Genomic DNA, 109,066 nt, shown 5'->3' on the forward strand with positions numbered 1-109,066 from the left:
TTTCGAACACCACGATGTCCTGGAAGTCGCTCTGCACGCGGGCCAGCTCGCGCTTGACCATGAAGCGCTGCCCCCACTCGGGGTAGAGGGTCTCGTTGATCCAGGAATCGGTGGGCATGGGGTTCTGATCTCCGTCGCTCAATACAAGAAGGGCGGGGTCATGGACCCCGCCCTTCCGCTCGTCACGTGAAAGGCTGATGTCAGCCGATCAGGCCGCGCTTGTGCTCGGCAAGCTGCACGCGCTCGGGCAGGAAGCCCTTCTTCAGGATCGGCACTGCCAGATACGGGTTGCAGATGCCGCAGACGAAGATGTCCAGCGCGGCATAGGAGCGCTCGGGCCAGGTGTGGATCGAGACGTGGCTCTCGGCCAGCACCAACACGCCGCTCACGCCACCCGGGTGGAAGTGGTGGAAGTGGCCGTGCAGGATGGTCGCGCCGGTCTCGATCGCGGCCTCGCGCAGCACGCTGTCGATGTGCGCGGGGTCATCGAGGTTCGTGGCGCCCCAAAGGTCCACGATCAGGTGCGTACCCGCGAAGCGGACACCGTCGCGTTCGACGAAGTGATCCTTCGCCTCGGCGTTGTCGAAAGTCTGGGCTTCGCTCGGGAGTTCCGAGACCATCCCCAGCGGAGAGACGAGAGAGTCCATGTTGCGGGCTCCTTTCCACCAGCAGATGACCGGGTTGATCGGATATCGATCGGGTCAACGGATGCGGCATATGGGGCAATCCCCCCCGGTTCTCAAGAAAAATCGGAGATTCGAGGCCGAAAAAATCGCGTGTCCCCCCTGCATGGCACGCGTATCTCCTGGCGTGAGGTCTGCGAGGGCCGGGAATGGCTCCAGGAAATCGGCGCGGGTCCGGTAAAAAATGCCGGTCCAGAACGGCGCCCCGGGGGCTGGGGGGTCGCGGGCCGCCCTGCCGGCCGGAAAATCCGCGGTGCGGATGCATCGCCGTGCATTTTCCCGGCATTGCCCGCTTGCCCCCGGCCGCCAGCCTGATTATACCCCCGGCCCTGCGCTGGAGGGTTGGCCGAGCGGTCGAAGGCGCACGCCTGGAAAGTGTGTATACCTCAAAAGGGTATCGTGGGTTCGAATCCCACATCCTCCGCCAGTTTCCCCGCTTCCTGATGTGGTTTGCTATCTTTTCGACCTGCAGGCTGGCTCCGCACGAGCCGTGCCACGCATCGGCGCGCCCAGGAACACTGCCCCCAACTGCCGCCTTGCACCGCACCTTCTCGAGGAGCCAGCGCCAGCTGAGCCTTGATGATGAGGCGACAGGAAGCTGCCTCGGCAGTTCGGACATCGGATCGATGCGGCGGAGTGGCTGAACAGCCGATTGGGAATAGCACGCCGCACGGCAGGCAGGCTTGGCGAGGTGGCGGGTCTGCTGGTGCCCTCGCCGCCCAGGCAGTCCCCGCCCGCGATGCTTCCCTGCATGGCGGCTGGACAGGGCCCGGCCGCCCCCGGGATTGCGGCTTCCAACATCGCATACGCCATGACAAACGGCGGCACATGCCACCGCATCGCACCCAGAAAGACGAATCCCTCGAGGCTTTGAGAGGCATCGCAGCCCTTGTTGTCATTGCCTGGCATCTGGTGCTGGGCTTCGCCCCCGCGCGAAGCGGCATCTTTCCCGGCATGGACATGGCGCTGTCCTGGGTCGGGCGGCCCTGGTACGCCATCATCAATGGCACCGCGGCCGTCGTCTTCTTTTTCGTGCTGTCGGGCTTCGTGCTGACCAGGCAGGCGCTGCTGGATGGCAATTCCCGACGACTGGTCGTTGGCATCTTCAAGCGATGGCCGCGTTTGGCGGGTCCGGCAGCCGCCAGCTGCGCCTTTTCCTGGATGCTGTTCGCAAGCGGCGCCTATCACTTCCGCGAGGCCGCGGCCGTCACGGGCTCTCCCTGGCTCGCGGACTTCGCCTATTCCAGCATGCCGCCGGGATATGTGCCGAACCTGGCCGACGCCCTGCTGCAGGGCGGAGCCTGGACGTTTCTGACCGGTCGCGCATCCTACAACAGCAGCCTTTGGACCATGCGGTGGGAACTTCTGGGGAGTTTCGTCGCGTTCGCTACGGCCTTGCTTGCGATTCACCTCAGGAACGATCGCGCACGGTTTGCATTGTTGTTCGTGGCGATTGCCGTTGCCGCATACGCCAACATGCTGCTGGTGGCATTTCCGGCGGGCGTCGCCTGTGCTCTGCTGTCCGCCCAGGGCCGGCTGCCACGCTTCACGGCACCGGCCACAGTGCTGTTGCTGCTGCTGGCCTTCACCATGGCGAACTACACGGAAAATGGTTTGCTCGGCCGCCTGTCGGCGGAAAGGTGGGGCCGTTCCCTCAGCGAAATCCTCGCCTATACCGTGGGAGCGGTGCTTCTCCTGGTCGCCGTCGAGCAGAATGCATGGCTGCGGCGGCTGTTGTCCGGCCGCGTGGCCCGCTTTCTGGGCCGAATGTCCTTTCCGGTATACCTCCTGCACGTTCCGGTCCTGTGCTCCGCCGGCTGCATGGCCTTTCTGGCCGCCGGCGGAGGGCGGGCCGGACTTCTGGCAGCCGCCGGCGCGACGTTGTTGTTCACGGTCCTGCTCGGTTGGCCGCTGGCATGGTTCGACCTGCGATGGACCCGGCTGATCAACCGGATCTTCACCCGGTCCTGATCCATCGTGTGTCCCCGGCCCGGGGGCGGCAGCGGCAACGCGCGCCCCTGCCCCGCCGCCGCCCCTGCGCGGCGCCGGTCAGGCCGCGCGCAACCGCTGCACCAGGCCCGACAGCTCGTCCCGCAGCGTTTGGCCCTGGGTCGCGACGGCATCCGCGGCGGCGGTGACGCCCTGCATCGCGCTGCCGCTGTCGGCCGCGCCCTGCTGCACCTTTTGCATGCTGGCCGACATCTCGTCCGTGCCCTGGGCCGCCTGCTGCACGTTGCGGGCGATTTCCTGCGTCGCCGCCCCCTGCTGCTCCACCGCCGCGGCGATGGCGGAGGAGATCTGGTTCACCTCGCCGATCACGGTGGCGATGCCGCGGATCGCCTCCACCGCCTCGTGCGTCGCGGCGCGGATGGTGTCCACCTGACCGGAAATCTCCTCCGTGGCGCGCGAGGTCTGCGCGGCCAGGGCCTTCACCTCGCTGGCGACCACGGCAAAGCCCTTGCCCGCCTCGCCCGCCCGTGCCGCCTCGATCGTGGCGTTCAGCGCCAGCAGGTTGGTTTGCCCCGCGATATCGCTGATCATCCGCACCACGTCGCCGATGCGGGTGGCGCCGTCCGACAGCGCGCGGACGATCTGGTCGGTGCGGTTGGCGTCTTCCGCCGCGCGCCCCACCACGGCGGTGGAATGGCCGACCTGGCGGGAAATCTCGGCCACGGAAGCGGCGAGCTCCTCGGCCGCCGCCGCCACGCCCTGCACGTTGGCCGAGGTCTGCGCCGCGCCACTCGCCGCCGAGGAAGCCTGCAGCGCGTTGGAGTCCGCGATGCGCGACAGGCTGCCGGTGGAAGCCGCCAGCGTGCCGGATGCCTCGGCCAGCGCCTGGGCCACGGCGCCGAGCGAATGGTCCACGCCCGCCGCCAGGTCCAGCGTCGCCTGCCGCTTGGCGCGCGCCGCCTCGGCCTCGGCCTGCTGGTGGGCGGCGCGGACGCGCTCGGCTTCGGCCAGCCCGTCGCGGAAGGTCTGCACCGCGCCGGCCATCGGGCCCAGCTCGTCCCGCCGGCCGACGCCGGGCACGGGGGCCAGGGTATCGCCTTCCGCCAGCGTGGCCATGCGTCCCGCCAGGCGGGTCAGCGGCCGGGTGATGCCGAACAGCACGACCACGGCCGCCACGGCCACCGCCAGCAGCGTCACCAGCGCCAGCAGGGCGAGCGCGAGCACGATGCCGGCGTCGGTGTTCTCGCTGGCCTCGATGTTCACGCGGTTGGCGGCGGCGGTGGCGCGGTCGGCCATGCCGGCCAGGTCGTTGAAGGCACCCACTAGGGGCACGCGCGCCTCATCGCGGTAGAGCACCGCGGCGCCGCGCAGGTCCCCGGCCGCCACCAGCTGGAAGATCCGCTCGCCAACGCCGGCGATGCGGGTGTTGGCGGCACGCAGCGCCGCCACCGCGTCGCGGAACTCATTGGGTGCGAGCTGCGCGGCTTCGGCCAGGTTCTGTTCCACCCCGGTGCCGATGCCGCGGATCGTGGCGGCAAGCGGGGCCATGCCGGCCGGGTCCTGCAGCAGCAGGACATTGTTGTATTGCCGGCCCATGTTCGCGAAGTCGCCGCGCGCACGCTCGGCTTTCAGTGCGAAGGCGAAGTCGCGGTCAATGAGGTTGCTGTACAATGTGTCGGTCGCGGCGAACTGGCCGACGAGATACAGCGCGAGCACCGCCGAAACGGCGGCCTGGAACGCGAACAGGCCCAGGATCTTGGTGCGGATCGAGAGTCGGGCAAGCATGACGGCACCTCTGCTGGCAACACGCGCCTGGACCGGCTCCCGGCGCAAGCCCGGGCATAGCGGCTTCGCGTGAAGAGATGCTGAAAGGCGGTGCTGAATCCGCATCGCGTTAACGGCCGGGAAACCACGGCGGCCTTAGCGTCGCGGCCATCGCATCCCGCCATGCCCGGAGAACCGTTCATGAGATCCGCAGAATTCGAACACGGCCCCTATACCATCAAGACCTTCGCGATCGATGGCGAGGTGCGCGGCCGCGTGTTCCTGGACGGCGCCTGGATGCGCGACATCCCCGACTGCGTGGCCGACACGCTGGACGACACCGTGCAGCACATCCGCCGCATCATCGACCAGCGGGACGACGAGACGGGGGACGAGCCGGTCCTGCACTGACGCCGGGCGCGGGCGCTACCGGCCCAGCCCGTAGGCACCGCCCCGTTCCACCGCGCGCCGGTAGGCCGGGCGCTGCTGCAACGCGCGCACCCAGGCATCCAGCGCCGGATAGGCGGCGCGCTTGCCCAGCACCCCGGCCATCTCGGCAACGAAGCTCATCTGGATGTCGGCGCCGGTCAGCCCGTCGCCCACCAGCCAGGCGCGCCCCTGCAGGCTGCGGTCCAGGAAGGCAAGGTGGTTGGCGATCTCGCCCTCGATGCGCGGCATCAGCGGCGCGGCGGCCTCGCCCAGCCGCCCGGCATACAGGTGCAGCATCAGTGGCAGCATGGCCGAGCCTTCGGCATAGTGCAGCCATTGGATGTAGGCGTCGTATTCGACGCTGTTGTCCGGCGGTTGCAGGCGGCCGCCGCCGAGGCGGCGGATCACCGTCTCGATGATGGCGCCGGATTCGATCAGTACGCGGCCATCCTCCAGTTGCAGCGCCGGCGCCTTGCCCAGCGGGCTGACGGCGGCGAGCTCGGGCGGCGCCAGGCGGGTTTGCGGGTTTCGCGCGTAGCGGCGCACCTCGTAGGGCAGCGCCAGCTCTTCCAGCAGCCACAGGATGCGGTGGGACCGCGACTCGTTCAGGTGGTGCACGACCAGCATCGGTGGAGGTTCCTTGGGGCGAAACAGCCAGAGGTGGCGGCGTTGCCGCTGTTATCCAGGCGCAACCGCCACGGCTCCGCAAGGTTAGAGGCGCAGATGGCATGCAGGAGATGCGCCCATGACCACCCCCGAACAGCCTGACGCCAACAAGCCCCTGGCCGACAAGGCGGCCGAGGCCGTGACCGGCAAGCCGCTGGACAAGCCGGTGGCGGACACCGTGTCCGAGGCCGCGACGGATGCCAAGGACACCCTGCAGGATGGCTTCAGCCGCTTTGACGCCACGGCCCGCAAGGTAACGTCCGAGGCCGCCGAGCATGCGTCCGAAACGGCGGACGATGTTTCCGAAGCGGCACAGGCCTACGCCCACCAGGGGCTGGACAGCCTGAACCGCGCTGGCACCGCCGTGGCCGGCGCCATCACGCAGCGCCCCTTCGTGGCGTTGATCTCGGCGCTGCTGGGCGGCGCGATGGTGGCGCTCGCGCGCCGCTGAACGGCACCGCGACGACAGGCCGTGGCGCCTGCCCCAGGGCAGGCGCCACGGCTTTTTTTGTGCCTGGCCCTTGCCGGACCACCAATGCGATCCAGCCGCCCATGCAGATCAGGCTTGTCCTCGGCCGTCAAAGTGTGGGAACAAACAATGAACATGACCGCCGACCCACCCCTCACCCCCCAGCAGCGGCCAGCCGCCATGGCCGCGCTGCGCCGCCGCCTGGCCGGGCTGGAGCACGCCGGCAGCCGCCCCGGCGCGGACCCGCGTGGCCCGGTGCCGCTCAGCCCGGCACTGGACCGCGCGCTGCCGGCCGGCGGCCTGGCGCGCGCGGCGCTGCATGAGGTGCTGGCGGCGGGCGGCCCGCCGGGCGCCGCCGCACTGGGCTTCGCGGCGCTGGCGCTGGCGCGCGCGGGCGGCACCGTGCTGTGGATCGCGCCCGAGCCGGAAGCCTGGCCCCCCGGGCTGCTGCGCTTCGGGCTGCGGCCGCAGCAGCTGGTGCTGGTGCGCGCGCCCCGCCCCGCCGACGCGCTTTGGGCGATGGAGGAGGCGCTGCGCTGCCGCGCTGTCGGCGGCGTGCTGATGGTCTCGCCCGGCATCGGGCTGACGGCCGGGCGGCGGCTGATGCTGGCGGCCGAGGCCGGCGGCGCGCTGGGCATCCTGCTGCGGCCGGACAGCGACAAGGCGGGGCCGGCCGTGGCGCTGACCCGCTGGCGCGTCGCCCCCCTGCCCGCCCTGGCGCCGGACGAGCCGCATTGGAAGGTGGAGCTGCTGCGCTCGCGCGGCGGCGCCGGCGGGCAATGGGCACTGCGCTGGCGCGGCGGCGCATTGGATGATGGCGACGCCGTGCCGGCCCGGCCCGCCGCCAGCCGCCGCGCCGGCTAAGCCATGCGGCGCCGCTTCTGCCGCCCACCGCGCCTTGCCGCATCCCTGCCAGGGGTGGTGGGCGCCGCGCCCGTGGTGCCGCTCCCCGCCATGGATGCGCCCGGCCGCCGTTACCTGGCGCTGCACCTGCCGCTGTTGCCGGTCGAGGCCGCCGGCCCGGCGGGGGACCGCCCCGTGCTGGTGTGGCGGGCGGAAGGCCCGGCGCGGCTCGTGGTGGCCGTGGATGCCGCGGCCGCGCGGCTGGGGCTGGCGGCGGGCCAGGCGCTGGCCGACGCGCAAGCGATCCTGCCCGGCGTGCAGGCCTGCCCCGAGGACCCGGTGGCCGAGGCGGCGCGGCTGGGCATGCTCGGCCTGTGGGCGCTGCGCTTCACCCCGCTGGTGGCCGAGGACCCGCCCCAGGGGCTGTGGCTGGACATCACCGGCATGGGCAGCGTGTTCGGCAGCGAGGCGGCGTTGCGCGACCGTGCCCTGGCCGGGCTGGCGCGGCAGGGCCACGCGGCGATGGCGGCGGTGGCCGGCACCGCGCCGCTGGCCGCCGCCCTGGCGCGCGCCGGGCCCGGCGGCATCGTGCCGCCGGGCGGCGAGGCGCTGGCCCTGGCCGAGCTGCCGCTGGCCGCGCTGCGGCTGCCGCCGGAGATGCTGCGCGCCCTGCGCCGGCTGGGCCTGGAACGCGCGGGCGACCTGCTGGCGCAGCCGCGCGCGCCGCTGGCCCGCCGCTTCGGCGCCGGGCTGATCCTGGCGCTGGACCGCGCGCTGGGCGCGGCCGGCACGCCGTTTTCCAGCCTGCGGCCAGCGCCCGAGTTCCATGTGGCGCGGGACATGATGGAGCCGCTGATCACCCGCGCCGGCATCGACGCCGTGCTGCAGCGGCAGTTGCTGCCCGAGCTGTGCCTGCGGCTGGCCGAGGCCGGGCGCGGGCTGCGCCGGCTGCGGCTGCGGGCACACCGCGCGGAAGGTGGCTTGCAGGAGATCGGCCTCGGGCTCGGCCTCGCGGGGCGCGACCCGGCGCATCTGCTGAAGCTGCTGCACACCAAGCTGGATACGCTGGAGCCGCGCTTCGGCTTTGACCGGCTGGAACTGCTGGCGGAGGAAACCGAGCCGCTGGGCGGCCTGCAGGCCGGGCTGATCGAGGGCGGTCAAACGGAGCGGGATGCCGGGCTGGCACAGCTGCTGGACCGGCTGGGGCAGCGCATGGCGGTGTGGCGCCTGGCACCCCGCGCCAGCCACTGGCCGGAACGCGCGGCGATGCGCGTGGATCCCTTCGCGGCTGTGGAAACGCCGCAGGGCTGGGGCGACCGCCCCCGCCCGCTGCTGCTGCTGAAGAAGCCCGAGGTCGTGCAGGTGCTGGCGCTGCTGCCGGACGACCCGCCCCGGCGCCTCTTGTGGCGCGGCGCATGGCATGAGGTGATCGCCGCCGAGGGGCCGGAGCGTTTCGAGCCGGAATGGTGGCGCGACCGCCCCGACCGACCGGTGCGCGACTATTACCGCGTGGAATGCGCGGACGGCACGCGGCTGTGGGTGTGCCGCGCCGGGCTGGTGGGCGGCGAGCCGCCGCCGACCTGGTTCCTGCACGGCGCCTTCGCGTGAGCGACGGCTATGCCGAGCTGGGCGCGATGTCGAACTTCTCCTTTCTGGAAGGCGCCTCGCATCCGCAGGAACTGGTGCTGACGGCCAGGCTGCTGGGGCACGCGGCCATCGGCATCGCCGACCGCAATTCCATGGCCGGCGTGGTGCGCGCCCTGGCGGCCAGCGAGCACAAGGACATCCGCCTGCGCTTCGTGCCCGGTTGCCGCGTGATGCTGGAGGACGGGCAGGAATACCTGGTCTGGCCATCCGACCGCGCCGCCTATGGCCGGCTGACGCGGCTGCTGTCGGATGCGCGCATGGTGGCGGAAAAGGGCCAGGAACGCATTTCGCGCGACGCGCTGCTGGCCGCCGCCGAGGGACAGGTGATGGCGCTGCTGGCGCCGGAAGCACCCGATGAAAGCTTCGCGCTGCGGCTGCGGCAGGATGCGCGCGCGCTGCGCCGCACCGCCCTGCCGCTGTTCTGCGCCACGCACCACCGCTACGGCGGCGACGACCGGCGGCGGCTGCGGCTGCTGGCCGGCATGGCGGGCACGGCGGGCGCGCGGCTGCTGGCGGCGGGCGGCGTGCGCTTCCATGTGGTGGAGCGCCGGCGGCTGGCGGACGTGCTGGCCGCCATCCGCCATGGCTGCACCATCGACAACCTGGGCCTGCGCGCGCAGCAGAACGCCGAGGCCTATCTGAAGCCGCCGGCCGAGATGCTGCGGCTGTTCCGCGGGCACGAGGACGCGGTGGCCGCCAGCCTGGACGTGGTGCGCGCCTGCGGCTTCAGCCTGCGCGAGCTGCGCTACGAATACCCGGATGAGATCCTGGAACCCGGCCGCTCGCCGCAACAGACTTTGGAAGACCGCGTGGCGCGCGCCGCGGCGCTGCAATGGCCGGGCGGTGTGCCGGAGAAGGTGGCGCGACAGCTGGCGCATGAGCTGGCGCTGATCGGCCGGCTGGATTACGCGCCGTATTTCCTGACGGTGCATGAGATCGTCCGCTTCGCGCAGGCGCAGGGCATCCTGTGCCAGGGGCGCGGCTCGGCGGCAAATTCCGCGGTGTGCTACGCGCTGGGCATCACCGCCGTGCCGCCCGACAAGCACGACCTGCTGTTCGAGCGCTTCATCAGCGAGGCGCGCGACGAGCCGCCCGACATCGACGTGGATTTCGAGCACGAGCGGCGCGAGGAGGTGATCCAGCACATCTATGCCCGCTACGGCCGCGAGCGCGCGGCGATCTGCGCCACGCTGATCCGCTTCCGCTCGCGCAGCGCCATCCGCGAGGTGGGCAAGGCGATGGGCCTGTCGGAGGATATCACCGCCCGTCTGGCGCGCGGCACCTGGCACTATGGCCAGGACGACTGGAACGACGTGGCGCGCGAGCAGGGGCTGGACCCGGAAGCCGACCCGCGCCTGGCGATGACGCTGGACCTGGCCGAGGAGCTGCACGGCTTTCCGCGGCATCTCGCCACGCATGTGGGTGGCTTCGTCATCACGCGGGGGCGGCTCACGGAACTCGCGGTGGTCACCAAGGCGGCGATGGCGGACCGCCACACGCTGGAATGGGACAAGGACGACATCGAGGTGTTGCGCATGCTGAAGGTCGATGTGCTCGGCCTCGGCATGCTGAGCTGCCTGCGGCGCGGGCTGGTGCTGCTGGAACAGCATGGCGGGCCGGCGCTGGGGCTGAAGCAGATCCCGCAGGATGACGCGGCGACCTACAAGATGCTGTCGCGCGGCGAAAGCCTCGGCGTGTTCCAGGTGGAAAGCCGGGCGCAGATGAACATGCTGCCGCGCATGCGGCCGCGCGAATTCTATGACCTGGTCATCGAGGTCGCGATTGTGCGGCCGGGTCCGATCCAGGGCGACATGGTGCACCCCTACCTCAGGCGCCGGAACGGCGAGGAAAAGCCCACCTACCCCAGCCCGGCGCTGGAGGCCGTGCTGAAGCGCACCCTGGGCGTGCCGCTGTTCCAGGAGCAGGCGATGCAGATCGCCATCGTGGGCGCCGGCTTCACCCCCGCGCAGGCGGACGAGCTGCGCCGCGCTATGGCCACCTTCCGCCACACCGGCGAGGTGCCGCTGCTGCGCGAGCCTTTTCTGAACGGCATGCAGCGCCACGGTTACCCGCGCGACTTCGCCGAGCGCTGCTTCAAGCAGATCGAGGGCTTCGGCTCCTACGGCTTTCCGGAAAGCCATGCCTCGTCCTTCGCGCAGCTCGTGTATTCCTCCGCTTGGCTGAAGCGGCACCACCCGGCGGTCTTCGCCTGCGCGCTGCTGAACAGCCAGCCCATGGGCTTCTATTCGCCCGCGCAGATCGTGCGCGAGGCAGGGCGCGAAGGCGTGGCGGTGCGCCCGGTGGACGTGCTGGCCAGCGACTGGGACTGCACGCTGGAGCGGCAGGACGACGGCCGGCTGGCGCTGCGCCTCGGGCTGCGGCTGGTGGACGGGCTGGGGGAACCGGCGGCGCGGTCGCTGGTCGACGCGCGCCGGGGGGGCGACCATGGCCTGGAAGCGCTGGTGCGCCGCGCCAGGCTGGACCGCCGCGCGGTGGAGGCGCTGGCGGCGGCGGATGCCTTTCGCGGCCTTGGCCTTGCGCGGCGGCGGGCGCTGTGGGCGGCGGCGGGGCAGGAACGCGGCGCCCCCGCCCCCCTGCCCCTGTTCGCCGCCGCCGAGGCCGCGCCGCACCTGCCCGAGGCCACGGCGGGCGAGGACACGGTGCTGGACTATGGCGCCACGGGCCTGACGCTGCGCCACCACCCGCTGGCGCTGCTGCGCCCGCGGCTGGCGGCCATGGGGCTGGTGGACAGCCGCGCACTGGACCGGGGGCGGCAAGGCAGCCTGGTCAAGCTGGGTGGGCTGGTGCTGGTGCGCCAGCGCCCGGGCAGCGCCAAGGGCGTGGTGTTCTTCACGCTGGAAGACGAGTTCGGCACCGTGAACCTGGTGCTTTACCCGGACATCACGGAAGCCAACCGCGCCGCCGTGCTGGCCGCGCGGCTGCTGCTGGTGGAAGGCCGGCTGGAACGGCTGGACGCGCCGGCGGCGGAGGTGCCGGTGCTGCACGTGATCGCGCGCCGGCTGCGGGACCGCTCGGATTTGCTGGACGGACTGCACCGCATGGGCGGCCCCGGGCTGCAGCCGCCGCTGGCGCGGGCGGACGAGGTGTCACGCGGCGTGTCCCACACCGTGCGGCATACCAGCCGCGACTGGCACTGATCACACGATTTCTTGATCGGCGTTTGCCGGATGGCAAGGATCGGCACGGCATGATGCCGTGGCGGGGCAGGATGCCCCGGAGGGCCGGCACCAAAAAGGCGCCGTTCGCATGGCCCGCACCACCACCGCCCGGGCGCCGTGAAACGGCGGCGCCCGGGCGGTTGTCAGCCGGTGGGGGTCCGGGTGGTCAGGAAGCCCAGCACGGCGTCGGCCAGCATCTGCTTGTGGCGCTGCTTCAGCGCCTCGCCCGTCAGGTCACGGTCGAACAGCCGGCCGAAGGTGTGGCGGTTGGACACGCGGTAGAAGCTCAGCGAGCTCATCAGCATGTGCACGTCCACCGGGTCGGCATCCGCCCGGAACAGCCCCTCGGCGCGGCCGCGCTCCAGGATATCCCCCAGCATGGCGATCACGGTGCTGTTCAGGTTCCGGATGATTTCGGACTGCGCGATGTAGCGGCCGTGGTGGATGTTCTCGATGCTGACGAGCCGCACGAAGTCCGGGTGCGCGTCGTGGTAGTCCACGGTGAATTCCGCCATGCGGCGGATGGCGTCGGATGGCGACAGGGATTGCAGGTCGAGCTGCCGCTCCAGCGCGCGGATGCCGGCATAGGCCTGCCCCAGCACCTCCAGGTACAGCCCGTCCTTGCTGCCGAAGTAGTAGTAGATCATCCGCTTGGAGGTCTGGGTGCGCGCCGCGATGGCATCCACCCGCGCGCCGCTCAGGCCGTGTTCGGCGAATTCCTCGCGCGCCACGGCCAGGATCTCCTGGCGCGTGCGGTCCGCGTCGCGCGGGCGGGCGGCGATGGGCGCGTCGTCGTCCGGCGTGCCGCGCGCCCCCTCGTGGTCCATCGTCGCGGCCTCCATGGTCAGGACGCGGGAGATACCACGCGGCGGGCGGGCTGTCGCGCCGCCCGCCGCGTGGCGCGTCACTCGGCGGTGATGCCGCGGGTGCGGATCACCTCGCCCCACTTGGCGCTTTCCGCCGCGAGGTAGGGGCCGAACTCGGCCGGCGTGCCGACGGTCGGAAAGTTGGACGCCTGGCGCAGGCGGGCCAGCACGGTCTCGTCCTTCATGGCGGCCACCAGCGCGGCGTGCAGCTTGCCGATGATCGGCTCCGGCGTGCCGGCCGGCGCCAGCAGCGCGAACTGCGAGGAGCACTCGAAGCCCGGCAGCCCCTGTTCCGCGATGGTCGGCACGTCGGGGGTCAGCGGGTTGCGCTCCAGGCTGCTCACGCCGATGGCGATGGCTTCCTTGGAGGAGATCAGCGGCAAGGCGGTGACGGCGTCCACGAAGGCCATCTGCACCTCGCCCGCCAGCAGCGCCTGCACGGCGGGGGCGCCGCCGCGGTAGGTGACGTTCAGCACGTCGATGCCCGCCATCTTCAAGAACAGCTCCGTCGCCAGATGCGCGGAGGAGCCGGCGCCGGAGGAGGCGTAGCTCAGCTTGCCCGGCTGCGCCTTGGCGCGGGCGATCAGCTCCTGCACCGACTTCACGCCCAGCGCCGGGCGCACGCACAGGAAGATCGGCGTTTCGGCGATGCGGCCGACGGGGGTGAAGCCGCGGGCGTCGTCGTAGCCCTTCTGGGGAAACAGGTGGGTGGCCATGGCGTAGGTGGAGTTGACGCCCATCAGCAGCGTGTAGCCATCCGGCCGCGCGCGGGAAACGTAGAGATGGCCGATGGTGCCGGACGCGCCGGCGCGGTTCTCCACCACCACCTGCTGGCCCAGCTCCTTGCTCATCTGCTGCGCCAGCAGGCGGCCGACAAAGTCGGTGGAGCCGCCGGGGGCCCAGGACACGACCAGCGTCACAGGCCGGTCGGGATAAGCGCCGGCGGTCTGCGCGAAGGCGCGCGAAGCCAGGCCGGTGGCGAGCGTGGCAAGGGCGGCGGTGCCGAATTGGCGGCGGTTCATGGTCCGATTTCCCCGTCTTGGTCCGGCCGCGTTGATCGCTGGCCTGGCGCGGCGGAATGCCGCATTGACCTTGACGTACTGGTTAGTTCATTACCTTGACAAGTGAAAAATCAGGGACCGGAAACGCCCATGCCCAGCACCGCCATGCCCCGCCGCCCGCAGCTGCTGCTGGGGCTGATCGGCGCCGGCATCCAGCTGTCCCGCACCCCCGCGATGCACGAGGCCGAGGGCGCGGCGCAGGGCCTCAACACGCTGTACCGGCTGATCGACCTGAACGAGCTTCGGCTTGGGCCGGACGCGCTGCCCGACCTGCTGCTGGCGGCCGAGCGCATGGGCTTCGCCGGCCTCAACATCACCTACCCCTGCAAGCAGGCGGTGATCCCGCACCTGCACGAACTGTCCGAGGCCGCGCGGGCGCTGGGCGCCGTCAACACCGTGGTGCTGCGCGATGGCCGGCGGATCGGCCACAACACGGACGCGCCGGGCTTCGCCGAGGGCTTCCGCCGGCAGTTGCCGGACGTGCTGCTGGGGCGTGCCGTGCAGATGGGCGCGGGCGGCGCGGGCTCGGCCGTAGCGCATGCGGCGCTGGAGATGGGCGTGCAGCAGCTTGCCGTGTTCGACCCCGATGCCGGGCGCGCCGCCGGGCTGGCCGCGGCGCTGTGCGGGCATTTCGGGGCCGGGCGCGCCGTGGCGGGCGGCGACCTCGCGGCCGCCATGGCCGCCGCCGACGGCGTGATCAACGCCACGCCCCTGGGCACCGCGCAGCACCCGGGCATGGCGGTGCCGGCGGCGCTGCTGCGCCCCTCGCTTTGGGTGGCGGAGATCGTATACTTCCCGCTGGAAACGGAGCTGCTGCGCACCGCCCGCGCCCTGGGCTGCCGCACCGCGCATGGCGGCGGCATGGCGGTGTTCCAGGCGGTCGAGGCGTTTCGGCATTTCACCGGCCTGGCGCCGGATGCGGCGCGGATGACAGACACCTTCCTGTCCTTCGACCGCTGAGGGGGGAAAAACGATGTTCATCGACGTCCATGGCCTGAACGTGCACGTGCAGGTCGACGGCCCCCCGGGTGCGGAGCCGCTGCTGCTGCTGCATTCGCTGGGCACCAGCCTGCATGTGTGGGACGAGCAGGCGCGCGTGCTGGCGCGCCAGTTCCGCGTCATCCGCCCCGACATGCGCGGCCACGGCCTTTCCGCCACCACCCCCGGCCCCTACGCGATCGATGCCCTGGCGCGCGACGCGCTGGGGGTGCTGGACGCGCTGGGCGTGGAGCGGGCGCACGTGGCCGGCATCTCCATCGGCGGGCTGATCGCGCAGTCGCTGGCGGCGCAGGCGCCGGGGCGCGTGATGCGGCTGGCGCTGGTGGACACCGCGCTGGCGCTGCCGCCGGCGCAGGGCTGGCGGGACCGCGCGGCGCTGGTGCGGGCCGAGGGCATGCGCGCGGTGGAGGAGGCGGTGATCGCCCGCTGGGTGACGCCGGCCTCCCTGTCCTCGCCCGGCGCGGCGGGGCTGCGCGCCATGCTGCTGCGCACCGACCCCGAGGGCTATGCCGCCTGCGCCGAGGCCATCGCCGCCGCCGACCTGACGGACAGCAGCCGGGCGCTGCGGCTGCGCACCCTAGTGCTGGTGGGCGACGGCGACATGGCCACGCCCGTCGCCTCCGCCGAGGCGCTGCGCGATGCCATCCCCGGCGCCGTGCTGCACGTGATCGCCGATGCCGCGCATATTCCCACCGTGGAGCGGCCGGAGGCGGTGACGGCGCTGCTGCAGGGCTTTCTGTCGCCCGACGCCGTGACCGACCCCTTCGAGGCCGGCATGGCGGTGCGCAAGGCCGTGCTGGGTGCCGCGCATGTGGAGCGCGCGGCGGCTGGCATCACGGCGCTAGACGCGCCGTTCCAGGACCACATCACCCGCGCGGTATGGGGCGGCATCTGGACGCGCCCGGGCCTGCCGCGCCACACGCGCTCGCTGCTGACGCTGGCGATGATGGCCGCGCTGGGGCGGGAAGGCGAGTTCGTGCTACACGTGCGCGCCACGCGCAACACCGGCGTGACGCCGGAGGAACTCTCCGAGGTGCTGCTGCAGGTGGGCGCCTATGCCGGCGTGCCGGCGGCCAACCACGCGCTGAAGCTGGCCAAGCAAACGCTGGAGGAAATGGCAAAGTCATGAGCGAGCACCAGGGATACCGCCGGTTCGACGCAGCAACGCAGCCGCCCAACGCCGCGCCCGACTACGGCAGCACGCGGTTGCGCGCGCCGTCGCGGCCGCTGCTGCGCATTCCTCACACCCTGACCGAGTCCACCGCGCCCCGCTTCGCCGCCGGTCGCTTTCCGGCCACCGCCGACCTGACCGCCTATGCCGATGGCTCCGGCCACGCCATGGGCGAGCGCATCATCGTCGCCGGCCGCGTGCTGGACGAGCACGGCCGCCCCGTGCCCCACGCCATGGTGGAAGTCTGGCAGGCCAATGCGGCGGGCCGCTACAACCACGAGGGCGACCAGCACGACGCGCCGCTCGACCCCAACTTCCGCGGCAACGGCCGCGTCTTCACCGACGCCGACGGCTGGTACCGATTCACCACCGTCAAGCCCGGCGCCTACCCCTGGCGCAACCACCACAATGCCTGGCGCCCCAACCACATCCATTTCAGCCTGTTCGGCGCCGGCCTCGCCCAGCGGCTGATCACCCAGATGTACTTTCCCGGCGACCCCCTGCTCGCCCTCGACCCCATCTTCAACACCATCCCCGACGCGGCCGCCCGCGACCGGCTGATCGCGAAGTTCGACCTCAACATCACGGAACCGGAGCAGGCGCTGGGCTTCCGCTTCGACGTGGTGCTGCGCGGCAGCCTGGAAACGCCCATGGAGGACGGCCACCACCATGACTGACACCGCCCCCACCCCCGACCTGGTACCCGCCTCCGCCAGCCAGACCGCCGGGCCCTACTGGCACCTGATCGACTTTCCCGAATGGGCCGACACCACGCGCCACTTCGCCGGCAGCCTGCCTGCGGGCGAGCGCATCGTGCTCACCGGCACCGTGACGGATGGCGGCGGCGAGCTGGTGCGCGACGCGCTGGTGGAGATCTGGCACGCCGACCCGCAGGGGCACTACCCCATCGGCGCCGGGGACTTCCAGGGCTATGGCCGCTGCGCGACGGACAAGGCGGGGCGGTTCCGCTTTGTCACGCTGAAGCCTGGCGCGGTGCGCGGGCCGGGCAACACCACCCAGGCGCCGCATGTGGCGCTGGCGGTCTTCGCGCGCGGCATCCTGTATCACCTCAGCACGCGGCTGTACTTCGCCGACGAGCCGCTGAACGATACAGACCCCGTGCTGAGCAGCATCCCGGCCGAGCGCCGCGACACGGTTCTCGCGAAGCAGACGGCCGCCAGCACCTGGACCCTCGACCTCGTGCTCCAGGGCGACAACGAAACCGTCTGGATGGACGTGTAGCCGCATGAGCGTGAACCCCGCCGACGGCGCCGTGCTGGGCGTGCTGTACGGCACCGACGCCATGCGCGCCGCCGTGGGCGAGCGCGCGCTGCTGTCGCGCATGCTGGACGTGGAGGCCGCACTGGCGCGGGCCGAGGCGCGGCTCGGCATCGTGCCGGAAGCGGCGGCGCAGGCCATCACCGCCGCCGCGCGCTTCGAGATGCTGGACCTGCCGGCGCTGGCGGTTTCCACCCGCAACACCGGCTACCCGGTGGTCGGGCTGGTCAGGCAGTTGTCCGCCGCCGCCGGCGAGGATGCCGGGCGCTGGACGCATTGGGGCGCCACCACGCAGGACGTGGTGGACAGCGCCACGGTGCTGATGATCCGCGATGCGCTGGCGCTGATCGAACCGGCGCTGGAGCGGCTGTGCGACGCGCTGCTGGCACGCGCGCAGCAACACCGCGGCACCGTCATGGCCGGGCGCACCCACCTGCAGCACGCGTTGCCGGTGACCTTCGGCTACAAATGCGCCGTCTGGGCCTCGCCGCTGCTGACGATGCGCGAGCGGCTGGCGCAGCTGAAGCCGCGCGTGCTGCGCGTGCAGTTCGGCGGCGCGGTGGGCACCCTGGCCTCGCTCGGCGACCGTGGCACGGCGGTGATGGCCGAGCTGGCGCGCGAGCTGAACCTGAACGAGCCAGACCTACCATGGCACGTTTCGCATGACGGCTTCGCGGAGCTGGTGTCCTGGTGCGGGCTGCTGTGCGGTGCGTTGAGCAAGTTCGCCACCGATTTCATGCTGCTGATGCAGACGGAAGTGGCCGAGGTGGCCGAGCCGCACGCGCCCGGGCGCGGCGGCTCCTCCACCATGCCGCAGAAGCGCAACCCGATCGCCTGCGAATACGTCCTGGCGCAGGCGCGCGGCGTGCACGCGCTGGTGCCGCAGATGCTGGCCGCCATGGCGCATGACCATGAGCGCGGCACCGGCCCCTGGCAGGCCGAGCCGCTGGCGCTCCCCCAGGCGCTGCTGCTGACCCACGGCGCGCTGGACCAGGCGCTGACGGTGGCGGAAGGCATGACGGTGGATGCCGCGCGGATGCGCCGCAACCTGGACTCCACCGGCGGGCTGATCGTGGCCGAGGCGGTGATGATGGGCCTCGCCCCCGTGCTGGGGCGCGGGGCCGCGCATGACGCCGTGCACCATGCCTGCGACGTGGCGCTGGAGGAAGGCATCCCGCTGGCGGCGGCGCTGGCGCGCGACAGCGCCGTGACGGACCGCCTGGACGCCGATGCCATCGCGCGGCTGACGGACCCTTCCAACTATCTCGGCAGCACCGGCGTTTTCATCGACCGCGTGCTGCGCCGCCGCGCCTGACTCAAAGGACGCCCATGCCGATCTCCCGCCGCCTGCCGCGCTCCATCGCCACCGTCTGCCTCAGCGGCAATCTCCTGGACAAGCTGGAGGCAGCGGCGGCGGCCGGCTTCGACGGGGTGGAGATCTTCGAGGCCGACCTGCTGACCTTCGAGGGCTCGCCCGCCGACATCCGGCGGCTGGCCGAGGACCTCGGCCTGTCCATCACCCTGTTCCAGCCGTTCCGTGACTTCGAGGCGATGCCGGAGCCGCAGCGCGCCCGCAACCTGGACCGCGCCGAGCGCAAGTTCGACGTGATGCAGGCGCTGGGCACCGACCTGGTGCTGGTCTGCTCCAACACCCAGGAGGCCGCGATCGACGACGACGCCCGCGCGGCCGAGGACCTGCGCCGCATGGCCGAGCGCGCGGCGCAGCGGGGCCTGCGCGTCGGCTACGAGGCGCTGGCCTGGGGGCGGCATGTCAGCCGCTGGAAGCATGCCTGGAAGATCGTGCAGCAGGCCGACCACCCGGCGCTGGGTCTGATCGTGGACAGCTTCCACACCCTGGCGCTGGGCGACGACCCCTCCAGCATCGCCGACCTGCCGGGCGAGAAGATCTTCTTCGTGCAACTGGCGGACGCGCCGCGCCTGAGCATGGACGCCTTGTCCTGGTCGCGCCACTTCCGCAACTTCCCTGGCCAGGGCGAGCTGGATGTCGGCGGCTTTCTGGGCGCCGTGGCACGCTCGGGCTATGCCGGGCCGATCTCGCTGGAAGTGTTCAACGACGATTTCCGTGCCGCGCCGGCCCGGCTGAACGCACGCGACGCCGTGCGCTCCCTGGTGCTGGTGGAGGCCGAGGCGGGGCTGAGCGAGCTGCCGGACCCGCCGCGCTCGGACGGCTTCGCCTTTCTGGAATTCGCGGTGGACCAGACCAGCCGCCGCGCGCTGGGCGCATTCCTGGAAACCCTGGGCTTCCGGCTGGCGGGGCGGCACCGCTCCAAGGACGTGGAGCTGTTTCGCCAGGGCGGCATCAACCTGATCCTGAACGCCGAGCAGGACAGCGCGGCGGCCGAGCACTTCCAGCTGCATGGCCCTTCCGTCTGCGCCATGGCCATCCAGGTGGACGATGCCGGCCGCGCCATGGCCCGCGCCCGCGCGCTGCTGTGCTCGGAATGGCAGGAGCAGCGCGGCGTGGACGAACGGGTGCTGCCGGGCATCCGCGCCTCGGACGGCACGCTGATCCTGCTGATCGGGCCGGACGACCTGGGCGAAGGCAGCACCAGCTGGGAAAACGACTTCCACATGCTGCCGCTGCCGGTAGAGGACGGACTGACCCGCATCGACCACGTGGCGCAGGCGCTGCCCACCGGCAGCATGAACAGCTTCGTGCTGTTCTGGCACGCCGTGTTCGGGCTGGACGCGCAGGCGCCGGTGGACCTCGCCGACCCGCAAGGGCTGATCCGCTCCCGCGCCATGGTCAGCGCCGATGGCGCGCTGCGGCTGCCGCTCAACATCTCGGAAAGCCGGCAAACCTCCACCGGGCGCTTTGTCACCGCCTTCGCCGGCGCGGGCGTGCACCACGTGGCCTTCGAGGCGCCGGACATCTTCGCCGCCGTGCGCGCCATGCGGGCACGCGGCGCCGCCACCCTGCCCGTGCCGCCCAACTACTACGACGACCTGGCCGCCCGCTGGGGGCTGGACGACGCCTTGCTGGACCAGCTGCGCGCCCATGACGTGCTGTACGACCGCGATGCCGGGGGCGAGCTGCTGCACGTTTATTCCCGCCCCTTCGAGGGCCGCTTCTTTTTCGAGGTGATCGAGCGGCGCGGCGCCACCGGCTTCGGCGCGGCCAATGCCCCGGTGCGGATGGCGGCGCTGGCACGGCTCTGAAACCCTCGCTTAACACCGCAGAATGTTCTTGTTCTGGTTTTGTTCATGATGGTAGGGTCCACCCATGGCCCGATCATCCCCCTCCCCCACCGTGCTCTGCCATAGCCGCCACCACCTGCTGCGGGCGCCTTTGGCCGACCTCCGCTCCCTCACCCTCATCGCCCACTGCGGCGACCCGGATTGCCCGCCCCCGCGGCCGATCCCGGTTGGCGACGTGATGGAGGCGCGGGGCAACCGCGCGCTCAGCAACGTCGTGGGCGGCCTGCATTGCACGGCCTGCGGCCGCGCGGCGCAGACCGTCTCGTTGCGGGAAGACTGCCCCGACGGCTGGATCCTGCAGCCCGTGGTGCTGCCGGGGGCATCCGCTGCCGCCTTGAATTAGCCTCCCGCCCCGTGCCGCTGTAGGCTGGCGCCCGCAACGGCACGGGGCACCATGGCCAGCAGGACGCCCACCTCCGAATTGCTGGAGGAGATTCTCCATGACCTTCCCCCCGGCAGCATCACCCCCGAATGGCTGCTGGCACGGCTTGGCGAGCGGTCCTTCGGCCTGTTGTTTCTGTTGCTCGGGCTGCTCGGGCTGGTGCCCGGCGCGTCCATCGCCGCCGGGCTGCTGATGCTGGCGCCGGCCGGGCAGATGCTGGCCGGCCGCCCGCGCCCGCGCTTTCCCGCCCGCCTGGGGGAACGCCCGATCGGCAGCATTCCCTTTGCGCGCCTGCTGCGCCGCCTGCTGCCGGGGCTGCGGTGGCTGGAAGGGCTGGTGCGGCCGCGCTGGGCGACGCCGGCGGGCGCCACGCAGCGCGGCGTCGGCGGCGTGGTGCTGTTGCTAGGCCTGTCGCTGCTGCTGCCGGTGCCGCTGAGCAACCTTTTGCCCGCCGCCATCATCGTGCTGATCGCCTTCGCCTATATCGAGGAGGACGGGGTGCTGCTCCTGGCCGGCACCGCGCTGGGCGTGTTGGCGCTGCTGCTGGGCGGGGTGGTGATGTGGCGCAGCCTGGGCGCCGCCGGCGGCTGGGCGGGGCTGCTGTAATCTTTTGTGCCGTGGCGGCGCCGGGCGCAGTCCGGGGGGCCGCATCGGCTGGGCTTCGGCGGAAATGCTGTCTAGTGTGCGCGGCGGTTCACTTGAGGATCCCTCGTCCATGCGGAACATCGCTGCTGCCGCCGCCCTGGTCCTGATGTCCGGCGCGCCGGTCCTGGCCCAGGCCCCCATGGCCACTGCCCCCGCCACCCCGGTGACCGAGGTGCGCACCGCCGCCGACCTCGCCGCCGTGTGCGACCCGGCCGCCAGCAACCCGCTGCGGCTGGAATCCATCGCCTATTGCCAGGGCTTTCTGACCGGCGCGGGGCAGTATTACGCCGCGCTGCACCCGGCCTCGGCCACCACGCCGCCGTTGTTCTGCCTGCCGCAGACGCCGCCCAGCGTGGCGCAGACCGGCCTCGCCTTCGCCGCCTGGTCGCGGCAGAACCCGCAGCACGGCGCCGAGCCCGCCGTGGACGGGCTGCTGCGCTGGGCGCAGGCGACCTACCCCTGCCCGGCGGCGGCCGCGCCCGCCACCACCCGCCGCCCGGCCCGCTGAGATGAAAGGACACAGCATGATGCGCGTCACCCGCCTGGCCCTGCCGCTGCTGGCCGTCCTGTCGCTGGGCGCCTGCGCGGACATGAACCCGCAAACCCGCAACGTCCTGGGCGGCACCGCCGGCGGTGCCGCGCTGGGCGGCATCATCGGCTCGTTCAGCGGCAATACGGGCTTCGGCGCGCTGCTGGGCGCCGGCGCGGGGGCCGGCGCGGGCTACCTTTACGACCAGTCGCAGCGCAACCGGGCCTATGAGAACCGGGGTGGCTACGGCCCGCGTGGCGGCTATGGCCCCCGCGGCGGCTATGACGGCCGCTACCGCCGCTACTGAGCCGCACACCAGCACGGGAAACGGGGGCCAGGGCGGCAACGCCCTGGCCCTTCGCGTTTGCGCGCTGGGCCCAAGGGCATCAACCCGCGCTCGTCGTCGCGCGTTGATGGAGGGCGGAACACAGGAAACCCCATCATGCCCGACGACAAGAAGCCCCAGCCCCCCACGGACGACAAGGCCGCCAAGCCCGGCGTCCAGCCCGTGGACAAGGCCACCCAGGAAGAAGCGGCCGAGGAGCGCAAGGATACCGGCGGCTACCAGTAAGCCGCGGCCAATCAGCCGAGCAGCGCCGCCATGCCACGGGCGGCGTCCTGCATCAGCGGCACGATGTCGGACCGCAGCGCCGCCGCCGTGCGGCGGCCGCTGTGGCTGCTGGTGGCCAACGCCGCGACCAGCGTGCCGGCGGAGTCCCGCAATGGCACGGCGGCCGAGGCGAAGCCCTCTTCCAGCTCCCCGTCCAGCACCGCGAAGCCGGCCTCGCGGCATGCCGCCACCGCCCGTGACAGCTCCGATGGCTCCGTGAGGGTGCGGGGCGTATGCCGCTCCAGGGGCGCCACCAGCAGCGCGGCCAGATGCGCCTCGGGCAGCGCCGCCATCAGCACGCGGCCGGATGCGGTGGCATGCGCCGGCATGCGGGCCGAAACGCTCAGCGCGTGTCGGAACGGCCGATCGGCGGCCTCGGCGCGCGCGACATTGACGATGTGCGGCCAGTCCAGCACCGTCAGCGAGGTGCTTTCGCCGATGCGCCTGGCCAGGGCCTGCAGGGCAGGCTGCAGGCGGCGGTCCAGCCCGGTGCCGCCCAGATAGGCCTGCGACAGCCGCAGTACCTCCGGCGTCAGGCTGAACTGCCGGCCGTCGCTGCGCGCCATGCCCAGCTCCACCAGCGTCATCAGCAGCCGCCGCGCCACGGCGCGGTCCAGCCCGGCGCGAGCCGCGACCTCTGACAGCGTCAGCCGCGCCGCGCCGGGGCCGAAGGCCTGGATCACCTCCAGCCCGCGCGCGAAGGCGGTCACGAAGCCCCGGCTGCGGGGCGCGGCGTCATTCGACACGGATGTTGCGTTCCTTCACCAGCGCGCCCCACAGCTTGTATTCCGCCGGCACCATGGCGGCGAACTCGGCGTTGCTGCGGCTGGCCGGCACGGCGCCGAAGCTGGTGATGCGGTTGCGGATGTCAGGCCGCGCCATCGCCTCCGCCAGAATGGCGGACAGGCGCTGCACCGCGCCGGGCGGCGTGCCGCGGGGGGCGAACATCGCCTGCCAGCCATCCACCTCCACGCCCGGAAAGCCCGCCTCGGCCAGGGTGGGCACCTCGGGGAGCTCCGGCAGGCGCGTGGCACCCGCCACGGCCAGGGCCCGCAGCGTCCCGGCGCGCAGGTGGGGCAGCAGCGTGGACAGCGTCAGGAAGCCGAGGTCGAGCTGCCCGCCCAGCAGGTCCGGCATCAGGACCCCCTCGCCCCGGTACACCACCGGCTCCAGGTTGGTGCCGGCCTGCCGGTTGAACAGCTCCGCCGTCATGTGGGACAGCGTGCCGTAGCCGCTGTTGGCGGCGGACAGGCTGCGCGGGTCGGCCTTGGCGGCGGCCACCAGCGCGCGCACGTCGCGAAACGGCGAGGCGGCGGGCACCACCAGCAGAAACGGCGTGGAGGCGATCTGCGCCAACGGCGTGAAATCCTCCAGCACGTCGTAGCCGATGGACTGCGCCTGCAGGTGCGGCACGATGGTCATGCTGATGCTGCCGAACAGCAGGGTGTGGCCGTCATTGGCCTGTGCGGCGGCGGCGGTGCCGATCACGCCGCCGGCGCCGGCACGGTTTTCCACCACCACGGGCTGCCCCAGCTTCGGCCCCAGCACCTGCTCGCCCAGCATGCGCGCCAAGCCATCGGCCGGGCCGCCGGGCGCGAAGGGCACGATCACGCGCAGTGGTCGGTTGGGCCAGGCGGGCTGCGCCCACGCGGCAGGGGCGGCGGCCAAAGCCAGGGCGGCGGCCAGCAGGGGGCGGCGGTGGATGGTGGCGTTCATTGTTTCCTCCTTGAAATCAGTCGTGGACGTCAGTCGGGCAGAAAGGCGGCGTCCTGCCGCAGCCGGTCGCGCAGCAGGGCGGCATCCAGCTCGCGCGGGCCGCCATTGCCGGCGCAGGCCAGCGCGGCGGCGGTGCCGGCGGCCTGGCCGATCGCCATGGTGGTCGGCATCACCCGCGTGGAGGCATGCGCGCCGTGGCTGGCCGAGATGCCGCGCCCCGCCACCAGCACGTTGCCCAGCCCGGCGGGCAACAGGCAGCGGAACGGGATCTCGTAGCTGCGGTCGCCGCCCAGCGTCTCGAAATGCAGGCCGGTGCCCCGGGCAGGGTGGATGTCCATGGGATAGGCGCCCACCGCGATGGCGTCCGGAAAGCGGCGCTCGCCGCGCAGGTCGTCGGCGGTCAGCACCACGTCGCCCCGCACGCGGCGGGATTCACGGATGCCGAGCTGCGCGGCCAGGGCCACCAGCCGCCCGCCTTCGCAGCCCGGCACCCGCGCGGCCAGGAAGCCGGCGGCGGCGAAAGCCTGGCGGCGCCCTTCCACCTCGCCCGCCGACAGCGCGAAGGGGTCGGTGGCGTCCAGGCTGACGCGGCTGATGTTGAACCAGCCGTCGTCGGTGCCGGGCACGCGGCTCTGGTGCAAGGCGGCGCGGGCCAGCGCGCCGCTGTCCACGCCCTGGCGGCACAGCGCCTGCAGCTCCGCCGAGGTCAGCGCCTCGAACCGGGAAAAGTCGATGGGGCCGAAGCGGAACATCATGGTGGCCGGCTGCGGCGCCTCGTCCGCTTCCAGCGGCAGGAAGCCCGCGCCCGCGCGGGCCAGGAGGTCGAGGTCGCCGGAAGCATCGATCGCGATGCGCGGGCGGACCTCCAGCGGGCCGGCCTTGGTCAGCACGGTCACGGCGCTCACGGCATCGCCCTGTCGCGCCACGTCCAGCAGCGTGGCGTGGAACAGCAGGCGCACGCCGGCTTCCGTCGCCATCTGGTCCAGCACCAGCTTCAGCCGCTCGGGGTCGAAGGACACCTGGTCCATGCGGTGGCCGGTGGACATGGTGAAATGCGTGTGGCCGCCCGAGCCGCCCTGGCGTTCCAGCCGTTGCACGACCTCCTCCGCCAGGCCTTGGATCACCTGCCGCCCGGCGGCGGTTTCCCAGCCGACGAACTGCCCCACCGCCCCCGCCGTGGCGCTGCCGCCCAGAAAGCCCCAGCGCTCCACCAGCAGCACCGAAGCGCCGCCGCGGGCCGCCGCGACGGCGGCCATGGTGCCGGCCATGCCACCGCCGCACACCAGGACGTCCACGGCGATGCCGGACACCAAGGGGCTTTGCTTGTTCTGTGCGCTGTGCGCATTTTCGTGCGTCATGCGCATAGGATAAGATCGTATTGGCGGGGTGTCGAGGCGCTCGCGGCCCGGGTTGGCACCGCCCCGCCGCTTCGGGCATCACTGGCGGCGACGGAGGAGCCACACCATGCGCGATACGCCGAAACCTACCTTTCCCCACGGCAGCCTGCTGGCCGCCATGCTCGGCGGCCGGGCACCCACCGACGTGCGCCGCGCCGCGCATCGGCTGCGCGCGGAAGGCGCCGCGGTGGTGGCGGTGGAGGACGACATCGCCGGAATGGCACCGGGGCTCGCGACCTCCGCCGTGGCGCGCTCGCCCGCCGTGCTGGACGTGCTGCCGCCGCTGTTCTGGGTGGAGGCGCGGCTGGACGACGGCGGCGTCCAGGGATGGGTGATGGAACGGAAGCGCGACGGCCTGTCCCTGCGCGGCTTCGCCGTCGGCCCGGACCGCGACGCCGTGCCCGAGCCGCGCGGCACCGCGACGCTGCTCTTCGGCGCGGCGGTGCCGGAGGAGGATGAGGACGCGCGCTTTCTGCGCGGCCTGGTCACCGCCGTCAGCCTGCAGGAAATGCTGTCGCAGATGGGCGAGGCCTCGCCCGTCGTGCTGCTGCCAGCCGAGGCCGCGGGCGAGGACCTTTCCACCCTGCGCGGCCTGCGGCTGTCCGTGGCGATGCCGCCGGACGCGCTGCCGGACTGAGCAGCCCTATCGCCCGATGGCGTAGGCCTGCATCAGGCGCGGCGTGGCGGCGGCGATCACGCAGCCATCCTCCCGCCCCACGGCGCAGACGCGGCCCAGCGACCACGGGGCCTCCACCTTGACCCGATGCCCGCGCCGCTCCAGGCCCGCGATCACCTCCGGCCCCAGGCGGTCCTCCACCAGCAGGCGGTTGGGCTCAAAGGTGCGGGGGTAGAAGGACTGGGGAAAGTGCTTGCTGGTGAACAGCGGCAGGTCGATGGCCGCCTGCAGGTCCAGCTTGTGGTGCAGCCGCCGCAGCAGCACGGCCAGCGTCCACTGGTCCTGCTGGTCGCCGCCCGGGGTGCCCATGGCCAGCACCGCCTCGCCGTCGCGCGTCACCAGCGTGGGCGTCAGCGTGGTGCGCGGGCGGGTGCCGGGGCGCAGGTCGCTGGGCAACCCCGCGTCCAGCCAGCCCATCTGGCCGCGCGTGGAGATGGAAAAGCCCAGCCCCGGCACGGCGGGCGAGGATTGCAGCCAGCCGCCCGAGGGCGTGGCCGAGATCATGTTGCCCCAGCGGTCCACCACGTCGAGATGCACCGTGTCGCCCCATTCCACCGGCAGCGGCGCGAAGGTGGGCTCGCCGAAGCCGATGCCCACCGGCGTTTCGGCGCCCGCCATGGCCAGGATGCGGCGCATGGCATCGGCGGCACCGGGCAGGTCGCCCGGCACCATCTCCGCCGAGGCGGCCTCGCCCACCAGACCGCGGCGACGCTCCGCGTAATCACGCGACAACAGCGTTTCCAGCGGGATCTCCGAGGCATCCGGGTCGCCGTAGAAGACCTCGCGGTCGGCATAGGACAGCTTCATGCATTCCACGACCGTGTGCACGAAGCGCTCGCCCGCCGGGTCCATGGCCGCGATGTCGAAGCCTTCCAGCAGCCGCAGGGTTTGCAGCAGCACCGGCCCCTGCCCCCAGGGACCGGTCTTGTGCACCGTGACCCCCGCGTAGTCGGCGGACACCGTCCGCTCCACGCCCGCCCGGTAGCGCGCGAAGTCCTCGGCCCGCAGCAGCCCGCCGTGGCGCCGGCCGCTGGAATCCATCAGCTCCGCCGTACGGTAGAAGCGGTCCACCGCCTCGGCGACGAAGCCGCGGTAGAAGGCGTCGCGCGCCGCCTCGATCTGCCGCTCGCGATCGGCGCCGGCGGCTTCCGCCTCGGCCAGGATGCGGCGGTAGGTGGCGGCGATGCCGGGGGTGCGGAACAGCGCGCGGGGGCGCGGCACCTCGCCGCCCGGCATCCAGACCTCGGCGGAGGTCGGCCATTCCGCCGGAAAGAACTCGCGCGCCGGCAGGATGGAGGCGGACACGCGCGGCAGCACGGGAAAGCCGTGTTCCGCGTAGCCGATGGCGGCTTCCAGCACGGCGCGCGGGGTCCAGGTGCCATGGTCGCGCAGCAGCAGCATCCAGGCGTCGAAGGCGCCGGGCACCACGGATGGCAGCAGGCCGGTGCCCGGCACCTGCCTGAGCCCGAGCGCCGCGAAGCGTTGCGGCGTGGCGGCCATGGGGAACGGCCCCTGGCCGCAGATCACCACCGGCTCCGCGTCTTCCGGGCGCTTGAGGATGATCGGCACCTCGCCGCCGGGGCCGTTCAGGTGCGGCTCCACGATCTGCAGGGTGAAGCCGGCGGCGGCGGCGGCGTCAAAGGCGTTGCCGCCGCGCTCCAGCACCGACATGCCGACGGCGCTGGCCAGCCAATGGGTGGTGGCCACCGCGCCGAAGGTGCCGCGGATCTCCGGACGGGTGGTGAACATCTGTGCCTTCCCCCTGGAACCAATCTGATTGGTTCCATTAGCAGCCACGCCCCTTTGGCGCCGCCGATGCTCTAGATCAGCGGCGGCAGGAAAGAAAGCGCCGCTCCCTTGCGCGGAGCGGCGTGCTCATCTAGCAAAGGTCCCATGTCCACCAGCCATGCGGCCGGGCGGCTGGAGGCGCACCTGCGCGATGCGGGCCTGGCACCCGGCGACCGGCTGCTTCCCGAACGTCAGCTCACCGAACGCCTGGGCGTCAGCCGCCGCGCGCTGCGCGAGGCGCTGGGCGAGCTGGAACTGCAGGGGCGCATCTGGCGCGGCGTGGGCCAGGGCACGTTTCTGGGCCCACGGCCCGCCGTGCCGCCCCGGCCGGAGCCGCGCGCGCGGGCGGCCAACCCCCTGGCGGTGATGGAAGCTCGGCTGACGCTGGAGCCCGCCCTGGCCGCGCTGGCCGCCCACAAGGCCACCGCCGAGGATGTGCAGGCGATCAGCCGCGCCGCCCGGCGCGGCGCCGAAACGCGGGACCAGGACAGCTGGGGGCAATGGGACGGCGCCTTTCACGGCGCCATCGCCCGCGCCTGCCACAACCCGTTGCTTCAGGCGGCCTTTGAACAGGTGGAAGCCAGCCGCGCCCGCACCGGCTGGGGCCGGCTGCGCGCCGCCATCACCACCGCGCCCATGCGCCAGGCCTCGGCGCTGCAGCACCAGGCGATCGCCGCCGCCATCGCGGACCGCGACGCGGCGGCGGCGCAGCGCGCCATGCGCGCCCACCTCCGGGCCGTCGTCCTCGCCATCCAGAGCGAGGACACCGACGGGGACGACACAACCGAACCGCGGACACAACACGCGGACCACGACGCCGGCACGGCAGCAACCACGGAGCGGGCACAGGCCCGCGGAAAGACATCGCCATGACCCAACTCCGCCTGCCGCGGCGCGCGGCGCTTTCCCTTCTCGCGGCCACGGCCCTGCCGGGCGTGGCGCGCGCGCAGGGCGGCTATCCCAACCGCCCGGTCAGCGTGATCGTGCCCTGGGCACCCGGCGGCTCCACGGACATCCTGGCGCGCGTGCTGTCGGAACCGCTGCGCATCGCTTTCGGGCAGCCCTTCGTGGTGGAAAACCGCTCCGGCGCCTCGGGCAACATCGGCTCGGCCTATGTGGCGCGCGCGGCGCCGGACGGGCAGACGCTGCTGGTCGGCTCCATGAGCACGCATGCCATGAACGACGCGCTGTTCAGCAACATGCCCTTCAACGGCGCCGAGGACTTCACGCCCATCGCGCTGCTGGCCTATGTGCTCAACACCATGGTGGTGCACCCCTCGGTGCCAGCCAACTCGGTGTCGGAGTTCATCGCCTACGCCAAGGCCAATCCCGGCAAGCTGGCCTATGCCTCGGCCGGCGCGGGCTCCACCAACCACCTGTGCGCCGCGATGTTCGCGCAGATGGCGGGGCTGGACATGGTGCACATCCCCTATCGCGGCGGTGCGCCGGCGGTGCTGGACACGGTGGCGGGCCAGACGCAGCTGCTGTTTTCCGCCGGCACCCAGACGCTGGAGCACGTGCGCAACGGCCGCCTGAAGCTGCTGGCCGTGACAGAGGAAAAGCGCTCCGCCCTGCTGCCGGAGGTGCCGACGGTCAACGAAAGCCTGCCGGGCTACGAGATGGCGGTGTGGTACGGCGCGCTGGGGCCCAAGGGCCTGCCGCCCGCGCTGACCGAGCGCCTGAATGCCGAGATGAACCGGGGGCTGATGCTGCCGGACGTCAAGGACAAGATGGCGGCCATCGGCGTGGAAGTGGTGAACGAGACGCCCGCCGACTTCGCCGCCCGACTGCACCAGGACACAACCAAGTGGCACAAGGTGATCCGCGACCTGGGCATCGACAAGACCGATGCCTGAGATGTTGGCGGATGCCTTCGAGCAGGCGGCGGGGCACGACGACGGCCCGCTGCCGCTGGTCCGCGCCGCCGACCGGCTGTCGCGCGCCATGCTGGGGCAGCAGCTGTGTACCGCCATGGTCTTTGACCGGGATGCCATGACGGTGCAGCGCATCTTCAGCTCCCGCCCCGCGGAATATCCGGTGGGCGGGCGCAAGCCCAAGCGCGACACCGCCTGGGGGCGGCAGGTGCTGCTGCAAGCCCGCCGCTTCGAGGGCGAGGGCGAGGACGCGATCCGCACGCATTTCGCCGACCATGACGTGATCCTCGGCCTCGGGCTGCGCAGCATCGTCAACCTGCCCATCGTCGCGCGCGGGCGCTGCCTCGGCACGCTCAACCTGCTGTGGCCGGCGGAGCGGCTGGATGCCGGACATGTGCAGCTGGCGCGGATGCTGGCGCTGCTGGCCACGCCGGACTGGACCGGCGGCAACCTGCCGGCGACGGGCTAGGCCGGCCCGGCGCCCTCCACGCCACCGATGGATTGCAGCACGGCCTGGACGGTATCGCGCGCGTTGCGGGTGATGCCGGCCAGCGTCGCCGAGGCCGCGCCCGTCCATTCGCCGTAGCCCAGCATCCATAGGCGCGGCTGGCGCACCGCGCGCCCCTGCCGGACGGCGACCCGGCCATCGGCTTCCAGCACGCCCAGATGCGACAGGTGGCCGAGCGCCGGGCGGAAGCCGGTGCACCAGATCACGGCATCCACCGCGACACGCGTGCCGTCCGGCCACATCACCCCGTCATGGGTGAAGCGGGAAAACGGCAGCACGGTGCCCAGCACGCCGCGCTCCCGCGCTTCCCGCAGCGCGGGCACCATGACGATGTCGCCCAGGCTGCCCGGCTCGGCTTCCGGCGCGTGGCCATCCAGCTCGGCCCGCACGCGGGCCGTGGCGCGCTCGAACAGCACGCGGCCATCCACGTCGTCCGGCAGGAAACGCGGCTGTTCCGTGGTGACCCAGGCGGTGGCGGCAACCTTGGAGACTTCCGCCAGGATCTGCGCGCCCGAATTGCCGCCGCCCACCACCAGCACGCTTTGCCCCGCGAATTCATCCGGCGAACGGTAGGCGGAGGAATGCAGCTGCCGCCCGCGAAACATCATCCGCCCGGACACCGGGGGAATGAAGGGCTGCCCGGCGCCGCCGGTGGCGCTGATCACGGCCTTGGCCAGCCAGATGCCGCGATCCGTGCGCACGGACAGGGCGTGGGTCGCGCGCAGCACGTCCTTGACCCGCACCGGCCGCTGCACCGGCAGGCCGTAGCGCTGCTCATAGGCCGACAGGTAGTCCACCACGTGGTCGCGGGTGGGATAGCCGCCGGCGGTGGGCGGCATGGGCCAGCCGGGCAGCGAGCTGGTTTGCGCGGGCGAAAACAGCTTCAGGGAATCCCAGGCGTCGGGCCATGCGCCGCCGGGCCGGTCATGGGCATCCAGGATCTCGAAATCCGTGTTCGCGCGGCGCAAAAAGTACCCGGCGGCCAGCCCGGACTGGCCGCCGCCGATCACCACCACGTCCCGCACGACCTGCCCGCCGGTCATGGCGCCCCGCCGGCGGCGGCGCGGCCGGACAGCTGGCCCCGGGTGGCGTCCGTCACCGCCTGTCTCCGCCCTGCCCGCATCCCCGCCTCCCGCACCGCGACCGCGTGGGCGCGTTCGCCCGGGCGGATCGGCCAAGTTGTACCGGTCCATTCCTGGCCCGACATCGGCAACGACGCAACCGGAGCCTCGCGGCCGCCGCCCCGCGGCGCATGCCGGGTGCCGGCGGAATCAGGCCGCCTGCCCTTCCCTGTGTTTCCCGGCGCCGCCGCCGGACAAAAGCGTCGAAACGCTTTCCAGCGACATGGGGTGCGCCAGCAGGTAGCCCTGCACCTCGATGCAGTCGTCGGCCGTGAGCATGGTCAACTGCCGCACCGTTTCCACGCCCTCGGCCGTCACCGACAGGCCCAGGGCCTTGCCGAGGCCGAGGATCGCCTGCACGACCTCGCGGCCGCCGTCGCGGTCCTCCATGTCGTTGATGAACTGCCGGTCGATCTTGATGACGTCGAAGGGAAAGCTGCGCAGCGAGCTGAGAGAGGAGTAGCCGGTGCCGAAGTCATCCATGGCGAGCTTGACGCCCAGGGCTTTCAGGCCGCCCAGGGCATTGCGCGCCCGCTCGGCATCCTCCAGCAGCACGCCCTCGGTCACCTCCACCTCCAGCCGGCTGGCGTCGAAACCGGTTTCCTCGACCACCCGCCGCACGAGCTCCGCCACGTCGGTGTTGTGGAACTGGACCGGCGACACGTTGACAGAAACGCCGATCGCCGGCCATTGCGCCGCCGCCTGGCAGGCGGTGCGGAGCACCCATTCGCCGAGCGGCATGATCAGCCCGCTGCGCTCGGCGATGGGGATGAAATCCACCGGCCCGATGCGGCCACGCTCCGGGTGGTGCCACCGCACCAGCGCCTCGACGCTCCGGACGCTGCGGCCGCGCGTGTCGAAGCGCGGCTGGTATTCCAGAAAGAACTCGCCCGCCGCCAGGCCGCGCCGCATGTCCTCCACCAGGCCGCGATACGCCAGCAGCCGGTCGTTCAGCGTGCTGGCATAGAAGCTGAAGGTGCCGCGGCCGTTCTGCTTGGAGCTGTACAGCGCCGCATCCGCGCAGCGCAGCAGCTCATCCGGCAACGTGCCATCGATCGGCGAGATGGCGACGCCGATCGACATGCCGATGTGCAACGCGTCGCCTTCGTGCTGGATCGGCGCGGTGACCACGTCGATCAGCTTCTGGCACAGCGCCTCCACCTGCTCGTCGGTGAGGCCGGGGGCGGCGATGACGAATTCGTCGCCCCCGACGCGCGCGGCGATCTGGTCGTGGCCAAGGCTGCGGCGGAGCCGGTCGGCCACCTCGCCCAGCACCCGGTCGCCGACCTGATGGCCATAGGTGTCGTTGATGGGCTTGAACTTGTCGAGGTCGAGATACAGGACCGCGAGCCGCGCATCGGGATGCGCGAGAGCGGAGGTCATGAAGCTGTTCAACCGCACACGGTTGGGCAGCGAGGTCGCGGCGTCGTGCTGCGCCTGGCGCTTGGCATCCTCAAACGCCTCGGCCAAGGCGACATTGGTGGTGACGTCCGTGGCGAACTTGATGATCTTGAGCGGCCTGCCGTTCAGATCCAGGATCGGGTTGTAGCTGGCCTGTATCCAGACAATCCGGCCATTCTTGCCGATGCGCTTGTACAACCCCGAATGAAATTGCCCGGCCCGCAGGATGCGCCAGAATTCGGCGTATTCCGGCGTTTCGGCCTGCCCAGGCTCCATCATGCCGCGATGATGATGGCCGATCACCTCGTCCTGCCGGTATCCCATCATCGCCAGGAAGTTCTCGTTGGCATCGAGGATGGTGCCGTCGAGCGCGAATGTGATGACGCCCTGGGCCTTGTGGATCGCGGTGATCTGCCCCTGGTTCTCGGCATGCTGCAGCTTGGCGGCGGTGATGTCCGTGGCGTATTTGATGACCCGGAAGGGGCGGCCGCTGTGGTCCAGGATCGGGTTGTAGGTGGCCTGCAGCCAGATCTCCCGGCCGTCCCTGGTCAGGCGCTTGAACTCCGCCGACTTGTGCTCGCCCCGTGACAAGCTGGCCCAGAATTCCGTGTGCTCCGCGCTTCCGGCATCGTCCTGCGGCATGAAGATGCCGTGATGGCGGCCCCGCACTTCCGACAGCCGGTAGCCGGTCGCGTCGAGGAACACGTCATTGGCGTCGATGACGGTGCCGTCGATGTCGAAGGACACGACGCACAGCGCCTTGTGCAGCGCCGCGATCTGGCCCTGGTGTTCCGCCTGGCGCAGCGTTTCCTCGGTCACGACGGTCGCGTACTTCACCACCTTCGCCGGCCGGCCATCCGGGCCGGAAACCGGATTATACGTGGCCTGCAGCCAGATCTCGCGCCCACCGCGGCCGATGCGGCGGAATTGTCCGGCCCGGTGATGGCCCCGGGCCAGGTCACGCCAGAAGGCCGCGTATTCGGCACCGTGGGCATAGGACGGCTCGACGAACATGCGGTGGTGCCGGCCCTGGATATCCTCGAGCTCGTAGCCCACCGCATCCAGAAAGGTTTGATTGGCGTCGAGGATGATGCCGCTCATGTCGAAGGTAATGACGGCGTAGGATTTGCGGATGGCGCTGACCTGCCATTCGAGGTCCATCCGCCGCGTCCGTTCGGCGGTGATGTCGGTGCCGAGCAGGATGATCCCGGATGGCTGCCCCTGCTCGCCCGGCACGGGATGGAAGCTGGCCTGCAGCCAGTGCTCCCGCCCGGCATGCCCCACGCAGCGGAATTGCCCGGACTGCGGCAGCCCAGCCCGCAGCACCGAACCGATATCCTGGTGCTCCCCACCTGGCAGGTGCCCCGGGGTCAGGAACAGCCCGCAATGTCGGCCGACCACCTCCGCCGGGGCATGGCCGACCATCGTCAGGAAATGCCGATTGGCCTCGACGATGATGCCATCGAGGTCGAGATGCAGCATGACCTGGTCGCGGCCGATGGCGTCGATCACGCCACGCTGGCTGGGAAAGCCAAAGGGGCCGGTGGGATCAGCCACGGCCACCCCGTCCGGGCATGCGCTTCCGACGCCGCACGCGGCAGTCATGGACACGCCTGACGTCGGAAGCCGCACCTCATCGCTCATCGCACTCATCCTTGAACTACCGGCCACGCAGGGGCGAACTCCACGCCAATCCCGCTCCGCAGTCGGCGGACATCCTGTGCGTCGGCCGGCTTCCTGGAGTCTGTACGCTCCATTCACCATGCTTCGCCTTTCCAACCTGTGAATGGCACAGCGTGCCGTGCGGCAGGACCCAGCCGGTGCTGACGGGGCTCATCGCCTTCGCCTATCGATATGGCCATCCGAGGCCGTCGAGGGGCGGAGGAGGTGACCCGCCCTGGGTCGATGGTGACGACGATTGACGAGGCACGCTGGCAGCGTCGGTGCCGGAGACGCAAGCGCGCCAGCCGATGGCTGGGGGATCGGACATGCTGGCGGTCGCGAATCGTATCCTGCGGATGCCGCGGCTTTTGATGCGGAACGCGGTCGAGAGGGACTGGCGCCCGGATCGTCCCACCACCATGGCCTGGAGGTTCGGCTTCGCCGCGATGAACCATGGCTGGTATCGCCGCTTCCAAGGTGAAGCGGACTGCTGGCCCATCGGCCCGCCTCGCCTTGGCTCGTGTGCCTTGTACGGGGCGACGATAGTCGGACAAGATTCAGGTGGGGAAGCGGCACCCACGGAGACCATGATGTCGTACGGCAGCCAAAACTGAAGGCCGAACTGCTAGCACGCGTGCGCCGAATATTTGACGGTCGGACCAGCCACTCCCCCTCGTCGTTCCGGGGGTCAATCCTTCGCTGGTCCGGTGCCGTTCTCCAGCCGGTTCATACACCCGCTCGTTGACTAGCCAGCCGAGCGGGCTGCGCCGCTCATCGGGCATGAGATGCTAGCAGATGTTGAGTGGCACGCGCGCGGTCGCAGAGGGTGCCTTTCAAAGGCAGCCATGTGGCGAGTGACTGGCGGTCTGGACTGAAAGCGATTGGGCTAACCGAAACAAGGTCAGCCACTTTGGCTCGCTAAGCCATTGCCAACAACGAAAGAAAAGGAATGGCGTCCCCTAGGGGATTCGAACCCCTGTTACCGCCGTGAGAGGGCGGTGTCCTAGGCCTCTAGACGAAGGGGACTTCGTTGGGCGTGGCGGGCTTCTAACCGGGTGGCGCCCCCCGATCAAGGCGTCTTCTGACCGCTTTCCGTAGTTTTTTCGTCACGCCCCCGACGCTGGCGGCGGCAGGCATCGGAGCAGAAGCGGACCTCGTCCCAGCATGCCGCCCATTTCCGCCGCCACGCGAAAGGCCGGCCGCAGGCGGCGCAGGGCTTGCTGGGCAGGTCGGCCTTGCGGCGCATCGGTGGCATGGCGGTGGCTCCTTATTCGCCCAGGCGGATTTCCCCGGTCTGGCGCAGGCCGCGCGGGTCCAGCATGAGAACGCGGCCGCCGTCCGGGCGGTCGACCCACACCGCGAGCTGCCCATCCAGCGTGGCAATGCCGGCGATACGGCTGCCGGCGGGCTGCCGCAGGGCCAGTTCCGTGTTAACAGCCACCCCCTGCACGGCCTTGCCGCCCCGCTGGATGACCAGCACCACCAGCAACACCGTGGCGGCGACGATCATCACGCCCATGACGGACACCAGAATTTTGAGCGCGCGCACCGAACCCTCCGCGGATGGACTGACCGAAACCTTTACCCTGCCGGCCGGCGCCGAGGCGGCGGGGCAGCGGGTGGACCGGTTCCTGGCGGCCGGGATAGGCACGCTGTCCCGCTCCCGCGTCAAGGCGCTGATCGAGGGCGGGCACGTGACCCGGGACGGCCAGCCGATGACCGACCCGTCCGAGGCGGTGCGCCCCGGCTCCACCTACGCCGTGGCGCCGCCCGCCGCCCTGCCCGCCACGCCGCAGGCGCAGGACATCCCGATTTCCATCCTGTTCGAGGACCGCCACCTGATCGTGCTGGACAAGCCGGCGGGCCTGGTGGTCCACCCCGCCCCTGGCAACCAGGACGGGACGCTGGTCAATGCCCTGCTGGCCCACGCGGGCGAAGAGCTGTCCGGCATCGGCGGGGAGAAACGGCCCGGCATCGTGCACCGGCTGGACAAGGATACCTCCGGCGTCATGGTGGTGGCCAAGACCGAGCGGGCGCACCAGGCCCTGTCCGCCACCTTCAGCAGCCGCGAAGCGCTGGAGCGTTCCTACCTGGCCCTGGTCTGGGCGGTACCCAGCCCGCCGGCGGGCGAGGTGGATGCGCCGATCGGCCGCCATCCCACGGACCGCAAGCGCATGGCCGTCGTGGCACGCAACGGCAAGGATGCGTTGACGCGCTTTAGCACGGAACGGGCCTGGGGCACCGCCTGCGCCCTGCTGCGCTGCCGCCTGGCGACGGGGCGGACGCACCAGATCCGCGTGCACCTGTCCCACATCAACCATCCGATCGTCGGTGACCCGGTCTACCTGAAGCGGGTGCCAGCCGCGGCGCGCAGCCTGCCCGTCTATGCACGGGATGCATTGCTGTCCTTCCCCCGCCAGGCGCTCCACGCGGAGTCTTTGGGGTTCCCGCACCCGGTCACCGGTGAAAGCCTGCGTTTCTCCGCCCCCATCCCACAGGATTTCAAGGAGTTGCTTAGGTTGCTGGACGGTAACGAGGGGTAACCCGACTATTTCAGTCGGGATTAACTTGCGCAACCTCTGTCCGCTTGATAGCGTTGGAACAGTCGCCAATGCCGGGTGCCAAGCGAATGGCACACCCCACCGAAGCCGCCCCCAACGTGACCGTGGGGCGGGCGTGGTGTGCCAGGGCCCAGCATGGTGCGACCCGGACCTAATGCCTGTCCGGGGCTCGCCGTCACAGGGGCGCCCGGCAGGTGCAGGAGGCAGATGTAGCCATGGCTTCCACGACTTCGATGATTCCGATCGCCCCCGAGGGCAATCTCTCCCGCTATCTGCAGGAGATCCGCAAGTTTCCGATGCTGACGCCTGACGAGGAATTCAAGCTCTCCAAGAGCTGGAAGGACCAGGGCGACCACAAGGCTGCCCATCGTCTCGTCACGTCTCACCTTCGTCTCGTGGCCAAGATCGCCATGGGCTACCGCGGCTATGGGCTGCCGGTCGGTGAGCTGATCAGCGAAGGCAACGTCGGCATGATGCAGGCGGTGAAGCGCTTCGACCCCGACCGCGGCTTCCGTCTGGCCACTTACGCCATGTGGTGGATCCGCGCGGCGATCCAAGAGTACATCCTGCATTCCTGGTCGCTCGTGAAGATGGGCACCACGGCCGCGCAGAAGAAGCTGTTCTTCAACCTGCGCCGGCTGAAGGGCCAGATGGCGGCGCTGGAGGAAGGTGACCTGCAGCCCGAGCAGGTGGCCAAGATCGCCCATACGCTGCAGGTGCCGGAGCAGGACGTCGTGTCCATGAACCGTCGCCTGGCCTCGCCCGACAATTCGCTGAACGCGCCGGTGCGCGCCGACAGCGAGGGCGAGTGGCAGGACTGGCTGGTGGACGACAGCGAGTCTCAGGAAACCGAGATCGCCGAGCGCCAGGACATGTCCAACCGCCGCGAGCTGCTCGGCGAGGCACTGAAGACGCTGAACGAGCGGGAGCGCCATATCCTGATCGAGCGCCGCCTGAAGGACGAGCCGACCACGCTGGAAGAGCTGTCCCAGCAGTACAATATCTCGCGCGAGCGGGTGCGGCAGATCGAGGTGCGCGCCTTCGAGAAGCTGCAGAAGAGCATGAAGACGCAGATCATGGAGCGTCGTCTGCTGGTCGACTGATCCGGCAGGCTGAAACGATAAAGGCGCGGTCCTTCCGGACCGCGCCTTTTTTGTTGGGCGGGCGCCAGGCGCCCCTCCCCTCACCCCGCGAAGGGGTCGCTCACCAGGATGGTGTCGTCGCGCTCCGGGCTGGTGGACAGCAGCGTTACCGGTGCCTCCACCAGTTCCTCGATGCGCTTGACGTACTTGATGGCCGTGGCCGGCAGCTGCGCCCAGGAACGGGCGCCCTGCGTGGATTCGCTCCAGCCTTCCAGCGTCTCGTAGATCGGCTCGGCCTTGGCCTGGGCCCCGGCGGCGGCCGGCAGGCGCTTCACGACCTCGCCGTCGATCCGGTAGCCGGTGCAGATCTTCAGCTCCGTCAGCCCGTCCAGCACGTCCAGCTTGGTCAGCGCCAGCCCCTGGATGCCGCCGACCTTGACCGCCTGGCGCACCAGGCAGGCATCGAACCAGCCGCAGCGGCGCGGCCGGCCGGTGACGGTGCCGAACTCACGCCCACGCTCGCCCAGCCGGCGGCCGATGTCGTCGAACAGCTCGGTCGGAAACGGGCCGGAGCCGACGCGGGTGGTATAGGCCTTGGCGATGCCCAGCACCGTGCCGACCATGTGCGGCCCGACGCCGGCACCCGCCGCCGCGTTGCCGGCGACCGTGTTGGACGAGGTGACATAGGGATAGGTGCCGTGGTCGACATCCAGCATCACCGCCTGGGCGCCCTCGAACAGCACGCGCTTGTTGCTGTGCCGTGCCTCGTCCAGCCGCTCCCACACCGCTTCCGAGAACGGCAGCAACTTCGGCGCCAGCGCCAGCAGGGCATCGAGCAGCGCCTGCTTCTCGAACAGCTCGGCGCCCAGGCCCTTGAGCAGCGAGTTGTGATGCAGCAGCAGCTCGTCCAGCTTGCGCGACAGCGTGTCCGGCTCGGCCAGGTCGCAGATGCGGATGGAACGGCGGCCGACCTTGTCCTCGTAGGCCGGGCCGATGCCGCGGCCCGTGGTGCCGATCTTGTCGCCACCGCGCGCGGCCTCGCGCGCCTTGTCCAGCGCCGGGTGCAGCGGCAGGATCAGCGGGGTGTTCTCGGCGATCCGCAGGTTGTGCGGGCTGACCTCCAGCCCCTGCCCCTGCACGCGGGCGATCTCGGACAGCAGCGCGTCCGGGTCCAGCACCACGCCGTTGCCGATGATGCCCAGCTTGCCGCGCACCACGCCGGACGGCAGCAGGCTCAGCTTGTAGGTCTGGTTGCCCACGACCAGCGTGTGGCCGGCGTTGTGGCCACCCTGGAAGCGGACGACGATGTCGGCGCGGCTGGCCAGCCAGTCGACGACCTTGCCCTTGCCCTCGTCGCCCCACTGGGCGCCGATGATGGCGACATTGGCCATGGCTACGCGTTCTCCTCGATCAGCGCGGCGACGGTCCCGCGCAGGATGTGGCTGCACCGCAGGCTGTGCGGCGTGTCGGCGGCGGACAGGGCCGCCACGGTGGTGAAGCCCTGGGCGCGCAGCGTGGCGGCGGCGGCCGCGTCGCCGCCACGCGGCACGAACACCCGGGGCGGCAGCGGCCGGGGCAGCACCGCGCGCCCCACGGCATCGGGGTAGAGGGTCATGCCGGTCGCCGGCTCGTCGCCGGACAGATAGCGGCCGCCGCGCGCCAGCTCCCCGGTCTGGCCCGGGCCGTAGAGCGTGAAGGCGACGCCCACGTGGTATTGCAAGCCGCGGAACTCCACCGGGTCCAGCGTGATGCGCAGTTCCGGCGCCCGGGCGCGGATGGAGGCGACAATGGCGGCGGCGTTGTCCGCGATGGCGCGGGCGACGGGGGGCAGCGCGGCCTGGGCCAGGGCCGCCAGCGCGCCATCCGCGGGACCTGCCGCCGTCAGCAGCGCGGTCAGCCCGTTGGCGGGCGGGCCGGCCTCGGCGGCCAGGGCGGTGACGGCGGCGGCGTCCTTGCGGTCCAGCGCGCGGGCCAGCTTGCGGCGCAGGTCGCCCTGCGCGCCGGCGGCATCCAGCAGCGCGGGGGCCATGGTCGGCAGGGTGATGTCCAGGCTGGGGGATACGATGCCGGCGGCGGCCAGCGCCTCCACGCCCAGCAGCGCCACCTCGGCATCCGCCTCGGCGCTGTCGTGGCCGATCAGCTCGATGCCAACCTGCGGGATCTGCCGCTGCGGTGCCAACTGGCTGCCACGCACCCGCAGCACCTGCCCGGAATAGGACAGCCGCAGGGGCCGCGCGACGCCCGCCAGGCGGGTGGCGGCGATGCGCGCCACCTGCGGCGTGGTGTCGGCGCGCAGCCCCAGCATGCGGTGGCTGTCGGGGTCCATGACCCGGAAGGTCTGGTCCGCCATGGCAGCGCCGGAGCCGGCCAGCAGGCTGTCCTCGAACTCCAGCAGGGGCGGCTTGACGCGCTCATAGCCGTGCGTGGCGAAGACGGCGTGCATGGCTTCCACCAGCGCCGCTTCCCGCGCCGCCTCGGGCGGCAGCAGGTCGGTCAGGCCGGAAGGCAGCAGGGCGGGGCTCGGCAGGTCGTCGGTCATGCGTCCGGTGTGTCGGGACAAGGGGGCGGGCGCTGTGTGGCAGCGCCGCGCGGCGGGGGCAAGGGGTCGATCGCGCTTCCGCCCCCCGCCGCCCGCCCCGTCCCGGCCCGGTCAGCGCGAGAAGACGTCCATCGGGGACATGACGTCGTTGTTGATCTGCCCGGCGGCGGCGGCGGCCTGCGGCAACGGCGGCAGGTCCGCGAGGCGCTGCAGCGTGGCCGCCCCGCCCAGCGTGAAATCCGGCGTGGACAGGGCGTTGCGCGCGCCTGCCTGATCCTGGGCCTCCAGCGCGCGGGCGGCGCCGCGCAGGCCGGCCATCACGGCGGCGGGCGCCGCATCGGGGCGGATGCCCAGCGCCTTGCGGGCCTCGTCGCGCCCCAGCTTCAGCTGCAGGGTGGTGGTGCCCAGCACCTGATTCTGCCAGTAGCCGGAATTGGGCACCGCATCCGCCAGATATTCCAGTTGCGCCAGCGACAGCGCCGCACGCCCCGGCTGTCCGCGCTGGTTGCGCAGGTCGCCGAACTGGAAGGGCGCGTTCAACGCCGCACCGCGAACCGGGTCCCCGGCCCCGCCCAGATAGGCGCCGGGCGCGGAAGGATCGGCCGTGGCGCAGCCCGCCATCAGGGAAAGCGCAAGCAAGGCCATGGGAATCCGGGGGCGCTGGGTCATCACGCGAATCTGGGCATCCGCGTGGGGGAACCAAGGGGGCCAAGGTGTCGAAGCTGTCAGAACAATGCTTTCTGTATTTTTACTTATGTTCTGCTGTCACCACCGGGCGCAGTTGCATGAGAGGGGTGCCGGCGCCTCCCCGACCAACCACCCATTCCCCATCAAACCATTGTTTTTACCACATAATTTTGGAACCCTCGCCAAGGCCGCCGCAGAAATCGGCACATTGGCGCCAACCAGCTTGTTGCGCTTTTTACTTCTGTCTAAAGTCAACCCAGCTAAGAAAAGGGTGGGACGTTCAATGAATTTGCTGACATCTTCTCGAAGCAAAGACTATTGCGGCGGCGTCATCTTGATCCTGATGGGCGCCAGCGCCGCGCTGACGGCGCAAAACTACCGGATCGGCTCGCTCAACCGCATGGGACCGGGATATTTCCCCGCCGCCCTGGGCATTCTGCTGGCATTGACGGGCCTGACGCTGATCGGCGTCGGCATGGCCCGCCGCGCGCGTCAGGCCGCGGCGGATGCGGGGCCTGCGGAAACCCATCCGCCGGAATGGCGCGGCTGGCTGTGCATCTGCCTCGGCGTGGTCGCCTTCGCGATCATCGGCAACCTGCTCGGGCTGGTCCCCGCCACCTTCGCCTGCGTCTTCATCGCCGCCATGGGCGACCATGACAACCGCCCGCGCGACGCGCTGCTGCTGGCCATCGGCGTCACCCTGGCGGGCGTCGCGGTGTTCTGGTGGGGCCTTGGCATCCAGTTCCCGCTGTTCAGCAAGGACTTCATGTGATGTGGCAATCCCTGATGGACCTAGGCTACGGCTTCGGCCTGGCCCTGGAGCCGCACAACCTGTTCTGGTGCTTCGTGGGCGTGCTGATCGGCAACCTGATCGGCGTGCTGCCGGGCACCGGCGCGCTGACCGCCATCTCGATGCTGCTGCCGCTGACCTATGCCATGCAGCCGGTGCCCGCCATCCTGATGCTCGCGGGCATCTTCTACGGCTCGCAATACGGCGGCGCGATCGGCGCCATCCTGCTGAACCTGCCGTCCCACCCGCCGCACGCCGTCACCTGCCTGGACGGCTACCCGATGACGCGCAAGGGCAAGGGGGGCACGGCGCTTGGCATCACCATGCTGGCGTCCTTCTTCGCCGCCTCCTTCGGCATCATCGTCATGGTCTTCGCCTCGCCGCTGCTGGTGTCGGTGGCCTTCAAGTTCGGGCCGACGGAGCTGTTCTCCATCATGCTGCTGGGCCTGATCGCCGGCTCCACCATGTCGCGCGGCTCGCCGGTCAAGGGCATCGCCATGACGCTGATCGGCCTGCTGCTGGGCTGCGTCGGCACGGACGTGGAAACCGGCCAGCAGCGCTTCAACTTCGGGCTGGTGGAGTTGTCGGACGGCGTGGAGCTGGTGTCCATCGCCATGGGCGTGTTCGGCATCGCCGACTTCCTGCGCCACGTGAACCGCATGAAGCACATCGGCAGCCTGCAGCCGGTGCGGTTCAAGGACATGCGGCCCAGCAGGGCGGAGATCAAGGAAGCCTTCTTCCCCATGCTGCGCGGCACGCTGGTCGGCACGCTGTTCGGCGCCATGCCGGGCACCGGCCCCACCATCACCACCTTTATCGCCTATGCGCTGGAGCAGAAGGTGTCCCGCACGCCGGAGAAATACGGCACGGGCATGATCGGCGGCGTCGCGGCGCCGGAAGCGGCCTCGCATTCCAAGACCCAGGTGGACTTCATCCCCACCATGTCCCTCGGCATTCCGGGCGATGCGGTGATGGCGCTGCTGCTGGGCGCGCTGCTGATCCACGGCATCCAGCCGGGGCCGCGCCTGATCTCGGAGCATCCGGACATCTTCTGGGGGCTGATCGCCAGCTTTTGGGTCGGCAACGTCATGCTGATGGTGCTGAACGTGCCGCTGATCGGCGTGTGGGTGAAGCTGCTGCAGGTGCCCTACCGGCTGCTGTTCCCGTCCGCGCTGTTTTTCATCTGCATCGGTGCCTATTCGGTCAACAACGACATCTTCGCCGTCTACGAGGTGCTGTTCTTCGGCATCGCCGGCGCGGTGTTCATGGCGCTCGACTTTCCCATCGCGCCCATCCTGCTGGGCTACGTGCTGGGCCCGATGGTGGAAGAGAACTTCCGCCGCAGCTTGACGCTGTCGCGCGGCAACATGATGACCTTTGTGAGCCACCCGATCAGCGGCACCATCCTGGGGCTGATCGTGCTGCTGCTGGCGCTGCAAACGTTTTTTGCCGTGCGGGCGCGGTTCTTCCATGGCAGCCGCCTGCCCCGCCCGCCGGTGCTGCAGGCGGAATAGCCTTCTCCCCTCCCCCCCGCCCGCCGGGCGGGGGGGCAATTGCGCTATTCGCGGCGCCCGTGGCCACGGTTATGCTGTTCTGCACAATGCCGCCGGGACCTTGAATGCCGCTTCATGTCGCGCTGACCCACCGTACCAGCTACCGCTACGACCGGCCGGCGACCCTGGGCCCGCAGGTGATCCGCCTGCGGCCGGCGCCGCATGCGCGGACCCCGGTGCTGTCCTATGCGCTGGACGTCTCGCCCAAGCCGCATTTCCTGAACTGGCAGCAGGACCCGCAGGGCAATTTCCAGGCGCGCGTGGTGTTTCCCGACCGGGTGACGCAATTCGACGTCACGGTGGACCTCGTGGCCGACATGGCCACCATCAACCCCTTCGACTTCTTTCTGGAGCCGCAGGCCGAAAGCTGGCCCTTCCAATACGACCCGGCGCAGGAGCAGGAGCTGGCGCCGTTCCGCCGCGCCGAGCCGCCGGGGCCGCTGCTGTCCGCGCTGCTGGCCCGCGTTCCGCGCGAACGGCAGGACACGGTGGGCATGCTGCTGGCCATGAACGCGCTGGTCAACCAGAGCGTGTCCTACATGGTGCGGCTGGAGCCGGGTGTCTGGACACCGGAGGAAACGCTGCAACGCGGCCAGGGGTCGTGCCGCGACAGCGCCTGGCTGCTGGTGCAGGTGCTGCGCCACCTGGGCTTCGCCGCGCGCTTCGTGTCCGGCTACCTGATCCAGCTTGTCGCGGACGAAACGCCGCTGGACGGCCCCGCCGGCCCGGCCAGCGACTTCACGGACCTGCATGCCTGGGCCGAGGTCTTTCTGCCCGGCGCCGGCTGGGTGGGGCTGGACGCCACCTCCGGCCTGCTGACCGGCGAAGGCCACATCCCGCTGGCGGCGACGCCGGAACCGCAGTCGGCGGCCGCCATCAGCGGGCTGACAAGCCCGGCGGAGGTGAGCTTCGACTTCGGCATGACGGTGCGGCGCGTCAACGAAAGCCCGCGCGTCACCAAGCCCTATGCCGGGGAAACCTGGGAGGCGATCGTCGCCGCCGGCCGGGCGGTGGATCTCCGCCTTTCGGCCGGCGACGTGCGGCTGACCATGGGCGGCGAGCCGACCTTCGTGGCCGCATCCGACCAGCAGGCACCGGAATGGAACACCGCCGCCCTGGGCCCCACCAAGCGGGCCTTTGCCGCCCGCCTGCTGCACCGGCTGCGGCCGCTTTGGGCCCCTGGCGCCGTGGTGCAGCACGCCACCGGCAAGCACTACCCCGGCGAGCCGCTGCCGCGCTGGGCGCTGAACGCCTTTTGGCGCGCCGATGGCGAGCCGGTGTGGCAGGACCCCGCCCTGCTGGCCGACGACGACCATGCCGACGACGCCACCGCCGCCGATGCCCTGGCCCTGGCGCGCGACCTGGCCGGGCGGCTCGGCGTCGGCGCCGCGCGGGTGATCCCGGCGCATGAGGACGCGCTGTTCTACCTGTGGAAGGAACAGCGCCTGCCGGCCAATGTCTCGCCCGAGGACAGCCGGCTGCGCGACCCGCTGGAACGCGCCCGCATGGCGCGGCTGTTCGGCCAGGGGCTGGGCGAAAGCGTGGGCGCCGTGCTGCCGCTGCGGCATGACGGGCACTGGCGATCGGCCCGCTGGTTCTTTCGCGACGCCACGCTGCTGCTGGTGCCGGGCGATTCCCCGATCGGCCTGCGCCTGCCGCTCGACAGCCTGCCCTGGGTCGATCCCGCCGCCATCCCGCTGGCGGTGGAACGCGACCCCGCCGCCCCGCGCGACCCGTTGCCGAAGCGGCGCGGGGCGGCGGAAGCCCCGCCCGAGCCGGAACCCGGGGCGGACGAGGCCGAGATCGTCCGCACCGCGCTGACGGTGGAAGCGCGCGGCGGCACGCTGCACATCTATTTTCCGCCGCTGGAACAGGTCGAGCCCTGGCTGGAGCTGGTCGCCGCCGTGGAACACGCCGCCGCCGCTGCCGGCCGCCGCGTGGTGCTGGAAGGCTACGGCCCGCCGCGCGACCCGCGGGTGCAAAGCTTTTCCGTGACGCCGGACCCCGGGGTGGTCGAGGTCAACATCCACCCCGCCGCCAGCTGGGACCAACAGGTGCAACGCACGGAGGAGCTGTACGAGGCCGCGCGCCAGGAAGGCCTCGCCGCGCAGAAGTTCATGATGGACGGCCGGCATGTCGGCACCGGCGGCGGCAACCATGTGGTGATGGGCGCGGCCAGCCCGGAGGACAGCCCCTTTCTGCGCCGGCCGGACCTGTTGAAGTCGCTGCTGGGCTTCTGGCACAACCATCCCAGCCTGAGCTTCCTGTTCGCCGGGCTGTTCATCGGCCCCACCAGCCAGCACCCGCGCATCGACGAGGCGCGGCAGGACGCGCTGCACGACCTGGAGATCGCCTTTCAGCAGGTCACGGCCTTTGAGCATCGCGAGCCCTGGGTCACCGACCGGCTGTTCCGCAACATCCTGTCGGACATGACCGGCAACACCCACCGCACCGAGTTCTGCATCGACAAGCTGTTCTCGCCCGACAGCGGCAGCGGCCGGCTCGGGCTGGTCGAATACCGCGCGTTCGAGATGCCGCCGCACCCGCGCATGGCGCTGGCGCAGATGCTGCTGATGCGCGCCGCCGTGGCCGCCTTCTGGGAACGGCCCTACGAGCGCCGGCTGGTGCGCTGGGGCACCCGGCTGCACGACGACTTCATGCTGCCGCACTACGCCGTGGCGGACTTGCACGATGCCATCGACGAACTGCGGGCCCTGGGCGCGCCGCTGGAAGCGGCGTGGTTCGCCCCGCATGCCGAATTCCGCTTTCCGCCGCTGGGCGAGGTGACGCTGGCCGGCGTGACGCTGGAACTGCGCCACGCGCTGGAGCCCTGGCACGTGCTGGGCGAGCAGGCCACCGGCAACGGCACCGCCCGCTACGTGGACAGCAGCACCGAGCGGCTGCAGGTCAAGGCCACCGGCTTCACGCCGGAGCGCTTCGTGGTGGCGGTCAACGGCCGCGCCATGCCGATGCAGCCGACCGGCGTGGCGGGCGAGTTCGTCGCCGGCGTGCGCTTCAAGGCCTGGGCGCCGTATTCCGCCCTGCATCCGACCATCAAGGCGCAGGCACCCCTGTGCTTCGACCTGTGGGACCGCTGGTCCGGACGCTCGCTGGGCGGCTTCGTGCACCACGTCGTCCATCCGGGCGGCCGCAACTATGACAGCATCCCGGTCAACGCCAAGGAGGCGGAAGCGCGCCGCCGCGCCCGCTTCACGCCCTTTGGCCACACCCCGGGCGCCATGGCCGAGCCGCTGGGATGCGGCAGCGCCGAGCTGGTCCGCACGCTCGACCTGCGCCGGCGGCCATGACGCCCGCGGCGGCGCCCCTGGACGAGATGGTGGACGGCGCCGGCCGGCTGCGCCCGCATTGGCGCGGCGTGCTGGCGGGCTTCGCCGACCACGAGGGCGGCGGCATGGCCGGCGCCGCGCACCGCATCGCCCGGGTGTTCGAGGAGGAGGGCATCACCTCGCTCCTGCCGGGCGAGGTGCCGAGCCTGGGCCAGGCCTCCTGGCGCTGCGACCCCGTGCCCATGGTGCTGCCGGACGAGGAGTTCGCCCTGCTCGCCGCCGGTCTGGCGCAACGCGCGCGCCTGCTGGAAGCGCTGCTGGCCGATCTCTACGGCCCGCAGGCGCTGCTGGCGGATGGCACCATCCCGCCCGAGCTGGTTCTGGCCAACCCCGCCTTTCTGCGCCCGTGCCGCGACGCGGGCGCCACCCGCCACCCCTTTCTGCACTGCTACGCCGCCGACCTCCTGCGCGCGCCGGACGGCCGCTGGCACGTGGTGGCGGACCGCACCAGCCGCGCCGGCGGCATCGGCCACGCGCTGGAAAACCGCCGCATCATGGCCCGCGCCCTGCCCGCCGTGCTGCGCGGCCACCCGGTGCGGCCGCTGCGGCCGTTCTTTGAGCTGTGGCAGGACGCGCTGGCGCGGCTTGCCCCGCCGCGCGCGGCGCCGGGGCAGGACAGCCCGCGCGTGGCGCTGCTGACGCCCGGCGTGCACCACAAGCTGTGGTTCGAGCACGTGCTGCTGGCGCGCGAGCTGTCCTGCGCGCTGGTGGAGCCGGGCGACCTGGCGGTGCGGGGCGGCGCGGTGTTCCTGAAGACCCTGCAGGGCCTGCAGCCGCTGGACGTGCTGCTGCGCCGCGTGCCTGGGCGCGGGCTGGATCCGCTGGAATTCGACGGCGCCGTGGCCGGCGTGCCGGGGCTGCTGGACGCCGCCCGGCAGGGTGCCGTCAAGATCGCCAACGAGCCGGGCGCGGGGCTGGTGGAAGGCGCGGGCATCGCCGCGCTGTTGCCCGCCCTGGCGCCGCGCCTGCTGGGCGAGCCGTTGCTGCTGCCGCAGCCGGAAACCCTTTGGCTGGCCGACCCCGCCGCCATGGCCGCCGTGCGGCGCGACCCCGCCGGCTGGGCGCTGCGCCCGGCGCGCGGCGGCAGTGGCGCCAGCGCCCCCATGCCGCCGGACCCGGCCGCCCGGGGGCGCGACTGGGTGGCCAGCCGCGTGCTGGCGCCGTCGGTCGTGCCCTGCGTGCAGCAGGGCGGGCTGGTGCCGCTGCCGCTGCGGCTGCGGCTGTTTCTGGTGCAGGATGGCGCCCGCTGGCACGCCCTGCCAGGCGGGCTGGCCCGGGTGCAGGGCGCGTCCGGCCTGCTGGCCAAGGATGTCTGGGTGCTGAACCGGGAGGAAGCCCACACCGCCGGTGCCGCCGCGCAGCCGCAGCCCCCCATGGCGATCCGCCGCGCGGTGGGGGAGCTGCCGTCCCGCGTGGCGGACAACCTGTTCTGGCTGGGCCGCTACGTGGAGCGGCTGGAAGGCGGTGCCCGGCTGCAGCGCGCCACCCTGACCCGGCTGGACCGCGGCACCATGCTGCCGCGCGAGCAGGCGGAGCTGTCGGCGCTGTTTCTGTGCCTGCGCGACGCCGGGCTGGCCGAGCCGGAAGACCAGCCCACCGCCGGCACCACCGGCCCGCTGCGCGAGGCGCTGTTGCGCGGCATCCAGCCCGGCGGCGCCATCGCGGAGCTGCTGGCGCAGGTGGCGCGGCTGGTGGAGGCGGTGCGCGACCGCCTGACGGCCGACATGTACGCCACCTTCACCCTGCCCCTGCGCGCGCTGCGCATCGCCGCGCAGCAATCCGGCGGGCTGGCGGGGCTGGAAGCGCTGCTGGGCCAGGTGCTACGCTACACCGCCAGCGTCGCCGGCGTCGCGGCGGAGAACATGGTGCGCGCCGGCGGCTATACCTTTCTCGACCTCGGGCGGCGGGTGGAACGGGCGCAAAGCATCGCGGCGCAGCTGCGCTTCTCGCTGGCGCAGCCGCCGGCGCGGCTGGAAGGCGGGCTGAAGCTGGCGCTGGAGCTGTGCGATTCCGTGATCACCTATCGCAGCCGCTACCTTGGCGTGCTGCAGCCGGCGCCGGCGCTGGACCTGGTGCTGGCCGACCCGGGCAACCCCCGTGGCCTGGGCTTCCAGCTGCACGCCATCCGCCGCCTGCTGGCCGAGCTGCCGGGGGGCGGCGCCGACCTCGCCCAGGTGGCCGCGCTGCTGGTGGCCGAGGTGGAGGCGCTGCCCGCCCTGGTGCAGGCCAGCCCGGCGCAGGACGCCGCCACCACCGCGCTGCCGCCCGTGCTGGCGCGCATCGAGGCCGAGGTGGCGCAGTTGTCGGATGCCGTGACCCGGCGCTACTTCGCGCTGCTGCCGGCCTTGCAGGCGGTGGGCGGCGCGCCGGCCGGGGCACCGCCCCTGCTCGCCGGCGCCGCCTGAGGATCCGGTCCCGATGCAATGGCGCGTCCGCCACGTCACCACCTACCGCTACGCGGAAACCGTGGACCTGGCCAACCACCTGCTGCACCTGCTGCCCCGCGCGCTGCCGTGCCAGCAGGTGCTGGCGGCGACGCTGAGCTGCACCCCGCCCGCGGCACTGCGCACCGACGCCCTGGACCACTTCGGCAACCGGGTGACGCGCCTGTCCATCGACCGGCCGCACGACCGCTTCGAGGTGGTGGCCGAGGCCTTGGTCCGCCGCGCCGCCGCGCCGCCGCCGGCCGCCGGCGCCACGCCGCCGTGGGAAGCGGTGGCGGCCTGCCCCACGCCGGCGGCGGCCGAGTTCGCCTTTCCCTCGCCCATGTTGCCGGAACACGCCGAGGCGCGCGGCTACGCCGCCCTCTCCTTTCCGCCCGGCCGGCCGGTGCTGGAAGGACTGCGGGACCTGAACAGCCGCATTCGCCGCGACTTCCGCTACCGCCCGGGGGAAACCGGCGTGACAACGCCGGTGTCCGAGGTGCTGGCGCGCCGCGCCGGGGTTTGCCAGGACTTCGCGCAGCTGATGATCACCGGGCTGCGCGGGCTCGGCCTGCCGGCGCGCTACGTGTCCGGCTACATCCGCACGCATCCGGCGCCGGGCAGCATGGCGCTGCGCGGCGCCGACCAGTCGCACGCCTGGGTGGGCTGCTGGCTGGGCGAGGCGGATGGCTGGGTGGACCTGGACCCGACCAACGACTTGGTGGCGGGCGAGGAGCACGTGGTGCTGGGCTGGGGGCGCGATTTCGCCGACGTGTCGCCCCTGCGCGGCATCATCCTGGGCGGCGGGCGGCACCGGCTGGAGGTGGCCGTGGACCTCGCCGCCGCCTGACGGCCACGCCGCGGAACGGCAACGCGGGGCCGATGCCCGCCGCGCCCGGCACCCGGGATCAGCGCACCGTGAAGCGGCTGATCTCGCACACGTTGATGTTGCGCTGCTCCACTCTGCGGCCACCCTCCAGCACCGCCAGGACGTCGAAGCGGCAGGCGCCCGAGCCGTCGTCGATGTTGATCATGACGGAACGGCCGCTGGGCAGCGTGCTGTCGCCCAGGATGTCCTCTTCCCAGTTCGAGCGCTGGCTGTTGGACGCGTAGAACTCGCGCAGCTCGCGGCCCGAGGCGTTGACCACCTCCACCCGCCGGTCCTCCGCCGCCTGCGCCAGCACGGGTGTCAGGGTGGCCGCGCTCAACAGCGTGGCGAGCAGAAGATGGCGCATGGTCGGGTGTTCCTGGCCCCGCCGCCCGATGCGGCGGGTTGCACGACGGAACCATGTGGCCCCCGCCGCCCGCAAGCAGCCCGGTGCCTCATGCGCGCGGCTGCCGGGCGATGGATCAACCCGCGGGCGTGTTGTCCGCTGCCGGCCGCACCGAACCGCGCACCACCAGCCGCCCCCGCAGGCTCACCGCCTCGTCCGGCAGGTCCGGGTTGGTCATGCGGGCGGCCAGCAGGTCGAGCCCCCGGCGCACCATGGCGGACAGCGGCTGCGCCACGGTGGTGAGGTCGTAGATCGGCCGCGCGGCCTCGGCGATGTCGTCGAAGCCGACCACGGACAGGTCGCGCGGCACGCGCAGCCCGCCCAGGCGCAGGCCGTCCATCACGCCCATGGCGATGATGTCGCTGACCGCGAAGACCGCGTCCGGCCGCTGGCCCGGCGGCAGCGCCGCGATGCGCTGGCCGGCGGCGTAGCCCCCGTCATAGGTGGATTGTCCGTCCAGCCGCAGCATGGGGCGCAGCCCGTCCTGCTCCAGCCGGCTCAGAAAGCCCTGCTCGCGCTCCACCGCCGTGGAGGTGGGGTTGGAGGTGATGACCGTGGCGAAGCGCCGGTGGCCGCGCGCCAGCAGCAGTTGCGCCAGCTCGGCCCCGCCCGCCCCGTTGTCGCAGGCCACCGCGCTGCCGTGCTCGCGCGCCACGCGGTTGACCATGACCACCGGCACGCCGTTGCCGGCGCAGACCGCCGCGGCGCGCGACGACAGCGTGGCGGAGGTGATCAGGCAGCCATCCACCTTGTATTGCAGCAGCACCTCCGCCGTGGTGTCCTCGATCGGGCCGGCACCGGCGTGGATGATCAGCATGCGCAGGCCGCGTTCGGCGCCCTGGGCCACCGCCTCGTGCAGCAGGGCGGTGTAGATCGGGTGCGTGGCGGGGCCGAGCACCAGCCCGATCAGCCCGGACCGGCCGGACGACAGCGTGCGGGCCAGGGCGTTGGGCGTGTAGCCCAGCTCCCGCGCCAGCTTGGCGATGCGCTCGCGCGTTTCGGCCGAGATGCGCGGGTCCCCTTTCAAGGCGCGGGAAATGGTGGAAGGCGCCACGCCCGCCTGCCGCGACAGGGTCACGATGGTGGCGCGCCGGCGGGTGGCGCCTTCGGGCGGGAGGTCGTTCATCGCGGCATCCTAGCATGGTTTCTTGGTGCATCCGTTGGCGCAGTCAAACTGCCTCGCCAGGGTTCCTGAATACTGCACCGCACCAAATCGGGAAGCATTGCCGCCGAAGATTCGGGTTGACCCTGCGGCCTCTCCGGTCCTTACTGAGAGCCAGAAGCGCAAACGTTCGCGCAGCCCCGCCGGAAAGGCAGGGGCATGTCAGGAAACGATCCGGGCCGCGCGGCAGCGCGCCGCCCGGCCAGGAACAAGGGGCACGCCCGCATGAGCGACCAGCAACGTCAGATGAAGATGGTGGGCTTTCTGCAGGCGCAGAACTGCTCCATCGCCCCCGGCTCCTGGCGCCACCCGGCCAACCCGATGGACTTCACGACGCCGAAGTACTTCCAGCGCATCGGCCGCGCGCTGGAGGACGGCAAGTTCCACCTCGCCTTCTTCGACGACCGCCTGGCGATGCCGGACATCTACAAGAACGACCACCGCGACGCCGTGGAGAACGGCGTGCGCGTGGTCAAGATGGACCCGGCCACCATCATCACCGCCATCGGCATGGCCACCGAGAAGCTCGGCCTCGGCGTCACCTATTCCACCACCTATTACGAGCCCTTCCATGTGGCGCGGCTGTTCGCGACGCTGGACCTGATGACCGGTGGCCGCGCGGCCTGGAACGTCGTCACCTCGCTGAACAATTCCGAGGCCGCCAACTTCGGCCGCGACGAGCACCTGGCCCACGACCTGCGCTACGAGCGCGCCGACGAGTTCATGGAGGTGGTGCTCGGCCTGTGGGACAGCTGGGAAGACGGCGCCCTGATCGGCGACAAGGCCAGCGGCCGCTTCGCCGACGGCAGCAAGGTCCACAAGCTCGACCACAAGGGCAAGTTCTTCAAGTCGGCCGGCCCGCTGCCGGTGCCGCGTTCGCCGCAGGGCCACCCGGTGCTGATCCAGGCGGGGCAAAGCGGCCGCGGCCGGCAGTTCGCCGGGCAGTGGGGCGAGCTGATCTTCGTGGTCTACCCGAACATGGCCGCCGGGCAGAAGCAGTATGGCGAGCTCAAGGCCGCCGTCGCCGCCGCCGGCCGCAACCCCGACAGCGTCAACGTCTGCCCCGCCTGCTACGTCTGCGTGGCGGAAACCCAGGCGATGGCCGAGGAAAAGCGCGAATACATCCGCGCGCTGGCCAAGCCCATCGACGCGCTGGTGCTGCTGTCGGAAGCGCTGAACTTCGACTTCGGCTCCAAGGACCCTGACGCCAGCTTCACGGATGAGGAGCTGAAGAAGCTGTCCTGGACCGGCTTCAAGGAGCGCGTGGTCAACCTCAGCGGCAAGGCAAACCCGACGGTGCGCGACTTCGTGCACTTCTCCGGCCGCGGCACCATTGGCGAGTTTCCGATCTTTTGCGGCACGCCAACGCAGGTGGCCGACCAGATGCAGGAATGGTTCGAGGCCCGCGCCTGCGACGGCTTCGTGCTGGCCGCCACCCACATGTCCGGCGCCTTCGAGGACTTCTCGCGCTTCGTGGTGCCGGAGCTGCAGCGGCGCGGCCTATACCACAAGGACTACGCGGGCACGACGCTGCGCGAGAACCTTGGCCTGCCCAAGCCGGCGGCGGGTGACTGGCGCAAGGCGGCCCTACGCGCCGCCTCCTGAACAAACAAAAAAACAACAATACGTCCGAGGGAAGAACATCATGCTGAAGGCTTCCGGCGCGGTTTCGCGCCGCACCCTGCTGGCCGGCGGTGCCGCCCTGCTGGCCCTGCCCGCCATCCGCCCCGCCGCCGCGCAGGGCAACTGGCCCAACAAGCCTGTCCGCATCGTGGTGCCTTATGCCCCTGGCGGCGGCACCGACGTCACCACCCGCGCCATCGCGGAAGCACTGACCGGCAGCCTCGGCCAGGGCTTCGTGGTGGAGAACCGCGCGGGCGCCAACGGCATCGTCGGCAGCGAGGGCGTGGCCCGCAGCCCGGCTGATGGCTACACGCTGATGGTGGTGACCAGCACGCATGTGATGACCAAGTACATCACGCCGCAGCTTCCCTTTGATCCGCTCAAGGATTTCACGCCGATCGCCATGACGGCGCGCTATCCGCTGGTGCTGATGACGGCGGCGAACAGCCCCTACAACTCCGTGGCGGATCTGCTGAAGGCGGCCAAGGGGCGGCCGGGTGGCATCTCCCAGGGCACGTCGGATGCGCAGTCCTCCTACACCGCCAATACCTTCGCCAAGCAGGCGGGCGTGGAGATCACCGAGATCCCGTATCGCGGCAGCGGCGCCTATCTGGCGGAGCTGAGCGGCGGGCACCTGCCGGTGGCCTGGGGCAGCACCGCGACCGCCATGCCGCTCATGGCCAGCGGCACCATCAAGGTGCTGGCGGTTTCGGCGCCCGAGCGCTCCTCCTTCATGCCGGAAGTGCCGACGCTGAAGGAGGCGGGCGTGAATGGCGCCGACTTCACCGGCTGGTTCGGCATGTTCGCCCCCGCCAAGCTGCCGGACGCGATCGCCGACAAGCTGCACAACGCGGTGATCGCCGCGATGGAGACGCCGGTGCTGACGCAGCGGCTGAAGAACCTGGCGGTGGACGCCGCGCCGATGACGCGCAGCGCCTTCGCCAGCCTGCTGGTCGAGGAAGACCGCCGCTGGCAGCAGGCGGACAAGGACGGGCTGTTGCCCAAGGGCTGAGGACCACACCGTGCAAGAATTCAGAATGCTCTCGACCAGCGGCATCCTCGGCTACGGCTATGCCGAGGAATCGCTGAAGATCGGCATGTCGTGGGAGCCGCACGTCATCGGCTGCGACGGCGGCAGCACCGACCCGGGGCCCTACTACCTGGGCGCCGGCAAGTCCTTCGTGTCGCGCCTTTCGGCCAAGCGCGACCTGCGGCTGATGCTGATGGCGGCGGTGGCGGCCAAAATCCCCTGCATCATTGGCACGTCCGGCGGCGCCGGCGGCGAGCCGCACCTGCAGGACACGGCCGCCCTGGTGCGCGAGATCGCAAAGGAGGAGGGCCTCAGCTTCCGCATGGCGCTGATCCATTCCGAGCAAAGCGCCGACAGCCTGATCGAACGGGTCAATGCCGGTCTGACGCGCCCGCTGGCCAAGATGAAGCCGCTGGACGAGGCGACGGTCCGCCGCGCCGAGCGCATCGTCGGCATGATGGGCCCCGAGCCCTTCGCCCGCGCGCTGGACAACGGCGCGCAGGTGATCCTGGCCGGCCGCAGCAGCGACCCGGCGCAATGGGCCGGCCCCGCCATCCGCGCCGGCATGAACCCGGCGCCCTCCTGGTACGCCGGCAAGATGCTGGAATGCGGCGCCGAGCCGTCCGTGCCCAAGGAGCCTGACTGCATCTTCGTGCGCGTGCGCGACGACCACCTGATCTGCGAGCCGCCCAACCCGATCCGCCGTTCCACGCCGCTGGCGGTGGCCAACTTCGCGCTGCATGAGAACTCCAGCCCGATCCACCATGTCGAGCCGGGCGGGTTGCTGGACACCAGCGCCTGCACCTTCACCGCCGTGTCCGACCGCGCGGTCAAGGTGGACGGCATGACCTGGACGCCGGCCGAGCAGTACACCATCAAGCTGGAAGGCGTGGAGCGCGCGGGCTATCGCGCCATCACCGTCTGCGGCACGCGCGACCCGGTGCTGATCGGGCAGATCGACAGCTACCTGGACACGCACCGCACCAAGGTGGCGGCCAAGGCGGCCTCCTTCGGCGTGCCGCCCGACGACTACCAGATGGTGGTCCGCACCTACGGCAAGGATGGCGTGATGGCCGGCTGGGAGCCGCAGAAGCAGATCACCTCGCATGAATTGGGCTTCGTGATCGAGGTGGTGGGCAAGACGCAGGACATCGCCAACGCCGTGCTGGCCATGGCGCGCACCTCCATGCTGCATGCCGACTTCCCCGGGCGCCTGTGCAAGGAAGGCAACATGGCCTTTCCGTTCAGCCCGTCCGACATCGAGCTCGGCCCGATGTTCCAGTTCAGCGTCTTTCACGTGGTCGCGCCCAGGGACCCGTTCGAGATGTTCCCTATCGAATACGAGACGGTGTGACCATGCCCCGCATCCGCGACATCGCGCAGATCTGCAAAAGCAAGAACGCCGGCCCCTTCATGGTCACCATCGACGTGCTGTTCGAGGACCATGCGCTGTACCGCCGCGTCAAGGCGACGGGCGTGCTGAACGCCGCGCTGTTCGCCCGCCTCTACGGCGTGGCGGAAGCCGACGTGCTGTTCACGCCCTATGACACCGCCGCCGCCTTCAAGGCCACCCTGCCCCGGCTGGTGCCGGCGGGCGGCATCGGCGACACGGACGTCTACGGCGCCCAGCAGCACGCGCCGCTGCTGGACGTGGAGATCCCCTTGAACGACGTCAGCTGACGCCGTTCGGCCCGTCCAGCACGATCCGCACCCGGCGCCCCAGGTCGCGCCGGGTGTAGGGCTTGTCGAGCACCTCGAACTCGTTGCCGCCGGCGTCGCTGCGTTCCAGCGACGTTTCGGCGTAGCCCGTGGTCAGCAGCACCTTCAGCCCCGGATAACGCCGCCGCGCCTCGTGCGCCAGCACCACGCCGTTCATGCCGCCGGGCATGATCAGGTCGCTGAACAGCAGGTCCACCTTGCTGTCGCCCGCCAGCACCTCCAGCGCCTCGCGCCCGCTGCCGGCACGCAGCACCCGGTAGCCGAAATCCTCCAGCAGCTCCTGCGCCAAGTCGCCGACATAGGCCCGGTCCTCCACCACCAGGATGGTTTCCGTGCCCTGGCGCTCGGCGGCGCGGGCGCTGGGGGCCGGCGCCACCTGTTCCTGCGCCGCGGCGGGAAAGAACAGCCGCACCGTGGTCCCCTCGCCCACCTTGGAATCGATGCGAACCGTGCCGCCGGACTGCTTGGCGAACCCATACACCATGGACAGGCCGAGCCCGGTGCCGCGCCCCTCCTCCTTGGTGGTGAAGAACGGGTCCAGCACCCGCTCCAGCAGCGCGGGCGGGATGCCGGCACCGGTGTCGGTGAAGCTGATGCCGACGTAGCGGCCGGGCGACAGGCCGGCCAGGCCGGCATCGGCCTTCTCCTCCACCGCCACGTTGCCGGTCTGGATCGTCATCCGCCGCCGCTCGCGCCCCGCCATGGCGTCGCGCGCGTTGATCAGCACGTTGAGAAAGGCGACCTCCGCCTGGCTGGGATCGAGGCGCGAGTTCCACAGCCCCTCCTGCAGCATGTGCACCACCTCCACCTCCTCGCCCAGCGTGCGCTCCACCAGGTCGTGCATGCCGTGGACGGTGTCGTTCAGGTTCACGGAACGGCCGTCGAGCCGCTGCTTGCGGGCAAAGGCCAGGAGCTGCTGCGTCAGGGTCGCGGCACGCTGGGCGGAAACATGCGCGTGCTCCACGCTGCGCCGCATGCGGGCCACGTCCACGCTGTCGCGCGCCAGCCCCACCTGCATGATCTCATGGTAGCCCATGATCACCTGCAGGAGGTTGTTGAAGTCATGCGCGATGCCGCCGGTCAGCTGCCCCAGCGCTTCCATCTTCTGGGCCTGGCGCAAGGCATCCTCGGCATCGCGCCGGCGGCTGACGTCGAGCTGCGAGCCGAAGAAGTAGAGCAGCTTGCCGTCCTTGTCCCGCACCGGCGAGATGAACAGCGCGTTCCAGAAGCTCGACCCGTTCTTGCGGTAGTTCAGGATCTCGACGGCGATCTCGCGCTGGTGGTGCACCGCGTCGCGCACCTGCGCCACTGTCGCCTTGTCCGTTTCGGGGCCCTGCAGAAAGCGGCAGTTGGTGCCCAGCAGCTCGTCGGCGGCGTAGCCGGTCATGGCCAGAAAGGCCTTGTTGACGAAGATGATCGGGTTGTCGTCCCGGTTGGGGTCGGTGACGATCATCGGCATGCGCGTTGTTTCGACGGCCGCGAAGAAGATCTCGCTTTTGCGGTCGTCGGGGTGGAAGGCCTCGCCCGTCAGCACCGGGGCGGAACCCCGTGACGCGTGTTCGGGCATGTCGTCGTCGGGCATAGCGTAACCTAGGGCTGGCATGCCCCCAGGGGGGCCGGGATGCGGCACGGCACGGCGGAACGAGCCTGGCTCCGGTCTAGCTTTATCCTGGTGTCCGGCTTCTGTTCTGCCAAGTCCCCTGCCCGGCACGATCCGCCGCCGCAACGGCTTGCCGGATGGCCCGCGGTCAGCGCCGGCGCACCCCGCCATCCCGCACCAGTTCCCCCAGCAGCATGCGCATCACCATGGCGTCCGCCGCGACGCTCAGATGCCCGAGCCCGCCGCCCCGCGACGCCACATCGGGGTGGATCAGCTCGTTGTGGACCTCGGCGCAGCCCGGCCGGGCGGCACGCAACAGGCCGCCATCCTCCAGCCGGTATTGCAGGGCCAGCCCGACGCCGCAGGGCACGGTGGCATCGCGCCACGATTCCAGCACCAGCAGCGTTTCGGCCCGCAGCCCGGCCCCGGCCACCCGCTCCAGAAAGCGCGTCGCGGCGGGGCCGCCCGCCGAATAGCCGTAGACGGCGATGGCCGCCGGGGGCGGCCGCAGTGCCAGCAGCTGCGTGGCGGCCCTGTCCCATTCGCCCGGCCGGAACACGTCGGCCGGCACGCCGGCGCGGCGGATCTGCTGCGCCAGGGCATCGGTGCCCGTGGCCCGGTGCGACTCCCCCGACCAGTTCAGGCCGGTGAACAGCACCACCCGCCCGGCATCCGGCGCCGCCGCCGGCTGCGCCGCCTCCTGAAAGCCCGGCACCACGCTGGCGCAGGCGGGCAGCGACAGCAGCAACGCCAGCACCGCAAAGCGGCCCCGCCTCATGGCCCGGCCCCCGGGCCGGCGCGGCGCGCGCTCAGGGCTGGTGCCGGATCGGGTTGAACCACAGCAGCACCACCAGCAGCAGCGCCAGGCCCAGCAGGACCAGCGGCACCGCCGCCACCACCGGCGCCCAGCCCGACCCCCGGCGTTGCAGCCAGGCGGCCGCCGCCGCGCCGCCAAAGCCGAGAATGGCGGGGGAAAGCAGCAGCAGCAGGTCCGGCAGCGTGAGGACGCCGACCATGTCGCCGCGCAGCATGGCGCGTAGCTCGTACTCCATCAGATACAGCGCCAGGGCCTGCAGCACGAAGCCGAGGATCACCAGAAGCCACAGCATGTTCCGCATGGTCAGTTCTTTCGCCGCATCGTGGTGGCACCCCGGGCCGCCGTCACGGCCCGCCTCGAGTCTTGGACAGGCCGCCCGAGGGCGGCGCATGGGCGCCGGGCGTCCGGGGCTCTTCCGCCGTGGTGATCGTGCCGGTGCCGAGCAACACCGCGAACACCAGCATCGGCGCCGCCCAAACCTGCATCGGCAGCCCCCAGAAGGAATGCTCCGCCGGCGCGCCGCGTTGCCCGCCCCGGTTGAAGCGCAGCCCGAGCAGCAGGGTCGCGATGGCCGCCAGCCCCATGGAAAGGCTGACGCCGCGGTCGATGGCCGGGCCATCGATCTGGCGCAGCAGGATCATCGGCAGGACCATCGCCAGCAGAGCGATCCAGGTGACCCACCAGCCGCGCCCCCGCCAAAAGATCAACATCGCCCGCCCCACCGGCTGCCCCGGCTGTTCTGGACGATGCCCTGGCGGCTGTCGAGCGGCTCAGGTCGCGCCCGTCGCACCCCGCCAGCGCCGCCACAGGAAGCGCAGCGCGGCGCCCAGCCAGAACACGATGCTCAGCAGCATGAACGGCGCCGTGGCCAGCATCAGCCAGCCCATGACGCCCAGGACATACAGCGTCGGGCCGATATCCACGCCACCCAGCATGCAGGGGTGCACCGAGCCCTCGTCCACCTGGCACCCCAGCGCGCCGGCCAGCGTGGCGCACAACACCACGGACAGCAGCGGCAACCAGGCCAGCGCCGTGCCCGCCACCGCCAACAGCCAGACCAGCCGGGTGCGGCGGCGCGGCGCCGGCGGTGGCGATGGCGGCAAGGGCGCCCAGGGGTCGCGGATCATCGTCATGCCGGGCGCGCCCTCACCGCCGCGCCCCGGCGGGGTCGCGCTTCAGATAATTGTTGCCATCGATCACCAGCAGCTTGTCGTCGGTCTCGCCGCCGGGGCGGAACAGGCTGAGCACCTCCTGCGCCCCATCGTCGCCGCGCAGCGTCAGGCGAAAGCCGGCGGCGTCGTAGCGGCCGCTTTCCGCCGGCCGGCGGCGCCCCGTGGTGACGCCGGCGGTGCCGCCGCCGGCGGAGCTGGTGCTGCTGGCCCCGGCGAACCCGGTGCGGCGGAACCGCCCGTCCGGCGTCAATGTCAGCAGCCGTTCCGAGGACAGGCTGCCGGACGCGAAGGCGGTGCTGCCGGAGGACGCGAAGAAATACCGCCAGGTGCCGTCGAAGCGCGTGTTCGCGGGCAGCGGCGGCACCTGGGCATGCAGCGTGTCGCCGATGCGCAGGCCGGTGGCTTCGCGCCGCAGCGGCTTGGTTTCGCTGTCCAGGATGCCGTAGCGGGGGCCGACCTCGCGCATCTCGATGCGCTCCCCCCCGCCCAGGATGCCGCCGCCCGACAGCTGGTAGGTGCCGCAATCCGTGGGCTTGGCCTGGCAATGGGTGGCGATGCCGTCGCCACTGGCGGGAATGGCGCGGCTGAACAGCCCGCCGCGGTCGAACACCAGCACCTCCATGTCGGCGACGAAATCGGTGCCGCCGAAGGCATTGGGCCGCAGCCCCGTGGACAGGTGGCTGAACACGCCGTCCAGCCCGCCCGCGCCGGCCGGGGGCTGCAAGGCAAAAGCATGGTCTCCCGGGCGGGGGCGGTAGGAGCGGACGATCGCATCGAAATCCGCGCGGGCCGCGCGGGCGTCGTCACCACGCAGGTTGAGACTGATCAGCGACAGGACGTGCGTGCCGGCCCCATCATCGATCGCCACCGTGTCGGAACCGATGCTGACCTCGCCGCGGCGGGCGCAGCAGCGGCTGTCAAAGCGGATGGGATGCCCATTGGCGGTCATGCCGCGGCCCTGGGTGGTGGGGCGCTTGTTGGCCAGCTCGGGGATCGTGCCCGCCAGGCGGCTGAACACCGCATCCGCCGTGCCCGCGGCACGCGGAATCAGGCGCGACACCTGCACCAGCGCCGTGCCACCCCGGCGCTGCCCGCCCCCGAAATCGCGACGCCCCTGCCACATGCCGTTCTGCTGTGGCACGCCCGTCCACCCCGCCGGCAAGGTGAAGCGCGCCTCGCCCACCGCCTGTTCCTGGCCCTGCGCCCGCGCGGCGAGCGGCAGCAGGCCCAGGAGCAGAACCGCCGCCGGGACCAGCATCCGGCATCGCGACAACATGGGGCGCGGCACGGGGGTGGCAGTGCTGCGGCGGCCGGCGCGCGGCCCGCCGGCGGGTGCCGGCGCCACGTTCGGCCGTTGCCTGGCCGGAAGCATATCCCGCGCCGGTTGCGGCATCGGGCTTCTGCCAGCACTCTGCGGCAGCGGCTTGGCGAGGTATGGCGGCATGAAGTTCCTGTTCATTGGCACCACGCTCCGCTCGCTGGAAAACCTCGGCTCCGCACCGGATGAACTGCAGGCACGGGGCCACGGGGTGTTGTCACTGCTGTACCCGCTGCCCGGCGACAAGACCCACGAATCCCCCCTGCTGGACCAGAACCCGCGCTTCCAACTGTTGCGCCACGCCTTCACCACGCCGCAACCCTATATGGAATCCGTCCGGTCGGAGCCGTTTCTGCAGGAGCTTGCGGAGCGGGTCGAGCAGTTCAACCCGGATGTCATCGTCCTTGCCGTGAACACGCTGCCGTTCGCGCAGCTGCGGTCCGACCTGCAGGGGCGCCTGACGCGGAGGCGGCTGTGGGTGGGCTTCCAGCACGGCCTGGTGCAGCGCTGGGGCGAAACCAACCTGCACGACACCTGCGACGTTTTCCTGACCTTCGGCGAACGCGACCGGCTGCGCCTGGCACCCACCAAGCGCGCCCGCTCCATCGCCGTCGGCTTTCCGAAGCTGGACCGGCTGGCCGGCATGCCCGTGTCGAGCGAGCCGTTCCTGATCTACGCCACGGATGCGCGGGCGGAAGCGATCAAGCCCGTGGCCGCCCTGCTCGCGGAGTTGGAGCGCGAAACCGGACTGCCGGTCTACATCCGCAACCACCCGGTTTCCAAGGGAACCTACCGGTCCTCGGTCCGCAGGCCGCGCGACCCCCGCCTGCTGACCCTGGTAGAGGCCGAGGACCCGATCCCCGCCCTGGCCCGGTGCTCCGCCGTCATCACGCATTACTCGACGCTGGGCGTGGAAGCCCTGGCGCTGGGCAAGCCGCTGGTCATCCTGCCGCTGGACGAAGCCCTGGACACCTTTCCGGGGCTGCCCGGCCTAGCAGCCTCGCTGGACACGCCCGCCGTGATGCGCGCCTTGCATGCCGCCCGCACGGAGGACGACCAAGCCCGCCAAGTGCTGCGCGACATCGTCGGCCCGGACCTGTTCCATCACAGCATGGCACTGGCGCAGGTGCTGGAAGCGTTGGCCGGCGACGACGGGCCGCACGATGCCGGCACGCCGTCTCTTCCGCTCCGCCTCGGCGTCAATTTCGCCTTTGACGAGGGCAAGCGGTCGTTCTGGGTGCATGGCTTCGTGCTGTCTGACCCTCCCGCCAGCCGCGTGGTGCTGCGCTACCAGGGCGAGGTGCTGGGGCAGGCCGAACTGGCCCATCGCCGCACGGACCTGGAAACGGCATTTCCTGAATATGGCTTCGTGTATTCAGGCTGGCGGTTGTCGTGCGATCTCGCCGAATGGCCGGCCGGCGTGCTGGACATCGAGATACAGGACATCGCGGGGGGAACGTCGCATCACCGGAGCCAGATCCGGCTGCCGATGCCCGTTTGAGGCGGACGCATCAGTGCCCGGCACGTCCGGCTTGTGATGCACGAGGCCTGGAAGCCCTATTCACCCCAGCGGCACAAGCGTCGACGACCCTGACGCAGCTCTAGTGCTGCGTGTCGCGGTCCTGCTTCGCCAGGGCGAGCTTCACCGCTGCCAGAAATTGTGCGGGGGCAAATGGCTTTTGCAGGTAACTGTAGGGACGCGGCGCCTGCTTGGAAATCAGCAGGTCGGCCCGGCTGGTGATGAAGAGCACGGCGACATCCGGAAAATGCTGCCGTGCCTTGGTCGCGACTGTGATGCCATTGCTGCCGGGCATGTTCAGGTCGGTGATGACCATGCCGATCTTGCCGGGATATTCGAGGATCTTCTGGGCCTGATCGCCATTCATGGCTTCCACCACCTCATGCCCTGCCGAGGACAGGCTCTCGGCCAAGTCCATGCGTGTGAAGAGGTCATCTTCCGCCAGCAGAATTCTCATGACCACCCTCTCGATTGATGCAGTCAACGGTGGCGCTCAAGATTGGTTTTCAACCATCCGGATTATAACGTCACGATATTTGAGACGGCACAGAGATAAAACGTGGGGAAAGGTCGGGTTATTGTATGGCCCGGTCCATGATAACGGTATTAATTCCGGGGCGGGTCGCCGATCAGCAGATCGCAGAAACCGACAGTTCCCTCCAGCGATAGGAAGACGTCGGTCCTGCCTACGGAGACATGCGAGCACGCCGGTTATGGATCTCATATCCAACACCGAAGTCTCGCTTGTGGAAATATACCTGGAATGACGGCAAGGCTGCGCCTGCGAAGCAAAACGCTCGATCATAGTGCTTCAATCGCCCCATGAAGTCACTCTGGGCCCGAGTGCGCGGCGTCCAGTCTCTTGATTGAGAGTAGGCAGTTCCTCAGCCCCGCAACCGGCCCGGGCCTCACCGCAAGCATCGGAACAAGACCGGCAGCCGGACCGTTGCTGACCCCACGCAAGCAGCGCCGCAGCGACCGCCATGTTGACCATCCTTCTTGTCAGTAGGAAAGCCATTCGACTTCGCGACAAAAAAGAGACAAACGCACAGTAGCGCCATCGTTACACATATGGGTTAATCCTTCCGTCTGAATGTTGCCGAAAGCGGCCTTCGACGACGACTCAGGCAGTTCGGCCTGCACAAAAGCGCTGAGGAAACCTTCGTGGACGAAACGATAAAGGTCGTGGTGATGGCTCTGTTGCGTCCAGTCTTCGCCGCATGTGGGCCAAGAAATAAGAGTGGCTCTCGGGACGCAGGTCCCTGAGGAGGTTAATCGAGCCATTGAGCATGCCATGGAAAACTATTGGGCTGAGCCGGACACGACAGTTAAGTAACGATTAAGAAATTACTTTCCCCTCATATCAAATATTTCACAAATCCACTATACTGATTGACAGGACACAGGGGCCATTTCTCAACGAACGTCTATCCGCCTTGTATCCTTGCTCAGCAAAATGGTCCGCATAACCATCACCTCCCAGTTCCAGCCTTCGATCTGTTAAAGGTGGGGCGCGCAAGTCCGCCACACAATTTGGAAGGCAGAATGGCCCAAGCCAGGAGGCAAGGATGTCTGATAATCCCCAATCCACGGCACCCCTGACGGCGTGGCGTGGTTCCGTACCAAGCTGAGGGAATTAGGCGAGAGTCAGCACAGCCTGGCCGGCTGCTCGTGCGCTATGGCGACGACCGGCAGTTCGACACCATCGTCCGGCACCTCAGCCGGATCGCGACCGGGCAGGCGCGGGTGCCGGGCGAGATGCGCGAGCTGCTGGACATGACGCAGCGCGGCATCGACCAGAAGGAGCAGCGCATGGAAAGTGAGATCAAGCACAGCCTCAGACGTGTCGGGGAAGTACTGGACCAAAGCGCGCGGGACATGTCGCTGACGGAGGAGGAACACGCTCGGCTTAACACGACCCTCTGCGATGCGGCAGGTAGAGGCAGCCGCATTGCCTATGCCGGGGCGTCTCACGCCGCTCACTTCTGCCTAACCTCTCGTTCATTTTTTTAACAGGCTGAGTTTATAGGTTGTGCGACTACAGCGTAACACACTAAAATAACTAGCTGAATTGTATAGGCACGGGATTTGCAATCCTCCGTAGTCATTCCGGGAGGAGATACCCATGAAGTCGATGATCGCTGTAGGCCTGATGGCCGCCCTGGCCGCTACGCCGCTCGCTTCAGCCGAGGCCGCCGTGATTTACAATTTCGCTGGCGCGTCTCAGTCGGGCGCTGCTGCCCCCGTGCCGCTGAACATCCAAGTGGTGCTGACGTCCGCTGAGACCGTCTTCTCCATTGTCGGTAACGGCGATGCCAACGGCAACCAGACCACGCTTCGGGGCGATGTTAACCGCTTCATCAGCATGACCATTGGTCGTGATGGTGTCGGTCCGAACTTTGTGACCGGAATGATCAATTTCACCCTGGCTTTTGACAGCCTCGGCAACGTGACCGCCAGCAGCCTCGTCTATGATGGCAGCAGCTATGATGCTCGCCTCACCGGCACGGGCTCGACGGCCAATGGCTTTGTGGGCCAGGAGATTTCACCCTGCATGGTCAGCGCAGCCAACTGCGCCGTGAGCGGTGCCTGGACCGTCTCGACCCCGACCTCCGTGCCCGAGCCGATGAGCATCGCGCTGTTCGGCGCCGGCCTGGCTGGGCTGGCGATGGTCCGCCGCCGCAAGGCGTAAGCGCCAGCTGGGAGGGCGTTACGGAAACGCCCTCCCGGCCACTGCAATCGCGCTGTCCGGCGTGGCCCCATATGCTCATCGGGCGCTCGTCCTGCCGGCGGCGTGGCTTCTATTTTGTGATACCGTTGACCGATGAGAGATGATCCAGACAACAGCGGCATCCAATCGTCTTCATGGACCGGCCAGAGTACTCCTGAAGCGCCCCGGTACACAAAACACCCCTACGATCTGAAGCCGTTGAAGAGCGGGATCGAGCACAACACGATCGCGGTGGCTGCCGCCATATGCGTCACTTTCACCGTTATTTTCATCGTGTGGTATTGGAGCCTGCACAGTCACTCGCCCACGCATATGGTACGTTCGACTGGTCACGTCGTTCCATTCCAGCTTGGTGGAAAACAGCAGTTAAGGATCTATGTGACGTGGCTGGAGGCGAAGGTCAGCTATGGCCTTATGGTTGCGCCTCTCATTATGCCAGGGCTCTTTCTGGCCTTTGATAGCCTCCGCGATAAATCAGGGCACAAGTGACCAAGTCTATCATGCCATCCCATGCTCTGGCCGCGAGTCTACCCGTAAATTTTGCTGCGCCGGTCGCCATCCATCACAGATCTCAGGCCGCTTGTGAGACCGTCACCTGAGTTGGCCGGGCAAGACCGAAAGTACAACGCGTTATCTTGTCTTAGGTGAAGCTAGATTACAGGCATGTTTTTTGTGATAGGGGGCACAAAGACTGGAGGCGTCATCATGAGCGGCGACATCTATTTTTCGACTGAAAGACCATCGCCTCCGAAAAAAGCAAACTTTCTCATCACAATCGATTTCGCGAAGGATGCGCCGAAGCCTTCGAGGATTTTTTTGGGCTGTGGAGACTAGTGCGGAGGAGTGAGAGGCCGGGGGCGACCAGGTCGTGGTGCTGGCGAAAAAGGGCCCCTGACGTATGCAAAACCCTGTTGCAAACACCCTTGAAATGCAAAACGCCCCTTTGCGGGGCATCTATCAAACCGTTGATCTTGAAGAATGAGATGGTGGGCGCTCACGGGCTCGAACCGTGGACCTACTGATTAAGAGTTATGCCGTCATGCATCTACGCGGTTGATATCGCTGCGTTCGTGCCGAAACGCTTGTGTCTATAGAGGCTATAGCATTGTTCCCCTTACGTTCGCGTCATAGCATCCCGCTATGCCACCCGATCCACCCCGCCGCGCCGTCTCCTGGGCCACCTACGCCGACTGTGCCGCCGAGGGCATCTGGCACGAGGTCAGGTGCCAGGGCTGCCTGCGGCGGAAGCAAGTCTCGGCCAAGAGCATGGTGGAGCGCGGTCTGGGACATCTCGACGTGATCGAGACCAAGCATCGCCTGAAGTGTGAAGCGTGCGGGCACCGCGGCGCTGTGGTGTCGGTCCATGGCTACTGGATCGGACCGGCCGTCCTCTGTCCGCCGGACTGGGCGGAGACGGTCGAGGCTCGGATACCGAAGAGGGATTAAGCCCTTGGAGCTTTCCGGTCCGGCACCGGCCAAACATAGGGCCGTGGCAACGCTTGGTGGTCCAGCCAGTGGTCTATCAGCCCCAGGACGTGGCTAAGCTGACCGAATTCCTTGCCGTCATAGGGATGGCTGGGCATCTGCAGGATGTTGGCGTAGCGCCATGACCGCACCACGGCGCCCCGGTACTCCGTGACGATCCAGCCCTTGTCGTCTGGCTCATGGGTGCGGGGGACATGGTGGGGGATCAGGTCGGGCATTAATAACGCATAGCCGGTGAAAATTTATCCACCAAGCTGCTGTAAACGCTTAGGCGATATACGCATGGTGAAATTTTCTGCTATGGCCAGGCCTCGCTCGCAGGTGCAATAAACCTGAAGGAGCCTGCTGCGCGGCGTGTTGGATAGGGTCGTTGGTATGAAAATCGCCGTTATCGGTACTTCTAACTCCATCGGATCTAAGGGTTACGTCAGGTCGCTTGAGAAAAGTGGCTATGTCACCAAGTTCGACAACTTTTCCCTTGGACACAGTACTTCCGTCGCATTGCCGTTCTCACTATTTCGGTTCAATCCAGACGATTATGACTTTTGCGTCTTCGATTTTGCCGTCAACGAAGAAAGCATGTTAGGGGGCGGCCCCGACAGAGTATTTGAGATTGAGAGCAGGCTCGATCTGATCGTCGAACGCCTTCATGGCACGAAGTGCATTCCGATCATCCTGATCATGCCTTGCCAACTCGGTTTGGACAGAGGCAGCTTAGCTCGAAAGCTGTATATTGATTTCGCGCGTAGGCGGGGCGTGCCTTATTTTGATGGCTACCATTACCTCTCCCGGCTGAGGCAGGTGGCGCCCTTCAACAAAGATTTTTATTTCCGAGACCCAGATCATCTTGCTCCCTGGGCGGCGTACGCGCTCGGAATAATTCTGGCTGTCCAGTTCAAAGAGCTGGCCGCGAGAAATCTGCAGCGTCGCAGTAAGACTCTCTCAGTTAATGAATATCGCTACATAAGCTTCTCTGATCTTGCTGACGTGCCTGGCGTGCGCGAACGCCGAAGCAATTCCCTCGTGACCGCAGACTTCATCAAAATCTCGGAGCCAAGCAACATAGATATCGCAGTGGGCGACAACGAAACATTGATTGGCGTTGGACTGGATCTGGCTAACTCCACGATGCCGATGCGGTTAAAATCAGGCAGCCAAGGCTGTGATGCTGATTTCGGCGTGAACTACTTCGACAAGGATGGGGAGAAGACCATCTTCGTCATTCGTCCGGTAGTTCCTCAGGTCGCTTTGAATAAAACGCTGACGATATCGATGACTGCCCGCAGAGATGGCATTGCTAACATCCAGCTCCTTCATGGGATCGCTTTGCAAGGTGCTCGTAGGCCAACGGAAACTCTTCACTTGGTGATGGAGCCGTTCGACCTATCTTCGATGATCAACGAAGATACCCTTAAACTAACCGCCTTCACCGCCATGGGAAGCATGGTGAAATAGAACCGTTGGGGGGGGACGATGCCAGGACCGCATTCGCCATTAGGACGTTTGAACGGCCATCTGGCTGTAGTCGGATGCGAAGGTTTCGAGCTTCCGGACACCAGCAATCTTGGATGTCTCGAAATTCGCAGTGAACGAGATCTCCCCCTCGCGCTGAAGGCCGGCTTCACTATCAAGCTCGATGCAGAAACCAACACTGCAGGATCGGAAGCTCGGCTGACGATCTTTTATGCACCCGATAATGCCAGATCCCTGCGGATCAATTTGGGCAGAAACAGCCGGAACAACGCCCTGTATCTCTCGCAGGCAGCTGGGCTGAGTGGGGTCTATAACTTCGCAGGTAGGAACAATACCGTCATCGATTGCGGTAATGGCTCGGGCCATCGATCGTCTATAATTTCGAGTTTCCACGGCGACGACGGACTATTTTACTGGGGTAGGAATAGCACCTCTAACGGCCTCACTATGGAGTTCCGGAGGGCCGGCGATGCAGTGTTGTTCGGTGAGGACTGCATGTTGGCCACTGAAATCATGGTGAGACCAACAGACATGCATGCCATTTTCTCTACTGGAAACGAGGAGGTCTTAAACAATAAGCCCCTCGCGACGCACCCCGTGATCATCTTTCCGCACACGTGGATAGCGCAGCGCTCCCTAGTCTTGAAGAATGTGATGGTGGGCCCCGGTGCCATCATTGGTGCTGGGTCAATCCTCTCACGCAGCGTTCCCCATACCTGCGCCGTCGCAGGCGTTCCTGCCCGCATCGTTCAGGAAAACGTTAGCTGGACAAGGGCGTCTGATCCCCCTCCTCAGGAGGTCGCACGCGTAAATGCTGGGCTCAAAAAGCACATCGAATTTTTTGAGGGCGTGGCAAAGAGCCCATCGATAAGGTTCTTACCGCGGCCCCAGTTATAGCGAGAAAACCGCCCGGGGATTGCTCCACCGGGCGGCCTTCTGGACCAAAAGCTCAGAGTTCTGGTCCAGCAATACAGGGGAAAGTCTCGGCGGTAGGATGCCTCGACACTCAGGGCAAAGCACCCCTGCACGCTGATTCTATTGGGCGGGACTCGGGGAAACAAGCGGTAGTAGCGAGCACGTCCAATGGTCCTGTTGGCGGCAAGGAGGCGTAACACTGTGGCCAAAGCTAAAAAGCCCGAAGAGTGGACAGTTGATGAAGCAATCGAAAAACTAGATCGATTTATTGGGCGCGCTTGGTTCACTGCCTTGCAAGCCCTCGAATGCCAAAATGCCTGGAAAGTTCTAAATGATTCCAGTCGGCTTACTGATGCAGTAAACAGCTCACCATGTGCACCCGCAGCATCACTAATCCAAGATGTTCTCTTACAACATCAGATCATTGCCGTGATTAGACTTTTCGACAAGCATAGTACAGATAGGCTCTCATTCCTTACCGCGCAGAAGGCACTTTCGACCCCCGGGGTGATTGAGTACCTCGAACAGCGAGCACTGAATAGGCCGACTAAGGCTGGCCGGAATCTTGATACCCTTCACAAAAGCATAAAAAATTTCATCTGCAATATTGAGTCTCTTCATGGCGACGAGCCAACATGCATCTCTAGGCTGAGAAACTATCGAGATTCGAACATTGCACATGATCTGTATTTTGTCGAAAAACCTCCGCCAGCGTACTATGGAGATATCGATTTTCTCTTGTTGGAAGCTATCAAACTTGTAAACGACCTTGGCCTAGCGGTGCGAAGCACAGCATACGATTGGGAGATGCGTAGTCTACGAGTAAGCGTTCGCGCACTATGGGAGGCAGCAGGTGAGGCGCGCGCCCATCATGACGATGACATGATTAACCTATTCCCAGAATCCGGCTCCGCATCCACCCATAAATGAACGCTTCCTGGCTGGCGTCGCTCTCCGCTAGCCCGAGGTAGTGTGCCGCCTGGAAGGACTTTACCGCCTCTCGCAGCACCGCCTTCCCTTCCTGGCCACGCCGCTGGATGAAGCTTCCCAGCGCCGCCCGGGTGATGGCGCCGCACTGCCCGTCCACGATCATATCGGCGTAGAGGCTGCCCTTCCCGTTCATCACGTTCAGGGTCCGCTGTAGCCATTGGCCGGCCCGGCCGGTGCCGCAGTTGATTCCAGCATCGAACAACCGCTCCGCCAGCTGCGGGTCCATATCTTCGATCCGGTCGAACCCCGGCTGCGTCCAGTAGTAGAGGCAGTAGATCTCGACGGCCTCGGTTCGGGTCATGTCGCGCATGTTGCCCCGGTAACCGGCGGCTCGGGCGCGGGCGATGGTCACGCCCCACATCGTCTCGCCGCCCTTGTCGGCCGGATGATTGGCGTAGCCGCCCTCCCGGCCCAGCACGCCGTCGATCAGCTCGCGGAAACGGTCACTGGTGCCCACACGGGCCTCCTGTCTTGCTGTCGTGGTGGTGGCGGCGGGGATGGCATCCCCGACCGCGTAGACCGGCACAGCCGCACGCGGCGGGCGCACCGGAGGCATGAGCACTGGCAGGGGCGAGGAAGGCAGCACCTGCGATGCGGCCTGCGCGGGCGGCGGTGCGATCGGCTCCGCAAGGGCCTCCTGCCACATGGCGCGCAGGGCGTTGACGAACAGCAGGAAGGTCATCGCGGCCGGCGCTCCGCCAGGTCGATCAGTTCGGACGCGGCGTCACGGGCGGCGCTGGTGACGCTGGCCAGGGCCGCATTGGGCGAGGCGGCGGCCACCCGGTCGACCACCTGACTGGTGGCCACCACGGCCCCCGCCTGCGCCGTAATGGCGCGCGAGGTGGCGATGTTCTGCACGTAGCTGCCGCCGGCAATGGTGGCGATCACCAGGCCGGCCGAGCCGATCAGCGTGTTGGCGGTGTCCTCGCTGCCGATCGGCAGCCAGCCCAGGGCGGTGCAAAGCTGCACGCAGGCCATGGCAAAGGCGGTGATCGCGCGCCAGTTGAGCGCGATCATCTGAGCGACATTCATCGCTTCACTCCAGATTGTCGGGATGCCGGGGTGCCGCCCCGGCGTCGGTCAGTCCTTCAGCAGCTCAGCGTTGCTGCGCTCGATGACCTGCTGAAGGGTTTCCAGCGGCTCCAGCGGCTGCCAGAAGCCGGGCACGATCTCGACGTCAGGCATTTCGGAGATCTTCCGATCCTGCAGCCGGCCCTGCCGCTCATGCCTCACGGCAGCGACAGCCCGCACTAACTCAGCGTACCAACGCTGGCCGCTGCGCTTCTCCTTAGCCAGCGCTGCCTCTGCTTTCGCAGCACGCTGCTCAGCTTCCTCCGCGTCTTTCTTCGCGGCAGCACCGCCGGAGGAATACTTCGTCACCACGGGCACCAGCAGCGCCGAAATGACGAGCGCGATCCCCGACCAGGTGTTGCTGTCCATCCTCACTGCCACTCCTTGCGAAGCCGCACGCACACCACGAAGGCCGAGTAGGGCGCGACCAGGGCGGCGGCGGCCAGCGTCGGCATCGTCGCGTTGTCGTCCCAGAGCGCCAGGGCGGTGGTGGTGCCGACGAAGTGCATCCAGAAGGCGCAGGACAGGTGGGCCGCTGTCAGGCGCATCCACTGGCCGAGCCGCCCGGCCGGCAGCCACAAGCCGTAGAGGTGCAACAGCGCCAGCGTGACGCCGATGCTTCCCCAAGTCTGTGGATTGAAGACGATGGTCCAGATGAGGCTGTGCCGCGTGCCCAGCTCGGCGGCACCGATGTACCAAGCGATCAGCGTCTGGGCGAAGCCGGCCAGCGCCATGCCGTACTCCATGAACTCCGGGTAGCGCATCGGATGCCGCCAGTTGCCGAAGATCCCGCTCACAGCGCGACCACCCGCAGCAGCGGATCCTTCGCGAACGCCGCATCATCGACATAGGGCGCCTTCTCGGCCACCAGCCGCGCCGCCCACTGGCCGGCCTCGGCATCGCCCAGCACCTCGGCCAGCCCCAGCAGCGTGAAGCGGGCCCACTGCGGGTAGTTACCGTCGCTCTTGGCCCAGCCGGTGTCGTTGGACCAGCCACGGGCCTTCGTGCCGGCCTTCACCTTGTCCCATGTGTCGTAGGACACGCCGGTGTCGGGGCTGTAGGCCTCCAGCAGGTAGGCGCAGCCATCGTGGCCCAGCTTGGCGAAGCGCCCGACCAGGAAGTTCCGGGTCCACCGCAGCACGGTGAGCGCGTCCGCATTGCCGCGGCGGGCCGCCGCCAGGGTGGTGGAGGCGAAGTAGTCCTGCTGCCAGGGGCCAACCGCGCCGTTCGTGCCGTAGACCCCCGGCACCCAGCCCTGCACCTCGCCCTGCTCCTTGCTCCAGCTGGGGATCATCGACACCAGCCACGACCAGTTGGCGGCCGAGGCCTTGCTGAAGTAGGCCTTCTCCGGACTGCCGGCCGGGCTGGCCCAGGCGGCTTCGTCGATCTGCCGCAGGGCCCAGGCGCCGCCGCGCAGCTGGTTGCCGTAAACCACGTTCATGTCGCTCGGCGCCCTAGTGTCGGGCCACTGCACCAGGATGTTCCAGGCCGCCTGCGCCTGCAGGTTGTCCAGCATCCAGCGCTCGCCGGTCAGCAGGTAGGGCACGAAGCTGGGGTCGGGCTGATGGGCGTTTTCGGGCTTCCACCAGCCATTATCGATGGGCTGAAGCAGGGTTCCCTTGCCCGGCTCGCCGCCGCGGCCGTCCGTCCACAGGCGCGGCCAGTTCTCGACTGACAGCCAGGAGCCGGCCTTGGCGTCCCAGATGGACCAGGGGATGGTGGTCGCGGCTTCGGCCTGGCCGACGATGTAGTCCAGCACCGCCGGGTCGCGGGCCTGCAAGTAGGCCGCCTGTGCCGCAGTGGCGGGGCCGATGTCATCGCGCCCGCCCGTGCCCGGCATGTTGGGCTCGATCCCCCGGCTGCTGTCCCGCACCTGCCAGTCGGGGTCGGCCATGACCTTGGCCCAACCCGCCAGCTTGTCGGCGCTGACCGGCGCCTGCTTGTAGCGGGCTACCAGCCCCTGCCGGATCAGGCTGTCCGTGCTGGGTAGCGGCCACGCCGGCAGCTTACCCAGGCGATAGGGCCGCTGGCCGCGGTATTGTGTGTGGACGATGTCGCGCTCGCTCAGCACCACGGCGCCATCCAGCTCCACCTGGATCGAGTAGCGCGCCACCCCGCCCCCAGCTCGCATGGCGATGTCGTTGCGCGGCACCACGACGGCCCAACCGGGCCCGAGATCGGCCACCAGTCGCAGCGAGGTGCAGCCGACGATCTCGGCCGGCACCTCGGTCATGGTGCGCAGGCCGAGGCTGTCGGCCTTGGCGGCGGCTGTGGCATCCCAGCGCCAGGCGGCACCGGTGGGGCTGGTGACGGTGACGACACAGCCGGACGCGGGCGCCGGGTCGGACGCCGGCGGTGCATCGGGTACGGCCGGGGGCGTGCTGGGCTGGGGCGCGGCGATCTGCGCCCGCAGTTGCGCGACCTCGGCGGCCAGGACGTTGCCCTGCTCGACGAGAGGCGCCATCGCCTTCTGCAACAGCGGATCGATGGCGACAGCGGCTGCGGCCACCACCATGTCGACGGTCTTCTTCGCGAGGGAAGTAGCCATCAGAATACCGCTCCGCTGCTTGCAAAGCAGTCCTGCATCCATGGCTTGTCGCCGGACATCCAAATGTCCGGCGCATCGCCAACAATCTCAGAGCGCATATTTGGGTTCCTACATGATGAAATTCGCTATCTTCGCACTGAGCGCTGCTGCGCTAGCGCGGTGCGCGTCAGGCATCGGGTGGAGTCCATCGAACGATGCCGGGACAGCGAACGATGGGTTCCATCGCGTCTGGTCAGACGGGTCACACACGGCGGCGCTGTGGTCGAAATAGCCATTCCCAAACGGGTTCGTTCGTAACCATGCATTGGCTACGTCGATGAACTCTCGATTGGTGGTATCATTCCGAAGTGGGCCGTCATTGGTGGCATTGGTACGCGGCCCGAGCGTACAGGGGATCAGCTTGCCACCAGACGACACGACAACCCGATTGAGAGATGCATAGCTATTTTGGAAGGCAGCTAGAGAGCCGCCGCTATCATTCGTTCCTAGGTTGCACAAGACAACTCGGCATTGGTCCAATGGCGCTAGGCGGCGCCAACTATTTGCGAGGTTGCCATCGATCGATATCCTATTCCCACCACGGCCATTGTTAATGAATGGCAAACCCAGTCCGAACAATGATCGAGCGATGAACCCGCGCGTACCGTAGGGAGGTGAAATTCCCTCCCCTGTAGCAATGCCGTCTCCTGTTCCGACGCTGATGCTATCACCTAGTACCAATGTCGAAGTGACTGGTAACGAGATGCCATTCACCACCATCGTGGTTGAGTTAGGTCGTCCGAAAATGTTGCTTGGACCAAAAGCTACTATGGCGTTTCGATCCGTATAAGGGCCGCCACCCCCCATCGTTCGATCTACGCCCGGAGAAGCAAAGCACGGCCCCGAACCGCGGTAGACACTAGTCACCCATCTACCGCCTATCGGCACGGTAACAAATTGATGGATTACGTATTCGGTATGAGGGGGGATAGTGATTGGTACAGGCCAACTTCGAACTGTGACACCGGGATCTATTGTGACATCACGCAGACCATGCCCCCAAGTGATCGGCGTAAACGTTCGTGCGGGGTACTCAATGCTAGCGCGCAGTATGATGGGATTAGGCCCTGCCGCGAGTGGATTACTTGCACCGACGTTAGACCACTCGATTTCGGGCATCGTGACGCCAATAATGCCCGTGCACGTCTGAAATTTCTGATCAAAGGTACTTTGCGTTCCGTCAGATAGGTTCCAGTTGGGTATGCCCGTTCGCTGAATCGATCCAATTTGCCGGGGATAACGGCTTGTGCCGGGAATGATCGTTTCGGTTTTGACACTCAACGGAATGGTCCCGCTATTCAATTTGCGGGGAAAGCGATAACAGTATTCTCGCCAGGCAAAAATCTTTTGCCGGATGTCTGGGGGACAGAATGGACGAAGCTTTTAAAGTCGTGATCTTGGCCATGCTGCGCCGGGCGTCCCCGGAAGTGGTTTTTGAGGTGCGGCAGGTGCTGGGGGATCAGGCTCCCGCAGACATCAAGAAGGCCTTGGATGACGCGCAGCAGGCGTTCCTAGAGCACGAGCCAAACTGATGGAGGCAGCGCACTGCGGCGCTGCCTCCCCTTCCCCATTAGGATACCCGCACCAGTGCCGGCCGGCGGAAGCGGACCTTGCCGCTGGAACCGCCGCTGGCACTGCTGAACAGGGTCACGTAGGCGTAGACCCGCTGAAGCGCGCCGCTGCCGGCAATGGTCTGGATGGTCCGCGCCGGCGCCCGCAGCACGCCCGAATGGTCCGGCGTGGCCTCGGCCTGCGTCGTCAGATACGGGGTCATGTCCCGCACATCGACGTTGGTGCCGCCGCTGCCCGGAGTGTCGGTGTGGCGGATGTTGATGCCCGTCACATTGACCAGCCCACTGGCCTCGTATTCGACGCCAAAGCGCACCGTCTCGCCCGCCGCGTACTTGGAGGCATCCGTCACCGACTGCGTTAGCGTGACCTGCTCGTTGGACCCGACGCGGTTGGTGAAGGTCACGACCTGCCAGTCGCCCAGGCCGTCCGTCGCCGCCTCCTTGGACGCCACGATGGTGCCGGTCTGGCCCGAGGTGACGGTGGACGTGACCTGCCAGCTATCCGCCACCTGCCCGGTGACGCCGGCCGCCATGGTGCCCGCCGTGCCCGACAGGCCAGGGTTGAGCAGCTTGTTGCCGAAGGGCGCGTTGGTCGCGTCGAACAGCGTCAGCGGATTGATATCGGACAGCCACCCGGCACCGCTCAGCAGGCCCCGGCTGTTCAGCGCCGCCAGGATCGGCACCGCGCCGGCGTAGGCACCGGCCGCCGTCTGGTGCAGGCCCTCGTCCGTGAACCCGGCCTTGGGCGCGCCGCTGCCGTTGTTCCAGGCCGCGTAGGTGTCCACGAACAGCATCTTGCTGTGGGTGGCGCAGTAGTCGGCCAGGAAGCTGTTGTATTGCAGGATTTTGGCCGCGCCCGGCGTGGCCTGCGAGGTGTCCTGCCAGAAGGAGCGCGGCATCACCGCCATGACGATGATGAGCTGGGTCGCCGGCGCCGCGCGAAGCTGCGCGAAGATGGCCCGGTAGTTGTCCAGCGTCGTGTCCAGCGGCACGGCGGCATTGGCGTCGTTGGTGCCGCCCAGGAAGCGGATCACCGGCAGGCCGGCCGCCACCACGTCGCCCACCCGAGCCAGCATCTGCGCGGTGGTGTTGCCCGACACGCCGTAGTTGTTGGCCGCGCGGAAGTCGAGGCGCTGCTTGGACAGGGCCCGCAGCCAGTTGTCGAAGCCGTTGTTGTAGAGGTTGGTCAGCGTCGAGTTCACCGCGCTGGACCGGGCGGTCATGCTGTCACCGAACACCGCCATGCTCGCCGTGTCGGGCTGCGGCTGGAGCGCCGGCAGGGTCACGGTGAAGGGCGCCGTTTCCGCCAGCATGCCGCCGCCCGTGGAGGCCGAGTAGACCCGCGCGGTGTAGGCGCCGGACAGCTGCGGGGTCAGGCTGACGTTGCCGTTGCCGGCGCGCGCCACCCGATTGCCTTCCTCGGTGCCGCTCCGCGCCAGCACAGCATAGACGGTGCTGCCGTCCGACACCGTGACCGCGAAGGTGGCGGCCGTCTCGGCGGTGCTGGCGCTGCCACTGATGGTCGCCGTGACCGGCGCCAGGGCGACGGCGAAGGATGCGCTCTCGGCCACCACCGCCCCACCCGAGGCCGCCGCATACAGCCGCGCCGTATAGGTGCCGGCGCTCGCTGCCGTCAGCGTTCCGGTCCAGTTGATGCCGCTCAGCGTCACTGCCTGCCGGGCGCCCTCGGTGCTGCCGCTGGCCAGGGCGACATAGCCAGCCGTGGCATTCTCCAGCTTGCCGCTGAGATCGATCGGCGCACCGGTGTAGATCGTGCCACCCGGGGTGTTGATGGTACCGGCCGGGGGCGCGGCGCCCACGGTGAAGGCTGGCGTCTCGGCCAGCACCACGCCACCACCTGCCGCCGAATAGACCCGGGCCGCGTAGGAGCCGGTCCCCAGCGGGGTCAGCAGCACCGTGCCATCGCCGACCCGGGCCACGCGGGCACCTTCCTCCACGCCAGCGCGCACCAGCACCACATAGGCGGCTGCGATGTTGCTCAGGTCCACGGTGAAGGTGCCGGACTGCCCCTGGGTCGGAGCGCTGCCGGTGATAATGGCGGAGGCAGCAGGCGCGGCGACCGCGAAGGCGCTGGTCTCGGCGAGCAGCGAGCCGCCAGCATCAGCGTCATAGAGTGCCGCCGTGTAGCTGCCGGCATTGCCCGCGGTCAGCACCACGGGGCCATTGCCAGAGCGCTGCACACGGACGCCCTCTTCCACACCCAGGCGCCGCAGCACGGCCCAGACGGTCGCGATGCCCGTCATGGCGACGTCGAACGTCGCGGGCTGCCCTTGCACCAGTGCATAGCCGCTGACAGACGCCGAAGGCAGTGCCGGCAGGCTACCGGTCAGAAGGCCAGGCGGGATGCGCACCATCTCGGTCGCTGTCATCCCGAACAACTCGGTGATGCCGTCGAGCGAAGTCACGCGACGCATCAGCGCCAGGTTACCGGGGGACGTGGGGTCGGCCATGGGCCATCTCCATGCGGGAAAGCGCGGCGCCGGCGGCGTCGCGTAGGGTTGGCTCGGGAAGAGGCGGCGAGGTGTTAGATGGCGAAGGTCGCCGGGGTGCCGACGAAGCTCAGCGGAACACCGTTGAAGCTGAGGACATCGGGGACAGGGAGTGGGCCACCCGGCAAGGCGCCCACGACGAAGGAATGCGATGCGATGGCGGGGCCAACTTCACAGCTGGCCACCACGCCCCAACCGCCCGGGATGCCGCAGACTTTCACGCAGGCGTAGACGCCCTTGGACAGCCGCTCTGCGGGCAGGTCGTGGGCGCTTCCATCCGGTGCCGCCCAGCGAAAGTTCACGGCGCCCACCTCCAGCGGCTCCTGGTGCTCGGCACCTACGAACTCCGCGATCCACCGCACAGCCTCGCCGGCGTGCGTCAGGGGGGCACGGCGGGAGGCGTAGGCGCCCGTTCGCAGGCGCGCAGCGACCTGCACGGACAGACTGCCCGACATGGCATTCTCCAGATTGTCAGAGGGTCAGAAGCGGGCCTCAGCCCGCGGCGGCGGCCCGGAACAGGTGGTCCACGGCGGCGTCACTCAGGCCGATCTGATCGGCTAAGGCTTCGATCATCGGGTGATGGCGCTCGAAGATGGAGGCGTGGTTGTAGGCCAAGCGAAGCTCCACCGCACCGGCAGCAATCAGCGTCTCCACCTCATCCAGCATGCCGGCCCCCAGTAGACCCTGGCGAAGCTGAAGCGGCGTCAGATCCGGCACGGGCAGTTCTGGTGGCTCGTATGGGCCGATCTCCGTGCCGTCCAGCAGCGGGTTATCCGGCTTCAAAGCCAGCCGCAGACCATCATCCTGGATCAGCAGCACGTCCGTTCGATCGGCATTGGCATACCGGGCGGTCGGCATCTCAGCTCTCCTGGAAGCATTCGACGATCACGCGGTATTCATAGATAGCGATCGGCGTGACGCTCTGATCGATCTTCGCCACGAAGCGCAGAAACTGGCCGTTTGGCCCGGTGGGCAAGCCGTACTGCGCCTGCCCCGTCAGGGTCACATAGCGGGAGTTCGCGCTGTGAACGATGGCGCGGCCGAGATCGAGCGTCGCGGTGGTCGTCGTGTCGCCGGCATCGCGAAGAAGAGCCGTCAGGGACACCGTAGTCGCTGTGGCGGAGCCGCTTTCCAGGCGCGCCTGGACGGTGATCTTGAAGGCCTTGGTGTCCAGGGCGAGGCCCACCACCACGAAGGCGGTATCGCTCGTCGTGAGGTTGACCGAGCCGTTCCAGTCAGCGCCCATCAGCACGACGCGGCGGGGGATGGCCGCGCCGGGCAGCTTGCCATCGCTGTCGTAGTAAGGAAGGCGATCCGAGACCGCTACGCAGGTGATGCGCTTGGTCGAGCCGGCATCGAAGTTGACGGCTGATGTTCCGCCGCTGCTGTTGCGGATGGTCCGGTTGCGCGAGATGGTCTGAGGGCTGCCGGCGGTATAGACGCCCTCAAACACTTCCCAGGTGACACCATCCTCCGTCTCGCACAGCCATGTGTACCGGCGTCCAGACTGCGCGCCGGCCTGTGATGGCGTAAGATAGCCGGACGGGGCTGCGCCAATCGTCAGCGCGCCCGTTCCACCCGAGACCGTGGCAACCCGCACCCGATCGAGCAGATAAACTTGGTCCGCCATTAGCGGTCCTCCTGGATGGTCAGAGTGGCGGTGTGCATAAGGCCGCCCGCATTCCACGCCTGCCGGGGTTTGGCGGCCGGGATAGCGACCAGCTTGCCAATGACTGTGGTTCGAGTGACCCGTTCGCTCCGTGCGATCGCCAGAATTTGGCGCTCGGTGCCGGCCGCGAAGCCGATGTCGTCCAGCTGGTCCGCCTGATCCTGCGTCAGCCCAGGCAGCGTCACCTGCATGCGGCGGAGGGTCGCCATGGCGGCGGTATCGCTGGTTGTCGGATCGTATCCGCTTTCGGACAAGTTGCGGGGGCACCAGAGCCCACCGCCGACCCACAAGCGGCCGAACTGCAAGTAGGGCTGCGCGCTGGTCAGGCGCAGACGCAGATAGCGCGCCATTACCGCATCCTGCAGCACCCATCCCCAATAGCCAGCCGGCAACGCCAGGGGGCCAGAGAAATAGCCCGCCTCAGCCTGCCCCATGCCGAGCGCAGACAGCTGCACCTGGATAGCCGCCCCCGCCTCAGGCAGCAGGCCGTCCCGCGGCGCCTCCAGGACTACGGTGCGAACCTCTCGGAATGCACCGAGGTCCACAGACAGCGTCCGCACCCCGCCCACGCCTGCCCCTGTCCGCCAAAGCTCGCCTAGCACCGGCGTCAGCAGCGCCCGGACGCCAAGCCCTACCACCTCGCTATCCGTCTCGATCGACACACCGGGCATGTCGGCCCAGGAAAGAGGGGAGATCAAAGTTGGCATGTCATCCCCACAGGGTCAGGGTCTTGTCGTCACCCGCCTCATCAGCCGCCACCACGATCCAGTTCCGGTCAGCCAGCTTCGGATGATCGACTGCCACGATGTTGCCGAGGTCGACCAAGTTCCCCCATTTTCCAACGCGCACGCGCCAGCGCCGGCGGCGCACGCCGTGGAGGGCCAGAAGCTGCGTGGCGACCGCCGCAGCGTCGCCTTCACTGTCGAGACCGGTGATCAGCGGGGCCGGATCGACAGCCGAGGGATAGGCCGCTGAGATGGCGGTATCGAAAGCCGTGGCCAGTTGGTAGGCGGCGCCAAAGTAGGCAACCAGCCCCGGGTCGCTGGCCACCAGCCCGGCCAGGTCGGTTGCCGTCTGCGTGACCCCTAGAGCCCGATAGGCCACCCGCTGCCGCCAGCGCGGCGCCGTACCCGCCATCTCTGAGGGCTCGGCTGTCAGCATCCATCGCTCGAAGGTCACCTGCGTAGCCACGGCATCAGGGGGCAGCAAGCGGCCGGCGGTGATGCGCCCGAGGCGATCCGAGCCCCACCAGCCAGCACCCGCCGTCACCACATCATTCAGCGCCTGCGTGACGGTCCCACCTGCCCAGAGGAACCCAGCCACACCCGGCACCAGGGCGCCGAAATTGGCCGAGTTGATCCGGTCATCACTCAGACCACCCGGGCCGCGCAGCAACGCCAGGGCAATGGCCGCGTGGCTGGTGTCTCCTGGCGACCGTGCGTCAACCGTCACCTGGCCGGCGGGAGGGCTGCCGAGCTTGATGAGCCCCTGCGTTAGGCAGGTCGCGAAACGCCCCGCCGGCACAGAGGCCGCCAGCAGCGCAGCCAGGGTCGGATAATCGCTGGTTCCGGCCAGTCCGATCCCACGGTCCCTGACCCCGCCCACCTCAGCCAGTGGCCCGCCGCCGATCTGCCAGACCAGGGACGCCGCTAGCAACGGCTGTGGCGCAAGGTTGCGCTTCACACCGAGCATGAGGGGCCGCGCCTTGCCGGCCAGATTGGCATCGCCCTCAAGCCCGCCGGTCCCCGCATAGGTGCTGCACACCGGGACCCCCAAGTCAGCTGAAGCATCACGGAGCGAAAGGGTCAGTCGGGTGCTGCTGGACAGCGGGGCACTTGCCACTCGCAGTTCCGCAACCCGGCCAAACTCAGCATAGGCAGCCCGCAGAGGGCGGCTGTGGATCGGCGTGGAAGATTGACCCCTCTGGCGGGGTGATCGGCGTTCAAAACTGACCCCCCAAATTTGAGATGCTGCCCCTCCTCAGAGGGGGAGCGGGGGGATGCTGACGGTGGACATGATGGCCCGGGTGCGTCGGGCGCATTTCGTGGACGGCAAGTCGATCAAGCAGATCACGCGCGAGCTGGGTCTGGCGCGCAACACGGTGCGGCGGGTGCTGCGCTCGGGCGAGACAGCCTTCACCTACGAGCGTCAGGTGCAGCCGCGGCCCAAGCTCGGAGCCTGGACGCAGTTGCTGGAACAGCGGCTCAGCGCCAATGAGCGGCTGCCCAGTCGCGAGCGGCTCGATCTGATCCGCGTGTTTGAGGACCTGCAGCAGCAGGGGTTCACCGGTGGCTACGATACCGTGCGCCGCTACGCCCGGGCGCGACAGCGGCAGCGTGGCACGGCCACCTCAGACGCCTATATCCCGCTGAGCTTTGAGCCTGGCGAGGCGTACCAGTTCGACTGGTCGCAGGAGGTCGTGGTGCTGCATGGCGCCACGGTCGCGGTGCGGGTGGCGCAGATGCGGCTGTGTCACAGCCGGATGCTGTTCGTGCGTGCCTATCCGCGCGAAAGCCAGGAGATGGTGTTCGATGCGCATGACAAGGCGTTCGCGTTTTTCCGCGGCACCTGTCAGCGCGGCATCTATGACAACATGCGTACAGCCGTCGACGTCGTCGGGGTTGGGCGCGAGCGACAGTTCAATCGCCGGTTCCTGCAGATGTGCAGCCACTACCTGGTCGAGCCAACGGCCTGCACACCGGCCTCGGGCTGGGAGAAAGGTCAGGTGGAGAACCAGGTCGGCCTGGTGCGAAACCGGTTCTTTAAACCACGCCTGAAGTTCGCCTCGCTGCATGACATGAATGGCTGGCTACTCGAGCAATGCGTGCTTTACGCCCGCAGCCACCCGCATCCCGAGCGCCGCGACTGCCCGGTGTGGGAGATGTTCGAGCAGGAGCGTCCGGCCCTGGTGCCCTATGTCGGGACGTTCGACGGGTTCAACGCCCGCACCTCAGCTGTCTCCAAAACCTGCCTCGTGGCCTATGACAAGAACCGCTACTCGGTGATGGCGCAGGCGGTCGGGCGGCCGGTCGAGGTGCATGCCTATGCCGAGCGGATCCTGATCCGCCAGGACGGACAGGTGGTCGGCGAGCATCCGCGCTGCTTTGGCCGCGAGCAGATCGTCTACGATCCCTGGCATTACGTGCCGGTGCTGGCGCGCAAGCCCGGTGCGCTGCGCAATGGTGCCCCGTTCAAGGGTTGGGTGCTGCCCGGCGCTCTGGGCCGTGTGCAGGGGCGGCTGCGTGGCAGCGCGGATGGCGACCGGCAGATGGTGGCCATCCTGCAGGCTGTATCCCTGGACGGTCTGCCCGCCGTGGAGGCCGCCTGCGCCGAGGCGCTCGCGGCAGGCCTGTGCAGCAGCGATGTGGTGTTGAACGCCCTGTCGCGCCAGCGTCCCGCAACCACCCCGCCGGACATCGCCACCCCCGACGCATTGCGGCTGCGGCATGAGCCGATCGCCGACTGCGCCCGTTACGACACCCTCAGGAGCCAAAGTCATGGAACGACATCAGGTGCTGGAGCTGATGAGCGAGCTCAAGCTGGTGGGCATGAAAGCCGCCTATGACGAGCTGCTCAGCACCGCGCTCAAGCGGCAGTATCCGGCGCAGCAGCTGGTCGGCACTCTGCTGGAAGCCGAGATTACCGAGAAGCAGGCGCGCTCGATCCGCTATCAGGTCGGCGTGGCCAAGCTGCCGCTGATCAAGGAGATCGCCGAGTTCGACTTCGCGGACACCCCGATCAACGAGGGGCTGGTGCGGGAGATGGCCACCGGTGCGTTCCTCGATGATCAGCGCAACGCGGTGCTGGTCGGCGGCACCGGCACGGGCAAGACGCATCTGGCCGTGGCCATCGCGCTGAGCTGCATCCGCCTGGGGCGGCGGGCGCGGTTCTACACCGTGATCGACCTGGTGAACCGCCTGGAAGCCGAGGCGCGCGCAGGCAAGACCGGCCGCCTGGCCGAGCAGCTGACCCGTCTCGACCTCGTGGTGCTGGACGAGCTCGGCTACCTGCCGTTCGCCCAGTCAGGCGGTCAACTGCTGTTTCATCTGATCAGCCGCCTGTACGAGCAGACCTCGATCCTGGTCACCACCAACCTGTTGTTCGCGGAATGGCCGACGGTGTTCAACGACGCCAAGATGACCACCGCGCTGCTCGACCGCCTGACGCACCACTGCGACATCATCGAGACCGGCAACGCCAGCTGGCGGTTCAGAAACCGCAACTAGCCCATCACCGCGCCCGCAACCGGGGTCATTTTTGCGCGCCGATCCAGGGTCAATTTTGCACGCCGATTGACACCCGGACCCAATCGGTGGTCTCGTGGGCGGGGTCAGCGGTGTGCGACATGCACAGTGCCTTGTGTGGATTGCTCAACACGGTGTGCGTGATCCTCTGCATAAGCTTGGGCATGCAGAGGACGCTGTTGATCTTCAGATGTGACGGCCTTGATGGGGGAGCGTTGGCGCGCTCCCCCTTCGCCGTTGGAAGGCCAGTAATCAGCGGACAGGCCGCGGGGAACGCCCCGCTTACCGAGCGGCACGGGAACCCCAGGCCGCAGGAGAGCGAACCGCCTCTTGATCGCATGCGCGGTGACACCGACCACGCGGCCGGCGGCAACAATGCCGCGCCCCTCGCCGAGAACACGCAGCAGAGCCGCGTCCATATCTGCCGACCAGATGACGGCGGTCGGGTAGGACTGCCCCGGCACGCAGTGAGCCATCATCGAAGCGCGATGCTTCGCCAGGGTCTCGGGCGGCAGTGGGCCATGAGGGCGCGGCGGGAAGGCCATCAGGCGTCCACCGGGACGCTGTCTATCTCCGCCATGATCCGCTCAACCAAGCGCATCTGCGGGCTGCGGCCCTCGCGCAGGTCGAAGACTAGGTTCGGGTCACGCGCGACCTTACGCCCAAAGGCGGTCGGGGTGATCCGAGCCTGCGAGAGATGGCGGTCTACCGCCTTAACAAGGTCCGCTTGGGTGAGCATGACCTTACGATAGGACTATTCCTGCCGCAGTCAATAGGCAAATGCCTATTCGCATCCCATGCAAAGCTTCAGTAGGACTAATCCTATGGATCGGGTACGCAAGCTTATCGACGAGAAGCTCGTGGAGCTGGACGTCGACCTATCGAGCCTCTCGCAGAAGATGGGGCGCAATCACGCCTATCTTCAGCAGTATATGAGGCGCGGCGTGCCCGTGGAGCTGAAGGAAAAGGACCGGGAACGGCTCGCTCCCCTGCTCGGCATCCACGCAGACGAGCTTAGACTGAGCCCGCGCGAGGCGGCCGAGAGCGCGCCCATGAAGTACCCCGCTAATGATACGAAGCCTCGGACGGTCCCATCCGATCCGTCCATCACCCCTGCCCTGAATGGCGTTCCCGAGATCGACGCCATCCTAGGCGCAGGATCTGCCGGAGATGGCGAGATGGAAGCATGGAGCCCTGACGGCATCAGCAGCATCTCGGCTGATGTGATCCGCGACACCTGGGGCATTCCAGACAGCTACCTCCTAGGCGAACTCCACACGACACGTGAGCGGGCGCGGATCATCGAGGTCCGCGGCGACAGCATGGAGCCGACCCTGGAGCCGGGCGACCGCGTCATGGTGGACCTGGGCGACCGCCGCCCCTCCCCGCCTGGCCTGTTCGCCCTTTGGGATGGCATAGGCGTGGTGGTGAAGCGGCTGGAGCATATCCCGAACAGCGACCCGCCGAGGTTCAGGCTCATGTCGGATAACACAGCGCGGCACAACGAGTACGAGCGGGCAGAGGATGAGATCAACATCATAGGTCGGGTGATCTGGGTAGGGCGTCGGATCTGAACCAGCAGCATCGGCCAATAATCGAATACCGAGGATTAAATGTCAGACCCTCAAGAACCAGTGCCTGAAATTAAGAAAAATAGATCGTTTGAGGAGTTGGAGAGAGACTTCAATTTTCTTGTAGTTCAGGTAAATGGCCTAGCATTGCAGAATATGCGGTTAATAAACTTCTTAAATAAGAACTTCCTCGCCGTTCCAGAGGTAAATCTCTCCGAGAGCGCCGAGATTTTCTCTGACCTTCAGCTTATAGCCGATCGTGCTGCCAGGATCGGATTGACCGAGAAATCGGTGCGCGATTTCTGGCTCGCTCGAAAAGGTGGGGAGGACGAGTCTTGAGTGCCCCTGATTATAACCCTCCCGATAATGTCATTGGGCGTGGACGTTTTGGGGGTGGAGGCTTCGGACCTGTTAATCCCTCAGGTGGTGGGCCCGAAGATCCTGGAATGGAAGCACGAATTGCCGTTCTAGAGCAGATTGCCAGAACAACATCGGAAAGCTTGACGGAGATCAAGACGGAGATCCGCGGTCTCAAAACAACGGTCGAGACTAAGCTTGAGGCTGCTCGCGAGCGGCATGATCGAGATTTCCGGATCACCTTTGGTGCCATTATAGCTGTTGCTCTCGGTCTTGCCGGGTTGATGGCAAAAGGGTTTAGGTGGATTTAGCCGACCTCTAGCTTTGCATAAGGCCCGCCTAGCGCGGGCTTTTTTATGTCGGCATGATAGGCATTTTCCTATTGCATAGGAGTTTTCCTAGTCCTATTCCTATTCCTACGGCACAGCGCCGCAGGAGCCCCGCCCGATGTCTAAGACAGACATTCTCAGTGACCCAGCTCAGATGGTTGAGCTCAGGCGTCACATGCCCCGTTTCCTTGATCGGACCATGCCTGAGCCGAATAGCGGCTGCTGGCTATGGATGGGTCGCGCTGATTACAGCAACCCGCGCTATACGGCAGCGACCTTCGAAATTCGTCTGGTTCGCTTCGTCGCGCCCCGCGTGTCTGTGGCCATGCATCGCGGGCCTATTCCTGTCGGTCTGTGTGTGCTGCACAAGTGCGACAATCCGCTCTGCGTGAACCCCGACCACCTGTTCGTCGGCACGCGCGCTGAAAACACCGCAGACATGTTTGCCAAAGGCCGGTCGCGCACCGCGCCGGTGCTTGGCGAACGCCACGGGCAAGCGAAGCTAAATCCAGCGGCCGTCAAGCACATCCGCGCCTCCGCCCTGCCCGGTAACGCGCTGGCCAAACAGCTTGGCGTATCTCCAACCGCAGTCTGGTCGGTTCGCACGGGCCGCACCTGGAGCCACGTGTCATGAACATGTATCTCCCCGACAACATTTCCATCGAGCATGGCCCTGATCGCCCCCTGACGCGGGCTGAGCGGGCGCTGTTCGACGACTACGACGCGGCGAACAGCCGCAACATCACCCGCGACAGCCTGGAGGACGCGCACGCCGCGGTTCTCCGCGCCCTGGACGATGCCGTGCGCGATGGCGACGGCGTGGGGGCACAGGCTGCGCTGGACGCCATGCGCGCTGCGGCGGCTCTGCTGGCGGGAGCGGTGGCATGAGCGCTCTTACAGGCAAGGTGACGTTCACACGCTTTCGGCAAGTCCTGCTGGACGGTGTGAAGGTTGGTCAGATCACTGACCTTGGCTCCCATCGCCCCCTGCGCTGGCAACTGCGCTGGAACAGCAAAGCGGGTCGGCCCATGCCGACAACAGTTCATGCGTATCTGCATGATGCGCGCAACGCCGCTCAGTGGGAATTCAGTCCGTCGAACCCCGGAGCGGCGGCATGACCCTCGAAACCCGCACCGTCACCCTCAGTGCCGAGCAGTGGCGTCACGTGATCCTCGACGCTGAGGACGATCACGCCGAGGCCCTGTCACGCGCCAACGCTATCGACGCTGAGCGCTGGCCGGAAGAAGCCGCCCAGGCCCGCCAGGACGCCGACTTCACCCAAGCCATCCTCACCTCCCTGCGGAGTGCCGTCGCATGACCACGATCTCCCGCATGAACTTCGGGCCGGTGATCACGCCGACCGTCGAGCAGTACCGCGCGGCCTACAAGGGCAACGGCGACCGGGTGCCGCATGATCTGGATGCGGCCAAGGGGATCATCAATTCGATCCTGCTCAGCTTCGCGGTGTTCGTGGGCTATGCGCTGGGGGTGGGGCTGTGAGCGCGCAGCACACGCCGGGGCCTTGGGTCACCGGGACAAGCATGGTCAACGGCATTCTCTGCGTTGACGCCATTGATCCTGCTGACGGCCGGATGTTCGAACTGTGTGAAGTGTGGGGACAGGATGACGCAAGGTCCGTCACCTGCATGGCCGAAGCCAACGCCCGCCTGATCGCGGCGGCCCCGGACCTGCTGGCGGCGCTGGAGGCTTTGCTGGATGGGGTGGCGGACCAGTCCTACTGCGGTCGTCACTGTCAGCTCGAAGTCACCGACAAGGACGAGGCAGAATATCAGGCTGTCCGCTCGCAGGCCCGCGCCGCCATCGCGAAGGCGAAGGGGGCTGCGGCATGACCCTCGAAACCCGCACCGTCACCCTCAGTGCCGAGCAGTGGTTCTTTGTCGAGGCTCTGGTTGAGGACAGCCAAGCGCATGCGGTCAAGACCGCTGACGCCATCGACAGCGTCCGCTTCCCCGAAGTCGTGGCCACGCATCGCGCCGACGCCGACTTCACCCACACCATCCTCACCTCCCTGCGGAGTGCCGGCGCATGACCACGATCTCCCGCATGAACTTCGGCGTGCCCGTGATCCCGACCGTCGAAGAATACCGCGCCGCCTACAAGGGCAACGGCGACCGGGTGCCGCACGATCTTGATGCGGCCACCGGCATCATCAACGCCGCGATCCTGGGCTTCTGGACCTTCGTGGTCGTGTCGTGGGGGATCAGCTCGTGGGTGTGATCGACGAGATGCCCCTGCCCTGGCGCCGCAACGCCTACCTCCAGCAGCTTCGCCGCAGCGCGCTGCACGCCCGTGAGAAGCGCGAGCGGCGGATGTGGGCGCGCCTCTACGTCGAGGCCAAGCGCCGGTTCCTGATCGCGGAGGTGGTGTGATGGCCTGGGAGATCATCGAACCCAAGATGGGCCGCTCTGCCGGGCCCGGCTCGGAAGTCACCGTGGCTTGGCGCAAGACCGGCTCGCACGCTGGCAACCGTCTGGTCATCAACATGGCGAAATCGCTGCTGGCCAAGATGGGATGGGACCACGGCGCTAAGATCCAGATCGAACGCGATTGCGATCTCGGCCTGCTTCGCCTGACCCTGGCGCCGCCGCAGAAACGCGCGATGACGCTGAACACCAAGGACGGCACGGGGTCGGTATTCGTCGCGCTGGACAGTCTGACACTGGCTCAGTCGATGCGGGCAGAGATCGCGCCGTTTGTCATTCAAGGCAGCGCGCTGGTCATCACTCTGCCTGACTGGGCGGCACCGGAGCGTGTGGCGACGCTGGAGGTTGTTGGCAGCGTGGCACGCGGCACCAATGGTGCCCGCGCTGCCGCCGATGCAGCCCGCGCCCGAATGCACGCCGTGCCGTTCAGCATCTCGCGGGCGGGGCTGGGCTGATGGCCGACCACGCAGCCCCCATCCTCCAAGCCCTTCGCAACGCCTGCGTGCCCTTGGCCAGCAACGACACCCTGCCGGCGCTGGCCCAGATGGCCGCCGCCGATGTGGATCATGCGCCGGACCTGCTCGGGGCGTTCCGTGCCGCTGGGACGCTGATCCTCTCCCTTGAGGAAGCCGCCGCTTCCGCGACCGAAAACGCCAAGCGCATCCGGCAGGCGCTGCTGGACGCGATGATCGAGGCTGGCGCCGCTGGCGTGCAGACCGACCATCACACCATCGGCTGGGCACAAGGCGCGCCCGCCGTCGTCATCACCGGGGAAGTGCCGGCCCGCTTCATGCGGACGCCGCCCGCGATCCCTGACAAGGCCGAGATCAAGGCCGCCCTCAAAGAGGGGCTGACGGTGCCGGGCGCCACGCTCGGGAACGCCGCGCCCTACCTGCAAATTCGCGCTCGAAAGGCATAAGCCATGAACGCCATCGTCCCCGTTTCGGCGCAGAGCCGCAGCCTCGCCCCCAGCAACTTCCAGGAAGCCATGCGCTTCGCGGACATGCTGTCCAACAGCACCATGGTCCCCAAGGACTTCCAGGGTAAGCCGGCCAACATCCTCGTGGCTGTCCAGTGGGGCGCCGAAGTCGGCCTTGGTCCGCTGCAGGCGCTGCAGAATATCGCCATCATCAATGGCCGCCCGTCCATCTGGGGCGACGCCGCGCTGGCGCTAGTCCAGGGTCACCCCGCCTACGAGAGCCACCAGGAGAGCATCCGTGGCGAAGGCGATGCTATGGCCGGCGTGTGCCGGGTCAAGCGCCGTGGATCCGAATGGCACGAGGCCGTCTTCACCGTCGAGGATGCCAAGAAGGCTGGCCTGTGGGGCAAGTCTGGCCCCTGGCAGCAGTATCCCAAGCGCATGCTGCAGCTTCGCGCCCGCGGCTTCGCCATCCGCGACAAGTTCGCTGATGCGTTGCGCGGCGTCATCACGGCCGAGGAAGCGGCCGACATGCCGGCTGATGCGTCCCGCCCTGTGGTGGAGCTGACTGCTACGCCGGTCATCGCTGCCCAGCCTTGGCCGATGCTTGACCCCAACATGAACGCCCGCAACGCCAAGGACGCTCGCCAGTGGGTCCAGTGGTGCGAGGCCGCGGTCAAGAAGCTGGAGAATGCAGAAGCCGTCGTGGCGTGGCGCAACGAGATGCAGCCGCACTTCGAGGCGCTGGAAGCCACCGACGCTGCCGCGGTCGAGAAGGTGCAGGGCGCGGCGCAGGACAAGCTGGACACGCTGGCCGATCAGCAGGGGGACGCGGAATGACCCAGACTGTGAAGGTTCGCATCGCTGTCGCCGTGGATAAGACCGGTGACTGGAATGCTTTCGGTTCGAAGGGTTCGAAGGCTCATGATGCCATGAGCATCGCCGTCGAAATGGTGGAAGACGGTGAGGCTCGGTACTGGATCACCGCCGAATTGCCGATCCCTTCCGCTGCTGATGTCGCTGGCGAAGTGGAGGCAGGCGCATGACCGCCCCCAGCCACCCCGCCCCCGAGCCGCTGGCGTGGATGCCGGCGGACATGCGGGCCGCCTACCGCGCCTGGGCCACCCAGCACGGGCTCAACATCATGCACCAGGAGGCGTTCGCGGCGGGGTGGAACGCGGCGAGGGATGCTGAGGGTGGGGGGTTCTGGAAGTGAGCGAGCATGAATTGTGCACCGGCATGTCCAGTGAATGGTTCACGCCGCCCGAAATCTTCCGGGCTCTCAGACTGACCTTCGACCTGGACCCATGCCAGCCAAATGAAGGCCGGGCGTTCCTGTCGGTGCCGTGCCGCCGCTTTCTGACTGCGGCAGAGGATGGGCTCACGCAGCCTTGGGAAGGCCTGGTGTGGATGAACCCACCCTTTGGCGGCCGGAACGGACAGGTGCCGTGGCTGCGGAAGTTCATGCGGCACGGCAATGGCATCGCCCTGGTGGCCGCCCGGACTTCCGCCAGTTGGTTCCACGATGTGGCCGTGGAGGCCGAGACGATGCTGTTCCCGCGCGGCAAGACCAAATTCGTGCGGCCAGATGGATCGCGTGGGGGCAGTCCAGGAACTGGCATTGTCCTGCTGGGCATGGGCGCGACAGCTAACAATGCGCTCTGGAATAGCGGGCTGGGCCTGTTCGTAAATAACCGGAGGGTTGTGGCATGACCCGCCTCCTCCCCTTCTGCCTCCCCGCCGCTGTGGTCGTCGGCGCTGGCGCCTACCTCGCGGCGGATCGCGCGGTCCTGACCGAGATCGGGCTGTCTCCGGGGCGTGACGGGCTGCGGGCTGTGTCGGGTGCGGCGCCGAGGCCTGGCGCACGTCCGCAGCGCATCGCTCAGGGCGGCCCCGTCTGCTTCGACGTGATGCTGTGGCCGGGTGGTGCGCCCCTGCCCTTGTGGCCGGCGGACTACGCGGTGCCGGCGGTGAACCGAACGCTGGCCGCGTTGGTGCCGGTGTCGGGCGTGTCGGTCCTGGCCGCCGATGACGTGGTGGCAGTGACCGAGCGTCAGGTGATCACCGCGCCGCCCGCCGATGTGCCCGAACCACCTGCCATCGCCCTATTCGCCAGCGCCCTCGCGCTGCTGGCTTTCTTCAGGAGGCACGCATGAGCGAGCCGGAACAGATCACCTACGACAGCCCGAAGCTGGCCGAGACTGTGCTCAAGCGCAGCGTGAGAGACGCGGCCGAGAGTTTGGTAGGCGGCTTCGACTGGAGCGAGACGGCTGAGGGCTACGAATTCTGGTCCGTCGTCTACCACCGGCTGATGTCGATGGCGGCGGGGCAGTTCCGGCTGCCTCCGGCGAAGGAGATGCGGGCATGACCCACACACCCACGGCGCGCGCTCCGGTGACGGATGCTCGCGGCTGGCCGGATGCGCGGCTGCCCGGTGTGCCGCCGGATCACAAGCACAACGGCTGGCACTTCCTCGGTCATTCTGACGGCACCTGGGGCGCTTACGCATGGGATGCAACGCGAGCGACATGGTGGATCGTTGAGCAGGAGGTGCCGCCCTACCTACTCACCAAAGGACGCTACATCGGCCCCTGCCATCCCCCCGCCGCCGAGCGTGAGGCGCCGGGCGGTGTGGTGTCTGGATGGGCTGTCTATGCGCCATCTGGCGCAATCTCCTGGCGGTCTATCGAGACAAGCCGTGATGCGTCTCTTGGCGCCTTTGTCGGCCCAGGCTGGCGCGATCACTGGCCTGCAAGCGAAGCTGTTGGCTATCGTTGCGTCCCTATCCAGATCGCCGCCGCCCCACCCCCGCCCGCGAATATCGGAGGCGATAGCCCGAGTGAGCGGGAGAAGGCGTTGAGGGAGGCATTGGCATTAGCGGACGCTGAAGTTGTGTTCGCCCAGCAGGGCATCGCAACTTCGGAAGCTGGCACAACAGAACGCGCTATGAATGTGATGGCTCGTAACACTGCCCGCGATATCGCCAAGGCCATCAAAGCCCTGCTCGCCACTCCGGCGGAGGGAGGCGGGACATGAGTGAGACCCGCCTCATGACCCGGGCAGCCCTCCGCGCCTACCTGCATGGCCTGCCATGGGGGGAGATCAACGCGCGCATGGAAGCACATCGCCTACCCAAGCCGCTGTGGAACACCCCGCCTGATCACCCGGCTGCCCGCTGGGATCGGAAGGCGGTAGACCGCGCCCTTGATGCCGCTTCCGGTATGCCCCTCACCGTCGAGGCGGGCACCGCTTTCCTGGACAAAGCCCTTGGATTCCGATGACACCCGGCCCCGATACACCATGCTCCGCAAGGGGCGGTGGTATTGGGAACCACCTGCCCGACTCCGCGCCAGCCATGGGCTGAAGGTCGCTTCCCTGGGACCGGATGCGCCTATCGCCTGGGCCATGGCGCGGCAGCTCAACCAGCAGTTCGCCGGTCTACCGAGCGCCGCCAAGACGCCGGGCACGGTCGAGTGGATGTTCGAGCAGTTCTTCGAGGGGGAGAAATTCGACACGCTCGCGGCCAATACCCAGCGCGACTACCGCTGGCTGGCCAAGCGGCTCTGCGGTCTGGAGATCGCCGGCAACCGCCTGGGGTCGCTACCGGCCCGATCGGTGAAGGCCCGCCACGCCGACAAGCTGTATGCGACGCTGGTCAAGGACGGTGCGACTGCGGCGCACTACGCCTGCAGGTTCGCCCGGCGCGTCTGGAAGTGGGCCGGCCGGCGCGACCTCGTGGATGCACACCCCAACCCGTGGTCTGGCATGGAGCTGCCGACCCTGAAGCCTAGGCAGCAGCGATGGACACGCGCCCAGGTGCTGGCCGTGGTGGAGAAGGCTGCGGAGATGGGCGCACCAAGCATCGGCCTGGCCGTGCTGATCGCTTATGAGTTCGGCCACCGCCAAGGGGATGTGCTGGGGCTGACGTGGGCTGCGGTGGATACGGGCTCACGCCAAACGAGCAAGACTGGCGTCATGGTGCCGCTGGTGCCAGCCTCGTACCCAGAAGTGGCGGCGGCCCTGGCGGTAGCGCGCGCAGCCCGAGCAGCAGTCCCAAGCACCCACCTTATTATATGTGAGACGACTGGCCTGCCGTGGGGAGCCGACCACTTTCGGCATGAGTTCCGGGCGGTGGCAGACGCGGCGGGCATCCCGTCCACTCTTCAGTTCCGAGACCTGCGCGCGACCGCAGCTACCGAGTTGGCCGACGCCGGCGCCGACCTGATCGAGATGAGCACCCACACGGGCCACCTCACAACTCAGATGGCCAGGCGCTACGCACGACGAACCACCGCACAGTTCGAGAGCGCGGCGGCGAAACGGATCAAAGCGCGTGGAGAACGGGAGGGGAATGGGTGACGGAACTCGTCACGGAGCGACGGAACTGGTGTCGCTAAGTAATTGAGATGGTGGGCGCTCACGGGCTCGAACCGTGGACCTACTGATTAAGAGTCAGCTGCTCTACCAACTGAGCTAAGCGCCCATCTCAACCTGGGGCAGCGAAACCGCCCCGTCGGTGGAGCGGGCTTTTAGCGGTTCTGGCGCGATTGGCAACCCCTTCAGTCGCGGATCTCGCCATTTATCCGCGTCACGGCACCTGTGGCCGGGCATCAACGGTTCAATGCCGACCAAACCATCACGGCGGATCGCCGACAGCCGCCCGCGGCCCGCCTCAGTGGCCAAACGTCCGGACCACCGAAAGACAGCCGGAAGCGTTCCGCAACCGGACACCAGGGAACAGTGGCATGGGCAGCGTTTCGGCTGCAGGCGGCTCAGCCGCAATCCATGACCAACCTGCAACCAGGAGCTTAACACGGTGTTGTGGCTTCGTTGAAATCAACTGACACGGGAACCAGCCCCATGCGCAAGTCGTCCCTTGCCCTTCTCGCCCTCGCCGGCCTCAGCCTCGGCGCCTGCGGCTACACCCCCGGTGACCGCGCGGCCTCCGGCGGCCTGCTGGGCGCCGGTGCCGGCGCCGCGGTGGGCTCCCTGTCCGGCAATGCCGGCACGGGCGCGCTGATCGGCGGTGCCGCCGGTGCCCTGGGTGGCGCCGTGACCAACGCTGACACGGTGAACCTGGGCCGTCCCGCCTGGCGCTGATCCGCGCTTCGCGGCTCTGACGAAAACGGCCGGTCCGAAAGGACCGGCCGTTTTTTCGTTTCAGCCGGCCTGCGCCGCCGCCGGCAGCATCTCCGGCGGCGCGGTACGGGCGCGCTTGGCCATCAGCTTGTTGAGCGCGTGCACATAGGCCCGCGCGCTGGCGACGATGGTGTCGGTGTCCGCCCCCTGCCCGTCCACCAGCTTGCCATCCTCCTCCAGGCGCACGGTCACGCGCGCCTGCGCGTCGGTGCCGCCGGTGACGGACTGCACGGCATACAGCTTCAGGTTCGCCTTGTGCGGCACCACCTGCTGCAGGGCATTGAAGGTGGCGTCCACCGCGCCGTCGCCGCCCGCCACGGCATCGCAGCGCTCCCCGTCCACGTCCAACACCAGGCTGGCTGTCGGGCGGGTGCCCATGCCGGTGGCCACCGTCAGCGCGATCAGCTTGACGCGGTCATGCGCGCGGCCGACCTCGTCATCGACCAGCGCCACGATGTCCTCGTCGAACACGCTCTTCTTGCGGTCGGCCAGGTCCTTGAAGCGCTTGAAGGCATCGTTCAGCTGGTTGTCGCCCAGCGTGTAGCCCAGCGTCGCCAGCTTGTCGCGAAAGGCGGCGCGGCCGGAATGCTTGCCCATCACCAGCGCGCTGGTGGTCCAGCCCACCGATTCCGGCGTCATGATCTCGTAGGTGGCGCTGTCCTTCAGCATGCCGTCCTGGTGGATGCCGCTTTCATGCGCGAAGGCGTTGCGGCCGACGATGGCCTTGTTGGGCTGCACGTCGAAGGAGGTGATGGTGGCCAGCAGGCGGCTGGTGCGCAGGATGTTCTGCGTCACGATGCCGGTGGTGAACGGCATCACGTCCTGGCGGGTGCGCAGCGCCATCGCGACCTCCTCCAGCGCCGCGTTGCCCGCGCGCTCGCCAATGCCGTTGATGGTGGCTTCCACCTGCCGCGCGCCCGCATGCAGCGCCGCCACCGTGTTGGCCACCGCCAGGCCGAGGTCGTTGTGGTTGTGCGCCGAGAAGATCACGCCATCCGCGCCCGGCACCCGCTCACGCAGCATGGTGAAGATGCGGGCGATGTCCTCCGGCACGCTGTAGCCCACCGTGTCCGGCACGTTGATGGTGGTGGCGCCCGCCTTGATGGCGGCTTCCACGCAGCGGCACAGGAAGTCGGGGTCCGTGCGGCTGCCATCCTCGGCCGACCACTCCACGTCGGCCACGTGGTTGCGCGCCAGCGTGACGGACTTGGTGATGGCCTCCAGCACCGCCTCGCGCGACATGCGCAGCTTGACGCGCATGTGCAGGTCGGAGGTGGACAGAAAGGTGTGGATGCGCTGGCGCGCGGCGGGCTTCACCGCTTCCACGGCGCGCAGGATGTCGCCAGGCGCGGAGCGCGACAGGCCACAGACCACGGGGCCGTCCTTCGCGAAGCGCTGGGCGATGGACTGCACACTTTCGAAGTCGCCCTGGCTGGCGATCGGGAAGCCGGCCTCCATGACGTCCACGCCCAGCTCGGCCAGCGCCTCCGCCATGCGCAGCTTTTCCTCCAGGTTCATGGAAAAGCCGGGGGACTGCTCGCCATCGCGCAGCGTCGTGTCGAAGACGATCACGCGATTGGGGTCGATGGTGCCGAAGCTGGGATGGCTGATGGCCATGGAAACGTTCCTTCGTTGACGTGTGCCGTGCATCGCAGGGCGCGCGGGCCCCCAGGGGTTCCCCTGAGCGATGCCGGCAGGTCAGCCGGGCGTCACGCCCAGGGGCGGATAAGTCGAAGGAGGAGGAGGCCGGAAAGCGCGCGCGGCGCAGCGACGGCGGAAAGGCCGTTCAGCAGCGTGTTGCGGGGCGCGGTTGCGGTCATGCACCGGACGATAGGCATGCGCATCGAAGCCCGCAACCCCGAATCCGCCTGGACGCCGGGGCGCGGATCGCATCTGCTGGCCGCATGACCCTGCCAAGCCAGCGCCACCTGTTCGAGATTCCGGACGGCATCACCTACCTGGACGCCGCCGCCTATTCCCTCCTGCCGCGCGGCGGGCGGGCGGCCGGCGAAGCCGGCGTCGCCAGCAAAAGCCAGCCCTGGGCGCATCCGCGCAACCAGGCCGGGGACTGGGCGGAACGCGCCCGCAGCAGCGCAGCACGGCTGCTGGGCGCGGCGGCGGACGACATCGCCATCATCGGCTCGGTCAGCCACGGCATCGGCACCGCGGCGCGCAACCTGCCGCTGCCGTCCGGCACGCGCCTGCTGCGGGTGGCCGACGAATTCCCCTCCCTCGCCCTGGTCTTCGACCGGCTGGCCGCGGAAGCCGGCATGGAGCTGGAGGTGGTCCCCCGCCCCGCGGACGGCGACTGGACAAGCGCCGTGCTGGCCGCCATCGCCCGCCCCGGCGCCGCCCCGCTGTCCATCGCCTGCCTGACGCCGCTGCACTGGTCGGACGGTGCGCTGATCGACCTGGACCGCATCGCCCCCGCCGTGCATGCCGCCGGCGCCGCGCTGGTGGTGGATGCCACCCAGGCGGTGGGCGTGCTGCCGGTGGACGTGCGCCGCTGGCGTCCCGACTTCCTGGCCTTCCCGACCTACAAGTGGGTGCTCGGCCCCTACAGCCTGGCCTTTCTCTACGCCGCGCCGCACCGCCAAGCAGGCCTGCCGCTGGAGGAGAATGGCACCAACCGCCCCGAGGGCCGCTTCGCCCCTGGTGCCCGCCGCTACGACAAGGGCGAGCGCAACGACCCCGTGGCGCTGCCCATGGCGGCGACCGGCCTGGAGCTGGTGGAAGGCTGGGGCGTCGCCGCCGTCGAGGCCCGGCTGCGCGCCATGACCGACCGGCTGGCGGCGGGCCTGGAAGCGCAGGGCCTGCCCGTGCTGCCCCGCGCGCTGCGCGCGCCGCACATCCTCGGCCTGCGCCTTCCGGGCGGCGTTCCGCCCGGCCTCGTCGATGGCCTGGCGGCGCAGGGTGCCTTCGCCTGCGACCGCCTAGGCGCGCTGCGCATCAGTCCGCATGTCTGGACGGAGGAGGCGGATATCGATCGCTTCCTGTCCATCCTGTCCGGGCTGCTGAAGGGCTGATAAAAGAAAGGCCGGGGAAAGAATTCCCCGGACCCCATCTTTTGTCTGATTGATTTTTTATGTGCTGACGAAGCGGTAGCACTTGGACTTTGGCGCATCGCTGCCGCGGCCACACCCGGAAACAGGACGAAAAAAAGATGGGGGTCTGGGGGAATTCCTTCCCCCAGCCTTCTCCCTGCTAGGCCGCGCGCGCCACCCTCCGGGCCGGCGGCACGGGCTGCGTCGCCGCCAGTGGCAGGCCGCCCATCGGCTTGAGCATCGGCACCGCTTCCGGGCATGCGGTGCAGCCATCCCACGCACCGGGGATGAAGCCGCTGCGGGCATAGAAGCTCACCGCCGGCCCCCGCGCATTGACGCAAAGGCGGGTTGCGCCGTGGGCCCGGGCGTAGTCCTCGGCCAGTTCCAGCATGCGGGCGCCAAGGCCCGCGCCACGCCATTCCGGCGCCACCGCGATCAGCCGCAGCGCGGCGCGGCCATCGGGCTTCAGGTCGATACGGATGGTACCGGCCACCGCGCCATCCACCACCAGCACCAGCGGGTGGTTGGCGGGGTCGCCCTCGTCCGGGTGTCCCGGGTCGTAGCGGCAGGGATAGGGCCCGTCCGCGCGATGATACAGGTCGAAGATGCAGGTTTCGCGGATCGCATGGTAGCGAAGCCGCTCAGGATCGCTCCGCATGGCGCGGAGCTGGGTAGTTCGGGGGCGCACGAGGCACCTTGTCGCTGTGACGGGAACCGCCCAAGGGTCGGTCCTTGCCGGCCCGGCGCGCGAAGGGCCGGACGGCGGGAGGATACCGCCGCGCCCCCGCCGCCCGCCATGGCCGCGAGTGACTGTCAGAAAAGCTTCACGCCGGCGGGTGGGTCTTCAGCCAGTGGCGGGCGATCTGCTCGCGCGTCGCGACCCAGACGTCGGGGCAGGCCTTCACATGGTCCAGAAAGCGCTTCAGCGCGGCGGCGCGGGCCGGGCGGCCGACGATGCGGCAATGCAGGCCGATGCTCATCATCTTCGGCGCCGTCCTGCCTTCCTCCAGCAGCAGGTCGAAGGCGTCGCGCAGGTGCTGCTCGAAGCCATCGTTGCTGGCGAAGCCCGGGGGCACCGCGAACTTCATGTCGTTGTTGTCGAGCGTGTAGGGGATGACCAGCAACGGCTTGCCGGCGGCGGTGACGTAATGCGGCAGGTCGTCCTCATAGGCGTCGCTGTCGTAGAGAAAGCCGCCATGCTCGGCCACCAGCCGCCGCGTCTGCTCGCTGATGCGGCCGGTGTACCAGCCGACGGGCGGCCTGCCGACCGTGCGGGTGATCGTCTCGACGCATTGCGCGATGTGCTGGCGCTCGGTCGCCTCGTCGATATTCTGGTAGTTGATCCACCGCCAGCCATGGCTGGCGACCTCATGCCCGGCATTCGCGAAGGCGGCGCCGATGGCCGGGTTCAGCTCCAACGCACGGCCAACGCCATACACTGTCAGCTTCATGTCCCGCTCGGCGAACAGCCGCAGGATGCGCCACACGCCGGCGCGGGCGCCGTAGTCGAACTGGCTTTCCTTGCCGATGTCGCGCATGCCCAGCACCGGGTTCCCGCCCGGCGTTTCGTTCAGGTAGACCTCGCTTCCGGCATCGCCGTTCAGCACGGAGTTCTCGCCGCCCTCCTCGTAGTTCAGCACAAAGGACACGGCGAGGCGCGCACCGCCGGGCCAGCGTGGGTCCGGCGGGTTGGGACCGTAGCCGGCGAAGTCACGGGGATAGGCGCTGTCTAGGGCGAGGATGGTCATGGGGCGAAAGCTTGCTGGCCGCCGCCCGGCGCCGTCAACCGGGTCCCGCCTGCCTAGATTGGCCGGCGTTCAAAGGAGATCGGCACGCTCAGCGTCGTGTAGCCACTGTCACGCAGCAGGACGGCGGGTGGCGGCGGCAATGGCGCCGCAGACAGGACAATCGTCAGGGCCGCCGCATCGAACAACGGCTCGCCCGCGCCGCCAGCGATCTGCGGCGTGTAGATTGCACCGTTGCTTCCCACCGAGAAACGGATCAGCGCCGTGCCCCCGGCCACCGGCATGGGGCGGGACGGATCACGGGGGAAGTAGCGCTTGGCCATGATCGCCGCGCTGACGGAGCGCCGCCAAGTGGAAACCGCTTCCTGCTCCTCGGCGGTCATGCTGCCGGGCGTGCTGCACCCTGCCAGGGCCAGCAGAAGCCCAGCCGCTGCCATACGTCTAGACGGCATTACCGCTCTCCATGACCACTGCATTGGTCATAGTCCCGGCCGATCCAACAGCCAGGGCCAAGCCTGCATGGCTCAGGACAGGCGGACGCGCACGATCTCCGGCATCACGCCGAAGCGCACCGGCAGCACGCTGCAGCCAAGGCCGCCGGACACCACCAGCCGCCGCCCCGCCTCCTCCACCAGCCCGTAGGCGAAGCGCTGACCGTAGCGGGAGCCGATCACGGGCGACCAGCCGAACAGCCGCACCTGTCCGCCATGCGTGTGCCCCGACAGGGTCAGCGCCACCCGCCCCGGCACGTTGACGAACTGGTCCGGCTCGTGCGCCATCAGGATGGCCGGCGCATCGTCGGCGGCCAGGGGCGCCAGGGTGGCGGTCAGGTTGTCGGCACCGCGGAAGCGCCAGCCGCCACCGGGGATGCGATACGCCATGCTGCTGCCGGCGCCGCACAGCCACACCCCGTCGCCATGCGGCAGGCGAAGGGCCTGGTTGACCAGCACCCGGATGCCCGCCCCTTCCTGCAATCCCTGCAAGGCCGGGCGCCCCTCGCCCCGGCGCTGCACCGCGTCGTCGTCCCAGTAGTCGTGGTTGCCCAGCACCGCATGGGTGCCAAGCGGCGCCCGCAGCCGCGCCAACTCCGCCACCACCTCCGGCATCGGCAGTCGCCGGCGGATCCAGGGGAAGTGGCCGGGGATGTCCCCCAGCAGCAGGTGCGCGTCGGGCCGCAGCTCATTCGCCGTGTCGACGATGCGACGGATGCGCCGCAGCGGCATCCAGGGCTCGTTGGCATGGATATCGGCGATGACGCTCAGCACCAGCGGTGGCCGGGCGCCCCAGCCGGGCACCGGCAGGTCGTATTCGGTCACCCGCAGCAGCAGCCCCGGCTCGACCACCAGCCCGAAGGCGGAAACCCCGGCGCCGCTGGCCAGGGTGACGGCGCCGCCCGCCAGCAGGTGCCGCCGGGTGAGCCTCAGGCGGCCATCCGGCCGGCCGGCACCTGGCCGTGCACCAGCGACTGGATGAAGCCCAGCTTGCGCACGACATTGGGCGACAGCACGAAGGGATACAGGTCCGCCACGCCCATGGAGCGGTTCAGGCTGTTCACCGCCACCGTCAACGGCACCCAGGCCTCCATCACCGCCTGGATATCCGTGCTGCGGTAGGCGTCGAAATCCACCTCCGCCTCCAGCACGCCGTCCTTGTCGGCCCGCGGCGCGATGCCGATGCCGAGCGAGCGCGCCATCTCCAGCGTATCCACGATGTGCAGGTAGTGCGCCCAGGTTTCGGCGAAGTCCTCCCAGGGATGGGCGGTGGCATAGGTGCTGACGAAGTTGTCCTGCCAGTTGGCGGGCGCACCCTCGTTGTAATGCCGCTGCAGGGCGGCGCCGTAGTCCTGGCTGTCATCGCCGAACACGGCGCGGCATTCCTCCAGCCGGCCCCCGTCGCGCACCAAGAGGTCCCAGAAATGATGGCCGGATTCGTGGCGGAAGTGGCCCAGCAGCGTGCGGTAAGGCTCGCCCATCGCGGTGCGGCGCTTGACCCGCTCCGCGTCGTCGGCCTCCACCAGCGCCAGGGTGATCAGCCCGTTGTCGTGGCCGGTCATCACGCTTTGCTGCGCGTCTGGCGCATCGGCCAGGAAGTCGAAGGCCAGCCCGTGCTGCGGGTCCTCCAGGCGGGTCTTCAGCGGCAGGCCCAGGCGGATGAAGCTGTAGAAGGCGCGCCGCTTGGCCACCTCGATCTTCTGCCAGCGCTCCTTGCTCACCGGGTCCGACAGGTTCGGGATGGTCTGGTTGTGGCGGCAGGCGGTGCAGAACCGCTCGGCGCTGTCATTCGGCACCAGCCAGTTGCAGGCCTGCTGCTGCGCGTTGTCGCAGAACCGGAAGGACGGCCCGGGCGCAGCCCTGGCGGTGAACACCCCCTGCCCGCCATCCAGCGGGTCCAGTGCCGACAGCGTGGTCTGCTCCGGCAGAAAACCCAGCGTGGCGCCGCACTTGACGCACAGCGTGTTCTCGAAATGCAGGACCTGGCCGCAGTTCTGGCAGGCGAAGAGGCGCATGTTCGTGATTCCTGGCCCGGGCCGGTCCCTGGGCGTGGCTGTCAAATGCCCCTGCCCCGGCCCGGTTGCGCCGGCCGGCGAACATAGCGCGCATGCAACAAAAAAGGGCCCCGCCGGGGCCCTTTTCGCGGCCTGCCGTAGTGGCAGGCTCAGTTCTTGGTCTGGTCGACCAGCGCGCCCTTGGTGATCCAGGGCATCATGCCGCGCAGCTTGGTGCCGACTTCCTCGATGGAGTGCTCGGCCAGGCGGCGGCGGGTGGCCTTGAAGGAGGCCTGGTTGACCCGGTTCTCCAGCATCCAGTCACGGGTGAACTTGCCGGACTGGATGTCGTTCAGCACGCGCTTCATCTCGGCCTTGGTCTCGGGCGTGATGATGCGCGGGCCGGTGACGTATTCGCCGTACTCGGCCGTGTTGCTGATCGAGTAGTTCATGTTGGCGATGCCGCCCTCGTAGATGAGGTCGACGATCAGCTTCACCTCGTGCAGGCACTCGAAATACGCCATCTCGGGGGCGTAGCCGGCTTCCACCAGCGTCTCGTAGCCCGCCTTGATCAGCTCCACGAGGCCGCCGCACAGCACCACCTGCTCGCCGAACAGGTCGGTCTCGCATTCCTCGCGGAAGGTGGTCTCAATGATGCCCGAGCGCCCGCCGCCGACGGCGGAAGCGTAGGACAGCGCGATCTCCAGCGCATTGCCCGAGGGGTTCTGGTGGACGGCCACCAGGCAGGGCACGCCGCCGCCCTTCTGATACTCGCCGCGCACCGTGTGGCCGGGGCCCTTGGGCGCGATCATGAAGACGTCGATGTCCGAACGCGGCTCGATCAGGTTGAAGTGCACGTTCAGGCCGTGCGCGAAGGCGAGTGAGGCGCCTTCCTTCATGTTGGCGTGCAGGTGGTCGCGGTACAGGTCGCCCTGGCCCTCGTCCGGCGTCAGCACCATCACGACGTCGGCCCACTTGGCGGCCTCGGCCGGGGACAGCACCTTGAAGCCGGCGGTCTCGGCCTTCTTCTGGGAGGCGCCGGGGCGCAGGCCGATGACGACCTCGCCCACGCCGGAGTCGCGCATGTTCATGGCATGGGCGTGGCCCTGGCTGCCGAAGCCGATGACCGCGACCTTCTTGCCCTTGATCAGGCCGACATCGGCGTCACGGTCGTAATACACGCGCATCTGGCGCTCTCCTCAGTGGAAACGAAAACGGGTCAGGCCTGCAGGCTCGACGGCCCGCGGACAATGGCGACGGCACCGGTCCGGCTGACCTCGGCCAGCCCGATCGGCCGCATGAGATTGATGAAGGCGTCGAGCTTCTCGCCGCTTCCCGTCATCTCGAAGACAAAGCTTTCCGTGGTGGCATCCACCACGCGGGCGCGGAAGGCATCCGCCAGCCGCAGCGCCTCCTGCCGCGCCTCACCGGTGCCGACCACCTTGATCAGCGCCAACTCGCGCGACAGATGCGGGCCTTCCAGCGTCAGGTCCGACACCTTGTGGACCGGCACCAGCCGGTCGAGCTGCGCCTTGATCTGCTCGATCACCATCTCGGTGCCGGTGGTGACCACGGTGATGCGCGACAGGCGTCCGTGCTCATCGACCGGCGCCACGGTCAGGCTGTCGATGTTGTAGCCGCGGCCGGAAAACAGGCCGATGACGCGCGCCAGCACGCCGGCCTCGTTCTCCACCAGCACGGCGATGGTCGCCGCGCGCTGCACGCTGTCGAGGTAGTCGGCCATGGGGTCGGGTATCCGGTGGTCTGAAAGGGGATCGAGGCGTGCGGCGGGCGGTGGCGCCGGTTCAGACCAGGCCCATGCCCTGGTCGGTGACCTGCGCGCCATCGCTCTTCTGGCCGGATGCCAGCAGCATCTCGTTGTGCGCGGCGCCGGAAGGGATCATCGGCATGACATTCTCCTTCTCGTCCACCGCGCAGTCCACCACCACGGGGCGGTCGATGGCGATCATCTCGCGGATCACGCGGTCCAGGTCGTTCTCGCCCTCGATCCGCATGCCGACGGCGTGGAAGCTTTCCGCAAGCTTCACGAAGTCAGGGAGCGCCTCGCTGTAGCTTTCGGAATAGCGGCTGCCGTGCAGCAGCTCCTGCCACTGGCGCACCATGCCCATGTAGCGGTTGTTCAGGATGAACACCTTCACCGGCAGGCGGTACTGCGCCAGCGTCGCCATCTCCTGGATGTTCATCAGGATCGAGGCCTCGCCGGCGATGTCGATGCACAGCGCGTCCGGATGCGCCACCTGCACGCCCATCGCCGCCGGCAGGCCGTAGCCCATGGTGCCGAGGCCGCCCGAGGTCATCCAGCGGTTCGGCTTCTCGAAGCCGAAATACTGGGCGGCCCACATCTGGTGCTGGCCGACCTCGGTGGAGATGAAGGTGTCGCGCCCGCTTTCCTGGGTCAGCTCGAACAGCCGCTTCACGGCGTGCTGCGGCTTGATGATCTTGCCGGACTGCACGTAGTCCAGACACTTCTTGCCGCGCCACTCGTCGATCTGCCGCCACCAGGCGCCCAGCGCCTCGCGGTCCTGCTGCTCCGGCGCCTCGTCCCAGGCGGCCAGCATGGCGCGCAGCACGGCGGCGGCGTCGCCCACCACCGGCACGTCCACCTTGACGTTCTTGTTGATCGAGGAAGGGTCGATGTCGGCGTGGATCTTCAGCGAACCGGGCGAGAAGGCGTTCAGCCGCCCCGTCACGCGGTCGTCGAAGCGTGCGCCGATGTTGAACATCACGTCGCAGCCGTGCATCGCGAGGTTCGCCTCGTAGGTCCCGTGCATGCCCAGCATGCCCAGGAACTGCGGGTCGCTGGCCGGGAAGCAGCCCAGGCCCATCAGCGTGTTGGTGCAGGGCAGCCCCGCCTTGCGCACCAGCTGCGCCAGCAGCGACGACGCCTCGGGGCCCGCGTTGATCACGCCGCCGCCGGCATAAACCACCGGGCGCTTGGCGGACTTCAACATCGCCACGGCCTTGCGGATCTGCCCGGCGTCGGGCTCGGTCTGCGGACGGTAGGAACGGTGCTCGCGGGTCGGCGCCTCGGAATAAGGCCCCTTGTTGACCAGGATGTCCTTGGGCAGGTCGATCACCACCGGGCCGGGGCGGCCGGAGCGCGCCACGTAGAAGGCGTCGTGCACCGTCTCGGCCAGCTTGGCGATGTCCTTGACCAGGTAGTTGTGCTTGGTCGCGGGGCGGGTGATGCCGGTGGTGTCGGCTTCCTGGAAGGCGTCGTTGCCGATCAGGTGGGTCGGCACCTGCCCGGTCAGGCAGACCAGGGGGATGCTGTCCATCAGCGCGTCCACCAGCCCGGTCACCGCATTGGTGGCACCGGGGCCGGAGGTGACCAGCACGCAGCCCACCTTGCCGGTGGAGCGGGCATAGCCCTCGGCGGCATGCACCGCCGCCTGCTCGTGCCGCACCAGGATGTGGCGGATGGCGTTCTGCTGGAAGATGGCGTCGTAGATCGGCAGCACCGAACCGCCGGGGTAGCCGAAGATAACGTCGACGCCCTGGTCCTTCAGCGCGCGCAGAACGATCTCGGCACCCGTCATGGACAGGGTCTCGGTCGTGGCGGTGAGGGTCTGGGGGGACATGGTTCTGCGGACTTCCTTGAAACGGGGCCACTGCACATGGCGAGCCCGGCTTAACGTGCCAACCCCTGCCCCGTCAACGACGCCGATCAATAAAAGCGATAATTTCCGCCCATTCACTTTCTGAAAATTGCTCCTGACCCGCCACACGCGCATGGATCGTATGCGTGTCGGTCGCGCCGGCCAGCGGGCGGTGGCGAAACCACGTCGCCTGCCGCTTGGTGTACTGCCCGGTGGCCAGGCAGGCGCGGCGGCCCGCCTCCTCCATCGATATCTCGCCCCGCAGCGCGGCGGCGATCTCTGGCACGCCATGCGCGCGCATGGCCGGCAGCGTGGGGTCCAGCCCCCGCGCCACCAGCGCCGCCACCTCCTCCACCGCGCCAGCGGCCAGCATGCCCTGCCAGCGTTGCCCGATCGCCGCCCGCAGCGCGTCGCGCGGCGGGTCCAGGCGGATGGCGGCGAAGCGCCAAGCAACACCGTCCCGTTGGGCCGGGCCGGTACCGGGCACGGCCTGCCACGCCGCCATGCCGCGCCCGGTGCCGCGCCAGACCTCCCAGGCACGGGCCAGCCGCTGGCTGTCGCTCGGCCGCAGCCGCGCGGCCGTGTCCGGGTCGGCTTCCGCCAGCCGGGCATGCAGCGCCGCGGGACCCAACGCCGCCAGCAGGCCCCTCGCCTCCTCCCGGGCCTCGGGCGGAACGGGGGGGATCTCGCTCAGCCCCTCGGTCAGCGCATTGAAATACAGGCCGGTGCCGCCGCACAGGATCGGCAGCCGTGCCGCCGCCATCTCCGCCAGCGCCTGCCCGCGCCACCAGGCCACGCTGGCGGCGGTGCCCGCGTCATGCACCCCGTAGAGCCGGTGCGGCGCCCGCGCTTCCTCCGCCGCGTCCGGGCGCGCGGTGATGGCGCGCAGCCCGCCATAGACCTGCATGGAATCGGCGTTGATGACGGTGCCGCCCAGCCGCTCCGCCAGGGCGAGCGCCAGCGCCGACTTGCCGCTGGCCGTCGGCCCCGCCAACAACAGCGCGAAGGGTTGATCGCTCATCGCCCCGCGCGCATGGTCCGCGCCCCATGTCCCATATCATGACCCTCGTCGCGCCGGCCGGCGGCCTGCAGGCCCCCCTCGTCGCACGCATCCGCGCCGCCCTCAACGACCTCGGCGGCCAGGCCGGCACCGCCGACTGGCTGGCGGAGGAAGAGGCGGCCGACCTGCCGTTTTCCCTCCTGGCCGCCGAGCAGGCCACCGCCATCGCGCGCGGCGCGCTGGACGGCGCGCCGGTGGACTGCATCGCCCAGCCCGCCGAAGGCCGCCGCAAGATGCTGCTGGTGGCGGACATGGACAGCACCATCGTCACCGCCGAAACGCTGGACGAGCTGGCCGCCCATGCCGGGGTGCAGGCGCAGATCGCCGCCATCACCCAGCGCAGCATGAACGGCGAGATCGACTTCTCCACCTCGCTGCGCGAGCGGGTCGCGATGATCAAGGGCCTGCCGCTGGCCGCCCTGCAAAAGACCTGGGAGCACATCGAGCTGATGCCCGGCGCCGAGGAGCTGGTCCGCACCATGGCGGCGCACGGCGCGCATTGTGCCATCGCCTCCGGCGGCTTCACCTGGTTCACGGCACGGGTGGCCGAGCGGGTCGGCTTTCAAAGCCACCATGCCAACATCCTGCTGGACGATGGCCACGCCCTGCTGGGCCGCGTGGAGGAGCCGGTCTTCGACCGCGACAGCAAGCTCACCATCCTGAAGCAGCTCGCCGCCGAGCATGCCCTGCCGCTGTCCGCCACCGCCGCCGTGGGTGATGGCGCCAATGACCTCGCCATGCTGGGCGCGGCCGGCCTCGGCGTCGCCTTCCGCGCCAAGCCGGTGGTGGCGGCCTCGGCGCGGGCGCGGGTGGATTTCGGAGACCTGCGGGCACTGCTCTTCGCGCAGGGCTTCCGGGCAGCGGAGATCGTGGAACAGGCGTGAAGCAGGCCGGGGCACGAATTCCCCGGCCCCTTCTGCTTCTTCTCCTACTGGCGCCAGCCAACAAAGGAACGATGGGATCTGGGGGCAATTCCTTCCCCCAGCCTTGCCCGGCAACAAAAAAAGGCGGGACGCCGAAGCGCCCCGCCCCTGATCCGGCCGGATGCGGCCGTTAGTTGCTGCTGCCGCCCTCGGCGCGTAGGCGCAGCGGCACGAAGCGCTGGCCCTGGCCATTTTCGACCAGCAGCAGGGCACTCGGGCGGTTCTGCTTGCGCAGGCGGTCCAGCTGCTCACGAACCTCCTGCGGGTTGCTCACCCGGGTCTGCTGCACCTCGATGATCAGGTCACCCGGCGACAGGCCACGCTCGGCGGCGCTGCTGCCGGCGGTCACGTCCGTCACGACCACGCCACGGGCATCGTCGCGCAGGCTGAAGCGCTGCTTCAAGTCGGGCGAGATGGCGGCGACCTTGAGGCCGAGCCCGGCCAGCTCCACCGCGGCGCCGGGCTGCGCCTGCTCCGGCGCGGCGGGCGTGGTGCCGGCGGTCTGCTCGGCCGGCAGTTCGGCCACGGTGACGCGCAGCTGCTCTTCCTTGCCGTTGCGCCACACGGTCACGGGCGCCTCGGTGCCCACGCCCGTTTCGGCCACGATCAGCGGCAGGTTGCGCATTTCGCGCACGTCCTGGTTGTTGAAGCGCAGGATCACGTCGCCGTTGCGGATGCCACCCTTGGCGGCGGGGCCGTTATCCTCGGCCCGGGCCACCAGGGCGCCGCGCGCGCCGTTGGGCACGTTCAGGCTTTCGGCGATCTCTTCCGTCACCTGCTGGATATTCACGCCGATCCAGCCGCGCCGCACCCGGCCGCCATCGCGCAGCTGCGCCACGATGTTCTTGGCCAGGTTGGACGGAATGGCGAAGCCGATGCCGATGGAGCCGCCGGAGGGCGAAACGATGGCGGTGTTGATGCCCACCACCTCGCCGGCCAGGTTGAACAGCGGGCCGCCCGAATTGCCGCGGTTGATGGCCGCGTCCGTCTGGATGAAGTTGTCGTAGGGGCCGGAGTTCAGGTTGCGCCCGCGCGCGGACACGATGCCCGAGGTCACGGAGCCGCCGAAGCCCAGCGGATTGCCGATGGCCAGCACCCAGTCGCCCACCTCCGCCCTGTCGGAGTCACCGAAGGCGACCACCGGCAGCGGCTTGTCGGACTTCACGCGCAGCACGGCGAGGTCGGTGCGCTGGTCCACGCCCACCAGCTCGGCCTTCAGCGTGGTGTTGTCCTGCAGCACGACGTTGATCTCGTCGGCGCCATCGACCACGTGGTTGTTGGTGACGATGATGCCCGACGCATCGATGATGAAGCCCGAACCCTGGCTCTGCGCGCGGCGCTGCGGCTGGCCGGGGCGCTGGCCCGGGCGCTGGCGCTCCATGAAGTCGCGGAACAGCTCCTCGAAGGGGCTGCCCGGCGGGGCCTGCGGCATTTC

The 109,066-nt window shown here is 68.9% G+C and carries 117 protein-coding genes and 3 tRNA genes (2 of these 120 running past the window's edge); 68 read left to right on the forward strand and 52 right to left on the reverse strand.

Annotated elements, in window-relative coordinates; translation table 11 throughout:
- Together speE and speD are read right to left on the reverse strand one after the other, a co-directional pair.
- Positions 1-118 carry the start of a polyamine aminopropyltransferase gene (gene speE / locus IAI59_RS14540; protein ID WP_207415613.1) on the reverse strand. The gene continues 746 nt to the left of window position 1, outside the view, so 118 of the gene's 864 nt are visible here — the first part of the coding sequence; its start codon is at positions 116-118; the stop codon falls past the left edge of the window.
- Positions 119-200: 82 nt separating this feature from the next.
- Positions 201-647 (reverse strand): adenosylmethionine decarboxylase, encoded by a 447-nt coding sequence (speD, locus tag IAI59_RS14545; RefSeq protein WP_207415612.1) that lies wholly within the window; start codon positions 645-647, stop codon positions 201-203.
- A 372-nt stretch (positions 648-1,019) separates the two neighbouring features.
- Here speD and IAI59_RS14550 point away from each other — a divergent pair.
- Positions 1,020-1,110: transfer RNA gene (locus IAI59_RS14550), tRNA-Ser, on the forward strand.
- Between the two features lie 401 nt (positions 1,111-1,511).
- Positions 1,512-2,654, forward strand: a complete 1,143-nt coding sequence (locus IAI59_RS14555; protein ID WP_207415611.1) for an acyltransferase family protein — start codon at positions 1,512-1,514, stop codon at positions 2,652-2,654.
- Positions 2,655-2,732: 78 nt separating this feature from the next.
- Here the strand turns inward: IAI59_RS14555 and IAI59_RS14560 are convergent, their stop codons facing one another.
- Positions 2,733-4,418 carry a methyl-accepting chemotaxis protein gene (locus IAI59_RS14560; RefSeq protein WP_207415610.1) on the reverse strand — a complete coding sequence of 562 codons (1,686 nt, stop codon included), beginning with the start codon at positions 4,416-4,418 and terminating at the stop codon, positions 2,733-2,735.
- A gap of 180 nt (positions 4,419-4,598) precedes the next feature.
- Here IAI59_RS14560 and IAI59_RS14565 point away from each other — a divergent pair, with 180 nt between their 5' ends.
- Positions 4,599-4,808, forward strand: a complete 210-nt coding sequence (locus IAI59_RS14565) for a hypothetical protein (RefSeq protein WP_207415609.1) — start codon at positions 4,599-4,601, stop codon at positions 4,806-4,808.
- Positions 4,809-4,823: 15 nt separating this feature from the next.
- On the opposite strand, the gene IAI59_RS14570 is transcribed toward IAI59_RS14565, so the two are convergent.
- Positions 4,824-5,453: a glutathione S-transferase family protein gene (locus tag IAI59_RS14570; protein WP_207415608.1), complete on the reverse strand. Its 630-nt coding sequence runs from the start codon at positions 5,451-5,453 to the stop codon at positions 4,824-4,826.
- 118 nt (positions 5,454-5,571) lie between these two features.
- Here IAI59_RS14570 and IAI59_RS14575 point away from each other — a divergent pair, with 118 nt between their 5' ends.
- From IAI59_RS14575 to IAI59_RS14590, 4 genes are all read left to right on the forward strand, one after another.
- Positions 5,572-5,943: a hypothetical protein gene (locus tag IAI59_RS14575; RefSeq protein ID WP_207415607.1), complete on the forward strand. Its 372-nt coding sequence runs from the start codon at positions 5,572-5,574 to the stop codon at positions 5,941-5,943.
- Positions 5,944-6,090: 147 nt separating this feature from the next.
- Positions 6,091-6,825 carry an ImuA family protein gene (locus tag IAI59_RS14580; RefSeq protein ID WP_207415606.1) on the forward strand — a complete coding sequence of 245 codons (735 nt, stop codon included), beginning with the start codon at positions 6,091-6,093 and terminating at the stop codon, positions 6,823-6,825.
- Positions 6,826-6,828: 3 nt separating this feature from the next.
- A complete protein-coding gene (locus tag IAI59_RS14585; protein ID WP_207415605.1) occupies positions 6,829-8,412 on the forward strand; it encodes a Y-family DNA polymerase in 1,584 nt (527 codons plus the stop codon).
- A 26-nt stretch (positions 8,413-8,438) separates the two neighbouring features.
- Positions 8,439-11,609, forward strand: coding sequence for an error-prone DNA polymerase (locus IAI59_RS14590; RefSeq protein ID WP_237180509.1), 3,171 nt, complete (start codon positions 8,439-8,441; stop codon positions 11,607-11,609).
- A 164-nt stretch (positions 11,610-11,773) separates the two neighbouring features.
- Here the strand turns inward: IAI59_RS14590 and IAI59_RS14595 are convergent, their stop codons facing one another.
- Together IAI59_RS14595 and IAI59_RS14600 are read right to left on the reverse strand one after the other, a co-directional pair.
- Positions 11,774-12,538: a TetR/AcrR family transcriptional regulator gene (locus IAI59_RS14595; protein WP_237181138.1), complete on the reverse strand. Its 765-nt coding sequence runs from the start codon at positions 12,536-12,538 to the stop codon at positions 11,774-11,776.
- Positions 12,535-13,518: a Bug family tripartite tricarboxylate transporter substrate binding protein gene (locus tag IAI59_RS14600; protein ID WP_207415603.1), complete on the reverse strand. Its 984-nt coding sequence runs from the start codon at positions 13,516-13,518 to the stop codon at positions 12,535-12,537. The genes IAI59_RS14595 and IAI59_RS14600 overlap by 4 nt, the downstream gene beginning before the upstream one ends.
- Before the next feature lie 129 nt (positions 13,519-13,647).
- Between IAI59_RS14600 and IAI59_RS14605 the strand changes: the two genes are divergently transcribed.
- The 11 genes from IAI59_RS14605 (at position 13,648) to IAI59_RS23350 (ending at position 22,351) form a co-directional block, all read left to right on the forward strand.
- Positions 13,648-14,517, forward strand: a complete 870-nt coding sequence (locus tag IAI59_RS14605; protein ID WP_207415602.1) for a shikimate dehydrogenase — start codon at positions 13,648-13,650, stop codon at positions 14,515-14,517.
- A 13-nt stretch (positions 14,518-14,530) separates the two neighbouring features.
- Positions 14,531-15,685, forward strand: a complete 1,155-nt coding sequence (gene pcaDC / locus IAI59_RS14610; protein WP_207415601.1) for a bifunctional 3-oxoadipate enol-lactonase/4-carboxymuconolactone decarboxylase PcaDC — start codon at positions 14,531-14,533, stop codon at positions 15,683-15,685.
- Positions 15,682-16,404 carry a protocatechuate 3,4-dioxygenase subunit beta gene (gene pcaH / locus IAI59_RS14615; protein WP_207415600.1) on the forward strand — a complete coding sequence of 241 codons (723 nt, stop codon included), beginning with the start codon at positions 15,682-15,684 and terminating at the stop codon, positions 16,402-16,404. The genes pcaDC and pcaH overlap by 4 nt, the downstream gene beginning before the upstream one ends.
- Positions 16,397-16,969 carry a protocatechuate 3,4-dioxygenase subunit alpha gene (pcaG, locus tag IAI59_RS14620; RefSeq protein ID WP_207415599.1) on the forward strand — a complete coding sequence of 191 codons (573 nt, stop codon included), beginning with the start codon at positions 16,397-16,399 and terminating at the stop codon, positions 16,967-16,969. The genes pcaH and pcaG overlap by 8 nt, the downstream gene beginning before the upstream one ends.
- A 4-nt stretch (positions 16,970-16,973) precedes the next feature.
- Positions 16,974-18,320 (forward strand): 3-carboxy-cis,cis-muconate cycloisomerase, encoded by a 1,347-nt coding sequence (gene pcaB / locus IAI59_RS14625; RefSeq protein ID WP_207415598.1) that lies wholly within the window; start codon positions 16,974-16,976, stop codon positions 18,318-18,320.
- A gap of 14 nt (positions 18,321-18,334) precedes the next feature.
- Positions 18,335-20,185 (forward strand): bifunctional sugar phosphate isomerase/epimerase/4-hydroxyphenylpyruvate dioxygenase family protein, encoded by a 1,851-nt coding sequence (locus IAI59_RS14630; protein WP_207415597.1) that lies wholly within the window; start codon positions 18,335-18,337, stop codon positions 20,183-20,185.
- A gap of 64 nt (positions 20,186-20,249) precedes the next feature.
- Positions 20,250-20,567, forward strand: coding sequence for a hypothetical protein (locus tag IAI59_RS14635; RefSeq protein WP_207415596.1), 318 nt, complete (start codon positions 20,250-20,252; stop codon positions 20,565-20,567).
- Positions 20,568-20,618: 51 nt separating this feature from the next.
- Positions 20,619-21,212: an exopolysaccharide biosynthesis protein gene (locus IAI59_RS14640; protein ID WP_207415595.1), complete on the forward strand. Its 594-nt coding sequence runs from the start codon at positions 20,619-20,621 to the stop codon at positions 21,210-21,212.
- A gap of 109 nt (positions 21,213-21,321) precedes the next feature.
- On the forward strand, positions 21,322-21,759 hold the full coding sequence (locus IAI59_RS14645) for a Rap1a/Tai family immunity protein (RefSeq protein WP_207415594.1): 438 nt from the start codon (positions 21,322-21,324) through the stop codon (positions 21,757-21,759).
- Positions 21,760-21,775: 16 nt separating this feature from the next.
- Positions 21,776-22,087: a glycine zipper domain-containing protein gene (locus IAI59_RS14650; RefSeq protein WP_237180472.1), complete on the forward strand. Its 312-nt coding sequence runs from the start codon at positions 21,776-21,778 to the stop codon at positions 22,085-22,087.
- 135 nt (positions 22,088-22,222) lie between these two features.
- Positions 22,223-22,351 (forward strand): hypothetical protein, encoded by a 129-nt coding sequence (locus IAI59_RS23350; RefSeq protein WP_272874599.1) that lies wholly within the window; start codon positions 22,223-22,225, stop codon positions 22,349-22,351.
- 11 nt (positions 22,352-22,362) lie between these two features.
- Here the strand turns inward: IAI59_RS23350 and IAI59_RS14655 are convergent, their stop codons facing one another.
- The 3 genes from IAI59_RS14655 to IAI59_RS14665 are packed head-to-tail and all read right to left on the reverse strand — an operon-like array spanning position 22,363 to position 25,416.
- Complete coding sequence (locus IAI59_RS14655) at positions 22,363-23,136, reverse strand: IclR family transcriptional regulator domain-containing protein (RefSeq protein WP_207415593.1); 774 nt, start codon at positions 23,134-23,136, stop codon at positions 22,363-22,365.
- Positions 23,126-24,106, reverse strand: coding sequence for a Bug family tripartite tricarboxylate transporter substrate binding protein (locus tag IAI59_RS14660; RefSeq protein WP_207415592.1), 981 nt, complete (start codon positions 24,104-24,106; stop codon positions 23,126-23,128). The genes IAI59_RS14655 and IAI59_RS14660 overlap by 11 nt, the downstream gene beginning before the upstream one ends.
- 29 nt (positions 24,107-24,135) lie before the next feature.
- Complete coding sequence (locus IAI59_RS14665) at positions 24,136-25,416, reverse strand: FAD-dependent oxidoreductase (protein ID WP_237181139.1); 1,281 nt, start codon at positions 25,414-25,416, stop codon at positions 24,136-24,138.
- A gap of 154 nt (positions 25,417-25,570) precedes the next feature.
- Between IAI59_RS14665 and IAI59_RS14670 the strand changes: the two genes are divergently transcribed.
- The gene (locus IAI59_RS14670) at positions 25,571-26,140 is read left to right on the forward strand and encodes a hypothetical protein (protein ID WP_207415590.1); all 570 of its coding nucleotides are present in this window, start codon (positions 25,571-25,573) and stop codon (positions 26,138-26,140) included.
- A gap of 6 nt (positions 26,141-26,146) precedes the next feature.
- On the opposite strand, the gene IAI59_RS14675 is transcribed toward IAI59_RS14670, so the two are convergent.
- Complete coding sequence (locus IAI59_RS14675) at positions 26,147-27,928, reverse strand: gamma-glutamyltransferase family protein (RefSeq protein ID WP_207415589.1); 1,782 nt, start codon at positions 27,926-27,928, stop codon at positions 26,147-26,149.
- 144 nt (positions 27,929-28,072) lie between these two features.
- Between IAI59_RS14675 and IAI59_RS14680 the strand changes: the two genes are divergently transcribed.
- The 3 genes from IAI59_RS14680 to IAI59_RS14690 are packed head-to-tail and all read left to right on the forward strand — an operon-like array spanning position 28,073 to position 30,310.
- Positions 28,073-28,840: a FadR/GntR family transcriptional regulator gene (locus tag IAI59_RS14680; protein ID WP_207415588.1), complete on the forward strand. Its 768-nt coding sequence runs from the start codon at positions 28,073-28,075 to the stop codon at positions 28,838-28,840.
- Positions 28,837-29,823: a Bug family tripartite tricarboxylate transporter substrate binding protein gene (locus IAI59_RS14685; protein WP_207415587.1), complete on the forward strand. Its 987-nt coding sequence runs from the start codon at positions 28,837-28,839 to the stop codon at positions 29,821-29,823. Before IAI59_RS14680 ends, IAI59_RS14685 begins: the two co-directional genes overlap by 4 nt.
- Entirely contained in the window at positions 29,816-30,310 is a 495-nt protein-coding gene (locus IAI59_RS14690) for a GAF domain-containing protein (RefSeq protein WP_207415586.1), read from the forward strand. Before IAI59_RS14685 ends, IAI59_RS14690 begins: the two co-directional genes overlap by 8 nt.
- Here the strand turns inward: IAI59_RS14690 and IAI59_RS14695 are convergent.
- From IAI59_RS14695 to IAI59_RS14715, 5 genes are all read right to left on the reverse strand, one after another.
- Positions 30,307-31,392, reverse strand: coding sequence for an ArsO family NAD(P)H-dependent flavin-containing monooxygenase (locus tag IAI59_RS14695; protein ID WP_207415585.1), 1,086 nt, complete (start codon positions 31,390-31,392; stop codon positions 30,307-30,309). The genes IAI59_RS14690 and IAI59_RS14695 overlap by 4 nt on opposite strands.
- A 228-nt stretch (positions 31,393-31,620) precedes the next feature.
- Entirely contained in the window at positions 31,621-34,428 is a 2,808-nt protein-coding gene (locus tag IAI59_RS14700) for a bifunctional diguanylate cyclase/phosphodiesterase (RefSeq protein WP_207415584.1), read from the reverse strand.
- A 1,055-nt stretch (positions 34,429-35,483) separates the two neighbouring features.
- Positions 35,484-35,559: transfer RNA gene (locus IAI59_RS14705), tRNA-Glu, on the reverse strand.
- 43 nt (positions 35,560-35,602) lie between these two features.
- Positions 35,603-35,788 carry a DUF2256 domain-containing protein gene (locus tag IAI59_RS14710; protein WP_207415583.1) on the reverse strand — a complete coding sequence of 62 codons (186 nt, stop codon included), beginning with the start codon at positions 35,786-35,788 and terminating at the stop codon, positions 35,603-35,605.
- A 12-nt stretch (positions 35,789-35,800) separates the two neighbouring features.
- A complete protein-coding gene (locus tag IAI59_RS14715) occupies positions 35,801-36,082 on the reverse strand; it encodes a DUF6476 family protein (protein ID WP_237181140.1) in 282 nt (93 codons plus the stop codon).
- Here IAI59_RS14715 and IAI59_RS14720 point away from each other — a divergent pair.
- Positions 36,069-37,076: an RluA family pseudouridine synthase gene (locus tag IAI59_RS14720; protein WP_237180471.1), complete on the forward strand. Its 1,008-nt coding sequence runs from the start codon at positions 36,069-36,071 to the stop codon at positions 37,074-37,076. The genes IAI59_RS14715 and IAI59_RS14720 overlap by 14 nt on opposite strands.
- Before the next feature lie 233 nt (positions 37,077-37,309).
- Entirely contained in the window at positions 37,310-38,197 is an 888-nt protein-coding gene (gene rpoH, locus IAI59_RS14725; RefSeq protein ID WP_207415581.1) for an RNA polymerase sigma factor RpoH, read from the forward strand.
- 80 nt (positions 38,198-38,277) lie between these two features.
- Here rpoH and IAI59_RS14730 read toward each other — a convergent pair whose 3' ends face one another.
- The 3 genes from IAI59_RS14730 to IAI59_RS14740 form a co-directional block, all read right to left on the reverse strand.
- On the reverse strand, positions 38,278-39,567 hold the full coding sequence (locus IAI59_RS14730) for an adenylosuccinate synthase (RefSeq protein WP_207415580.1): 1,290 nt from the start codon (positions 39,565-39,567) through the stop codon (positions 38,278-38,280).
- A gap of 2 nt (positions 39,568-39,569) precedes the next feature.
- Complete coding sequence (locus tag IAI59_RS14735; RefSeq protein ID WP_207415579.1) at positions 39,570-40,715, reverse strand: ATP phosphoribosyltransferase regulatory subunit; 1,146 nt, start codon at positions 40,713-40,715, stop codon at positions 39,570-39,572.
- A 111-nt stretch (positions 40,716-40,826) separates the two neighbouring features.
- Positions 40,827-41,354, reverse strand: a complete 528-nt coding sequence (locus IAI59_RS14740) for a hypothetical protein (RefSeq protein ID WP_207415578.1) — start codon at positions 41,352-41,354, stop codon at positions 40,827-40,829.
- Here IAI59_RS14740 and IAI59_RS14745 point away from each other — a divergent pair.
- The 5 genes from IAI59_RS14745 to IAI59_RS14765 all read left to right on the forward strand — a co-directional run bounded on the left by IAI59_RS14745 (position 41,320) and on the right by IAI59_RS14765 (position 50,365).
- Complete coding sequence (locus IAI59_RS14745) at positions 41,320-42,174, forward strand: tripartite tricarboxylate transporter TctB family protein (RefSeq protein ID WP_207415577.1); 855 nt, start codon at positions 41,320-41,322, stop codon at positions 42,172-42,174. The two genes, IAI59_RS14740 and IAI59_RS14745, sit on opposite strands and share 35 nt — an antisense overlap.
- Positions 42,174-43,706, forward strand: coding sequence for a tripartite tricarboxylate transporter permease (locus IAI59_RS14750; RefSeq protein ID WP_207415576.1), 1,533 nt, complete (start codon positions 42,174-42,176; stop codon positions 43,704-43,706). The genes IAI59_RS14745 and IAI59_RS14750 overlap by 1 nt, the downstream gene beginning before the upstream one ends.
- 104 nt (positions 43,707-43,810) lie before the next feature.
- Positions 43,811-47,053 (forward strand): transglutaminase family protein, encoded by a 3,243-nt coding sequence (locus tag IAI59_RS14755; RefSeq protein ID WP_207415575.1) that lies wholly within the window; start codon positions 43,811-43,813, stop codon positions 47,051-47,053.
- Positions 47,050-49,497 (forward strand): circularly permuted type 2 ATP-grasp protein, encoded by a 2,448-nt coding sequence (locus tag IAI59_RS14760; RefSeq protein WP_207415574.1) that lies wholly within the window; start codon positions 47,050-47,052, stop codon positions 49,495-49,497. Before IAI59_RS14755 ends, IAI59_RS14760 begins: the two co-directional genes overlap by 4 nt.
- Before the next feature lie 13 nt (positions 49,498-49,510).
- Positions 49,511-50,365, forward strand: coding sequence for a transglutaminase family protein (locus tag IAI59_RS14765; RefSeq protein WP_207415573.1), 855 nt, complete (start codon positions 49,511-49,513; stop codon positions 50,363-50,365).
- Positions 50,366-50,423: 58 nt separating this feature from the next.
- Here the strand turns inward: IAI59_RS14765 and IAI59_RS14770 are convergent, their stop codons facing one another.
- The gene (locus IAI59_RS14770) at positions 50,424-50,750 is read right to left on the reverse strand and encodes a hypothetical protein (RefSeq protein ID WP_207415572.1); all 327 of its coding nucleotides are present in this window, start codon (positions 50,748-50,750) and stop codon (positions 50,424-50,426) included.
- Between the two features lie 115 nt (positions 50,751-50,865).
- A complete protein-coding gene (locus IAI59_RS14775; RefSeq protein WP_207415571.1) occupies positions 50,866-51,915 on the reverse strand; it encodes a LacI family DNA-binding transcriptional regulator in 1,050 nt (349 codons plus the stop codon).
- Positions 51,916-52,176: 261 nt separating this feature from the next.
- Between IAI59_RS14775 and IAI59_RS14780 the strand changes: the two genes are divergently transcribed.
- Genes IAI59_RS14780 through IAI59_RS14795 form a run of 4 tightly spaced genes read left to right on the forward strand, consistent with a single transcriptional unit; the run spans position 52,177 to position 56,284 of the window.
- The gene (locus IAI59_RS14780; protein ID WP_207415570.1) at positions 52,177-53,556 is read left to right on the forward strand and encodes an LLM class flavin-dependent oxidoreductase; all 1,380 of its coding nucleotides are present in this window, start codon (positions 52,177-52,179) and stop codon (positions 53,554-53,556) included.
- A 40-nt stretch (positions 53,557-53,596) separates the two neighbouring features.
- The gene (locus IAI59_RS14785) at positions 53,597-54,586 is read left to right on the forward strand and encodes a Bug family tripartite tricarboxylate transporter substrate binding protein (protein WP_207415569.1); all 990 of its coding nucleotides are present in this window, start codon (positions 53,597-53,599) and stop codon (positions 54,584-54,586) included.
- A 25-nt stretch (positions 54,587-54,611) separates the two neighbouring features.
- Positions 54,612-55,958, forward strand: coding sequence for an acyclic terpene utilization AtuA family protein (locus tag IAI59_RS14790; RefSeq protein ID WP_207415568.1), 1,347 nt, complete (start codon positions 54,612-54,614; stop codon positions 55,956-55,958).
- Between the two features lie 2 nt (positions 55,959-55,960).
- Positions 55,961-56,284: a DUF4387 domain-containing protein gene (locus tag IAI59_RS14795; protein ID WP_207415567.1), complete on the forward strand. Its 324-nt coding sequence runs from the start codon at positions 55,961-55,963 to the stop codon at positions 56,282-56,284.
- Here the strand turns inward: IAI59_RS14795 and IAI59_RS14800 are convergent.
- From IAI59_RS14800 to IAI59_RS14825, 6 genes are all read right to left on the reverse strand, one after another.
- Positions 56,277-57,905, reverse strand: a complete 1,629-nt coding sequence (locus IAI59_RS14800; protein WP_207415566.1) for a histidine kinase famiy protein — start codon at positions 57,903-57,905, stop codon at positions 56,277-56,279. The two genes, IAI59_RS14795 and IAI59_RS14800, sit on opposite strands and share 8 nt — an antisense overlap.
- A 166-nt stretch (positions 57,906-58,071) precedes the next feature.
- On the reverse strand, positions 58,072-58,701 hold the full coding sequence (locus IAI59_RS14805) for a hypothetical protein (protein WP_207415565.1): 630 nt from the start codon (positions 58,699-58,701) through the stop codon (positions 58,072-58,074).
- Between the two features lie 31 nt (positions 58,702-58,732).
- Entirely contained in the window at positions 58,733-59,041 is a 309-nt protein-coding gene (locus IAI59_RS14810; protein WP_207415564.1) for a hypothetical protein, read from the reverse strand.
- Positions 59,042-59,084: 43 nt separating this feature from the next.
- Complete coding sequence (locus IAI59_RS14815) at positions 59,085-59,450, reverse strand: hypothetical protein (RefSeq protein ID WP_207415563.1); 366 nt, start codon at positions 59,448-59,450, stop codon at positions 59,085-59,087.
- Between the two features lie 60 nt (positions 59,451-59,510).
- Positions 59,511-59,873, reverse strand: coding sequence for a hypothetical protein (locus IAI59_RS14820; protein ID WP_207415562.1), 363 nt, complete (start codon positions 59,871-59,873; stop codon positions 59,511-59,513).
- 13 nt (positions 59,874-59,886) lie between these two features.
- Positions 59,887-61,257 (reverse strand): hypothetical protein, encoded by a 1,371-nt coding sequence (locus IAI59_RS14825; RefSeq protein WP_207415561.1) that lies wholly within the window; start codon positions 61,255-61,257, stop codon positions 59,887-59,889.
- 97 nt (positions 61,258-61,354) lie between these two features.
- On the opposite strand from IAI59_RS14825, the gene IAI59_RS14830 reads away from it, so the two are divergent.
- Positions 61,355-62,731 carry a hypothetical protein gene (locus IAI59_RS14830; RefSeq protein WP_207415560.1) on the forward strand — a complete coding sequence of 459 codons (1,377 nt, stop codon included), beginning with the start codon at positions 61,355-61,357 and terminating at the stop codon, positions 62,729-62,731.
- 100 nt (positions 62,732-62,831) lie between these two features.
- On the opposite strand, the gene IAI59_RS14835 is transcribed toward IAI59_RS14830, so the two are convergent.
- Positions 62,832-63,206 carry a response regulator gene (locus IAI59_RS14835; RefSeq protein WP_207415559.1) on the reverse strand — a complete coding sequence of 125 codons (375 nt, stop codon included), beginning with the start codon at positions 63,204-63,206 and terminating at the stop codon, positions 62,832-62,834.
- A gap of 1,214 nt (positions 63,207-64,420) precedes the next feature.
- Here IAI59_RS14835 and IAI59_RS14840 point away from each other — a divergent pair.
- The 3 genes from IAI59_RS14840 to IAI59_RS14850 all read left to right on the forward strand — a co-directional run bounded on the left by IAI59_RS14840 (position 64,421) and on the right by IAI59_RS14850 (position 65,969).
- The gene (locus IAI59_RS14840) at positions 64,421-64,762 is read left to right on the forward strand and encodes a hypothetical protein (RefSeq protein ID WP_207415558.1); all 342 of its coding nucleotides are present in this window, start codon (positions 64,421-64,423) and stop codon (positions 64,760-64,762) included.
- A gap of 112 nt (positions 64,763-64,874) precedes the next feature.
- Positions 64,875-65,441: a PEP-CTERM sorting domain-containing protein gene (locus tag IAI59_RS14845; RefSeq protein ID WP_207415557.1), complete on the forward strand. Its 567-nt coding sequence runs from the start codon at positions 64,875-64,877 to the stop codon at positions 65,439-65,441.
- A 132-nt stretch (positions 65,442-65,573) separates the two neighbouring features.
- Positions 65,574-65,969 carry a hypothetical protein gene (locus tag IAI59_RS14850; protein WP_207415556.1) on the forward strand — a complete coding sequence of 132 codons (396 nt, stop codon included), beginning with the start codon at positions 65,574-65,576 and terminating at the stop codon, positions 65,967-65,969.
- Between the two features lie 953 nt (positions 65,970-66,922).
- On the opposite strand, the gene IAI59_RS14855 is transcribed toward IAI59_RS14850, so the two are convergent.
- Positions 66,923-67,183, reverse strand: a complete 261-nt coding sequence (locus IAI59_RS14855) for a hypothetical protein (protein ID WP_207415555.1) — start codon at positions 67,181-67,183, stop codon at positions 66,923-66,925.
- A 157-nt stretch (positions 67,184-67,340) separates the two neighbouring features.
- Between IAI59_RS14855 and IAI59_RS14860 the strand changes: the two genes are divergently transcribed.
- The 3 genes from IAI59_RS14860 to IAI59_RS14870 all read left to right on the forward strand — a co-directional run bounded on the left by IAI59_RS14860 (position 67,341) and on the right by IAI59_RS14870 (position 70,283).
- The gene (locus tag IAI59_RS14860; RefSeq protein WP_207415554.1) at positions 67,341-68,420 is read left to right on the forward strand and encodes a hypothetical protein; all 1,080 of its coding nucleotides are present in this window, start codon (positions 67,341-67,343) and stop codon (positions 68,418-68,420) included.
- Positions 68,421-68,468: 48 nt separating this feature from the next.
- Positions 68,469-69,335: an LbetaH domain-containing protein gene (locus tag IAI59_RS14865; RefSeq protein WP_207415553.1), complete on the forward strand. Its 867-nt coding sequence runs from the start codon at positions 68,469-68,471 to the stop codon at positions 69,333-69,335.
- 219 nt (positions 69,336-69,554) lie between these two features.
- On the forward strand, positions 69,555-70,283 hold the full coding sequence (locus IAI59_RS14870; protein ID WP_207415552.1) for an AbiU2 domain-containing protein: 729 nt from the start codon (positions 69,555-69,557) through the stop codon (positions 70,281-70,283).
- On the opposite strand, the gene IAI59_RS14875 is transcribed toward IAI59_RS14870, so the two are convergent.
- From IAI59_RS14875 to IAI59_RS23465, 6 genes are all read right to left on the reverse strand, one after another.
- Complete coding sequence (locus IAI59_RS14875) at positions 70,240-71,025, reverse strand: glycoside hydrolase family 108 protein (RefSeq protein ID WP_207415551.1); 786 nt, start codon at positions 71,023-71,025, stop codon at positions 70,240-70,242. The genes IAI59_RS14870 and IAI59_RS14875 overlap by 44 nt on opposite strands.
- Positions 71,022-71,375 carry a hypothetical protein gene (locus tag IAI59_RS14880; RefSeq protein ID WP_207415550.1) on the reverse strand — a complete coding sequence of 118 codons (354 nt, stop codon included), beginning with the start codon at positions 71,373-71,375 and terminating at the stop codon, positions 71,022-71,024. Before IAI59_RS14880 ends, IAI59_RS14875 begins: the two co-directional genes overlap by 4 nt.
- Before the next feature lie 48 nt (positions 71,376-71,423).
- Complete coding sequence (locus IAI59_RS14885; protein WP_207415549.1) at positions 71,424-71,783, reverse strand: hypothetical protein; 360 nt, start codon at positions 71,781-71,783, stop codon at positions 71,424-71,426.
- A gap of 2 nt (positions 71,784-71,785) precedes the next feature.
- Positions 71,786-72,211 (reverse strand): hypothetical protein, encoded by a 426-nt coding sequence (locus tag IAI59_RS14890; RefSeq protein ID WP_207415548.1) that lies wholly within the window; start codon positions 72,209-72,211, stop codon positions 71,786-71,788.
- A complete protein-coding gene (locus IAI59_RS14895; RefSeq protein WP_207415547.1) occupies positions 72,208-73,962 on the reverse strand; it encodes a hypothetical protein in 1,755 nt (584 codons plus the stop codon). The genes IAI59_RS14890 and IAI59_RS14895 overlap by 4 nt, the downstream gene beginning before the upstream one ends.
- Positions 73,963-74,070: 108 nt before the next feature.
- A complete protein-coding gene (locus IAI59_RS23465; RefSeq protein ID WP_419556598.1) occupies positions 74,071-75,120 on the reverse strand; it encodes an SGNH/GDSL hydrolase family protein in 1,050 nt (349 codons plus the stop codon).
- Positions 75,121-75,371: 251 nt separating this feature from the next.
- Between IAI59_RS23465 and IAI59_RS14905 the strand changes: the two genes are divergently transcribed.
- Positions 75,372-75,533 carry a hypothetical protein gene (locus IAI59_RS14905; protein WP_207415545.1) on the forward strand — a complete coding sequence of 54 codons (162 nt, stop codon included), beginning with the start codon at positions 75,372-75,374 and terminating at the stop codon, positions 75,531-75,533.
- Positions 75,534-75,571: 38 nt separating this feature from the next.
- Here IAI59_RS14905 and IAI59_RS14910 read toward each other — a convergent pair whose 3' ends face one another.
- The 6 genes from IAI59_RS14910 to IAI59_RS14935 all read right to left on the reverse strand — a co-directional run bounded on the left by IAI59_RS14910 (position 75,572) and on the right by IAI59_RS14935 (position 81,515).
- A complete protein-coding gene (locus IAI59_RS14910; RefSeq protein ID WP_207415544.1) occupies positions 75,572-78,043 on the reverse strand; it encodes an SGNH/GDSL hydrolase family protein in 2,472 nt (823 codons plus the stop codon).
- Positions 78,044-78,117: 74 nt separating this feature from the next.
- Entirely contained in the window at positions 78,118-78,537 is a 420-nt protein-coding gene (locus IAI59_RS14915) for a hypothetical protein (protein WP_207415543.1), read from the reverse strand.
- A gap of 37 nt (positions 78,538-78,574) precedes the next feature.
- Positions 78,575-78,940, reverse strand: a complete 366-nt coding sequence (locus tag IAI59_RS14920) for a hypothetical protein (protein ID WP_207415542.1) — start codon at positions 78,938-78,940, stop codon at positions 78,575-78,577.
- Position 78,941: 1 nt separating this feature from the next.
- On the reverse strand, positions 78,942-79,712 hold the full coding sequence (locus IAI59_RS14925; RefSeq protein ID WP_207415541.1) for a hypothetical protein: 771 nt from the start codon (positions 79,710-79,712) through the stop codon (positions 78,942-78,944).
- Positions 79,712-80,458: a hypothetical protein gene (locus tag IAI59_RS14930; protein ID WP_207415540.1), complete on the reverse strand. Its 747-nt coding sequence runs from the start codon at positions 80,456-80,458 to the stop codon at positions 79,712-79,714. Before IAI59_RS14930 ends, IAI59_RS14925 begins: the two co-directional genes overlap by 1 nt.
- Position 80,459: 1 nt before the next feature.
- Complete coding sequence (locus IAI59_RS14935) at positions 80,460-81,515, reverse strand: hypothetical protein (RefSeq protein ID WP_207415539.1); 1,056 nt, start codon at positions 81,513-81,515, stop codon at positions 80,460-80,462.
- Positions 81,516-81,750: 235 nt separating this feature from the next.
- On the opposite strand from IAI59_RS14935, the gene istA reads away from it, so the two are divergent.
- From istA to IAI59_RS15055, 24 genes are all read left to right on the forward strand, one after another.
- Positions 81,751-83,316, forward strand: coding sequence for an IS21 family transposase (gene istA / locus IAI59_RS14940; protein WP_207443809.1), 1,566 nt, complete (start codon positions 81,751-81,753; stop codon positions 83,314-83,316).
- Positions 83,249-83,977: an IS21-like element helper ATPase IstB gene (istB, locus tag IAI59_RS14945; protein WP_207419048.1), complete on the forward strand. Its 729-nt coding sequence runs from the start codon at positions 83,249-83,251 to the stop codon at positions 83,975-83,977. The genes istA and istB overlap by 68 nt, the downstream gene beginning before the upstream one ends.
- 842 nt (positions 83,978-84,819) lie before the next feature.
- Positions 84,820-85,569, forward strand: coding sequence for a S24 family peptidase (locus tag IAI59_RS14950; protein WP_207419047.1), 750 nt, complete (start codon positions 84,820-84,822; stop codon positions 85,567-85,569).
- A gap of 443 nt (positions 85,570-86,012) precedes the next feature.
- Positions 86,013-86,234 carry a hypothetical protein gene (locus tag IAI59_RS14955; RefSeq protein ID WP_207419046.1) on the forward strand — a complete coding sequence of 74 codons (222 nt, stop codon included), beginning with the start codon at positions 86,013-86,015 and terminating at the stop codon, positions 86,232-86,234.
- Between the two features lie 136 nt (positions 86,235-86,370).
- A complete protein-coding gene (locus IAI59_RS14960; protein WP_207419045.1) occupies positions 86,371-86,886 on the forward strand; it encodes an HNH endonuclease signature motif containing protein in 516 nt (171 codons plus the stop codon).
- Positions 86,883-87,140: a hypothetical protein gene (locus tag IAI59_RS14965; RefSeq protein WP_207419044.1), complete on the forward strand. Its 258-nt coding sequence runs from the start codon at positions 86,883-86,885 to the stop codon at positions 87,138-87,140. Before IAI59_RS14960 ends, IAI59_RS14965 begins: the two co-directional genes overlap by 4 nt.
- The gene (locus IAI59_RS14970; protein ID WP_207419043.1) at positions 87,137-87,370 is read left to right on the forward strand and encodes a hypothetical protein; all 234 of its coding nucleotides are present in this window, start codon (positions 87,137-87,139) and stop codon (positions 87,368-87,370) included. Before IAI59_RS14965 ends, IAI59_RS14970 begins: the two co-directional genes overlap by 4 nt.
- Complete coding sequence (locus IAI59_RS14975) at positions 87,367-87,570, forward strand: hypothetical protein (protein ID WP_207419042.1); 204 nt, start codon at positions 87,367-87,369, stop codon at positions 87,568-87,570. Before IAI59_RS14970 ends, IAI59_RS14975 begins: the two co-directional genes overlap by 4 nt.
- Positions 87,567-87,752, forward strand: coding sequence for a hypothetical protein (locus IAI59_RS14980; RefSeq protein ID WP_207419041.1), 186 nt, complete (start codon positions 87,567-87,569; stop codon positions 87,750-87,752). The genes IAI59_RS14975 and IAI59_RS14980 overlap by 4 nt, the downstream gene beginning before the upstream one ends.
- Before the next feature lie 41 nt (positions 87,753-87,793).
- The gene (locus IAI59_RS14985) at positions 87,794-88,102 is read left to right on the forward strand and encodes a hypothetical protein (RefSeq protein ID WP_207419040.1); all 309 of its coding nucleotides are present in this window, start codon (positions 87,794-87,796) and stop codon (positions 88,100-88,102) included.
- Complete coding sequence (locus tag IAI59_RS14990) at positions 88,099-88,302, forward strand: hypothetical protein (RefSeq protein ID WP_207419039.1); 204 nt, start codon at positions 88,099-88,101, stop codon at positions 88,300-88,302. Before IAI59_RS14985 ends, IAI59_RS14990 begins: the two co-directional genes overlap by 4 nt.
- Positions 88,299-88,490, forward strand: coding sequence for a hypothetical protein (locus tag IAI59_RS14995; protein ID WP_207419038.1), 192 nt, complete (start codon positions 88,299-88,301; stop codon positions 88,488-88,490). Before IAI59_RS14990 ends, IAI59_RS14995 begins: the two co-directional genes overlap by 4 nt.
- A complete protein-coding gene (locus IAI59_RS15000; protein WP_207419037.1) occupies positions 88,481-88,642 on the forward strand; it encodes a hypothetical protein in 162 nt (53 codons plus the stop codon). The genes IAI59_RS14995 and IAI59_RS15000 overlap by 10 nt, the downstream gene beginning before the upstream one ends.
- Positions 88,642-89,151 carry a hypothetical protein gene (locus tag IAI59_RS15005; RefSeq protein WP_207419036.1) on the forward strand — a complete coding sequence of 170 codons (510 nt, stop codon included), beginning with the start codon at positions 88,642-88,644 and terminating at the stop codon, positions 89,149-89,151. Before IAI59_RS15000 ends, IAI59_RS15005 begins: the two co-directional genes overlap by 1 nt.
- Positions 89,151-89,615: a siphovirus Gp157 family protein gene (locus IAI59_RS15010; protein WP_207419035.1), complete on the forward strand. Its 465-nt coding sequence runs from the start codon at positions 89,151-89,153 to the stop codon at positions 89,613-89,615. The genes IAI59_RS15005 and IAI59_RS15010 overlap by 1 nt, the downstream gene beginning before the upstream one ends.
- 3 nt (positions 89,616-89,618) lie before the next feature.
- Positions 89,619-90,455 (forward strand): hypothetical protein, encoded by an 837-nt coding sequence (locus IAI59_RS15015; RefSeq protein WP_207419034.1) that lies wholly within the window; start codon positions 89,619-89,621, stop codon positions 90,453-90,455.
- Positions 90,452-90,661, forward strand: a complete 210-nt coding sequence (locus IAI59_RS15020) for a hypothetical protein (protein ID WP_207419033.1) — start codon at positions 90,452-90,454, stop codon at positions 90,659-90,661. Before IAI59_RS15015 ends, IAI59_RS15020 begins: the two co-directional genes overlap by 4 nt.
- Positions 90,658-90,831 (forward strand): hypothetical protein, encoded by a 174-nt coding sequence (locus IAI59_RS15025; protein ID WP_207419032.1) that lies wholly within the window; start codon positions 90,658-90,660, stop codon positions 90,829-90,831. The genes IAI59_RS15020 and IAI59_RS15025 overlap by 4 nt, the downstream gene beginning before the upstream one ends.
- Entirely contained in the window at positions 90,828-91,328 is a 501-nt protein-coding gene (locus IAI59_RS15030; RefSeq protein WP_207419031.1) for a DNA N-6-adenine-methyltransferase, read from the forward strand. Before IAI59_RS15025 ends, IAI59_RS15030 begins: the two co-directional genes overlap by 4 nt.
- Positions 91,325-91,771 carry a PEP-CTERM sorting domain-containing protein gene (locus IAI59_RS15035; protein WP_207419030.1) on the forward strand — a complete coding sequence of 149 codons (447 nt, stop codon included), beginning with the start codon at positions 91,325-91,327 and terminating at the stop codon, positions 91,769-91,771. Before IAI59_RS15030 ends, IAI59_RS15035 begins: the two co-directional genes overlap by 4 nt.
- Positions 91,768-91,983 (forward strand): hypothetical protein, encoded by a 216-nt coding sequence (locus IAI59_RS15040; RefSeq protein WP_207419029.1) that lies wholly within the window; start codon positions 91,768-91,770, stop codon positions 91,981-91,983. Before IAI59_RS15035 ends, IAI59_RS15040 begins: the two co-directional genes overlap by 4 nt.
- Positions 91,980-92,651, forward strand: coding sequence for a hypothetical protein (locus IAI59_RS15045; protein WP_207419028.1), 672 nt, complete (start codon positions 91,980-91,982; stop codon positions 92,649-92,651). Before IAI59_RS15040 ends, IAI59_RS15045 begins: the two co-directional genes overlap by 4 nt.
- Positions 92,648-92,896, forward strand: a complete 249-nt coding sequence (locus tag IAI59_RS15050; RefSeq protein ID WP_207419027.1) for a hypothetical protein — start codon at positions 92,648-92,650, stop codon at positions 92,894-92,896. Before IAI59_RS15045 ends, IAI59_RS15050 begins: the two co-directional genes overlap by 4 nt.
- Positions 92,883-93,974, forward strand: coding sequence for a tyrosine-type recombinase/integrase (locus tag IAI59_RS15055; RefSeq protein ID WP_207419026.1), 1,092 nt, complete (start codon positions 92,883-92,885; stop codon positions 93,972-93,974). Before IAI59_RS15050 ends, IAI59_RS15055 begins: the two co-directional genes overlap by 14 nt.
- Before the next feature lie 48 nt (positions 93,975-94,022).
- On the opposite strand, the gene IAI59_RS15060 is transcribed toward IAI59_RS15055, so the two are convergent.
- Positions 94,023-94,098: transfer RNA gene (locus tag IAI59_RS15060), tRNA-Lys, on the reverse strand.
- A gap of 377 nt (positions 94,099-94,475) precedes the next feature.
- On the opposite strand from IAI59_RS15060, the gene IAI59_RS15065 reads away from it, so the two are divergent.
- On the forward strand, positions 94,476-94,715 hold the full coding sequence (locus IAI59_RS15065) for a YMGG-like glycine zipper-containing protein (RefSeq protein ID WP_207419025.1): 240 nt from the start codon (positions 94,476-94,478) through the stop codon (positions 94,713-94,715).
- Between the two features lie 60 nt (positions 94,716-94,775).
- On the opposite strand, the gene IAI59_RS15070 is transcribed toward IAI59_RS15065, so the two are convergent.
- On the reverse strand, positions 94,776-96,371 hold the full coding sequence (locus IAI59_RS15070; protein ID WP_207419024.1) for a 2-isopropylmalate synthase: 1,596 nt from the start codon (positions 96,369-96,371) through the stop codon (positions 94,776-94,778).
- Positions 96,372-96,658: 287 nt separating this feature from the next.
- Between IAI59_RS15070 and IAI59_RS15075 the strand changes: the two genes are divergently transcribed.
- Positions 96,659-97,780 (forward strand): aminotransferase class V-fold PLP-dependent enzyme, encoded by a 1,122-nt coding sequence (locus IAI59_RS15075; RefSeq protein ID WP_207419023.1) that lies wholly within the window; start codon positions 96,659-96,661, stop codon positions 97,778-97,780.
- A 178-nt stretch (positions 97,781-97,958) separates the two neighbouring features.
- On the opposite strand, the gene IAI59_RS15080 is transcribed toward IAI59_RS15075, so the two are convergent.
- The 9 genes from IAI59_RS15080 to miaA form a co-directional block, all read right to left on the reverse strand.
- Entirely contained in the window at positions 97,959-98,456 is a 498-nt protein-coding gene (locus IAI59_RS15080) for a GNAT family N-acetyltransferase (RefSeq protein WP_207419022.1), read from the reverse strand.
- Positions 98,457-98,622: 166 nt separating this feature from the next.
- Positions 98,623-99,546: an allantoinase PuuE gene (gene puuE / locus IAI59_RS15085; RefSeq protein WP_207419021.1), complete on the reverse strand. Its 924-nt coding sequence runs from the start codon at positions 99,544-99,546 to the stop codon at positions 98,623-98,625.
- 53 nt (positions 99,547-99,599) lie between these two features.
- On the reverse strand, positions 99,600-99,926 hold the full coding sequence (locus IAI59_RS15090; protein ID WP_207419020.1) for an energy transducer TonB: 327 nt from the start codon (positions 99,924-99,926) through the stop codon (positions 99,600-99,602).
- Positions 99,927-100,067: 141 nt separating this feature from the next.
- The gene (locus tag IAI59_RS15095) at positions 100,068-100,886 is read right to left on the reverse strand and encodes a metallophosphoesterase (protein ID WP_207419019.1); all 819 of its coding nucleotides are present in this window, start codon (positions 100,884-100,886) and stop codon (positions 100,068-100,070) included.
- 77 nt (positions 100,887-100,963) lie between these two features.
- Positions 100,964-102,049 carry a zinc-binding metallopeptidase family protein gene (locus IAI59_RS15100; protein ID WP_207419018.1) on the reverse strand — a complete coding sequence of 362 codons (1,086 nt, stop codon included), beginning with the start codon at positions 102,047-102,049 and terminating at the stop codon, positions 100,964-100,966.
- Between the two features lie 149 nt (positions 102,050-102,198).
- Positions 102,199-103,215 (reverse strand): ketol-acid reductoisomerase, encoded by a 1,017-nt coding sequence (ilvC, locus tag IAI59_RS15105; RefSeq protein ID WP_207419017.1) that lies wholly within the window; start codon positions 103,213-103,215, stop codon positions 102,199-102,201.
- Positions 103,216-103,247: 32 nt separating this feature from the next.
- Positions 103,248-103,772 carry an acetolactate synthase small subunit gene (gene ilvN / locus IAI59_RS15110; protein ID WP_207419016.1) on the reverse strand — a complete coding sequence of 175 codons (525 nt, stop codon included), beginning with the start codon at positions 103,770-103,772 and terminating at the stop codon, positions 103,248-103,250.
- A gap of 61 nt (positions 103,773-103,833) precedes the next feature.
- Positions 103,834-105,630 (reverse strand): acetolactate synthase 3 large subunit, encoded by a 1,797-nt coding sequence (locus tag IAI59_RS15115; RefSeq protein WP_207419015.1) that lies wholly within the window; start codon positions 105,628-105,630, stop codon positions 103,834-103,836.
- A 73-nt stretch (positions 105,631-105,703) separates the two neighbouring features.
- The gene (miaA, locus tag IAI59_RS15120) at positions 105,704-106,669 is read right to left on the reverse strand and encodes a tRNA (adenosine(37)-N6)-dimethylallyltransferase MiaA (RefSeq protein ID WP_207419014.1); all 966 of its coding nucleotides are present in this window, start codon (positions 106,667-106,669) and stop codon (positions 105,704-105,706) included.
- Between the two features lie 26 nt (positions 106,670-106,695).
- On the opposite strand from miaA, the gene serB reads away from it, so the two are divergent.
- Positions 106,696-107,592, forward strand: a complete 897-nt coding sequence (gene serB, locus IAI59_RS15125) for a phosphoserine phosphatase SerB (protein WP_207419013.1) — start codon at positions 106,696-106,698, stop codon at positions 107,590-107,592.
- Between the two features lie 169 nt (positions 107,593-107,761).
- On the opposite strand, the gene IAI59_RS15130 is transcribed toward serB, so the two are convergent.
- Positions 107,762-109,066: the 3' portion of a DegQ family serine endoprotease gene (locus IAI59_RS15130; RefSeq protein WP_207419012.1), read on the reverse strand. Its footprint extends 282 nt past the window's final position; only the last 1,305 of its 1,587 coding nucleotides appear in the window; its start codon lies beyond the right edge, outside the window; the stop codon is at positions 107,762-107,764.

The sequence above is a fragment of the Roseomonas haemaphysalidis genome (genome assembly GCF_017355405.1).
GTDB lineage: Bacteria > Pseudomonadota > Alphaproteobacteria > Acetobacterales > Acetobacteraceae > Pseudoroseomonas > Pseudoroseomonas haemaphysalidis.

Coding starts and splice junctions, on each gene's coding strand:
- speD (WP_207415612.1), bottom strand. CDS start 647: ATGGACTCTCTCGTCTCTCCGCTGGGGATGGTCTCGGAACTCCCGAGC.
- IAI59_RS14555 (WP_207415611.1), top strand. CDS start 1,512: ATGCCACCGCATCGCACCCAGAAAGACGAATCCCTCGAGGCTTTGAGA.
- IAI59_RS14560 (WP_207415610.1), bottom strand. CDS start 4,418: ATGCTTGCCCGACTCTCGATCCGCACCAAGATCCTGGGCCTGTTCGCG.
- IAI59_RS14565 (WP_207415609.1), top strand. CDS start 4,599: ATGAGATCCGCAGAATTCGAACACGGCCCCTATACCATCAAGACCTTC.
- IAI59_RS14570 (WP_207415608.1), bottom strand. CDS start 5,453: ATGCTGGTCGTGCACCACCTGAACGAGTCGCGGTCCCACCGCATCCTG.
- IAI59_RS14575 (WP_207415607.1), top strand. CDS start 5,572: ATGACCACCCCCGAACAGCCTGACGCCAACAAGCCCCTGGCCGACAAG.
- IAI59_RS14580 (WP_207415606.1), top strand. CDS start 6,091: ATGAACATGACCGCCGACCCACCCCTCACCCCCCAGCAGCGGCCAGCC.
- IAI59_RS14585 (WP_207415605.1), top strand. CDS start 6,829: ATGCGGCGCCGCTTCTGCCGCCCACCGCGCCTTGCCGCATCCCTGCCA.
- IAI59_RS14590 (WP_237180509.1), top strand. CDS start 8,439: ATGTCGAACTTCTCCTTTCTGGAAGGCGCCTCGCATCCGCAGGAACTG.
- IAI59_RS14600 (WP_207415603.1), bottom strand. CDS start 13,518: ATGAACCGCCGCCAATTCGGCACCGCCGCCCTTGCCACGCTCGCCACC.
- IAI59_RS14605 (WP_207415602.1), top strand. CDS start 13,648: ATGCCCAGCACCGCCATGCCCCGCCGCCCGCAGCTGCTGCTGGGGCTG.
- pcaDC (WP_207415601.1), top strand. CDS start 14,531: ATGTTCATCGACGTCCATGGCCTGAACGTGCACGTGCAGGTCGACGGC.
- pcaH (WP_207415600.1), top strand. CDS start 15,682: ATGAGCGAGCACCAGGGATACCGCCGGTTCGACGCAGCAACGCAGCCG.
- pcaG (WP_207415599.1), top strand. CDS start 16,397: ATGACTGACACCGCCCCCACCCCCGACCTGGTACCCGCCTCCGCCAGC.
- pcaB (WP_207415598.1), top strand. CDS start 16,974: ATGAGCGTGAACCCCGCCGACGGCGCCGTGCTGGGCGTGCTGTACGGC.
- IAI59_RS14630 (WP_207415597.1), top strand. CDS start 18,335: ATGCCGATCTCCCGCCGCCTGCCGCGCTCCATCGCCACCGTCTGCCTC.
- IAI59_RS14635 (WP_207415596.1), top strand. CDS start 20,250: ATGGCCCGATCATCCCCCTCCCCCACCGTGCTCTGCCATAGCCGCCAC.
- IAI59_RS14640 (WP_207415595.1), top strand. CDS start 20,619: ATGGCCAGCAGGACGCCCACCTCCGAATTGCTGGAGGAGATTCTCCAT.
- IAI59_RS14645 (WP_207415594.1), top strand. CDS start 21,322: ATGCGGAACATCGCTGCTGCCGCCGCCCTGGTCCTGATGTCCGGCGCG.
- IAI59_RS14650 (WP_237180472.1), top strand. CDS start 21,776: ATGATGCGCGTCACCCGCCTGGCCCTGCCGCTGCTGGCCGTCCTGTCG.
- IAI59_RS23350 (WP_272874599.1), top strand. CDS start 22,223: ATGCCCGACGACAAGAAGCCCCAGCCCCCCACGGACGACAAGGCCGCC.
- IAI59_RS14660 (WP_207415592.1), bottom strand. CDS start 24,106: ATGAACGCCACCATCCACCGCCGCCCCCTGCTGGCCGCCGCCCTGGCT.
- IAI59_RS14670 (WP_207415590.1), top strand. CDS start 25,571: ATGCGCGATACGCCGAAACCTACCTTTCCCCACGGCAGCCTGCTGGCC.
- IAI59_RS14675 (WP_207415589.1), bottom strand. CDS start 27,928: ATGTTCACCACCCGTCCGGAGATCCGCGGCACCTTCGGCGCGGTGGCC.
- IAI59_RS14680 (WP_207415588.1), top strand. CDS start 28,073: ATGTCCACCAGCCATGCGGCCGGGCGGCTGGAGGCGCACCTGCGCGAT.
- IAI59_RS14685 (WP_207415587.1), top strand. CDS start 28,837: ATGACCCAACTCCGCCTGCCGCGGCGCGCGGCGCTTTCCCTTCTCGCG.
- IAI59_RS14690 (WP_207415586.1), top strand. CDS start 29,816: ATGCCTGAGATGTTGGCGGATGCCTTCGAGCAGGCGGCGGGGCACGAC.
- IAI59_RS14695 (WP_207415585.1), bottom strand. CDS start 31,392: ATGACCGGCGGGCAGGTCGTGCGGGACGTGGTGGTGATCGGCGGCGGC.
- IAI59_RS14710 (WP_207415583.1), bottom strand. CDS start 35,788: ATGCCACCGATGCGCCGCAAGGCCGACCTGCCCAGCAAGCCCTGCGCC.
- rpoH (WP_207415581.1), top strand. CDS start 37,310: ATGGCTTCCACGACTTCGATGATTCCGATCGCCCCCGAGGGCAATCTC.
- IAI59_RS14730 (WP_207415580.1), bottom strand. CDS start 39,567: ATGGCCAATGTCGCCATCATCGGCGCCCAGTGGGGCGACGAGGGCAAG.
- IAI59_RS14735 (WP_207415579.1), bottom strand. CDS start 40,715: ATGACCGACGACCTGCCGAGCCCCGCCCTGCTGCCTTCCGGCCTGACC.
- IAI59_RS14750 (WP_207415576.1), top strand. CDS start 42,174: ATGTGGCAATCCCTGATGGACCTAGGCTACGGCTTCGGCCTGGCCCTG.
- IAI59_RS14755 (WP_207415575.1), top strand. CDS start 43,811: ATGCCGCTTCATGTCGCGCTGACCCACCGTACCAGCTACCGCTACGAC.
- IAI59_RS14760 (WP_207415574.1), top strand. CDS start 47,050: ATGACGCCCGCGGCGGCGCCCCTGGACGAGATGGTGGACGGCGCCGGC.
- IAI59_RS14765 (WP_207415573.1), top strand. CDS start 49,511: ATGCAATGGCGCGTCCGCCACGTCACCACCTACCGCTACGCGGAAACC.
- IAI59_RS14770 (WP_207415572.1), bottom strand. CDS start 50,750: ATGCGCCATCTTCTGCTCGCCACGCTGTTGAGCGCGGCCACCCTGACA.
- IAI59_RS14775 (WP_207415571.1), bottom strand. CDS start 51,915: ATGAACGACCTCCCGCCCGAAGGCGCCACCCGCCGGCGCGCCACCATC.
- IAI59_RS14780 (WP_207415570.1), top strand. CDS start 52,177: ATGAGCGACCAGCAACGTCAGATGAAGATGGTGGGCTTTCTGCAGGCG.
- IAI59_RS14785 (WP_207415569.1), top strand. CDS start 53,597: ATGCTGAAGGCTTCCGGCGCGGTTTCGCGCCGCACCCTGCTGGCCGGC.
- IAI59_RS14790 (WP_207415568.1), top strand. CDS start 54,612: ATGCTCTCGACCAGCGGCATCCTCGGCTACGGCTATGCCGAGGAATCG.
- IAI59_RS14795 (WP_207415567.1), top strand. CDS start 55,961: ATGCCCCGCATCCGCGACATCGCGCAGATCTGCAAAAGCAAGAACGCC.
- IAI59_RS14800 (WP_207415566.1), bottom strand. CDS start 57,905: ATGCCCGACGACGACATGCCCGAACACGCGTCACGGGGTTCCGCCCCG.
- IAI59_RS14805 (WP_207415565.1), bottom strand. CDS start 58,701: ATGAGGCGGGGCCGCTTTGCGGTGCTGGCGTTGCTGCTGTCGCTGCCC.
- IAI59_RS14810 (WP_207415564.1), bottom strand. CDS start 59,041: ATGCGGAACATGCTGTGGCTTCTGGTGATCCTCGGCTTCGTGCTGCAG.
- IAI59_RS14815 (WP_207415563.1), bottom strand. CDS start 59,450: ATGTTGATCTTTTGGCGGGGGCGCGGCTGGTGGGTCACCTGGATCGCT.
- IAI59_RS14820 (WP_207415562.1), bottom strand. CDS start 59,873: ATGACGATGATCCGCGACCCCTGGGCGCCCTTGCCGCCATCGCCACCG.
- IAI59_RS14830 (WP_207415560.1), top strand. CDS start 61,355: ATGAAGTTCCTGTTCATTGGCACCACGCTCCGCTCGCTGGAAAACCTC.
- IAI59_RS14835 (WP_207415559.1), bottom strand. CDS start 63,206: ATGAGAATTCTGCTGGCGGAAGATGACCTCTTCACACGCATGGACTTG.
- IAI59_RS14845 (WP_207415557.1), top strand. CDS start 64,875: ATGAAGTCGATGATCGCTGTAGGCCTGATGGCCGCCCTGGCCGCTACG.
- IAI59_RS14850 (WP_207415556.1), top strand. CDS start 65,574: ATGAGAGATGATCCAGACAACAGCGGCATCCAATCGTCTTCATGGACC.
- IAI59_RS14855 (WP_207415555.1), bottom strand. CDS start 67,183: ATGCCCGACCTGATCCCCCACCATGTCCCCCGCACCCATGAGCCAGAC.
- IAI59_RS14860 (WP_207415554.1), top strand. CDS start 67,341: ATGAAAATCGCCGTTATCGGTACTTCTAACTCCATCGGATCTAAGGGT.
- IAI59_RS14875 (WP_207415551.1), bottom strand. CDS start 71,025: ATGACCTTCCTGCTGTTCGTCAACGCCCTGCGCGCCATGTGGCAGGAG.
- IAI59_RS14880 (WP_207415550.1), bottom strand. CDS start 71,375: ATGAATGTCGCTCAGATGATCGCGCTCAACTGGCGCGCGATCACCGCC.
- IAI59_RS14885 (WP_207415549.1), bottom strand. CDS start 71,783: ATGGACAGCAACACCTGGTCGGGGATCGCGCTCGTCATTTCGGCGCTG.
- IAI59_RS14895 (WP_207415547.1), bottom strand. CDS start 73,962: ATGGCTACTTCCCTCGCGAAGAAGACCGTCGACATGGTGGTGGCCGCA.
- IAI59_RS23465 (WP_419556598.1), bottom strand. CDS start 75,120: ATGCCCGAAATCGAGTGGTCTAACGTCGGTGCAAGTAATCCACTCGCG.
- IAI59_RS14905 (WP_207415545.1), top strand. CDS start 75,372: ATGGACGAAGCTTTTAAAGTCGTGATCTTGGCCATGCTGCGCCGGGCG.
- IAI59_RS14910 (WP_207415544.1), bottom strand. CDS start 78,043: ATGGCCGACCCCACGTCCCCCGGTAACCTGGCGCTGATGCGTCGCGTG.
- IAI59_RS14915 (WP_207415543.1), bottom strand. CDS start 78,537: ATGTCGGGCAGTCTGTCCGTGCAGGTCGCTGCGCGCCTGCGAACGGGC.
- IAI59_RS14920 (WP_207415542.1), bottom strand. CDS start 78,940: ATGCCGACCGCCCGGTATGCCAATGCCGATCGAACGGACGTGCTGCTG.
- IAI59_RS14925 (WP_207415541.1), bottom strand. CDS start 79,712: ATGGCGGACCAAGTTTATCTGCTCGATCGGGTGCGGGTTGCCACGGTC.
- IAI59_RS14930 (WP_207415540.1), bottom strand. CDS start 80,458: ATGCCAACTTTGATCTCCCCTCTTTCCTGGGCCGACATGCCCGGTGTG.
- istA (WP_207443809.1), top strand. CDS start 81,751: ATGCTGACGGTGGACATGATGGCCCGGGTGCGTCGGGCGCATTTCGTG.
- istB (WP_207419048.1), top strand. CDS start 83,249: ATGGAACGACATCAGGTGCTGGAGCTGATGAGCGAGCTCAAGCTGGTG.
- IAI59_RS14950 (WP_207419047.1), top strand. CDS start 84,820: ATGGATCGGGTACGCAAGCTTATCGACGAGAAGCTCGTGGAGCTGGAC.
- IAI59_RS14955 (WP_207419046.1), top strand. CDS start 86,013: ATGGAAGCACGAATTGCCGTTCTAGAGCAGATTGCCAGAACAACATCG.
- IAI59_RS14960 (WP_207419045.1), top strand. CDS start 86,371: ATGTCTAAGACAGACATTCTCAGTGACCCAGCTCAGATGGTTGAGCTC.
- IAI59_RS14965 (WP_207419044.1), top strand. CDS start 86,883: ATGAACATGTATCTCCCCGACAACATTTCCATCGAGCATGGCCCTGAT.
- IAI59_RS14970 (WP_207419043.1), top strand. CDS start 87,137: ATGAGCGCTCTTACAGGCAAGGTGACGTTCACACGCTTTCGGCAAGTC.
- IAI59_RS14975 (WP_207419042.1), top strand. CDS start 87,367: ATGACCCTCGAAACCCGCACCGTCACCCTCAGTGCCGAGCAGTGGCGT.
- IAI59_RS14980 (WP_207419041.1), top strand. CDS start 87,567: ATGACCACGATCTCCCGCATGAACTTCGGGCCGGTGATCACGCCGACC.
- IAI59_RS14985 (WP_207419040.1), top strand. CDS start 87,794: ATGGTCAACGGCATTCTCTGCGTTGACGCCATTGATCCTGCTGACGGC.
- IAI59_RS14990 (WP_207419039.1), top strand. CDS start 88,099: ATGACCCTCGAAACCCGCACCGTCACCCTCAGTGCCGAGCAGTGGTTC.
- IAI59_RS14995 (WP_207419038.1), top strand. CDS start 88,299: ATGACCACGATCTCCCGCATGAACTTCGGCGTGCCCGTGATCCCGACC.
- IAI59_RS15005 (WP_207419036.1), top strand. CDS start 88,642: ATGGCCTGGGAGATCATCGAACCCAAGATGGGCCGCTCTGCCGGGCCC.
- IAI59_RS15010 (WP_207419035.1), top strand. CDS start 89,151: ATGGCCGACCACGCAGCCCCCATCCTCCAAGCCCTTCGCAACGCCTGC.
- IAI59_RS15015 (WP_207419034.1), top strand. CDS start 89,619: ATGAACGCCATCGTCCCCGTTTCGGCGCAGAGCCGCAGCCTCGCCCCC.
- IAI59_RS15020 (WP_207419033.1), top strand. CDS start 90,452: ATGACCCAGACTGTGAAGGTTCGCATCGCTGTCGCCGTGGATAAGACC.
- IAI59_RS15025 (WP_207419032.1), top strand. CDS start 90,658: ATGACCGCCCCCAGCCACCCCGCCCCCGAGCCGCTGGCGTGGATGCCG.
- IAI59_RS15035 (WP_207419030.1), top strand. CDS start 91,325: ATGACCCGCCTCCTCCCCTTCTGCCTCCCCGCCGCTGTGGTCGTCGGC.
- IAI59_RS15040 (WP_207419029.1), top strand. CDS start 91,768: ATGAGCGAGCCGGAACAGATCACCTACGACAGCCCGAAGCTGGCCGAG.
- IAI59_RS15045 (WP_207419028.1), top strand. CDS start 91,980: ATGACCCACACACCCACGGCGCGCGCTCCGGTGACGGATGCTCGCGGC.
- IAI59_RS15050 (WP_207419027.1), top strand. CDS start 92,648: ATGAGTGAGACCCGCCTCATGACCCGGGCAGCCCTCCGCGCCTACCTG.
- IAI59_RS15065 (WP_207419025.1), top strand. CDS start 94,476: ATGCGCAAGTCGTCCCTTGCCCTTCTCGCCCTCGCCGGCCTCAGCCTC.
- IAI59_RS15070 (WP_207419024.1), bottom strand. CDS start 96,371: ATGGCCATCAGCCATCCCAGCTTCGGCACCATCGACCCCAATCGCGTG.
- IAI59_RS15075 (WP_207419023.1), top strand. CDS start 96,659: ATGACCCTGCCAAGCCAGCGCCACCTGTTCGAGATTCCGGACGGCATC.
- IAI59_RS15080 (WP_207419022.1), bottom strand. CDS start 98,456: ATGCGGAGCGATCCTGAGCGGCTTCGCTACCATGCGATCCGCGAAACC.
- puuE (WP_207419021.1), bottom strand. CDS start 99,546: ATGACCATCCTCGCCCTAGACAGCGCCTATCCCCGTGACTTCGCCGGC.
- IAI59_RS15090 (WP_207419020.1), bottom strand. CDS start 99,926: ATGACCGCCGAGGAGCAGGAAGCGGTTTCCACTTGGCGGCGCTCCGTC.
- IAI59_RS15100 (WP_207419018.1), bottom strand. CDS start 102,049: ATGCGCCTCTTCGCCTGCCAGAACTGCGGCCAGGTCCTGCATTTCGAG.
- ilvC (WP_207419017.1), bottom strand. CDS start 103,215: ATGCGCGTGTATTACGACCGTGACGCCGATGTCGGCCTGATCAAGGGC.
- ilvN (WP_207419016.1), bottom strand. CDS start 103,772: ATGGCCGACTACCTCGACAGCGTGCAGCGCGCGGCGACCATCGCCGTG.
- IAI59_RS15115 (WP_207419015.1), bottom strand. CDS start 105,630: ATGTCCCCCCAGACCCTCACCGCCACGACCGAGACCCTGTCCATGACG.
- miaA (WP_207419014.1), bottom strand. CDS start 106,669: ATGAGCGATCAACCCTTCGCGCTGTTGTTGGCGGGGCCGACGGCCAGC.
- serB (WP_207419013.1), top strand. CDS start 106,696: ATGTCCCATATCATGACCCTCGTCGCGCCGGCCGGCGGCCTGCAGGCC.